The organism is Mesorhizobium sp. M0590, from assembly GCF_040320905.1.
GTDB lineage: Bacteria > Pseudomonadota > Alphaproteobacteria > Rhizobiales > Rhizobiaceae > Mesorhizobium.
This window is the reverse complement of record NZ_JAMYQN010000016.1, coordinates 55623-145503: the sequence shown is the minus strand read 5'-3', so window position 1 is coordinate 145503 and position 89881 is coordinate 55623. Positions and strand designations below refer to the sequence as shown.

Here is an 89881-nt window from a genome sequence, read left to right as displayed (position 1 = left end):
CCGAGATCCAAGGTATCTGGCAGATTTGCGCCCCCCCCGCGGGGGTACCGCCCCCCCCGGTCGCGGCCACAACTGAGGGGGGTGCTGTCCCTCGGCCTCTCGTATCTTTGTCACCCTGCCTTTTCGGCTTTCGCAAAACTCGCGCGTTGAGTGATGCGCGCATACCAATCCCGAATATCGGCAAACTCGGCCAGCAGGGCTTGTCCCTCGGCGACCTTGACGAAATAGCCGATGATCGGTGCGGCGTGCAGGTCGGCCAGCGTCAGGTCCGTTCCCAACAGCCAAGGCCCTTCGGCTTTCAGCGAGGAGAGCGCCTGCAATGCCGTTCTTGCCTGCCGCAACCCGTTGGCGATCACGGCTTCGTCGGGCGGCGTTTTTTCCAGCCGCTCGACAGCGACATCCCAGACCATGGTCCTGTAGGCGTAGGCGTCGAGCAGGCCGGTGATCTGGTTCAGGCGTGCTCGAGGCCGAGGTTCGACCGGTTGCAGCGCCGGGCCGTCAAAGGCTTCGTCGACATAACGGGCAATCGCGCCGGTCTCGTAGAGGCGAAAGCCGTCCTGCTCGAAGGCCGGGATGCGGCCGAACGGCTGGTGCTCGAAATACCAGCCGGGAATGCCATCCGCGGCAAAGATGTCGACGGGCACGAGCTCGTAGCCGACGCCCTTTTCCTCCAGCACCAGCCGCACGATGCGCACATAGACGCTGTAGTCCGCGCCGTAGACGACGGGCTTGCCCATGCCGGTTGGGCTCAGGCCATCGCTTTCTGCAAATTCTCGTCGATCTTGTCGAGGAAGCCGGTGGTCGAAAGCCATGGCTGGTCGGGGCCGATCAGCAGCGACAGGTCCTTGGTCATGAAGCCGGACTCGACCGTCTGGATGCAGACCCTTTCCAGCGTCTCGGCAAAGCGCCTCAGTTCGGCATTGTCGTCGAGCTTGGCGCGGTGCGCGAGGCCGCGCGTCCAGGCAAAGATCGAGGCGATCGAATTGGTCGAGGTCTCCTCGCCCTTCTGGTGCTGGCGATAGTGGCGGGTGACGGTGCCGTGCGCGGCTTCCGCCTCGACGGTCTTGCCGTCCGGCGTCATCAGCACCGAGGTCATCAGGCCGAGCGAGCCGAAGCCTTGCGCCACCGTGTCGGACTGCACGTCGCCGTCATAATTCTTGCAGGCCCAGACATAGCCACCCGACCATTTCAGGCTCGAGGCCACCATGTCGTCGATCAGCCGGTGCTCGTACCAGAGTTTCTTCGCTTTGAATTCTGCTTCGAACTCCGCCTCGTAGACCTCCTGGAAGATGTCCTTGAAGCGTCCGTCATAGGCTTTGAGGATGGTGTTCTTGGTCGAGAGGTAGACGGGGTAATTGCGCAGCAGGCCGTAGTTCAGGGAGGCGCGGGCGAATTCGCGGATCGATTCGTCGAGATTGTACATGGCCATGGCGACGCCGGCGCCGGGTGCGTCGAAGACGTCGTGCTCGATCACCTGGCGGTCCTCGCCGACGAATTTGATCGTCAGCTTGCCCTTGCCGGGGAAGCGGAAGTCGGTGGCGCGGTACTGGTCGCCGAAGGCGTGGCGGCCGACGATGATCGGCTTGGTCCAGCCGGGCACCAGCCGCGGCACGTTCTTCATGATGATCGGCTCGCGAAAGATGGTGCCGCCGAGGATGTTGCGGATGGTGCCGTTCGGCGACTTCCACATCTTCTTCAGCTTGAATTCCTCGACGCGCTGCTCGTCGGGCGTGATCGTCGCGCATTTCACGCCGACGCCGTATTTCTTGATGGCGTTGGCCGAATCGATGGTCACCTGGTCGTTGGTGGCGTCGCGGTGCTCGATGCCGAGGTCGTAATATTCGAGCTTGAGGTCGAGATAAGGGTGGATCAGCTTGTCCTTGATGAACTGCCAGATGATGCGGGTCATCTCGTCGCCGTCGAGTTCGACGACCGGGTTCGCCACCTTGATCTTCGCCATGGAAAGAATGCCTCGCTTTTGGGGAACGGAACGGCCTTGCCCGCACGGCTGCCGGCCCTGGGATGCGGCCCGTATATCAAAGGCTTTTTGGCCGCGCAAACGGCGAACCGCGCCGTAGTGTCGGCATTCCTTGCGAAAGCTTCATTTTCGCCGCCAAATGTGGCAGGGGACTGCGAAATGCCGCAAACAGCAGTTCACTGACAACCATGGCCGCTACCCAGGATCCCGAAACCCCTCTTGCCTCCGGAACTCCAGCGTCCGGACCGGCGATCATCCTGGTCGAGCCGCAGCTCGGCGAGAATATCGGCATGGTTGCACGCGCCATGGCCAATTTCGGCCTTTCCGAGCTGCGGCTCGTCAATCCGCGCGACGGCTGGCCGAGCGAGAAGGCGCGTGCCGCCGCAAGCCGCGCCGACCACGTCATCGATGCCGTCAAGGTATTCGATGACCTGGCCTCGGCGGTTGCCGATTTGAACTTCGTCTTCGCCACCACGGCGCGCGCGCGCGACAATTTCAAGCCGGTGCGCGGTCCGGTCGAGGCGGGCAGGGCGCTGCGGGCGCGGCAGCGGGCCGGCCAGCGCACCGGCATCCTGTTCGGCCGCGAGCGCTTCGGCCTCTATAATGACGAGGTCGGCCTTGCCGACGAGATCGTCACCTTCCCCGTCGATCCAGCCTTCTCCTCGCTCAACATCGCCCAGGCTGCCCTGCTGATGTCCTATGAATGGATGAAGTCCGGCCTGGAAGACGAGACCAGGACCAACTTCTCCGGCCCCGAAATGCCGCCGGCTGCCAAGGAAGAATTGCACGGCCTGTTTGCGTATCTGGAAGGTGCACTGGAGGCGCGCGGCTATTTCCGCCCGGCAGCGAAGAAGCCGAAGATGGTCGACAATTTGCGTGCAGTGCTGACCCGCGCCGGCTTTGCCGAGCCGGAGCTTAAGGTGCTGCGCGGCATAATATCATCGCTGGACAGGTTCTCGCCGGCCATGCCGCGCGGCGACGGATCGCCCGGCGACGATCCAAGACGGCTTCCGGCAGCGGCCCGGCGCGCTGGCAAGGCGACAGACAAAGACTAGGTGTTTGTTCCCAACGGGAGCGCATAAAAAGCAATTGCCATTGACTGCCAGGGCGGGTGTGCTTCTTCTTCTGCTGGCGACGCCCTTAATCAGTGAGAGAGATCGTGCCCAGAGCTATCTTGCCCGCGTTTGTCTTATTCTGTCTGTTATCTGAAATGTCTGCGGCGTCGGAATTTGAAAAGCCATCGGGCACACTTCCCGCAAAGCAAGCCATTGAAAGATTGTTACCCAATTCCGTGCTCCGCGTCGGAATGCCTAGGCAAGAACTGGAGGAAGTTATCAGGTCACGCTATCCCGATTGGGAGCGTTCGGAAAAGAAACGAGCGCTCAACAACCGCAAGGACATGTCACTTTCACTGGAGGCTCGCTCTGCATATTTGCAGACCATCTCAATATCTCACGAAGAGAAAGAGCAGAACCTGATCTTCAGATATAGGTTTGCGTTGACGTCGCCGCTAACCGGCAGCCACGTCTACTCGATAGTATACGGAGTCGAGTCAAATACCTCGAACCTGATTTCAATAGACGACTGGGCCAACGGTTTGCATTCAAGATGGGGCGATGAGCATGGTGGCACGCGATCTGATGCGAAGGCACGTGCGACGTATTTCTTCGACACGGAATGGCGCTTAGTTGAGAATGCTGGGAACAAGTGCGCCCCGATATATCCGGCACTCTATCGCCTAGATGAAAAAACCGTCGGTGAGGTAGCTGCGGTATCAAGCCTTCTGGACGCAACGGGATGCACATTCAGTCGAGACAGCATTTTAGAGATCAAAGAAGGCGCAGTCGTTCAATCGACCTTCTACACCGTCGATTTTAGGCTTCAGGTGAACGACGTTTTGAAGCGGGTAGCATTTGGGCTTCAGTGAACAAAGCCGACTTTGTCAACGGCCCTAAGCTTCGAATCCCGCCACCTCACCAGTAACCGAATGTTATTCGATATGATCCATTGTCCGGCGAACGATGGGTCCTCGGATGTTCAATTCAAATATCGGGCGTCTTCGCTTTTTCTTCTATTCCGCGGCCTTGCTGGTTGCGGAAATCGTGACCTTTGTGCTGTGCGTCGTGCTGACCATCGGCATCGAGGGTTTGGCCAATTCGAAGCCCGGACCTTCCAGGGAAGGGCTGGCCGCGGCTGTTCTCGTTACCTCGCTGGTGATCGTTCTGTTACGCGCGAATTTCGCCTGGCGTCGAAGCCGCGACGCGCAAGGGTCGGGTTGGATCCTTTGGTCCTATATCGTGTTCTCGACCCTGTTTGCGATTCTGCAGGCCGGCACTGTTCTTGTCGTAAAATTCGACGGCGAAGATTCGCATTCCGGCCTTAACCTGCTGGGATTAGCTCTTGTCGGGCTGTGGGCCGCCATCTTGGCGGCCAAGCCGGCGGGTGGTGGCTCTGCGGATATGGCGTCATCCCTGAGTTTCGACGATTTCGACCCGCCCGGGCCGTTGCGCGGCGCCGCGGCGCTCCATTCAGCGTCAGCCGCCGGCGCGACGGCCCTGGCTCCAGCCTACGCCACGCGGGCCGCGCCGGTGCCGTCGAACCACCCTGCATCTCAACCTGCATCTCCGGCGAACGGCCGGCCGCGGCCCGGCGGCTTCGGCAAGCGCGGCCTTGTGTGACCGGCTCGCCGCATCAAGGCCATGATGGTTCCACATAGAAGCGGCCGGGATAAAGCATCATTGGCCGAAGCAGAAAGCATGGGCCGGGTCTTCCCTCGCGATCTCGTTTGTGATTCCCAGCCCTTAGTGATTCCCAGCCCTTAGTGACTCAATGACAATGACCGATCCATCGAGCGCCCGTCCGATCCTGATGTTCGATTCCGGCATTGGCGGCCTCACCGTGCTGCGTGAGGCGCGCGTGCTGATGCCTGACCGCCGCTTCATCTATGTCGCCGACGACGCGGCGTTCCCCTTCGGCGGCTGGGAGGAGCCGGCGCTGAGAACACATATCCTGGAGTTGTTCGCCAGGCTGCTCGAACGGTTTTCGCCGGCCATTTCGGTCATCGCCTGCAACACCGCCTCGACACTGGTCATCGATGCCTTGCGCGAGAAGTTTCCCGGCCACCCTTTCGTCGGCACCGTGCCGGCCATCAAGCCGGCGGCGGAACGCACGCGCTCAGGTCTGGTTTCGGTGCTGGCGACGCCCGGCACCGTCAAGCGCCAGTACACGCGCGACCTGATCAGCAAATGGGCGCAGAAATGCCATGTCCGCCTGGTCGGCAGCGACAGGCTGGCGGGATTGGCCGAAGCCTATATGCGCGACGGTTTTGTCGACGAGGACGCCGTGCGCGCAGAGATCGCGCCGTGCTTCGTCGAGCATGATGGGCTGCGCACCGACATCGTCGTGCTTGCCTGCACCCATTATCCGTTTTTGGCCAACCGCATGCGCAAGACAGCACCTTGGCCGGTCGACTGGCTCGACCCGGCCGAGGCGATCGCACGCCGCGCGCTGTCGCTGCTCGCCGATACCGAGGCCTGTTATCGCAGAGAGGCACTGCCCGAAGGCGCCGACCTTGCATTCTTCACCTCGAACAGCGCCGATTTTCCGACGCGCCGGCTGATGCAGGGTTTTGGCTTGGCGGTATCCTGACCGCAAGCAATTTTCGCTTTGGGAACATCACACCAGACAATGCGTTTTCCTCTCATCGGAAACGGGAGAAACCATCATGCCAGCCACCTCAAAAGCCCAGCAGAAAGCGGCCGGCGCGGCATTGTCAGCCAAGCGCGGCGAGACCAAGAAGGGCGCGCTCAAAGGCGCGTCGAAGGGAATGTATAAATCCATGAGCGAAAAACAGCTCGAGGAATTCGCCGAGACCAAGCGCAAGGGCCTGCCGGAAAAGAAGTCGAAACACTGATCGACTGGCCATTCTGACGGCGGATGCCGGTCAATAAAAGGCCCGCGGCTGAGCCGCGGGCCATGAAGTCTCAACGGGCGAGGACGAAAATTACCAGTTCCAGCCCCACCCGCAGCGCCGCACTTTGTAGCGGATGACCTTGCGATGACCGTGGCGCCACACCACCTTCTTCTTGACCACGATGCGGCAGACCTGGTGATGCCTGTGCCCATGCCAATGCCGGGCCTGCGCTGGCTCGGGCGCGACCGCCATCGTGCCGGCCATCACCGCGGCGCCTACCAACGTAAGGAAGAACTTCTTCATGCGAATTCCAGCTCCTCTGACTTCAGTCCCTTCCTGATGCCGCTGGCGCAACCTCCCGCCACATCCGGCACATTCTACAACCGTAACACTATCCGGTTCGGCGATTCGCGCCAGCCAGAAGCTTGACAGCGGTTAAATCTCCGTTTAACCAGCCCACCAACACCGGGCCGCAATGCCCGGTGGTTTTCTTTATGTGTGCAAGACGTTTGGGAAGCCGGTTTTACTTTCCTTATGTCTTGTTTGAAATGACGTGTCCCGTGGGTTTTCCGTCGCGTTGCGTGGAAAACCCTGTCAGGTCTCGAAAACGGAGGCCAGAGGAGGGCGCGTTTCCTTCACCCGGACCATGAGGTTCCGGGTGCATTGTTTTGAAAGGGAATGCGATGAGCAAGCGCGAATCCGCGAAGTACAAGATCGACCGCCGTCTTGGCGAAAACATCTGGGGCCGCCCGAAGTCCCCGGTCAACAAGCGTGAATACGGCCCCGGCCAGCACGGCCAGCGCCGCAAGGGCAAGCTTTCCGATTTCGGCCTGCAGCTGCGCGCCAAGCAGAAGCTGAAGGGCCACTATGGCGACGTTTCGGAAAAGCAGTTCCGCAAGGTCTATGAAGAGGCGGACCGCCGCAAGGGCGACACCTCGGAGAACCTGATCGGCCTGCTCGAATCGCGCCTCGACGCAGTCGTCTACCGCGCCAAGTTCGTGCCGACCATCTTTGCGGCGCGCCAGTTCGTCAATCATGGCCACGTCAACGTCAACGGCAAGCGCGTCAACATCGGCTCGTACCGCTGCAAGCCGGGCGATGTCATCGAAGTGCGCGAGAAGTCGAAGCAGCTGGTCATTGTGCTGGAATCGGTGGGCCTGGCCGAGCGCGACGTGCCCGATTATATTGAAGCCGATCACAACAAGATGACCGCGGCCTTCACGCGCATCCCCGGCCTGGCGGACGTTCCGTTTGCCGTGCAGATGGAACCGAACTTGGTCGTCGAATTCTATTCGCGCTGATCGTCGCGTTCGTCGCGATACAATCGAAGGCCGCCCGTCGAGGCGGCCTTTTCTTTTTTCGTTCCTTTTCCGCGGCGTGATTCCGAAATCGATTTCGATTTTCGGTCCGATGCGCTACTGCGGGCGGCAACAGGATCTTGGGGCCGACGCGCCGTGAACATGCAGCCAGACGCCGAAACGCTCGAACCGGTCGCCGACGCCGAAGGCGGCTTTCATCCTCTGTTTGCCGATGTGCCGTCCTCCGTCGAGTTCAACAAGCTGCGCAAACGGCTGTTGCGGCTTGCCCGCCAGGCGATCAACGATTTCTCCATGGTGAGGCCCGGCGACCGTTGGCTGGTCGCTCTGTCGGGCGGCAAGGATTCCTACGGCCTGCTTGCCGTTCTGCTCGATCTCAAATGGCGCGGGCTGCTGCCGGTCGAGCTGTTAGCCTGCAATCTCGACCAGGGCCAGCCGAACTTTCCCAAGCACATATTGCCCGATTATCTCGATAGATATGCCATTCCGCATCGCATCGAATATCAGGACACCTATTCGGTGGTCACCGACAAGCTGGCCGAGGGCAGCACCTATTGCTCGCTGTGCTCGCGGCTACGGCGCGGCCATCTCTATCGCATTGCCCGCGAGGAGGGCTGCTCGGCGCTGGTGCTCGGCCACCACCGCGAGGACATACTGGAAACCTTCTTCATGAACCTGTTCCATGGCGGGCGCCTGGCCGCCATGCCGCCGAAGCTGCTCAATGACGAAGGCGATGTCATGGTGCTGCGGCCGCTCGCCTATTGTGCGGAAGCCGATCTCGAGAAATTCGCCGGCGCCATGAAATTCCCGATCATTCCGTGTGATCTGTGCGGTAGCCAGGAAGGCCTGCAGCGCAACGCCATGAAGGCGATGCTCGACGACATCGAGAAGCGCATGCCCGGCCGCAAGGACACGATGATCCGCGCCATGACCAATGTGCGGCGTTCGCATCTGCTCGACAGGAAACTGTTCGATTTCGCCGCCCTCAATGAAACCCTCACCACCAGGCGTCCCGATGACATTTGACGACAGCGCGATCGACTGGCTTGCCGACCTTCTGTCGGAAGCCGCCGTCGCCGAGATCATGCCGCGCTTTCGCCGGTTGAGCGAGGGCGACGTCCGTCGCAAGACCTCGGCCGCCGATCTCGTCACCGAGGCCGACGTCAATGCCGAACGGCTCATCACCGCCAGGCTGCGCCAGCGTTATCCCCACGCAATGATCGTCGGCGAGGAGGCCTGCTCAGACGACCCGACGCTGCTCGACGGTCTCGGCGACGCCGAACTCGCCTTCGTCATCGACCCGGTCGACGGCACCTTCAACTTCGCCTCCGGCGTGCCGCTGTTCGGCGTCATGCTTGGCGTCGTGATCAAGGGCGAGACGGTCGCCGGCATCATTCACGATCCCGTCGGCAAGGATTGGCTGATCGGCGTTAGTGGCGCCGGCAGCCATATCCGCCATGCCCATGGCAATCTGGAAAAGGTCCATGTCGCCAAACCGGCGCCGATGTCGGAAATGACCGGTGCGGTCTCATGGCACTATGTGCCCGAGCCGGACCGCTCACGTTTGGCGCGCAACCAGACCAAGTCGCTATCGCAGTTCAACTATCGCTGCGCCGCCCACGAATACCGCCTGCTGGCCAGCGGCCACGGCCATTTCGTCGTCTACAACAAGCTGATGCCTTGGGACCACCTGGCCGGCGTGCTGATCCATGCGGAGGCGGGCGGCCATGCCGCGCGCTTCGACGGCAGCGCCTATCTGCCGTCGCATGTCGGGGGTGGCCTGCTGGTCGCACCGGACCGGGAGAGCTGGCGGGAGCTGCGCCGTGAGCTCTGGGCGGAATAGCTCTTCGCTGCCAAAGTTGTCCAATCTTGTGCGAAACCGGAGATCTCGAATGAAACCTCGGTCCGCAATTGTTGCAACGGCCTTTGCCCTTGCCTTGGTTGCCGGTGTCCATGAAACAAGAGCTGGGGAACGCGCATGTCGCAGTCCCGACTCCGTCGACACCATAGACGAGATGTTCTCCGCGATCTTCGCCTGTTGGAAGCCGCCGCGCGGAAGCGCGGGCATGACCCTGACGCTGCAGTTCTGAATTCGCCGAAACGGCACGCTTATCGGCAAGCCGCGCGCCACCTACTCACATCTAGGGGACGATGGTCCGCTCAACCGGGCCTTCGTGGCTTCCGTCCTCGAGGCGCTCGACAAGGCTCTTCCACTGCCCGTTTCGGACAGTATGGGTGGAGCAATCGCAGGACGTACGCTGTTCCCTCGCTTCACCGCGGTCAGTGAGGGTGCATCCTAGGCGCACGCGCAATGGGCATTAAACCGGCGGGTTATGCGGCTGGAACAGTCTGCCGCGCTCGGCCAGCAGGATCATCAGCAGCGCCGCCACGGACACGCTGCAGAACCCGGCGGCCAGCGGCGTCACCGTGCCGTTGAAGGCTTGGCCGATCAGCGTGCCGAGAATGCCGCCAAGAAATGTCTGCATGAACCCAAGGATCGACGACGCAGTGCCGGCCAGGTGCCCCAGCGGCTCCATAGCGAGCGCGTTGAAGTTCGCGCCGAGCGCGCCTAACGGGACCATGGCGCAGGCAAAGAAGGTAATGAAGAGCCAGAGCGGCATCTTTATTTCGATGGAAACGACCAGCCAGGCAAGGCTGATGGCCAGAAACAGCAGCAGCGCGCTTTGCGACAGACGGCGCATGCCGATGCGGCCGACGAGGCGCGAGTTGAGGTAGTTCGAAAAAGCAAGCACACCGGCAACCCCCGCGAAGATGACCGGGAACACCTCGCCGACATTGAACACGCTAACATAGATCTGCTGGGCCGAGGCGATGAAGCCGAACATGGCGCCGAAGATGAAGGTGCTGGCGAAGGCGTAGCAGAGCGCGATGCGGTTGGTGAGAACGATGCGGAAGCCGCCGATGATGGAGGACAACGTCAGCGGCCGGCGATATTCGGGGTGTAGTGTCTCGGGCAGGCGCAGCAGCGACCAGGCGGACACGATCAGCGCGCCGGCTGCCATGGTGACGAAGATCACATGCCAGGTCGCAAACAGCATGATGAACTGGCCGATACCGGGCGCCACCACCGGAATGGCCATGAACACCATGAAGATCAAGGACATGACTTCGGCCATGCGCCTTCCGTCGAACGTATCGCGCACGATCGAGACGGCAATGACGCGCGTCGCCGCCGCACCGATGCCTTGCACGGCCCGGCATAGCAGAAGCGTGGTGAATGACGGGGCGATTGCCGCAGCGCCGGCCGCCAGGACGTAGATCACCAGCCCTGCGACAAGCGGCGCGCGGCGCCCGAAGCGGTCCGAGATCGGCCCGAAGAACAGCTGTCCGCCGCCAAAGCCAAGGATATAGGCGGTGACAACATATTGCCGGTGGTTTTCATTTTCGATGCCAAGCGAAGCGCCGATCTGCTGCAGCGCCGGCAAAATAATGTCGATGGCCAGCGAATTGAGCGCCATCAGCGCCGCGCACAGCGCAATGAATTCCCAGCGCGGAATAGGCAAGGTGCTTGCCTTTTGCTGCGCTTGTGCTTGCTGATCCACGGCCAGTCCGATCCTCAAACGAAAATGCGCCGGCTGGCCGACGCATCCATTCGTTGATTGCCCGATAATGGGCAGAACTTTTTGCCAAGGTGGGGGCTGCCCCGGCGCTTAGCGCATGACCCCCGAAAATCGCAGGCGGAAGGTCATACGCAGAAACAGAAGTCAGGCGGCGCCTTTGACGCTGACGCCCTTTTCGACGAGGAAGGTCTGCAATTCGCCCGCCTGGAACATCTCGCGGATGATGTCGCAGCCGCCGACGAACTCGCCCTTGACGTAGAGCTGCGGGATGGTCGGCCAGTTTGAATAGTCCTTGATGCCTTGCCGCAGTTCGGCCGACGTCAGCACGTCGACGCCCTTATAGTCGGCGCCGATGTAGTCGAGGATCTGCACGACCTGGCCGGAAAATCCGCATTGCGGGAAGCCGGGCGTGCCCTTCATGAAGAGAACGACGTCGTTGCCCTTCACTTCATTGTCGATGTAGTCGTTGATGCCGCTCATGGAATACCCTTTCATGCCTGTGGGAGTCAGGCTCGAACATTACCCTTCAAATAAACCCATGGGTTGCGCGAAACAAGATGTTTGCCGCCTTGCCACGCAAATGGCGCAAAGGAACGTCTGATCTTGGGCCAAGAGCGTTGGCCACCATCTTTCCCGAGGCGCGATGAAAAGACGATATCTCGCCGGGTTCCTCCTCGCCGTTCTGTTCGCCGCACTGTCCTTGATCTGGTGGGCCAGGTCGCCGAGACAGCCATCTCTCGTCGTCGGCGGTGAATTACCGGCGCCGTGCCGCGATACGAGCTTCGAGGCGGTCGCCTATGTCGTCTGCGAAATCGATCTGCGCCGCTATGACGTCGGTGTGTTCCACACAGGCCTCGACGGCAAGGCTTTCGGTTCACTGGACAAATTCGACAAGGCGATGGCGGATCAGGGCCGGACGGTGCTGCTCGCCATGAACGCCGGCATGTATCACCAAGACCTGACCCCAGTCGGCCTTCTCGTCGAAGACGGCCGGGAGAAGGCGCCGATCAACGTCGCCGACAGCGGAGGCAATTTCTTCCTGAAACCGAATGGCGTATTCCTGGTCCGCAAGGACGGCAAGGCGGCGGTCATGGAGACAAGCGCCTATGCTGCGACCAGACTGGACGTGATGTTTGCCACGCAATCCGGCCCGATGCTGGTGATAGACGGCCGGCTTCATCCCCGCTTCGAGCAGAACGGCACATCACGCTATATCCGCAATGGCGTCGGCGTGCGTGACGAAAATACGGTCGTGCTGGCGATCTCACGCTCTGAAGTCAGCCTCGGCAGCTTCGCACGGCTATTCCGGGATGCGCTCGATTGTCCCAACGCGCTTTTCTTCGACGGGGTCGTTTCGGCGCTGTCGAACGGCGAGCGGATGATTGTGGGTGGAAAGTATCCGGCGGGGCCGATCATTGCCGTGACCGGTAAGAAGCTTGCGAGCCGGTAACTGCAAGAGAGCTCAGTCCGGCACGCTGGTCTGCAGGGCAAGCGCGTGCAGTACGCCGCCCATGTTGCCCTTCAGCGCGTCATAGACCATCTGGTGCTGCTGGACGCGGCTTTTGCCGCGAAAGCTTTCGGCCACAACCTCAGCCGCATAATGGTCGCCGTCGCCGGCCAGGTCGCGAATCGTCACCTTGGCGTCCGGAATGCCTTCCTTGATCAGCCGTTCGATGTCGTGGGCGTCCATTGCCATGTGAGGATTCCTTGTTCAGGTCGTGATCTCATAGATATGGTCGAAATGGCGGATGAACCACAGGGAAAGGGGCCCACTCGATCACATCACGGGTCCACGACCTCATTTGCCATGAAGCGAGGGAACCAGGATTCGTGGGCGGCGGTCAATTCGCTGACCGGTATCGCACGCGCCTCGCCCAGCTTCAGTTCGCTGCCGCCGGTCGAGCCGATCCACGGCGCAAAAACGCCGAGCTTGTTTTGCTGTTCGCGAATGGCGTCCCATTGCTCGCTCTGCGGGTCGATCGACAGCGTCAGCAGATAACGGCCCTGGTCCTCGCCGAACCAGACCGGGATCGGATCTGCACCGATCAGGCCGGGAATGGTCGCGCCGATGCCGGAGGCCATCGCCATCTCGGCCAGCGCCACCGCGATGCCGCCATCGGAAACGTCATGCGCCGCGGTAACAACACCGGAGGCGATCAGTGCCCGCACATGGTCGCCGACCCGCTTCTCGTGGCCGAGATCGACCGGCGGCGGCGGGCCGTCGGCGCGGCCAAAGATGTCGCGCATATAGACCGACTGGCCAAGATGCGAGCCCCATATCGTCGGGGCGCCGACCAGCACGATCATCTGGTCTTCGGCGGCAAAGCCGATGCGCACCATTTTCGACCAGTCGGCAATCAGACCGACGCCGCCGATGGTTGGTGTCGGCAGGATGCCTTGGCCGTTGGTCTCATTGTAGAGCGAGACGTTGCCGGAGACGATCGGGAAGCCGAGCGCCCTGCAGGCATCGCCAATACCTTTCACCGCGCCGACCAACTGACCCATGATCTCCGGCCGTTCCGGATTGCCGAAATTGAGGTTGTCGGTGGCCGCGAGCGGCAGAGCACCGGTGGCGGTAAGATTGCGCCAGCATTCGGCAACCGCCTGCTTGCCGCCCTCGTAAGGGTCGGCCTCGCAATAGCGCGGCGTCACGTCGGAGGAGAAGGCGAGCGCCTTGGTCGGATGACCATCGACGCGCACGACACCGGCGTCGCCGCCGGGAAGCTGCAGGGAATTACCCTGGATCAGCGTGTCGTACTGCTCCCACACCCAGCGGCGCGAGGAAAGGTCCGGTCCGCCCAGCAGCTTGAGGAGTGCGTCGGCCACATCGGTTCGCGGCGCATCGCCAGCCAATGGCGCCGGTTTCTTCGGCTCGACCCAGGGACGGTCATATTCCGGCGCCTGGTCGCCGAGATCCTTGATCGGCAGGTTGGCGACCTCGTCGCCCTGGTGCAGCACGCGGAAGCGCAGATCGTCGGTGGTCTTGCCGACGATGGCAAAATCAAGGCCCCATTTGTGGAAGATCGCCTCGGCCTGTTTTTCCTTTTCGGGGCGCAGCACCATCAGCATGCGCTCCTGGCTCTCCGAAAGCATCATCTCATAGGCGCTCATGCGCTCTTCACGCACCGGCACCTTGTCGAGGTCGAGCTCGATGCCGAGGTCGCCCTTGGCGCCCATCTCGACCGCCGAGCAGGTGAGACCAGCGGCACCCATGTCCTGGATGGCGATAACGGCGCCGGACGCCATCAGTTCGAGGCAGGCTTCGAGCAGGCATTTTTCGGTGAAGGGATCGCCAACCTGGACCGTGGGCCGCTTCTCGTCGATCTTGTCGTCGAACTCTGCCGAGGCCATGGTGGCGCCGCCGACGCCGTCGCGCCCGGTCTTGGCGCCGAGATAGACGACCGGAAGGCCGACGCCCTTGGCCTCGGACAGAAAGATTGCGTCCGTCTTCGCGAGGCCCGCGGCAAACGCATTGACCAGGATATTGCCGTTGTAGCGGGCGTCGAAATTGACCTCGCCGCCGACCGTCGGCACGCCGAAGGAATTGCCATAGCCACCGACGCCGGAAACGACGCCGGCAACGAGGTGTTTGGTCTTGGGATGGTCCGGCGCACCGAAGCGCAGCGCGTTCATCGCCGCGATCGGCCGCGCGCCCATGGTGAAGACATCGCGCAGGATGCCACCGACGCCGGTCGCAGCTCCCTGATAAGGCTCGATATAGGAGGGGTGGTTATGGCTCTCCATCTTGAAGACGACGCAGTCGCCGTCGCCGATGTCGACCACACCGGCATTCTCGCCCGGGCCCTGGATGACTTGCGGCCCGGTGGTCGGCAGCGTGCGCAGCCACTTCTTCGAGGATTTGTAGGAACAATGCTCGTTCCACATCGCCGAAAAAATACCAAGTTCGGTAAAGCTCGGTTCGCGCCCGACCAGGTCGAGGATGCGTTGGTACTCGTCGGGCTTCAGCCCGTGCGCGGCAATGAGTTCCGGAGTGATCGGCACGGAATTGGAAATGGTCATGGTCGGCAAATTGTGTCCTTGGGATCGAGTCCCGTCTTATCGCAAGCTTTGCAGCCGATACACCCCGTTAGATGACTAAAACGATGGAAAGCAACAGCTGACGGCAAGTAGCGAAAGATCGCCACTCGACCCGCCAGTTTCAAGCCGGTTCAGGAAAAGCTGTCGTAGCCGGCGCGGCCCTCGTCCAGAAGCCGCCGGATCACCGCGACGCCGTGCGCGATATCGTCCCGCTGTCGCGGCTGCGAGATGCCAAACCGCACGCCGTGAAAGGCCTGTTCAGAACGCCCTGCCTTGAACTCATCCTCGTCGTCGATGAGCACGCCATGTTCGAGGCAGGCCTGTTTGAAAGTGCCGGAAAGCCACGGGTCGGGCAAAGTGAGCCAGACGAACGGCACATTATCCAGCGCCTTGAAGTCGAAGCCGTCGAGTGTCTCGCGCACGATCGCGATGCGCGCACCGATCTCGGCAATGCTGCGCTTGCGCATCTCGGCGGCCTGACTGGACAGCACCAGCCGGCTGCCCACCTCCGCCAGCAGAAACGGCAGGCCGCCCGTCATCATCTTGTGGGCAACCCGGATGCGGTGACGATAGGCCGGCGGGCAAGCGAGCCAACCGCCGCGAACACCCGCCGCGACCGATTTCGAGAGGCCGCCGGCAACGATGGTCCGTTCGGGAGCATATTCGGCCATTAAAGGCGTTGGGTCATCGGTCAGTCCGCCATAGAGATCGTCCTCGATCAGGACGACGTTATATTGACGGGCGACATGCGCGATTGCCTCGCGGCGCGATGCCGACAGCGTTGTCAGTGTCGGGTTCTTGGCCGTCGGCATCAAAAACATCATCTTCGGGTGCTTTTGCGCACAGACGCGCTCGAAATCCTGGGGATCGATGCCCTCGTCGTCCGCCACCACCAGTGCGGTCCGGCGACCGATCAAGCCGGCGCTGCGGGAAATCTGCGAATAGGTGAGGTGCTCGAAGACGACATAGTCGCCGGGGGAGGTGAGCCCCGCAATGGTTGCCATCACCGCGGCGTGGGTGCCGAGCGTGGGAACGATGGCATCCGCCGCCGGGCGAAAGGAATTGCGCGACAGCCAGCGCCTGCCGGCTTCGAACCAGCGGTCCGGGAAATCACGCGTGTAGCTTGAAATCTCATGCGGATGGTCTTGCGCCGTGCGTGTCAACACGTCAGCGACGATGGCACCCTGGCCGACATCCGGTGCGGCGGTGCTATCGAAGCGCAGCTTGTCGCCGGGCGCATCCATATAGCGCGTGCCTTGTTCGACCGGCCCCAGGAAATCCGGCTTTGCGCTCTCCGACTGCTGAGCGAGAACATAGGTTCCGCGGCCGACCTCGCCGCTGACCAATCCCCGCTCGCGCAGCAATTGATAGGCCCTGCCAACCGTGCCGACGGTCGTGCCGATGTCGTATGCCAGATCGCGCTGCGGCGGCAGCTTTGCCCCTGCACCGATCAAGCCGCGGTCGATGTCCGTCTCGATGGAATCGGCAAGCCGCTGATAGAGCGGTCCAGTGCCGGCGGTAAGGTCTGGAAGCCAAGTTGTCATGGTGACAATTTTCTACATTGCACCGAAATGAGAGTCAATACATATGAAACGGGCAATACAAAAGGGCACAATTGCAATCTTGGCAGAAAGAAAATGGGTACAATAGAGACAATCCGCTACGCCGCAGTTGAATTGCAGGTGCAGGTGGCGCGCCCGCCGGGCAGGCCAACCTATGTCAGTCGGCTGGTGCGTACGCTCAGATCCTTCGCGAGGTGGATCGACGGGTTAATGGATCGCCGGCGCAGCCGGCTGGTCCTGCTCGAGATGACTGACGACCAGCTCAAGGACATCGGTATCTCGCGTTGCGATGCCCATCGTGAGGGGCTGAGGGCGTTTTGGGACTGAGAAGCAGCCGGATGCTCCGTCTCGAACGTCGCGTGGCATATCGGCGGTTAGACGAGAGCGTCAATATCGACATCGGAACCAACGCGATCTTCTTCATCACTGAGATACCATCCTCCTTCGTGCCCTCACAGCATTCGCTCGCGACGTCTCCAGTGAATAGGGGTATTGCTGAAAATAGCTAATTCCCTTATTTTCGGGATAACGAAGGAGATGACCGTGGCAAGTTTCACCCTCACAGATCTCGGCAACAAATCCGGCGAGGTTGTTGAGGCCGCGTTCCGCGGCCCTGTTGACATCACCAAGCGCGGCAAGCGCAAGTTCGTTCTCCTGACGGCAGAGCAGTTCGACCGCATCACCAGTCGCAGCGCGCAACGGGCACACCGCGTCGAGGATCTGTCGGCCGAGGAACGCGACAGGCTTCTAACCGGCCTCGACGCAGTCGCGCGAGATGATGTTCGGGATGACTGAACCCGGCCACGGACAGATCATTCTCTATTCCTATTTGTGGGCGAGGGAATATGACCGGGGCGAGGAAAGCGGACGCAAGGCGCGGCCGACTTGCGTTATGCTGATCGTTGCCGGCAAGAATGGCCGCAAGCAGGCCCTGCTCTTTCCAATCACGAGCCAGCCGCCACGACCTGGCGCGCACTATGTTGAGATTCCTGAGACCGAGGCCCGCCGCGCCACCCTCTTTACCCCAGCCTGGGTTATCGTCGACGAATTCAACACCGATGATCTCGCGACGAGCTGGGCGCTCGAAGATGCCAAGCCGCTCGGCCAATTCACGCGCAAGTTCATGTCACGGATCGCTGGCGAAGCTGCTGCGGCGATCCGTGCAGGCGCCGCGCGAACCGTGCCAAGACGCTAAAGGCTGCCGCGGCGGGAGAGCATCATCGCGGATGAACGCCCGCCGCCCTGATCCGCGTGACACCGTGGTCCACAAGCACCGCCACGATGCACAGCATCAGAAAGAGCCCGGTGATGGCCAGAGCCGAGACGGCGACGCTGGTCGCGCCGTTCTTGGCGAGATCGAGGAACGGGTAGGGCACTTCACCGGCAATCGGCGCCCGCAGCAGCGCGTAGGCCAGATAGGCGATCGGATAGATCATCCACCAGGAGATGTCGCGCCACCGCGTCGAGCCGTCGGCGCCTGCCACAAGCCACCACAGCACGAACAACACCGGCGTCACATAGTGCAGGAGCACATCGCAGAGCAGGAACAGCCCTTGCGGCTGCCAAAGCTGCGCCAGGACCGTTGCATAAACGATGAGGACCAGCGTTATGGCGACGGCTACGCCCGCCCGCATCCGTGGCGCGGAAAAGGCCGGAAACCAGGCATAACCCGTCGACGACAGCAACGAGGCATGGACGAGCACCGCGCCGATGTTGGTCAGGATGGTGAAGAAGCTGAAATAGAAGACCAGCGAGCCGGCAAAGCCGCGGCCGGCTTCCATTGATGCCGGGACGGTGATGCAGAGCTGCAGGACGAGCCCGGCCAGGCCGACGACCAGACCGGTGATCTGCAGCACGCGACCCATTGGGCTAGGCAGCAGCGCCGCAGGCCGGATTGCCCGCCTGCCAGCGGGCAATGTCCGAGCCGATGCGGGCGCCGAGCGGTTCCGCCATCAATGGGCCGAACACGTCGACGCGGCTCGAATTGCCTTGCGCCTGCACGACCAGCAACGGCTTTCCACCATAATGTTTGGCCGGCACCAGCAGGAAGCGCGGCGTGCCGCTGAACGAATTCAGCTCGTTGGCCATCTGGTAAGATTTGAAGGCAGGGTCCTTGCTGGCGATCCAGCATTTGTGGGCAGCTATTGCCACCTGCTCCATGGCAAGCAGTGACGCACTCTTGCCCGCCGGCGCCGGCGCGCTCTTCGGGCCTGACTGGCAGGAGGCGAGTACAAGCCCGGCGGCAGTAGCGACGGCGAGGCGCGTGGTCGTCGGTCTCATGTTCAAGCGGCGCCCATCTCGAGTTCGGACAGAAAGATCTTCAGACCGTCTGTCATCTCACCCCAGACGCGCGACAGCGCGGGATGCTGCAAGGCTATTTGCTCGTAGGCATCGAATTTCGGATAGGCGTCAAGCAAATCGGGGCGGCCCATCGTTGTCCTGAAATTGTTGAAGACGAAGCGGGTCGGCGTCAACCACGCATCGGCAAAGGAGATGTCGTCGCCGAGCGCGAACGGGCCATGCGCCATGCGGGCCTCGATTGCCGCAAGCCCGTGATGCAATCGGGCGAACTGTGCCTTGATCTCCGCCTCGTTGCGCTGCGGCACGAAATAGAGTTCGAACAGCTTCATGGTCGGGGCGAGCACGTCAAGGTCGGTGATGCGGGCGAACATGCGCACCAACGCCCGGTCTTTCGTATCCTTGGGCAGCAGCGCCGGCTCGGGGAAACGCTCCTCCAGATATTCGGCAATGACTACCGATTCGACGATCGTTTCGCCGGAACCGGTGATCAGCACCGGAATCCTGTTGAGCGGCGAGATGGCACGAAATGCCTCGGGGATGGGGAACCCCGGCGGCGGTGCCATGAGCTTGAGCGGCACGTTCTTGATGTAGGCCAACGCCCGCACGATCGACGAATAGGGCGACAACGGCCGCGAATAGAGTTTCATGACCGTCGCTCCAGGAGGAAAATTGAAGGTATCAAGCGGCGATGCCCAGCGCGCTTTCGAACAGCGCCCGGCCGTCGCTTCCGCCATGCGCCGCTTCGATCAGGTTCTCGGGATGCGGCATCAGGCCGAGCACATTGCCATGGCCGTTGACGATGCCGGCAATGTCGTTGATCGAGCCGTTGGGATTGGTGCCTACGGCATAGCGGAACACCACCTGGCCTTCGCCTTCGAGGCGGGCCAGCGTTTCGGCATCGGCAAAATAATTGCCGTCATGGTGCGCCACCGGCGCGCGGATGATCTGGCCCGGCTGATAGCGGCGGGTGAACATCGTGTTGGCGTTGGCGATCTGCAGCTTCACCTGACGGCAGACGAATTTCAGCGAGGTATTGCGCATCAATGCGCCCGGCAGCAAGCCGGCCTCGACCAGGATCTGGAAGCCGTTGCAGACGCCGATGACCGTGACGCCCTTGGCCGCCCTTTCGGCCACAGCCCGCATTACTGGCATGCGCGCGGCAATGGCGCCGCAGCGCAGATAATCGCCGAACGAAAAGCCGCCGGGAATGGCGATCAGGTCGACATCGGGAATTTCGGTGTCGGTCTGCCAGACGGTGACCGGCGGCGTGCCGGAAATCTTGGTCAGCGCCGCGATCATGTCGCGGTCGCGATTGAGGCCGGGGAGCAGGACGACGGCTGATTTCACCTCAGGCGATCTCCACCGCGTAATTCTCAATCACCGTATTCGCCAGAAGCTTGTCGCACATGGCTTTCAGATCGGCCTCGGCCTTGGCGCTGTCGCTCTCGGCCAATTCGACGTCGAAAACCTTGCCTTGCCGCACCTGGCCGATGCCGCCGAAGCCCATTCCGGACAGCGCATGCTCGATTGCCTTGCCTTGTGGGTCTAGCACGCCGTTCTTGAGGGTTACGGTAATGCGGGCCTTGATCACGCTGGACATGCTCCTGTTCATCTGTTGAGCGGGCAAGCCGTCAGTGCGGCTTGCCTTTGACGCCGTCGGTCGATGCGACGAGCACCGGCCCGGCCGGACGCGGTGGCTCGTTCTCGTTCATGATGCCGAGACGGCGGGCAACTTCCTGATAAGCCTCGACCAGCCCGCCCATGTCGCGGCGGAAGCGGTCCTTGTCGAGCTTGTCCTGCGTCGCCACGTCCCACAGCCGGCAGGAATCCGGCGAGATCTCATCGGCAACGACGATGCGCATCATATCGCCTTCGAACAGGCGGCCGCATTCGATTTTGAAATCGACCAGCTGGATGCCGACGCCCATGAACAGGCCGGAAAGGAAGTCGTTGACGCGAATGGCCAGCGCCATGACATCGTCGATCTCCTGTGGGCTCGCCCAGCCGAAGGCGGTGATGTGCTCTTCCGATACCATCGGATCGTCGAGCGCATCGGCCTTGTAATAGAATTCGATGATCGAGCGCGGCAGCACTGTGCCTTCCTCGATGCCCAGGCGCTTGGCCAGCGAGCCGGCGGCGACGTTGCGCACCACCACTTCGAGCGGGATGATCTCGACTTCCTTGATCAGCTGCTCGCGCATGTTGAGCCGGCGGATGAAGTGGGTCGGAATGCCCATCCGGTTGAGATGATTGAAGATGTGCTCGGAAATGCGGTTGTTGAGCACGCCTTTGCCATCGACGATTTCATGCTTCTTCTTGTTGAAAGCGGTAGCGTCGTCCTTGAAGAACTGGATCAGCGTGCCAGGCTCCGGTCCCTCATAAAGGATCTTGGCCTTGCCTTCATAAATGCGGCGGCGATTTTTCATCTGATTTTTCTCTGGATTTGCGGGCAGGCGGCAAGCGACCAGTTCCTGTCCGTCTGCCTAAAATAAGATGGCGACGGTGGGGTTCAATGCCGGTGTCTATCCCAATCGCACTGTTTGCTCAATCGGCAAATCCTTTCAATCAACCGCTTTCGGGCACCGAAATGCCGCAGCGCAGCAAGCAATGTAGCATATTGACCGGCCGGCGCCCTTTTGGTTTGTGCTCCGGCAACACATATTGGCACAACGAATCGGATTTCACGGAGGGATGCCATGAGCAGCATGAAAGACCGCGAAGAGGGCTTTGAGCGCAAATTCGCATTCGACGAGGAACTTCGGTTCAAGGCTGCGGCACGCCGCAACAGAGCGCTCGGCCTGTGGGCTGCCGAAAAGCTCGGCAAGTCCGGCGCCGATGCCGACGCTTATGCCAGGGAAGTGGTCGTCAGCGACATCGAGGAAGCTGGCGATCACGACGTTTTCCGCAAGATACGCAAGGATTTCGATGCCGCCGGCATCGACCAGTCGGACCATCAGATCCGCCGCACCATGGATGAATTGATGGCGCAGGCGATCGAGCAGATCAAGAACACCTGATCCCCATCGATACTCTTCGAACGCTGGACCAATCGACCGCCCGGCCTCACCGGGCGGTTTTTCTTTGCCTTTGCGGTCATTTCCGGCTGAATTGCTGCAAGCAAAGAGGAAATCGCCAATGTCCCTGAAGTCACGCCTTGCGGCCGACGAGACGCTGTTCACCGCATGGTCCGGCGTGCCGGATGCGTTGACGGTCGAGATACTGGCCAGGCAAGGGTTCGACGCGGTTACGCTCGATATGCAGCATGGTGGCCATCACGAGGATAGCGTACTGCGCGGGCTTGTGCCGGTGCTGGCCGCCAACAAGCCGGCTTTGGTACGCATCCCGGTCGGCCGCTTCGACATGGCCAGCCGTGCGCTTGACTTCGGCGCCGAGGCGGTGATCGCCCCGATGGTGAATTCGGTGGCGGACGCAAAGCTGTTTGCTGCCGCAATGAAATACCCGCCACTCGGCGAGCGCTCCTGGGGCCCGACCTATGCTTTTCCGCGCCATGGCAAGGGCGACTATGCCGACTGGCTGCGCGACAGCAACCAGCGCACCATGGCGTTCGCCATGGTCGAAACGCGGGCCGCGCTTGATGCACTCGACGGCATCCTCGACACGCCGGGCATCGACGGTATCTTCCTTGGCCCGTCGGATTTCTCGATCGCCTGGTCGAAGGGCACCACCGTCAGTTCGACGCTGGAGAGCATGATGGGGACCGTCGCCTCGATCGCCGAGCGCACCCGCAAAGCCGGCAAGCATGCGGCGATCTATGTGATGGAACCGGCCATCGCCGGTCGCGTGGTGTCGATGGGTTACCGGCTGCTGGCGATGGGTTCCGAGCATTCGCTGATTTCGCTTGGGGCAAAGACCCTGCTGAACAGCGTCAGGGATTCGATCGGTTCCTAGAGCAATTCCAGGAAAAGTGTGAAACGGTTTTCCGTCCGGAATTGCGTCAAAACAAAGAGATAGAGCGGTTCGCCGTTTCCGTGAAACGGTGAACCGCTCTAGAGATCCGTCAGGAATTTCGCGAACGTCATCGAGCCTTCAGGCCAGGGGCCGAAGCCGGAATCCGCGTTGAGATGACCGGCATCCCCGGCGTCGATGAACAGCGAGCCCCACGCCCCGGCAATGTCCTCGGCGACGCCGAAGGCGCAGAACGGGTCGTTGCGGCTGGCGATCACCACCGACGGAAACGGCAGCGGGTCGCGCGGATAGGGGCCGAAGGTCATCAGGTGCCTCGGCTTTATCTCTGGATTGGCGACATCGGGCGGCGCCACGAAGAAAGCGCCGGCGACCGGCCTCTCGAACCGAGGCAACGCTTGAATGACCGCCGCGACGCCAAGCGAATGGGCGACGATGACGACCGGCCGCTCGGCCTCGTTAACCGCCTTGGCGACACCGGCCGTCCAATCCTCGCGCACCGGCTTCGACCATTCCGCCTGTTCGACGCGGCGCGCTGTCGATAGTTTCGACTGCCAGCGGCTCTGCCAATGATCGGGGCCGGAATTGGTGTAGCCCGGCACGATGAGAATATCTGCTTCCCTGACTTTCATGGCGCGCATGTAGCGAGAGGCGCTGTCGGGTGCAACCGGGTATGAACTCAACAGCGACACGCAAACGGCCGCTCACGAGCCCGGTTCTGCTCGCTATTGTGAACACCCTGTTCGCTTCTTGCGCTCTTGTGTGAACGATCGCGATCAACGATCTGTCGCCAGGAAAGAATGGCTGTTCCGAGATTTTGGCACGGACATGGCGTAGAATGATTGATGGCGCCGGATTTCTCTGTTGGAAGCTTGTCGAGCGCCGCCTGAACGGAGCACTTTGATGAGCGAACTGCCTTTTGCCGCGACGACCCCGGTCAGCGTTGCCCGCGTCGGCTTGCGGGCGCGCGATGCAGACAATCTCGCTGCCTACTATCGCAAAGTCGTCGGTTTGCAGGAACTGAGCCGCGCCGGCGGCACGATTACGCTCGGCGCAGTCAATCGCCCTTTGCTCGACATCGAAGCGGATCCGGCCGCGAAACCCGATGACCCGCGCAGCGCCGGTCTTTTCCACACCGCCTTCCTGCTACCCAGCCGGGCCGATCTCGGCCGCTGGATCAATCACGCCATCGCCGGCAAGATCGGCATCGAGGGCGCATCCGATCATCTGGTCAGCGAGGCTCTTTACCTAACCGATCCGGAAGGCAACGGCATCGAGATCTATGCCGACCGCCGTCCGCAGGACTGGAAATGGAACGGTGACAAGATAGCGATGGCGACGGAGCGGCTGAACATTCCGTCGGTCGTTGCCGAGGTGCCGGCCGGCGACACCGGCTGGCAGGGCGCGCCGGAAAACAGCATTATCGGCCACGTCCATTTGCGGGTCGGCAGGCCGGAAGAAGCCGAAGCATGGTGGCATCAGGAGTTCGGTTTCGACACAGTGGCAAAGTACGGTGGCGCGGCGGTGTTCCTGTCGTCCGGCGGCTATCATCACCACATTGGCGCAAATGCGTGGCAGAGCGCGGGCGCCGGTCGCCGCGATCCCGCCCGCTCCGGCTTGGCCTGGGTCGAGATGCGCTCGGACAATGCCGCAAGCGAGACCACCCGCGAGGATCCGTGGGGCACGGTAATAAGGACGGTTCCCGGTAAGGCGTAGGTTAGAGGTTCGCTTTTTCGAGCAAGCGGCCAAGCATGAGCAGGCCCGCTGGCCATACGCCCAGGCGGGCCTCGTTTCCCATATGGCCGAGATCGCCGGCATCGGCGATATCCGCGCCCCAGGCTGCGGCAAAAGCGGTCGCCTTGTCGAAGGTGACGCGTGGGTCGCTGCGGCTCGCCACCACCAATGCCGGGAAGGGCAGGCGCTTCAGCGGCATCGGCGCGAACGGGCGCACCGCGTCGAATGAGGGATCGGCATCCTCGACGTTGGTCGCGGCAACCAGGAATGCCGCCGCGACCTTGTCGAGTTGGCTTTGACTGGCGCCGGCAGCCCACTTCACCGCCGTCGCCACCGCCAGCGAATGCGCAAGCAGCACGACGCGGCGCGGTGCGGCGGCCACCGCGGCATCCACCTGGCCGATCCAGTCTTCAGGCTTTGGCCGGTCCCACTCGGCCTGCAGCACGCGGCTCGAATTGGGGAACACCCGGCACCAATGCGACATCCAATGATCCGGCCCGGAATTGCCGCGCCCGGGCAGGGCAAGGAAATCGAAATCTCCGGCCGACGAAATCATCAGGCTTCTCCGAACACTCTGCTGAAGATCGTATCGACGTGCTTGGTATGATAGCCCAGATCGAATTTCTCGCGGATCTCGGCCTCGGGCAAGGCTGCGACAACGTCCTTGTCGGCCAGAAGTTCCTCAAGAAAATCAGCGCCTTGCTCCCACACCTTCATGGCATTGCGCTGCACCAGCCGGTAGGCGTCCTCGCGCGAAACGCCGGCTTGCGTCAGCGCTAGCAGCACGCGCTGCGAATGCACGAGGCCGCGGAATTTGTTCATGTTCTTCAGCATGTTGTCGGGGTAGACGAGCAGTTTGTCGACAACGCTGGTCAGCCGCGAGAGCGCGAAATCGAGCGTCACCGTCGCGTCGGGCCCGATCATGCGCTCGACCGAGGAATGCGAGATGTCGCGCTCGTGCCACAGCGCCACATTCTCCATTGCCGGCAATGCGAACGAGCGCACCATGCGGGCAAGGCCGGTCAGGTTCTCGGTCAGCACCGGGTTGCGCTTGTGCGGCATCGCCGACGAACCCTTCTGTCCGGGTGAAAAGTACTCTTCTGCTTCAAGTACCTCGGTGCGCTGCAGATGGCGCACCTCGATCGCCAGCCGCTCGATCGACGAGGCGATGACGCCGAGCGTGGCGAAGAACATCGCATGGCGGTCGCGCGGAATCACCTGCGTCGACACCGGCTCCGGCTTCAGTCCGAGTTTCTTGGCCACGTATTCTTCGACATAAGGGTCGATATTGGCGAAGGTGCCGACCGCACCAGAGATGGCGCAGGTGGCGATGTCCTCGCGTGCGTGCACCAGCCTCTGGCGGCAACGCGAGAATTCGGCATAGGCCTGCGCCAGCTTGACGCCGAAGGTGGTCGGCTCGGCATGGATGCCGTGGCTGCGGCCGATGGTAATGGTGTCCTTGTGCTCGAAGGCGCGGCGCTTGAGCGCCGCCAGCAGCCCGTCAATGTCGGCCAGCAGGATGTCGCTGGCGCGGGTGAGCTGCACGGCAAAACAGGTGTCGAGAACGTCGGAGGATGTCATGCCTTGGTGGATGAAGCGGGCATCCGGCCCGACGAATTCGGCAAGATGGGTGAGAAAGGCGATGACGTCATGCTTGGTGACCCGCTCGATCTCGTCGATGGCGTCGACGTCGAACTTCGCCGCTCCGCCTTTCTCCCAGATGGTCTTGGCGGCCTCCTTCGGGATGACGCCGAGCTCGGCCAATGCGTCGCAGGCGTAGGCCTCGATCTCGAACCAGATGCGGAACCGGGTTTCGGGCGACCAGATGGCCACCATTTCCGGCCGGGAGTAGCGAGGGATCATCAGTCGGTCCTGACTTGCGAGAGCATTTGCCCGCGTCCTATCAGAGGCAGGCAAAATGCTCAACGTTGCTGGCGCGCAAACCAGACACTGGCGACAGCGAGCGCAATGAAACCGAGCGGAAAATACAGCCGGATGCCAAGGACGACGAACTGGTAGAGTGCCGTCAACATCGTGAACACGAACTGGAAAACCCAGGTGATGGTGAACGCGAGCGCATGCCATTGGACATAGTAGGAGCGGTATTGCAGCCCAAAGAGGCCGCCGGTGACGGCGATCGTCGCTGCGAGAAGGCAGACGAAGGCGGCGGCGAGGGCGATCTCCCAGTGGCGTCCGAGCGAGACGAGCCGCGCCAGGAGAAGCCCAATCGGGAAAGCCAGCGCACCACCGGCAGCATAAAGCAGCGAGACGAAGCGGATCTTTGCCGGGGTCTCCCAATCGTACTGCAGCAGATTGAGCAGCGCGCTGGCGCCCATCGCTGTCGCCCACAGCAAGGCACCGGCAAATGCGGTGCGCAGCGACGGCAGAGCACGGCGGAGACGGCGCAGAGCGCGATAGCGCATGGCGGGGAACGTCACAGGCGACCGGTTACCGCGATCCAGCGATAGTCCGGCCCTTCGAAGCCGTATTGGCGCACCGCGATCAGCACGGCATAGGCGCTGAGGCTATCCAGCGAAAATGTCTGAACCGCGCCGATCTGGTAGCCATTCGGACAGCCTCTGCTTTGCGGGATCGATTTGTCCTCGTGAATGATCCTCGTCTGGCCGCCATCCTTCGCCTCGATGCGCAGCAGGCGAAAGCCATTGATCTCGCCCTGGCTCTGGCAGCGTTCGGTGTCGTTCATGCCGATCTGGTCGAGCCGGAACTCGAGCGGATCGTCGACCGGCGAGAAGATCGGGCGCGGATTGACCACCATGCGGAAGGGATCGGCAGAAAGCTCGGTCACCGGGTTGAAGCCGGCGGTGATGCCGCGATTTGCCGTGAGTTCCGCCTGACTGACGATCGCTTCGCCCCTTTGCCGGGCCTGCAGCCGCGCTGCGGTCACCGTGGCATTCTCGTCGTCGAGCCGGACACGTATCGGCGAGCCCTTCAGGAAACTGTCGTCGGCCGTGTCGATATAATAGCGGATCGCATAGGGAAATCCCGATCCGTCCTGGACGCCGTATTCCTCGAAGGCAAAGACCCCGCCATCACTGCTGAAGCCGAGGATCTCAAGCTCGGCGACATCGCCTGCGTAGGCGGCGGCCAAAGTTGCAAGCGGGGCAAGCAGGCAGACTGCAAACAGGGCAAGATTTCGCATGGGGCTTTCCATTCCGGCGGTCGACGCCCTCAAATTCCTATCACGATGCCGTCAAAAGATCGTGCTGACTGAAACACAAAGTCGATGCATCCAATCCTGCCGTCGTTTGTTATTGTCGGCAACTTCACCGCATCGTGCCTTCCGAAAATCAGGATCGATTTTCGGAAGGCACGGTGCATTGATTCAAAATGTTTAGAGCGTCCTTTGCGCGTTCAAAGGGACGCGCGGCGCTCTAAGGGAGACCCCAATGACTGATGCAGCCAAGATTCGCGAACGTATGGAAGTGATCGGCGCCGACGGCGTCCATGTCGGTACCGTCGACAAGGTTGACGGAGATCGCATAAAGCTGACCAAGCGCGACAGCGGCGAGGGCGCTCACAGGGGCCATCACCACTTCATTCCCCTCAGCCTTGTCGCCGAAGTCGAGGGCCAGAAGGTGCGGCTGTCGGCAAACTCGGATGTTGCGGTCACGTTCGAGGAAGAAAAATCCGAACCCACCTGATCATAATCCAGTCTGATAACGGCTCACCCGAATGAGCGTTGCGCGTTCAGCGCGACGACCAGACCGGGAACAGATCGCCCTCGGCCGGCGTCGCGGCAAAGACGCCGCGGCTGATGGCGCGCGCCATCGTGGCGCCGGCCGCGGCGTAGAGATCGACGGCATCGTTGGGTGCGAGCTCGATGCCGCTCTTGCCCGTTGCCAGCGCGAAGACCAGATCGCCGTCTGCGGGCGTGTGCGTCGGCCAAATGGCACGGACAAAGCCGTCATGCGCCGATATCGCCAGGCGTTTGGCGGCGGCCTTCGTGAGTACCGCATCGGTGGCGATCACGGCGATGGTCGTGTTGGCGCCGGTTTCCGCCTGCTCTGCCGCATGCTTGTCACGGAACTTCAGCAGGACCTTTCTGGCATCGTCAGGCATCGGGTGGGGATAGCCTAACCCGCCGAACTCGTCGCCGATCTCGAACGGCGCCGCCCAGAAATGGCGGGTCCCGGCGACCGTCACCGAGCCGGTCGGGTTGACGGCGGCGAGCGCGCCGATGGTGACGCCGCTGTCCAGCACCGTCGAGGCCGAGCCGAGCCCGCCCTTCAGGCCGGAGCTCAGGGCGCCGGCACCCGCGCCGGCGGTGCCGAGCGCAAAGTCGATCGCGGCGGCTTGCGCGGTTTCGTAGCCGAGGTCGCGGTAAGGCGGATACCGGCCCCAATCCTTGTCGCCGCCATTGCGCAGATCGAACAGGATCGCCGCCGGCACGATCGGCACGCGAAAGCCGCCGACCTCGACGCCGATGCCCCTTTCACGCAATGCCGCCTGCACCCCCGACGCGGCGTCGAGGCCAAAAGCCGACCCGCCCGAAAGCACCACGGCATGGATGGCGTGGATCGAATTGTGCGGCTCGAGCAGGTCGGTTTCGCGGGTGCCCGGCGCACCGCCCAGGATTTGCACGCCGGCCACGGCCGGTTCGTCGCAGATGACGGTGGTCACACCGGATTTCAGCTTGGCATTCGCCGCATTGCCGACACGCAGGCCGGCGACGTCCGTGATGAGATTGCGCGGACCCGTATGGAACATCCCTGTGCTGGACATCATTGGCTCTCCGCCGGCGCGAAACGGCCGCCGTCGAAACGGTAGGCTCGATAAGGATTTTGCGTCAGGTCACCTTTTTCGTCAAAGCGGATCGGTCCGATCGCCGTGGTGAAGTCATGCGCGGTCAGCACGTTGGCCAGCCTCTCGCCGGAGCTTTGCGGCAATGCTGAAGCCGCCTTGGCGATCTCGACCGCGGCATAGGCGGGAAGCGTGTAACCTTCCGGCACGATGTTTTGTGCTGCAAAGCTTTGCAGTACCTTGGGGTCGGCGACGTCGGCCCATTCGGGCGGCGCGATCATCAGCGTGCCGACGGCATAAGGCACGTCGCCGAGCGGCGCGCGCAACGCTTCGCCGCCGGCAAACACCATGCCGGTATTTAGCTGGCCGGCATCCCGGCCCATAATGGCGACATCATCGCCGTCGCCGCCGGCAAAGACATGCGTTGCGCCGGCTTTCTTCAGCCGGCCGATCAGGCCGATCTGGTTGTCGAGCTGCGGCCGGAACGTGTCGACGAACACCGGCTTCAGAGCCGCTTGCTCGGCGGCTGCCCGAAACGTCTCGGCCATTTCGCGGCCATAGATCGTGCCGTCGTCGACTATGGCGAACAGCTCGGTTTGCCATAGGCGGGTGAGGATGGCAGCGACGGCATTGCGCTCGTCGTCGCCGCGCGGCCCGAGACGATAGATCGGCCATCCGGTCTTGGCGCGCCGGTCGGTCAGGCTTTCCGTGCGCACGCCGACGGTGATCACCGGTATGCCGGCATCCTTGAGGATCGGCAGAGCCGCCTCGATTGCGTCGGTGCACAAAAACCCGATGACGACGTTGACCTTGGCCGCGGTGAACTCCCGCGCGGCGGCGGCGCCACCGTCGGCCGTGCAGGCGTCATCGATCGACTTGATTTCGGCATCGTTCGCTTCAGCCGCCATTGTCGCGCCGGCCTCGATCTGTTTGCCGAGGATCGCCGACGGCCCCGACAAAGGTGCCGCGACGCCGACCAGCAGCGTCTCGGCATTTGCACTGCAGGCGACCGAGAGCCAGGCCAGCACCGCTATCGTGGTTGTCCAAGGTCGCATGCGAGCGAAGAATTCCTCCACGCCGGTCGCGTGGTTGCCGGCGCCAATGCCGTCAAGACCTAAAGGCTGGCCAGCTTTGGCGCAACACGCGAATTCGGGATATAGGTCAAGCACTTCGCTTGTGGCCTGCAATATCCCCCCATATATAACGGTTGGTTCTGACTAGTGGAAAATCATCGGTGCTGAAGAAGAATGACATCGGGCCGCAGGCCTACCGCGACGCGATGGCCCATTTTGCTGGCCATGTGCATGTAGTCACCACCGATGGCCCTGCCGGCAGGCGCGGCGCGACGGTGATCGCGGCCTGCTCGGTGTCGGACACGCCGCCAACCATCCTGGTTTGCCTCAATCGTGAAAATCCCAAGAACGAGCCGTTCGTGGAAAACGGCAAATTTGCCCTGAACACGCTGGCTTCGGATCAGGAGCCGCTGTCGATCGCCTTTTCCGGCATTACCGGCCTGCCGGTCGAGGAGCGTTTCGCGTTGGCCGAATGGGATGTGATCTCGACCGGTGCGCCGACGCTGAAGGGCGCGCTCGCCGTCTTCGACTGCGAACTGATCGACTCCAAGGATCTGGCCACCCACCGTGTGCTTTTTGGCAAGGTTACAGGTTTGCGCATCGGCGATAATTTGCGGCCGCTGATCTATCACAACCGCGGCTACCACGCTTTGTAGAGGCTTTCAGATGGCCGCGCCCGCGAAGACAGAATGACCGAGTTGAAAACCGCGTCCGGCGCCGCGGATGATCGACGAGACGCTCGATCTGTTGACCCGTGCGGATTATGTGGCGGACCGGTCGCTGGCGACCGTGCTGTTTTTATGCGTTCGGTCGACCCGCGGCGGTGGATCCAGGCTGGCGCGAAGCGCGTCGCATAACCACATGTCTGCCAGGGAGAAAATCATGGAACACAGTATCTATCTCGATGAGGCCCGCGATCCGCTGATCATCGCGGAGGGCTGGATGAAGGACGGCAAGGATGTCGCCATTGCCACCGTGGTCGAGACCTGGGGCTCGGCGCCGCGCCCGGTCGGCAGCCACCTAGTGATCGACGCGGAAGGCAATTTCCACGGCTCCGTCTCGGGCGGCTGCGTCGAAGGCGCGGTGGTGACCGAGGCGGTCGATGTTATCGATAGCGGCACGGCCAAAATGCTCGAATTCGGCGTCGCAGACGAGACCGCCTGGCAAGTCGGCCTGTCATGCGGCGGCCGCATCAAGGTCTATGTAGAAAGATTGGGTTGATCTCGAATGGATCCCTATGCGCTGAAGACACTCAACGCCGAACGCCGCGCCCGCCGCGCGGCAATCCTGGTCACCGATCTCGGCGACGGCCGGGACCGTGTCGTGCGCGAGGGCGACCGGGTAGCCGGCGAACTCGGGGCGGCCATCGCCAAGGCATTTCGCACGGGCAATTCCGGTTCGGTCGAAGCTGAGGGACGGACCTTCTTCCTCAACGCACATCTGCCGCAGCCGCGCCTGGTGGTGATCGGCGCCGTCCACATCAGCCAGACGCTGGCACCGATGGCCAGGATCGCCGGCTATCCTGTCGAGATCATCGATCCGCGCACGGCCTTTGCCACGCCCGATCGTTTTCCCGATATCGCGCTGCATGCCGAATGGCCAGAGGATGTGCTGACGCGTCAGCCGCTCGATAGCTATACGGCGCTGGCTGCTCTCACCCACGATCCGAAGATCGACGATTTCGCGCTGAAGGCGGCGCTCGACGCCGGCTGCTTTTATGTCGGCGCGCTCGGCAGCCGCAAGACCCACGCCAAACGTGTGGAACGCCTGCTGGCTTCGGGAGCGACCGCCGACCAGATCGCCCGCATTCATGCCCCGATCGGCCTCGACATTGGGGCTGCCAGCCCGGCCGAGATCGCCGTCGCGGTGTTGGCGCAAGCGATCCACGCCTTTCGCTCCCGTGGTCTCGAATCCAAAGGCGCGGTCGCGTGAAATTTGGTCCCGTTGCGATCGATGCGGCCGAAGGGGCAGTGCTGGCGCACGCCACCACAGCCGGAGAGCGCCGCTTCCGCAAGGCGCACAGGCTAAGCGCCGGGGATGTGTCCCTGTTGAAGGCCGCTGGCATTTCCGAGGTCGTAGCGGCGGTGTTGGCGCCCGATGATCTCAGCGAGGACGTCGCTGCCGAAAAGATCGCCGCATCCATGATCCATCGCAACATCGAGGCGAAGCCCGCCGCGACCGGCAGGGTCAACCTCCACGCGCAGGCTGCCGGCATGTTCACCGTCGACGCGGCGATGATCAACGCCATCAACGGCGTCGATCCGACGATCACCATCGCCACGCTCGCGCAGCATGCGCCGGTCGAAAAAGGTCAGATGGTAGCAACGGTGAAGATCATCCCATTTGCGGTCGCCTCCGCTTTGGTCGATGCCGTGGCAAGGATCTGCTCCGGCGGCGAGATATTTGCGGTCAACGCCTATCAACCGGTGCGCGTCGGCGTCATCCAGACGGTGCTGCCCGGCATCAAACCCAGCGTGCTCGACAAGACGCTGCGCGTCACCGAAGCACGCCTGGCGCGTTCGGGCGGCAGGCTGACGGCGGAGCGTCGAACGCCGCATGAAATTATCCCCGTCGCCGAGGCTGCGGCCTCGCTGATCCGCGACAACGATATGGTGGTGATCTTCGGCGCTTCGGCGATGGCCGATTTCGGCGACATCGTTCCTGCTGCGATCGAAAGGGCGGGCGGCACTGTCATCCGCGCCGGCATGCCGGTCGATCCCGGCAATCTGCTGGTGCTAGGCACTCTAGGCGGCAAGCGCATCATCGGTGCGCCGGGCTGCGCCCGCAGTCCCAAGGAGAACGGCTTCGACTGGGTGCTCGACCGGCTGATCGCCGGTCTCGACGTGACCGCCAGGGATATTGCCGGCATGGGTGTCGGCGGGCTGTTGATGGAAATTCCGACGCGGCCGCAACCGCGCGAGCCATTGCCGGCCAAAGCCGAACCAAAGGTCGAGATCGTGCTTCTGGCCGCCGGCCGCTCCAGCCGCATGGGCGGGCCGAACAAGCTCTTGGCGCTGTTCGACGGCAAGCCGCTGGTCCGTCGCACTGCCGAACGCGCGGTCGGTTCGAAAGCCGCGGCCACCATCGTCGTCACTGGCCACCAGCGCGAGCGCGTGCGAGATGCACTGTCTGGCCTCGATATGACCTTCGCCGACAATCCGGATTTCGGCGAGGGTCTGTCTTCGTCGCTGAAGGCCGGCATCGCCAAGATTTCCGGCGACGCCGCCGGCGCCATGATTGTCCTCGGCGATATGCCCGGCGTCGCCTCGGCCGACCTCGACAGGCTGATCGAGGCGTTCTGCAGGTCCGAAGGCCGATCGGTGGTGCGGGCCTCGCACGATGGGCGGCGCGGCAATCCCGTGCTGCTGCCGCGTTCGCTGTTTGCCGCGATCGCTCACCTCGAAGGCGATACCGGGGCCCGCCATCTGGTCGAGGCCGAAGGGTTCGACGTCATCGACGTCGAGATCGGCGAAGGGGCAGCCGTCGATGTCGACACGCGCGAGGCGCTGGAAAGCGCTGGCGGCGTGCTGCAGGATTGACAAACCGAAGCCGAAAAACGCATGGCTGAGGGATGGCCTTTCGTTCCTGCTTCCGGTTCCGCTTGCCTCCCTCCGGCCTCCCGGCCCTGCTGATGGCGATTCTTTTGTCGCTCTCTCGTGCAGCCTACGCCAACGCTCTCGAACTCAAACCCTTCAAGGACGATCTGTTCGCATATCCGGCCACACTTTCGTCCGAAAGCAACGGCGCCTATACGGTCATCGATTATCGTGAGCTGCGCGATATCAACGCCCGCGACGAAGTGCCTGAGCGCCGGGTGCATGCGCAATACACCGATATCGGTGTGCGCAAGGTGCAGCAGGATTTGTTGCTGAAGACCGATGCCGGCGATGTCCGCCACATTGCCGTCGGCAAGACCGGGGGCGCCAGCATCATCGTGCTTTATCTGCACGGGCAGGGCGGCAGCCGTAAGCAGGGTGCTGACGATTTCACTTTCGGCGGCAATTTCAACCGTATCAAGAACCTGATGGCCGGTAATGGCGGCCTCTATCTGTCGCCGGATTTTTCCGATTTCGGCGACATCGGTGCCGCCCAGATCGCCGCATTGATCGGCCACTATGCCGAACAGTCGCCGCGCGCAAAAATCTTCGTCGCCTGCGGCTCTATGGGCGGCGCGTTGTGCTGGAAGCTGGCAGGCCGCAAAGACTCCGGCGGGCGCATCGACGGGCTGCTGCTGCTCGGCTCGCTGTGGGACGAGAGTTTCTTCTCAAGCTCCGCATTCAAGCGCCGTGTACCGGTCTTCTTCGGCCAGGGCAGCAAGGACCCGGTGTTTCCAATCGAGAAACAGGAAGCCTTCTTCCGATCGATTCTGGGCAAATCGAAAGCCTACCCGACCCGCTTTGTCCGCTTCGAGACCGGCACACATGGCACGCCGATCCGCATGACCGACTGGCGGGGCACACTCAACTGGATGTTATCGAAGGTCCCTTAGGGCGCGGTGTTGTAGTCGAGCACGGTCTGCGGGTTGATCTCGCCGTCATAAGAGGCATCGACCTCATACTGCACCAGCGAGAAATTGCCGTGGCGAAACAGGTAGGTGCCGGCCGACGAGGCGTCGCCGACGCCGCGCCATTTGTTCGAGGATGAAATCGTTTTGGTGGCCTCGTCATATTCGGAGTTGACCAACTGGTCGTCGGTCTGGAAGCCGATAATGTTGATGCCCTCGACCTTGCCTTCGCTGTTGTTGTTCTCATAGCGAATATCGAGTTCCGGTGACGCGAATTGCAATTGCCGGACGCCCGATACGTCGTCGTAGATGTAATAGACTGCGCTCTCATTGTAGGCGGCCATCGAGCAGAAAAAGCGAAACAGCCGTGTCTCGCGTTCGGGCTCGTTTTCGGCCGCCCCCGCATCCTTGTAGCGGAGCGAGTAGGCGTCCGGCTCTCCTCGCGGATCGCCGCCGGGCATGTCCTTGTCGCACTGGTCGCCATAAGTCGCGGCAAACGCCTTGTTGGCCTGCTCAAGCGCTGCGTCCTTCTTCGGCGGCGGCGGTCCTTCGCCGCAGCTTGCCGGCACGGCATCTTCGAAATCGGCCTTTGAGGGTTTCAGCGCCCCCTTGTCGATGAAGATTGCGCGAAATGGCGGATCCTGGATCGAGGCGTTGATCTGGCGCAGCGTATAGCAGCCGGCAAAGACATTCTCGCTGCCGTCCTTGGCCGTCGCCCGGATGGCGACCGGAACGCTGTAGTAGATGCTGCCGGCAGCCCCGTCTTCGGATACGCCACCGGTTTTGACTTCGACCGTGTCCGTGCCGTCATAGCCTTTGACGAAGGAATTGAAATCCTTGGCCGGCTTGGTGTCGCCGAAATAGTCCCAGGCGCGCGCGAATTCGTGCCGGCTGATGGCGCTGTAGAGCGACCGGATGACCGCTTCGGCATCCGACCTGTCGTCGATGTAAGGCGCGTCGGCGGCGAGCACCGGTTGGCTGGTAGCGGCAAGGGAGAAAAAAGCGGTCGCTGCGAACAAGGCGCGTCTCATCGGGAACCTCCACTCGATGAAAAATCCTATCATATCGATTGCGGCGGCGTGGTGACGCTTGAACAATCGCCTGCGAAAGCGCTACCTCTCGCCCTCGGCAGTCGGGCCGCGTGGAGATTTCTTGTGACCATATCAATGTATGAAGCATCCGTGCCGGTATTTTCGGCGAGGCTGAAGGCACTGGCCAATGTGCTGAACATTGCCGAGCAAAATGCGGCTGACCGCAAGATCGACCCGCAGGTGTATCTCACGGCGAGGCTGGCGCCGGACATGTTCGCCCTGACCAGGCAGGTACAGATTGCCACCGATCACGCCAAGGGCGCGCCGTCGCGGCTTGCCGGGCGCGAGGTGCCAAAATACGAGGACAATGAGGCGAGCTTCGCTGATCTGCAGGCCCGCCTTGCCAAGACATTGGCTCATCTCGCGACATTTTCGGCGGCCGAATTCGATGGTTCAGATGACAGGATGATCGAACTGCGGCTTGCGGCACGCGAGGTTTCGATGCCGGGAATGCAGTATCTGCTGCATGCCGCCATGCCCAATTTCTACTTCCACCTGACCACCGCCTACGACATCCTGCGCCACAACGGCGTGCCATTGGGCAAGTCGATCTTCCTCGGATTGCGTTGAGATTCGCTCGTGAGATATCCGCTGCGGCGGGATATCTCACGGCGCGCTGTTTAGCGTAGGGACATTTCCCGGGCGATGCGCGGGAAATCGGCCGGCTTGACGCCGATATCGGCGCGATCGGCATTGCTCATCGAATGGAGCAGCGCCAGTGCCGCACGATAACGCAGCTGTTCCCGCGGACGCGGACGGGCGAACATTTCAGTGAAGAACCCCATGATTCAAGCCCCTGTTGATCCTCCACGGTCTCCAATATAGCCGAATCGTGACGATTGTGCAGTGCAGCATTCGCATGGCAGCCATGCTGCCCCGATCTTTTTTGACATAATTCGGCTGTTCCGGCGAAACTTCTGCGGCGCTTCGACCGTAGGAGTCAGTGCCGGCACTTGGCCGGTTTTTGCTCGCCATTCCTGGCGAAATTCCGGACTGCATTCACATGCAGTCCGGCTTTTTATTGGCCGCGGGGATAAACCCCGTTCGTCGGCGTCCTGAGAAAGTCGCCTGGCCTGCCGGCGGCGGGCTTGGAAGCGGCCGGCGCTTTCCTGTATGCTGTTGCTTCCTTCTCGCGCAGCCGCGCAAAATTCCCGCCGGAGAAACTCCATGCACAAACGCCGTCTCGGCCAGACCGATCTTTTCGTGTCGCAGATCTGCCTCGGATCGATGACCTGGGGCCAGCAGAACACCGAGGCGGACGGTCACGCCCAGATGGATCTGGCGTTTGCTCGCGGCGTCAATTTCATCGACACCGCCGAACTCTATCCGATCCCGCCCAAGGCGGAGACACAAGGCCGTACCGAGACAATCATCGGCAATTGGATGAAGGAGAAGCGCAATCGCGGCCAGGTGATCATCGCCTCGAAAGTGGTCGGCCGCACCGCCAATACCTGGTTTCGCGGCGACCGCCCGTCGAAGCTGGTGCGCGCCGACATCTTCGATGCAGTCGAAAAATCGCTGGCCAGGCTCAATACCGATTACATCGATCTCTACCAGATCCACTGGCCGGAACGCGACGTGCCGTGGGGCGCCAATCCGAACCGCATCGGCGCTGTGCCGCGACGCTCCGATGCCGCCGGCGTGCCGGAGGGCGAGACGTCGATCGCCGAGACGCTTGCCGTATTCGATGAACTGGTGAAGGCCGGCAAGATCCGCCATTTCGGCCTGTCGAACGAGAATTCCTGGGGCGTCATGCGTTTCATCGCCGAAGCCGACAAGGGCCTCGGCCCGCGCGTCGCCTCGCTGCAGAACGCCTATAATTTCGTCAATCGCACCTTCGAGGTGAACCTTGCCGAAGTCTGCGAGCGCGAGCAGGTGTCGCTGCTTGCCTATTCGCCGCTGGCGCAAGGCTATTTGACCGGCAAATACGATCATGGCGCGCGGCCGCAGGGCTCGCGCTCGCAGTTGTTCAACCGCGGCCAGCGCTACGAGACTCCGAATGCTGCCGAGGTGCAGCTCGAATACAACCGGTTGGCGCGCACCTTCGGCATGGAGCCGGCGCTGTTTGCCAATGCCTATATCTCGAACCGGCCCTTGGTCACCTCGAACATCATCGGCGCCACCACCATTTCGCAACTCGAAATGGCGCTCTCTTCCGCCGACGTGGTCTGGACCGAGGACATGCAGAAAGCCGTTGATGCGATCCACCAGCGCGTCGGCAATCCGTGCCCTTGATGCGTCGGGACGTGGTTGTCCGATCGTCATAAGGAGAGGGGAACAGCCGTGGACTTCCGGATCGACGCGGTGCGCGCGAAATTTCCGGCTTTGTCGCTGACCGACAAGAGCCGCCGGCGCATCTATCTCGACAATCCTGCCGGCACGCAGGTCCCGCAGGCGGTGGCGGATGCAGTATCGCGTTGCTTGCTGACCACCAATGCCAACCTCGGCGGCTTCTTCGAGACCACCGTTGCCGCACAAGATATCGTGGACGAGGCCCATCTGGCGATGGCGGATTTTCTCGGCGCTGCGAGCCCGCAGGAAATCATCATCGGTGCCAACATGACGACATTGACCTACCACATGTCGCGAACGCTCGGCCGCACGATGAAGCCCGGGGACGAGATCATCCTCACCCGCATGGACCATGAGGGCAACGTCTCACCCTGGCTGCAACTGGCTGAAGACCTTGGCCTTGTCGTGCGCTGGCTGCCTTTCGACCAGCAGAGCTGGCAGATCGAGGAGGCGGCGCTCGCCGCGCTGCTTTCCGAGAGGACGCGGCTCGTCGCGCTCAACTACGCCAGCAATCTCGCCGGGTCGATCAACCGGGTGAAGGCGTTGACCGGCATCGCCAGGCGGGCTGGTGCGTTGGTCTACGTCGATGCCGTCCAGTTCGCGCCGCATGGCCTGATCGACGTCCAAAACCTCGGCTGCGATTTCCTGATCTGCTCGGCTTACAAGTTCTTCGGCCCGCATATGGGAATTTTGTGGGGCAGGCTGGACGTTATCGATGCGCTTAAGCCGTATAAATGCCGTTGCTCGTCCAATGCCTTGCCGGAGCGCTTCGAGCTCGGCACGCCGCAAATTGAATTGATGGCCGGCCTGTCGGCGGCTGTCGATTATTTTGCCGAGTTGGGCGCGGCAGCCGGCGCGCAAGGATCGCGTCGGCTGAAAATCGCCAAGGCCTTCGAAGTTTCAATCGCTTACGAGAACCCGCTGGCGCAACAGCTGATCGACGGTCTGTCGGATATTGCCGGCCTGACCATCCACGGCATCACCGATCCGAAGCGGATCAATGAGCGTGTGCCGACGGTGTCGTTCACTGTCGAAGGCATCGTGCCGGAGACGATCGTGCGGCAGATGAATGCCGAAAACATCTTCCTGTGGTCCGGCCACAACTACGCCTGGGAGATCGTCCACCAGCTCGGCATTCCGGCCGAGCAGGGGGTGGTGCGCATCGGCATCGCTCATTACAACACTTCAGTCGAAATCGACGAGACGCTGGAGAGCGTGCACCGCGTTGTCGCCATGCTGAGGCAGGAACGATCCTGAGCGGCCCTCGCGGGCGGATCATCGCTTGTGGGCGCCGCCAAAACCGGTGAGGAAGGCGGTGAGATTGTCGCCGAGCTCGTCGCAGAGATAGCCGCCTTCCTGGACGATGACCGTTGGCAAGCCGAGCCCGGCGATCACCTCGCCAATGCGCGAAAAACCAGGCGTGCTCACCGACAGCCCGCCGAACGGATCGCCTTCGAAGGCATCTAGCCCCAGCGCCACCACAAGCGCATCGGGCGAGAAGGCGTTGATGCGCTGGAACGATGCCTCCAGCGCTTCGAGGAACGCTGCATCGCCGGATTTGCGCGGCAGCGGCAGGTTGAGATTGTAGCCGAGGCCGGCGCCTTCGCCGCGCTCGTCGCCATAGCCCCAGAAAAACGGGTAGAAGCGCACCGGGTCGGCATGCAGCGACACGGTGAGCACGTCCGGCCGGGCATAGAAGATGCCCTGCGTGCCATTGCCGTGGTGCAGGTCGACATCGAGGATCGCCACCCGCGCCGCCTGCCTGCGCAGAACCTGTGCGGCGACCGCCGAATTGTTGATGAAGCAGAAGCCGCCGGCGACATCGGCAAAGGCGTGATGGCCGGGCGGCCGGCACAGCGCATAGGCGGCCGGCGCTCCCGACATCACCGCCTCGGCGGTTTCAACCGCGCTCCAGGCGCTCCAAAGCGCGCTCTGCCACGTCTCGCCGGAGATCGGGCAGGCGGTGTCGGCCATGTGGTAGCCGGCCTGGCCGACCGCCGAGGCCGGATAGGAGCCGTTCCGCGCGATCGGATGGATATTGGGGATGACCTCGGCCGAGGCGCCCTCGATGCGCTGCCAGCGCGGGAAGATATGCTGGAGGAAATCGAGATATTCGGGCGTATGCACCGCCGCAATCGGGCCGAGCCCATGATCCCGCGGCCGTTCAATCGTGCAGCCGGCAGCTTTTGCGCCGGCTAGCAACCGCTCGATCCGTTCGGGCTTTTCCGGATTGGGCTGCGGCGCCCCGCTGGAGAGGAACGCCTTCGGGTCGTGGCGCTTCTGTTCTTCGGCATAGAAGGCTTTCATGTTGGCTCCTCCGGTGCATCGGCAAAGGCGAAAAAGGCGTCGCCGACGATCTTCTGCACCTGCTCGTAGCTCGACCAGGCAATGCCCAACCGTTCGTAAAAAGCCTTGGCGGTCTCGTTGTTGGTGTCGACGGACAGCCTGAGATAGACGCCGCCGTCCTTCCGGCACTGCGCCGCGACCCGGCGCAGCAGACGCTCGCCGATCCTGCGGCCGCGAAACCGGTCCTCGACATAGAGGTCCTGCACATAGACGCCGGGCCGTCCCATCCATGTCGAGAAGATCGGAAAATACAGGCAAAGCCCGGCAAATTCGCCACCGACTTCGGCGATCAAGGTCGAGAAGGCAGGCTTTTCGCCAAAGCCATAGGTGCGGAGATCCTGAGCTGTCGAGGTGATCTCCTGATGTGCGCCGACATGCGCGCCGAGCCGCAGGAGTGCGGCGTGGATGGTTTCGACGTCCTCGACGGTCCCGGGCCGGATGTTGATCTCGGGCAAAGCGACAGTCACTGGAGGTACGATGCCAAGGCACCCCCCTCTGGCCTGCCCTCTTTACGACTACTTGGCATCTCCCCCTCAAGGGGGGAGATCGGATCACCTCCGCGTTCGCCAATCTCCAACGCTGAAAAAGGCGCAGGACGGCGAAGCTGCCAATCTCCCCCCTTGAGGGGGAGATGCCAAGTAGTCGTAAAGAGGGCAGGACAGAGGGGGGTGGGCCGGGAGCCAAACATTTCAGATTGCCTTCCCCTCAGAACGCCACGCGGTCGCCGCCCTTGAGCGCCAGCATCTGCCGTGCCTCGGCCGGCGTTGCGACGTCCAGCGACAGCCCTTCGAGCACGCCGCGGATCCGGCGGACGTGGTCGGCATTGGACTTGGCGAGCTGGCGCCCGTCGTAGAGGCTGTCCTCCAGCCCGACGCGGACGTTGCCGCCCATTGCCGCCGCAATCGAGATCATCGGCATCTGGTGGCGTCCGGCGGCCAGCACCGAAAACCGGTAGCTCTCGCCGAACAGTTTGTCGGCGATGCGCTTCATGTGGACCAGGTTTTCTGGATCGGCGCCGATACCACCCAATATGCCGAACACGAATTGGATGAACAATGGTCCCGACACCAGCCCGCGGTCGCGGAAATGCGCAAGCGAATAGAGATGGCCGACATCGTAGCACTCGAATTCGAAACGCGTGCCACAGCCGCGCCCAAGCTTTTCCAGCACCGTCTCCATATCGGCAAAGGTGTTCTTGAAGATCGTGTCACGGGTAGCCTCGAGCAGCTTCGGCTCCCATTCGTGCTGCCATTCTCGCGGCCGCTCGAGCATCGGGAACAGCGCAAAATTCATCGAACCCATATTGAGCGAACACATTTCCGGCTCGGCCCTGAGCGGCGCGGCCAGCCGCTGGTCGAGCGTCATCAGCGACGATCCGCCGGTGGTGATGTTGATCACCGCATCGGTCGCCTGCTTGATGCGCGGCAGGAACTGCATGAACACCTCGGGGTCGGCGGTCGGCCGCCCATCCTTGGGGTCGCGGGCATGAAGATGCAGGATCGAAGCGCCGGCCTCGGCGGCGGCGATCGCGTCTGCGGCGATCTGGTCCGGCGTCACGGGCAGATGCGGCGACATCGACGGGGTGTGTACCGACCCGGTGACGGCACAGGTGATAATGACTTTGCGCGGTGCCATGGTCGCCTCAACCTTCGACCGGCAGGTCGAGCTCGCCGGCCAGCACCTCGAGCGAGTCGCCGATGATGGATACGATCTCGCCGATCTGCGCGGCGGTGACGATCATCGGCGGCGCGACCATGAAATTGTCGCCGTCGACACCGCCCTTGACCTTGCGTCCGTAGATGATCAGGCCGCGCTCGTAGGCGAGGTCGAGCAGATGCTGGGTGGCCTTCTTTGCCGGCTCGATCGGCCTCAGCGTTTCTGGGTCGGCGACCATTTCGGCACCGGTGAGCAGGCCCTTGCCGCGGACGTCGGCGATGAACGGAAACCGCTTCGCCAATCCCTTCAGCTCGTCCATCAATAGCTCGCCCATGACAGCCGCGTTGGCGATCAGGCCGAGGCGATCCATTTCGCCGAGTACGGCGCGCCCGGCGGCGCAGGCGAGCGGGTTGCCGGCGTAGGTATGGCCGTGCTGAAAGCCGCCCGATGCGAGCAAAGGCTGCACCAGCCGCATCGGTGCCGCCAGCGCGCCGAGCGGCGCGTAGCCAGAGCCCAGCCCCTTCGACAGCGCGACGATGTCGGGCTTGCAGTTCCAGTGGTCGCCGCCGAGGAATTTTCCGGTGCGGCCGGCACCGCTCATCACTTCGTCATGGATGAGCAAGATGCCGTAGCGATCGCAGATCTCGCGGATACGCGGATAGTAGCTGTCCGGCGCCACCAGTGCTGCCGTGGCAGCGCCGCCGACTGGCTCCATGATGAAGGCGAGCACGCTCTGCGGTCCCTCGGCGAGGATCTTTTCCTCCAGCATGTCGGCGTAGCGGATGCCGCGCTGTTCCATCGAAAGATTGTCGCGGTCGCGCCAGGCGATGGGCGCCGGCACGGTCGGCATCATCTGCATCATTGGCACAAATGTTTCGGACAGCGCATCGTCGCCGGTAACGGCGAGCGCGCCGAGCGTGCCGCCATGATAGGAGGGAAAGCGCGAGATCACCTTCCAACGGCTGGGCTGGCCGGTGGCGACCGCCCATTGCCGCGCCAGCTTGATGCAGGATTCGGTCGCTTCCGAGCCGCCGGAGACTAAGAAGATGCGGTCCATGCCTTCAGGGAGTTTGGCGGCCAGCTGCCGCGCGAGCTCCTCGGCCGGTTCGTTCTCGAAATGCAGGCGGTAGGCGAAGGTGGCGCGGTCCATCTGCCTTTTCATCGCGTCGAGCACGTTGCGATTGGAGTGGCCGATATTGGCAACCATCGGACCGCTCGATCCGTCGATGAAGCGGCGGCCATCCTGCGTCCACATGTAGATGCCTTCGGCGCGGTCGATCAGCGGCCGGCGCAGGCTGGATAGATAAAACAGATGCGAGGCTTCGCGAGTTTCCGGGGCAGGAGACTTCAACATGTCATGGCTTTCCAAGATAGCGGTCGAGGACATTTCTGGTGACGCGCTCGACCATCGCATCCTGCCTTAGCAGGCCGGCAACCCATTCGCAGCTTCCGGCGTGAAACACCTCGCCTTTGCCTCGCGGGAAATTGACGATCATGCCGTTGCCGCGTTTGACCTTGTCGAGGTTGGCATCGCTTGCCTCGCCGAACAGCGTCTCGGCGGTGAAGCGTCCGTCCTCGTCGCCGAGAAACTGGTCCTCGAACGCAATGTCGGCGCTTTCCTCGACCTGGCTCGCCATGCCGACGGCCAGCACTTGCAGCCCGTCCGGTGCACCGCTGTCGGGCTTGGGGTAGGGCAGGCCGCCGCGGATCTCGAAATCGAGCCCGTCGACCTCGTAGCCATAGACATGGCTGTCGGCGCCGAGCAGATCGCCATAGTAGATGCCGGTGCCGGCAAACGCCCAATGCTCCGGCCGGTAGACCGGAAAGCCGCGCACGCCGCGCGGCGCGCAGCCGCCCCAGCCGGCATAGACGCCTCTTGTCGCGTTGAGGCCGAAGGTCGCCGCACCCGGCCGGCCGATTTCCGGCGCTTCCCAGGAATTGGTGGCGCGCCTCATATCGCCGCCGCGATAGGCCGGGTCGTCGGCGCGAGCGCGGTATTTGTAGCAGACCTGCCGGCGGCCTTCGTCCTCCAGCCTGGTCTGCCACATGAAATTGCCGGCAAAGCGCGCCGCATGACCGCCGCGCTCGACATAGGTGTCGACCGCATCGCGCATTTCCCAGGTCCAATATTCGTCGTGGCCGACGAAGACGACGCAGTCATAGCCGTCGAGAATGTCGGGCGAAAAATGCAGATCGTGCTGGCTGGCGAGATCGACGGCGTAGCCGGCACGCTCGGCGAAGCGGAAGAAATGGCTGTCGTAGCTTGCCCAGCCGGCTGAGGCGTATTTCTTCGAATGGCCGGTGGCAAAGGCCCATTCCATGTGCGGATAGCGCGGCACGGTTTTCGGCGGCACCGCGACTTCGAGCGGCACGCGCGGCGCATCCTTGGGCAGCACGACGAAGCCGCGGCACCAAGGCCGCTGCGTCGACACCATTCGTGCATATTGGTCCCGGCCTGGCCCGGTGATGCCTTCGTAATGGTTGGAACCGCCCCATGTATTGTAGGCGAGCCAGGTGCCGGTGGCCGCCACCTGCAGCACACGGCCAGGCTTCTTGCCGGGCTGCGGCGCGACGATAAAAAGATGGTGGCAGCGGATCGGCTTGCCGTCCCGGCCATCTGCCGTCAGCGTCACGCGATAGGCGCCGGACGGCCAGTCGTCGCCGATGCGAAACTCGAACGACGCTTGCCAGCCGCAGCCTTCGACCGAACATTGGTCCGGCGTATCTTGCCAGCGCGCCGCAATCCCGGTCCTTTCGAACATTGTCGTTTCCGCGCCGCCGTCGCGGATGATTGCGATGCCGAAACCGGCGGCCGTCGAACTGACATGCAGCGCCACCATCTCGCCGGGGCGATAGGAAAAACGGTCGCTGTAGCACCAGATTTCGCCGCGCCTGCCATCCATACCGGGCCATTCCCAGTAATGGCTGCGCACCGCCTGGCGTCGCTGCTCCGGCGTCAGTCCGAAATCGGGAAACTCGGTCGGCGGATGGTTCATGGACACCGCTAAGGTCGAAGGCCGCCATTTCGGCCATCCGCCGGCCAAGCGTCAATTGGAAACGATCGGGCCAGCCATTGCCGGGTTGCTCACTTGGCCTTGCCTGACAAACAGACTATCTCACAAAGGGCGGCGTTGTCCGCCACGGGAGCCGATATGCTGAGAGTGCAAAAGGTCAGGGTCAACGATATCTACGTGCCGACGGCGCGCAAGAAGACGCTGCATCCCGAAACCGTCCGCCATCTGGCCGAGGACATTCTGGAAAACGGCATGAAGATGCCGATCCAGGTGCGCCATGACGGCAAGCGCCATATCCTGGTCGAAGGGTTGCATCGGCTGGAAGCGGCCAAGTGGCTCGGCGAGACCGAGATCGACGCCTACCTCGTCCAAGCCAAGCGCCACTGAAGCCACTTATTTCCGTCGTTCGAATCTCCTGTCCCGCGGATTTTTTCGCGGACCGTGTCGGCTTGCGTCTTGTCGGTTCGTCCTAGACACGGAAGCCAAAACCGACGTGTGAGGAAACATCCATGACCACCAAGCTCGACATCGCCCCCAACTCCGATCGCGAGCTGGTTCTCGCCCGCATCATCGATGCGCCGCACGAGAACGTCTATCGCTGCTGGACCGAGCCAAAGCTGTTGACGCAATGGTTCTCGCCGAAGCCGTGGACGACGCCGCACGCCGAAATGGATGTGCGGACCGGTGGCTCCACCCTTGTCGTCATGGCCGATCCCGACGGCAAGGAGTTCCCGAATCCAGGCATCTTCCTCGAAGTCGTACCGGGCAAAAAGCTCGTCTTCACCGATGCCTATACGAAGGCGTGGGAGCCGTCCGAAAAGCCGTTCATGACGGTCATGCTGACCTTCGAGGACGAGGGCGAGGGCAAGACCCGTTACATTGCCCGCGTCGCGCATTGGTCGGTCGCCGACCGCGAACAGCACGAGAAAATGGGTTTTCACGACGGCTGGGGCCAGTGCGCCGAACAGCTCGAGGAGGTCGCACAGCGACTTTGATGCAAACGGGAGAGGGAGACTGACGTGTCCAGATCGGTATTTTTCGCCATTTTCGCCTCGGCCGCCGCGCTGTTTGCCGCGCCGGGCACCATCAACGCAGAGGAGGCCAAGCCCGCCATGACGACCGCAACCGCAACACTGCCGACGCCGGAAAAATCCGGCCTGCTGCCGATCAACGGCCTGAACTATTATTACGCCGTCTACGGCAAGGGCGAGCCGCTGCTTCTGCTGCATGGCGGCCTCGGCACGACCGACATGTTCGCGCCGATCCTGCCAAAACTTGCCGAAGACCGCACCGTCATCGGCGTTGACCTGCAGGGCCATGGCCGCACCGCACTCGGCGACCGGCCGCTCAGCCTGGAGGCGATGGGCGACGACATGGCGGCGATCGTCAAGGCACTCGGCTACGACAAGGTCGACGTCATGGGTTATTCGCTGGGTGGCGGCGTCGCCTTCCGCATGGCCGTCCAGCAGCCTGAAGCGGTGCGCCGCCTGGTGCTGGTCTCGACCGGCTATGCCGCGGACGGCTTCTATGCCGAGATGCGTGGCCAGCAGGCACAGGTCGGCGCGGCGATGGCCGACATGATGAAGGACACGCCGATGTACAAATCCTACGTCGCGGTTGCGCCGCATCCGGAGGATTTTCCGAAACTGCTCGATCAACTTGGCGCCTATATGCGCAAGGACTACGATTATTCCGCCGACGTGCCGAAGCTGAAAATGCCGGTGATGCTGGTGTTCGGCGACAGCGATATGTACCGGCCCGAGCACGAGATCAAATTCTTCCAGATGCTCGGCGGCGGATTGAAGGACGCCGGCTGGATGCGCGAGAACCTGTCGCAGAACCGCCTGGCGATCGTGCCGAACCGCACCCACTACGATGTGTTCTTCGCGCCGGAACTGACAGCTGCCGCGCTGCCGTTCCTCAATGGCCAGACCAAGGTCAAGACCTGGGACGAGGTCGTCAACGAAACGAACTGACGCCCAGTCAATTGTCTGCCGGCCGTCTTCCGCGAGATGGCCGGCATTTCGCCCATGGGGCCTTGGCCCGGCGCATCGGCCAATCGTGTATTGGCCGCATCACAGCTATAGATGGCGCCATCAAAGCTTTTCAATTGACGCTGCCACGCCTATCGATAGGTATGCCGCCTATCCTCACAGGGCAGGGACGCGGGTGATGGCAAGATATCAGGGCGGGTGTTTGTGCGGCGCGGTGCGCTACCGCGCCGAGGCGGCACCGATCAATGAGCGCGTCTGCCATTGCCGGTTGTGCCAGAAGGCGTTGGGTGCCGCCTTCAACGCGCGCGTGCTGTTCCGCATCGATGATGTGACGGTCGACGGACCGCTGGCGACGGTGAATTCCTCGCCCGATCTCAAGCGCGGCTTTTGCCCGCGCTGCGGCACGACGATGTTTTCCCGGCGCGATTCCGCCGGCATTATCGGCATCACCACCGGCTCGCTCGATGATCCCTCGTTGTTCAGGCCTGAGATGCATATCTGGACCGCCTCGAAGCAGCCCTGGGTGCAGATCGACGACGGCCTGCCGCAGTTTGAAGGCGCGCCACCTCCGGCTTGAGGTGGAATCTGGACAAAATTTAATCCGAAGCGACACGAGATAGCCGGCAAAGCGTCATTGGCGGGCCATCATTGCTGCCTATCTATCGGCGTGCGGGCAGGCAGTCGAGGAGGCGACGGATGAACGACAGCATCAACACCCTGGATGAACTCTTGAGCGATCCGATGATCAAGCTGGTAATGGAGCGCGACCGCGTGCAACCGGCACAACTTCGCACGTTGCTCGAAGAAAAGGTCCGCCGGGTAGACGATGATGCGCCGGTCAACGATCGCTTTGTACCGCCGGCCCACCTGATGGCCACGACCTGTCACAAGCTGTGGTTGTGCAGCTAGGGTCTTGAAGCGGTCAGCCGGAATTTGCCGGCAAATAGCTGTAATGGCTGCGGAAATAGGCAAGCTTGAAGCCGAGGCGTGCATAGTTGCGGTAGGCTGGCCCGTCACGTTCGGCTCGCGGCGCCTCGATATCGGCCACGAACAGTTTTGCACCGGCCGCAAGTCCGTCGCGCACCATCGCTTCGCCGAGCATTGCATCGAGGTCGAAGCTCGGCGCCATGATGCCGGGCACCGGCGCGTCGATGCCGCTCCAGGCCATGCCGTCGGCGCCGATGAACATCGAGCGCACCGCCACCACCGCGTCTTCCCGCCGCAGCATGTAATGATGCCAGCCGCGTCGGCCGGCCAGCGCCAGCAACCACGGTGAGGTCGGCAACCGATATTGGCTGTCGATGAACCCAGCCCATTCCCTTGCCGTTGCCGGCGTCACCCGCTCGACCGAGACATCCTCCGTCGGGAAAAGCGGCTCAGCGGGCAATGGCGTGGCGTCGCGAAAGATGCGTTCCCAGCCGCCCTGACGTTGCAGGCCGCGCGCCTCGAGCCAGCAGCTGAGCGTCGCGGGCTCGGTGTGTGGGTTGGTGTAGAACCAGGGCCGCAGAATGCCGGCGTCGCGATAATGCGCCAGAAGCGCGTCGAGCCGGCTCTCGGTGGCCGCGCTCTCGACGCCGAAATTTTTGACACAGTTGAAATGGATGAACGGGATCGTCGTGCAGGTGGTCCAGACGAGATCGCCATCTTCGGCGATGGCAAGGCCTTGCCTTGCGGCAAAGTCTGACGGCGCGGCGCGATAGAGGTCGAGCCACGCATTGACCTCGGCGCGTTCGATGGCGCGACTGAGGTTGCGAGGTATCTCGTCGACGCCGATGGCGGGCGAGCGTGGCTCCGGCGGGATTGCGGGCTGCAATTCCGACAGGGCGGCGGGCTGCATGACTTCCTCCCAAGTATGAACTTACACTGTAAGATTAGTGGAGACTAATCTCATGCCGTGCGTTGTCAAGCCGAGGCAGCGACGTGGGCGAACATTGGAGGGATAGCACACCTCCGCCCGGCCAACGTCTCGCTGCAAAGCCCTAACAATTCGATTCAAACTTTGTTGGTAGTTTCTTGTTAGGAATCCAGCTTGGTTTGTCCGGCGGCGTTGTCCTGCCTTCGGTCTGTTGTGTTTTGCGTACAGGTCCAGATGCGGTTATCAGGCGTCGTCATCTTTTCGATCGCAGCGCTGTGCCTTGCCGGCTGCACATCGACATCCGGCGTCGATGCGCTGCAAGTGCCGTCCAGCGAGACGACCAGCTCGGTTGTGCGGCCGCCCGCGCCGGTGGCATCTGCTGCGAAAACTGATGCTGCGCCCGCCTTCGCGGAACAGGAGCAGGACGAACAGCCGGTCGCCATGGCGGAGCCCGACCAAAGCGTCGAGCCGCCGGCCGAGGTGATCGCGCTGGTATCGCCGCCGAGGCGGCTGACACGCGCAGCGCCAGCAATGCTTGCCGAGCCGGTCACGCGCTATGGTTTTCGCGATGCCAAGCCGATCAATTTCGGCAAGGCATCCTCGCCGAGGCGTCTCGCCGTCCACGGCGTCGACGTCTCGCGCTGGCAGGGCAATGTGAACTGGGGAAAGCTGCGTGCCCAGGGCGCCAATTTCGCCTACATCAAGGCGACTGACGGGGGCGATCATCTCGACCCGATGTTTACCAGGAACTGGCGCAGTGCCGATGCCGCCGGCCTGAAACGCGGCGCCTATCATTTCTTCTACTGGTGCCGGACCGCCGGCGAGCAGGCCGACTGGTTCATCCGCAACGTGCCGAGGGTCGAGGGTGCGCTGCCGCCGGTGATCGACGTCGAGTGGAACGGCGACTCCAGCTGCAAGCGCCGCCCATCGCGGCAAAAGGTGCTGGAGAAGATGCAGGTGTTCATGGACAAGCTCGAGCGCTACTACGGCCAGCGCCCGATCATCTACACCGCGCCTGACTTTTACCGTGACAACCTGCGCGGCGCATTTTTGGATTACCCGTTCTGGCTGCGCGCCGTGGCCGCCCACCCGTCAAAGGTCTATCCCGGGCGCAAATGGCTGTTCTGGCAATATTCCGGCTCCGGCCTGTCGCACGGGGTGAGGGGCCGCATCGACCTCAACGTGTTCCGTGGCGATGAGCGCGCCTGGCGCGACTGGACTGGCGGACGGCAGATGGTGGCCGAGGCGGAATGAGGGCGGTCGCGCCTATTCCAGCTTTGGTGATTTAGCCGAAGCCTCTCCGCGGTCGTCATCCTAGGGCGGAGCAGGAGCGAAGCGACGTCGCGGAGACCCTAGGATCCATGCCGTGATGGTCGCCTAAGAATGCAGCGATGCAGAACGAGTGCCGGTGCCTCCTCTGCTCTGCCGGACATTCGTCGCTCGGAAAGCCAAGCAATGGCTTCCGCTCCTCGCTCCCATCCACGAGATTGGCAGCGCCCTTTCACGACGTCGAAGATTGGCGAAGCCGGTCTCTCTGGGGGAAATGCCCGGCAGGGCGCTGTCCCGCCGGCGTTTCGCACCTTCTGCACTGCCGCGCTGCTCGGAAGGCACGGCATGGATCCTAGGGTCTCCGCGACGTCACTTCGCTCCTGCTCCGCCCTAGGATGACGACGAGAGGATTGCCCCTCGTCATTCCGTCACTGGCTCATTGAGCATGGCTTCAATGTTGTAGCCATCGGGATCAAGTACAAAACAGGCATAGTAATTCTCTGCATATTCCGGACGCGGGCCGGGTACACCATTGTCTGCGCCACCTGCGTCGAGGGCAGCTCGATAGAACGCGTCAACCGCTGCCCTGCCATTTACCCGGAAAGCGACGTGCACACGGGTCAGCGGTGGTTTGCTGTCCGAATGTTGAATCTCGAACAAGCTGCCGCTGCCGACATCAAAAGCCCAAAACACCCCCTGCTTACCAAAGGAAAGGCGATATCCCAAAGGTCCAAAAGCTCTTTCGTAGAAGAGTTTGCTCTTCTGCAGATCGCTCACTGCAACCGTTATGTGATCAATCATTCCGCACCATCGCGGGACTCTGACACTCGAAGCGGGACGCCGCAACCCTGCAGCACCACATTTTGCCCGGCTCTATGCCTCTACATATTCCGCCAGACTAACAGCCTTGGGCACATCCAGCCCATCGGCGCGCAAGCCTTCGATATGAAAGCGTATTGCGTCGCGAATTTCGACCTCAACCTCAGGCACCGTCGCAGCGGTGGCGATGCAGCCGGGCAGATCCGGCACATAAGCGGAAAAATTGTTTCCGGCTTTTTCAATCACCACCGCGTAACGCATGTCATCGCTCCTTTAGGCGGACTGCCGGCCACGGCGACGAAGGGGCTGGCGGCATTGACGCGATAGACGGCAATTGCTGGCAGAAGCAATTGGGCGGCTATCTTGGCGTCGTTAGCTCGGGTAGCGCATCCCATGCCAGGTTTCGCCGGGGTCCTTCGGGATCAGCTTCGGGCGCCACGTTATCGAGGAAGTCGGATCTAGCCCCTTTGAAAGCGTCGCATCTGCTCGTTCTAGAAGGTAGTCTGGTGACTCGCCGATAGACGCCCTGCCTTCCCAAAGAGAGCCGCTCTCGAACTGATGGAATTGGATGCGAAATACCGGCCAACTTTTCTTCTTCGCGCGCATTAGCTGGGTGGCCTGATTGTACTCGCGCGATGCATAGATATGCATACAGTGGTAAAGAATGGTGTCAATCGAGGTGCGTCCTGAGAAGATCGTTATGAATTCGACTCCATTTGTGGAGGTCTTAGATAGGATCCAGCAATTTTTTATTATTGAGTATTGGCGATTAAAGTAGGAACGAAACAGGTAAATTTGATACAAGATAAACTCTTGGCCAGTTGTTCTATCTTGAAAATACTTTTCGATCTCGCGTTCTATTTCTATTTTCGACGCGCCTGAACGGATCGCGTTTGAAATGGCAGTAAGTGCTCGGCGTTCGTCGTTTGGGTGTACGGCGAAAGGGGCGCTGTCAAAGGCAAACGCCCCCTTCAATTGTCTACGCCAGTCGGCCATCGAAGATGTGAGCGCTCAGCTACACCCGCTCGTCGCCCCGCAAGTATCGCACTTCTCGCAAGTGCCGTTCCGCACCATCGTGAAGTTATGGCATTCCGAGCATTCGTTGCCGGTGTAGCCCTGCATCAATGATTGCTGGCGCCGGTTGGCGGCGAGCGCTTTGGCTTCGGCTGCTTCTTTCGCGGCCTCGTCGGTGAACAGCTCCGTCGGGTCGGAGGCTTCCGCGTAGACGATGTCCTCGACCAGTTCCCTGGCGCGCTCCTCGTAGTCGCGCTTGTAGGCGATGGCTTCGTCGCTGGCGGGCTTCAGCGTCAGCACATTGGAGCCGGAGAAAGCGGTCGGGGCGGTACGGGCTGGAGTTCCGGAACCGGAACCCGCAAAGCCTTTCGGCTCGGCGCCCATGCCCGACACCAGCTTGACCGGCGAGGCGCCGCGGGTCAGGCCCTTGGAGAAGGGCGTCGCCTTGCCTTCATTGATGCCGCGTCCGAGTGCCGTCTTGTCGAAATCCGACTGGTCGACATGGGCGAGATCGTGGCGGCCGAGATAGGAGACAGCCAGTTCGCGGAACACGTAGTCGAGGATCGACGTGGCGTTCTTGATGGCGTCGTTGCCCTGCACCATGCCGGCCGGCTCGAACTTGGTGAAGGTGAAGGCCTCGACATATTCGTCGAGCGGCACGCCATATTGCAGGCCGAGCGAGATGGCGATAGCGAAGTTGTTCATCATCGCCCGGAAGGCGGCACCTTCCTTGTGCATGTCGATGAAGATCTCGCCGATACGGCCGTCATCAAACTCGCCAGTGCGCAGATAGACCTTGTGGCCGCCGACGACCGCCTTCTGGGTATAGCCCTTGCGGCGGTTCGGCAGTTTCTCGCGGTCGCGGTAGAGACGCTCGACGACGCGCTCGACGATCTTCTCGGTCACCTGCACGGCGCGCTGTGCGGCCGGCGCCGCGATCAGCTGCTCGATGGCTTCGTCCTCGTCGTCTTCGACGTCGGCAAGCAACGAGGCGTTGAGCGGCTGCGACAGCTTCGAGCCGTCGCGATAGAGCGCGTTGGCCTTCAGCGCCAGCTTCCACGACAGCATGTAGGCGCCCTTGGCGTCTTCCACCGTCGCGTCGTTCGGCATGTTGATGGTCTTGGAGATGGCGCCGGAGATGAAGGGCTGCGCCGCCGCCATCATCATGATGTGGCTGTTGATCGACAGCGAACGCTTGCCGATCTTGCCGCACGGGCTGGCGCAGTCGAACACCGGCAGGTGTTCGGCCTTCAGGAACGGCGCGCCTTCCAGCGTCATCGCCCCGCAGACATGGATGTTGGCGGCCTCGATGTCCTTCTTCGAAAAGCCCAGCGCCGGCAGCATCTCGAACGAGAAATCATTGAGCTGCTCGTCGGTGAAGCCGAACGTCTCCTTCACCCAGTCAGCGCCCAGCGTCCACTGGTTGAAGACGAATTTGATGTCGAAGGCCGACTTCAGCGCGGCATTGAGTGCTGCGATCTTTTCGTCGGTAAAGCCTTTTGCCTTGAGCGAGCCGGGGTTGATGCCCGGCGCCTGGTTGAGATTGCCGTGGCCGACGGCATAGGCCTCGATCTCGGCGATCTGGGCCTCGGAATAGCCGAGCGTGCGCAGCGCTTCGGGCACCGCGCGGTTGATGATCTTGAAATAGCCGCCGCCGGCGAGCTTCTTGAATTTTACCAGCGCGAAGTCGGGCTCGATGCCGGTGGTGTCGCAATCCATCACCAGGCCGATCGTGCCGGTCGGCGCGATCACCGTTGCCTGCGCGTTGCGGTAGCCATGCTCCTCGCCGAGCTCGATGGCGCGGTCCCAGGCGGCCTTGGCATGGTCGGCAAGCTCCTGCTGCCTGAGATCGGAGGCGACCAGCGGCACCGGGTTGACGGCTAGCTTCTCGTAGCCGTCCCTTTCGCCATAGGCCGCGCGGCGGTGGTTGCGCATGACGCGCAGCATGTTCTGCGCATTGCGGTCATAATCGGGGAAGGCGCCGAGCTCGGCGGCCATTTCGGCCGAAGTGGCATAGGCCGTGCCGGTCATGATCGCGGTGAGGGCGGCGCAGATGGCGCGGCCCTCGTCGGAATCATAGGGAATGCCCGAGGTCATCAGCAGGCCGCCAATATTGGCGTAGCCGAGGCCGAGCGTGCGGTACTCGTAGGAAAGCTTGGCGATCTCCTTCGACGGGAACTGCGCCATCATCACCGAGATTTCCAGCACCATGGTCCACAGCCGCACCGTGTGCTCGTAGGCTGATATGTCGATCGTGCCGTCGGCATTGCGGTAGGGCAGAAGGTTGATCGACGCCAGGTTGCAGGCGGTGTCGTCGAGGAACATGTATTCCGAGCACGGGTTGGACGCCCGGATCGCACCGGCCGAGGCGCAGGTGTGCCAGTCGTTCATCGTCGTGTTGAAATGCAGGCCCGGATCGGCCGACGCCCAGGCGGCATAGCCGATCTTTTCCCAGAGATCGCGCGCCTTCAGCGTCTTCAGCACCTTGCCGTCCTTGCGGGCGGTGAGATGCCAGTCGCCGTCCTGCTCGACGGCGCGCAGGAAATCGTCCTTCAGCGACACCGAATTGTTGGAATTCTGGCCGGAAACGGTGAGATAGGCGTCCGAATCCCAGTCGGTGTCGTAGGTCTTGAACGACATCGAGGTGTAGCCCTGCTTGGCGAACTGGATGACGCGGTAGATGTAGTTCTCCGGCACCGCGTCCTTCTTGGCCGCCTTGATCTCGCGCTTCAGCGCGGTGTTGACCGCCGGGTCGAAGCAGTCGTCGCCATTGCCTTCGCAGTTGATGCAGGCCTTCATGATCGCTTCGAGATGCTTCTTGACGATCTTCGAGCCGGTAACCAGCGAGGCGACCTTCTGCTCCTCATTGACCTTCCAGTCGATGAATTCCTCGATATCGGGATGATCAGCGTCGACGATGACCATTTTCGCGGCGCGACGCGTGGTGCCGCCCGACTTGATGGCGCCCGCCGCGCGGTCGCCGATCTTGAGGAAGCTCATCAGCCCCGACGAGCGGCCGCCGCCCGACAGCTTTTCGCCTTCGCCGCGCAGGAACGAGAAGTTGGAGCCGGTGCCGGAGCCGTATTTGAACAGCCGCGCCTCACGCACCCACAGGTCCATGATGCCGCCCTCGTTGACGAGGTCGTCCTGCACGCCCTGGATGAAGCAGGCATGCGGCTGCGGATGCTCGTAGGAAGACTTCGACTTGGTCAGCTTGCCGGTGAACGGGTCGACATAGAAATGGCCCTGGCTCGGACCGTCGATGCCATAGGCCCAGTGCAGGCCGGTGTTGAACCATTGCGGCGAGTTCGGCGCGACGCGCTGGGTGGCCAGCATATAGGCGAGCTCGTCGCGGAAGGCGCTCGCGTCTTCCTCCGACTTGAAGTAGCCGCCCTTCCAGCCCCAATAGGTCCAGGTACCGGCAAGCCGGTCGAAGACCTGGCGGGCGTCGATCTCGGAACCGTAGCGCTCGGCTTCCGGCAGCTTGGCCAGTTCAGCCTCGTCGGCGACGGAGCGCCACAGGAAGGAGGGGACTTGCGTCTCTTCGACCTTCTTCAGCCGTGCGGGAACACCCGCCTTGCGGAAATATTTCTGCGCCAGGATATCGGCGGCAACCTGGGAGAACTGCGCCGGCACGTCGATGTTGTCCAAGCGGAACACCACCGAGCCATCCGGATTCTTGATCTCGGAAAGCGCCTTGCGGAATTCGATCTCCGCGTAAGCTGATTGCCCTGGCTTGGTGAAACGACGCTCGATGCGCATTGGTCCGGTCCCTTTTGTCTACATATAGCGCTTTTCCCAGAGGATTTCTGCCCTCTTGACGAAACGCGCATGTCCGCCGTCTGCCGGCGTTCGAAACCCGCCGGCTCTCATCTTCACAGTCTCCGCCGCCCTGCCGGTCAAACCTCTCGCGAGGCCGCTGTCCAACGCGCTCACGGACCCTGTGGGTCCCTCAAAACTGAAAACTTTTTGTAACGCCCTCGATCGAGGGAAATTTACATTATCTAGCGTCGAACCTACCTGCAAACACTAAATATAGTATTAACAGACAATTTATTCAAGTCCGACAATCCTCCCCTTTCGCCACCCAAGGCTTCAAAATCCCACGCCTTCGCCGGCCTCGTAAACAGGCGGGAATGCGGCTCAAAACGCACATATTCCGGGAAAAAGACCGGCCTCGAAACTTTTCCGGTCGCACTCTCAACAGGAGCGCATGGCCTATAAAAGGCGACTCGTTTTGCGGCGTCAAGGATTCGTTTGCGTAGCTTTTATGACCCCCACATCTTGTGTGTCACACATGTGGATAACGGGGATAGAAGCGGAGCGCAAGGAAGGGTCGGCTCTGGGTGGAGGCGCTTCGGCAACGACGTTCCACAGCACCTGAGCGATAGGCTATGCGCGACTGAGACTCAGGAGAACCGATGCGGATCCGCGCAGAAATGGGCGATGATCTGGCTGAGGTCGGGTTCGTTGACCATGCGCACAGCCTCGGCGGCGCTGACCCACTTGCGGGTGCGTGCCCGCTTTTCCTTCCACCGGTCGGCGACCTTGTCGACCTGCAGCGGGAAGACCAGCACCTCGCACGGCACTTCCTCGCCGGAATCCAGCAGCTTGGCATAGAAATAGCGGCCGGCCTCGTGATGCGAGATTGTGCCGCTCAGGCCGGCCTCCTCGCCGGCTTCGCGTGCCGCCGCTTCGCAAAGCGGCTCCTTCGCTTCCGGCCAGCCCTTGGGAAGCACCCAACGGCCGGTATCGCGGCTGGTAATCAGCATGATTTCGACGCCGTCGCCGCTATCGCGCCAGGGCAGCGCTGCAACCTGCAGGCGGGAGGGCACCGCGCCGAAGAGTCGCCGGACCCTTTCGGCCTTATGGTCGTGCGTCGTTGGCCTCGTCAACATCGGAGAAGCTTGCCCCAGCTTCCAGAATCATTTGCCGTCTCACGAATCTTACGGCTAATTATAAGCAATGAAAGTAAAAAATGTTTCACGGATCGGCCAGATTCCGTCAATCTGCGCCGATCTCAGCCTAATGGCGCGACTGCAGCAGCGTCGCGCCACGCCTTTATCGGTGTGCGGAGGTCCCCTGGGCGGACTCGGTGCATCAAGCGGCGTTGCCGCGAATCAGCCGGCGTGGTCGTCGGCGATCGGCTTCTGGTAGGTGAAGCCCATGTCCCAGGGGAAATAGATCCAGGTGTCCTGGCTGACCTCGGTGACGAAAGTGTCAACCATCGGCCTGCCTTTCGGCTTGGCATAGACGGTGGCGAAATGCGCCTTGGGCATCATCGCGCGCACTATGCCCGCCGTCTTGCCGGTGTCGGTGAGGTCGTCGATGATCAGCACGCCGGCCCCGTCATCGGCGAGCAGCGCCGGCGTGACCTCCTTCAGCACCTGCAATTGCCCCTGGCTGGTATAATCGTGGTAGGAGGCGACGCAGACCGTCTCGATGATGCGGATGCCAAGCTCGCGCGAAATGATGGCGGCCGGAACCAGGCCGCCGCGCGTGATGCAGACGATCGCCTTCCATTGCCCCTTGTTGGCGCCGGCAAGCCGCCAGGCGAGCGCGCGCGCATCGCGGTGGAACTGGTCCCAGGAGACCGGGAAGGCTTTTTCGGGCAGGGACATCTTTCGCGCACTCCGTAAAGCGCGCATCGCGCGCAGACACCTATGGAATGCGCGCGGAATTAACTGGAAAGGCTTGGCTTTGGCAAGGGCGCGGCAAAGCTATTGTCCTGCCAGCTATCCCTGTGAACCTACCGCGACAGGAAAGCCGCCACCGGGGCGGTGCGCAGCACCGTTCGCGTCACCCCGCCGAACAGCAGCTGGCGCAGCCAGGAATGGCTGTAGGCGCCGAGCACGAGCAGGTCCGCACCCGACTCGGCGACCCTGGTCTGGATGATGTCGTCAACGGAAGCGCCGCCGGACCTCAGCACCGAGACGCTGACGGTCGCGCCATGCCTGGACAGCGAGGCGGCGATCTCGGCGCCGGCTGTTTCCGGCGCCTCGTCGAGCGTATCGGGCGGGTCGATGACGACGATGTCCGTCTTTTCGGCCTCGATGATGAAGGGCAGGGCATCGAAGGCCGCGCGCGCGGCTTCCTTGCTGCCGTTCCAGGCGAGCAGCACATGCTTGAAGCTGGTGACCAGCGGACCCGAATGCGGCACCACCAGCACCGGCCGGCCGGCATCGTAGACCAGGGTGTCGACGTCGGCGCTCGGGTCGCTGCCCGATTCGCGCTGCGCGGCGATGATCAGGTCCGCGGTGCGAACGGTCGAGATGCCGGTCAGCGCACTGTCGCCGGAAAAACTCTCGAGACTGCGCCACTCGAACGACAGGCCGGAATTCTCGATGCGCTTGTGAAAGGCGGCCTGCAACTTCTCGGCGCGCTCCCGGTTCATATCGGCGGAAACCTGCAGGAACTCGGTGTCCGGAAAGCCGGTGGCAGAGGTGTAGGGCACGGGCAGCGCCTCGGCATGGATGCCGATAAGATGGCTCTGGAATCGGCCGGCCAGCGGGATCGCGCAGTCGAGGACGCGCTCGGCATCCTGTTCATTCTGCAATATGGCGACGATGGTCTTGAAGCGCATGGCAGTCCCTCACTTCTTACGGCGATCCCACTCGTGACAAACGTCACTGCGCGATGCTGGTTCCGTCAGGCCGGCCGATCAGCCCACTCGGCTTGCCTTGATCAAGCCCGCCACCATAGCCTCTACGTCGGCGCGTGCGGAGTCCAGTGCCTGCTGGCTGCGGGCGCGCACCACCAGTTCCGTCCAGAATTTGCCATCGCCATATTTCGGGTAGGAGCCGATGATCGTGTCCGGATGCGCCTTCTGGATGTCGCCCAGCGGCCCGCCGATCAGGCCTTCGCCGAACGGGCATTCCACGGTTGCCGACAGCATTTTGGTGCCGGCCCGCAATGTCGGCACGACATTGTCGAGCATCGCCTGGAAAATCGCCGGCACGCCGGCCATGACATGGACGTTGCCGATGCGAAAGCCCGGCGCAACCGACACTGGATTATCGATGTGGTCTGCCCCGCGCGGCATCCGCGCCATGCGCTTGCGCGCTTCGGTGTATTCGATGCCGCGGGCGGCGTAGCTTGCCTCCAGCAGGGCGTAGGCCTTGGCGTCGTATTCGCATGGCACGCCAAAGGCCTTGGCAACCGAATCGGCGGTGATGTCGTCATGCGTCGGGCCGATGCCGCCGGTGGTGAAGACATAAGTATAGCGGGTGCGCAGCGCATTCACCGCAGCGACGATCTCGTCTTCCTCGTCCGCAACGATGCGCACTTCCTTCAGGTCGATGCCGATCGCCGTCATGATGTCGGCGAGGTGGCCGATGTTCTTGTCCTTGGTGCGGCCGGACAGAATCTCGTCGCCGATGACGAGCATGGCGGCGGTGACGATTTCGGTCATGACTGGCTCCGGCAAACGGGTCGCCTGAGATAGCGCGGCAAACGGCCGGCGGCAATGCCGCCAAACAACGGATCTACCTGTGCCACCTCCCTTGCAGTGCACCCGTCGGCGGGTGATGCTGCGTGCCGGTTTGGAGCCCTGAGCAAGACATGCCGGCATCGATTCTGCTATGGCTACCCGGCGCGCTGTTTCTGCTGGCGCTCGTCGTGGCAGCCTATACGATGCTGGCGACGCTGCGGATCGCGGCGAAGGCCGAAAGGCTGGTGCCGGCCAGTGGCAAATTCATCGAGATCGACGGCAACCGCATCCATTATGTCGAGACGGGCGAGGGGCGGCCGATCGTCTTCCTGCACGGCCTCGGCGCGCAGCTTCATCAATTCGGCCATACGCTGTTCGGACGGTTCGGCCCGAACTATCGGCTGATCGCGCTCGACCGTCCGGGCTCCGGCTATTCGGTGCGGGCCAGGGGCGCCAGCGGACGGCTGCCCGAGCAGGCCGAGATCGTGCGGCATTTTATCGAGGCGCTTGGGCTGAAAAAGCCGCTGGTCGTCGGTCATTCGCTGGGTGGCGCCATCGCGCTGATGCTGGCTATCGAGCATCCAGAGGCGATTTCCGGCATCGCCTTGCTGGCACCGCTGACCCATCTGGAGCCGGACGCGCGCGAGAAGTTCGGCCCGCTGTACATTAAGTCGCCGCTGCGGCGCCGGATCATGGCTCATACGGTGGCGATCCCGGCGGCTCTCAAATATGCCGAAGCGACGCTTGCCTTCATCTTCGCGCCGCAGACGGCGCCGGCCGACTATATGGTCGAGGGCGGCGGCTGGTGCGGGCTGAGGCCAAGCCATTTCTATGCAACGTCGACCGATGTCGTGGCCATCGAGCACGACCTTGGCCGCATCGAGCAACGCTATCGCGAGATCACCTTGCCGGCCGGCATTCTGTTTGGTGCTTCCGACTTCGTGCTTGGCATCGATATCCATGCCTGGCCGCTGATGGAAAAGATCAGCGGGCTCGATTTCGAGCCGGTCGAGGGGCTTGGCCATATGCCGCAATTCGTTGAGCCGGAACGGGTCGTCGCTTTCATCGAACGCATTGCCGACCGCGCATTTGCGCCGAAGTCCGACACCGGCAGCTGACACCCTTCCGTAACCTCGCGCATTCCTCACGCAAAGGTGTGCAAGCCTGTCTCCGACGCCAACGCCAACACGAATGTCAACGATCAATACTGCGGCAAATAACCGGCCGTAGCCTCGGCCGGCAGTGTGCCTACCCCAGGCATTCCGGCCGCCGGGAATACCTCCGAACCCAATCACGATGCTGGCTATTCCTTCACGGCTCCGGTCATCGAGGAAACATAGTGCTCGACAAAGAACGAATAGAGCACCACGACCGGCAGCGAGCCGATCAGCGCTCCCGCCATCAGCGCCCCCCATTCATAGACGTCCGAGCGCACCAGCTCGGTGAGCACGCCGACCGGCACAGTCTTGTTTTCGGACGACTGGATGAAGGTCAAGGCGTAGATGAACTCGTTCCATGACAGCGTGAATGCGAATATGCCGGCGGAAATCAGGCCCGGCACCGATAGCGGCAGCACGATCTTGGTGAGGATCTGCCAACGGCTCGCCCCGTCGATCAGCGCGCATTCTTCCAGCTCGAACGGGATCGAGCGGAAATAACCCATCAGCAGCCATGTGCAGAACGGGATCAGGAAGGTCGGATAGGTGAGGATGAGCGCGAACGGCGTGTCGTAAAGTCCAAGGTTGAACACCATCACAGACAGCGGAATGAACAGGATCGAGGGCGGCACGAGATAGGCGAGGAACACCGCGAGGCCGACCTGCCGCGCCCCGGAGAACCTCAAGCGTTCGATCGCATAGGCAGCGAACACCGCAGCCAGCAGCGACAGGAACGTGGCGGCGGTCGAGATGATGATCGTGTTGAGCAGCCAGCCCGGATAAGACGTCTCGAAGAGCAGGTAGCGGATATGCTCGAGCGTCGGATGCACCACCCAGAACGGATTGAAATTGGCGTAGTCGGTCATCTCGAGGTTGGGCTTAACCGCCGTGATCGTCATCCAGTAGAACGGAAACAACAGCACGATGACGAAGATCAGCAACGGCAGGTAGACCGTCACCACGCGGCGCGGCAAACTCTGCAGGTAGCCCATGCCGCCTTCGTCGAGTTCCGGGCGTTTGCTCGTTTCGATCGCGGTCATGTCAATCTCCGCCGCCCTGCTGCCATTTGCGACGCTGCAGGCCAAAATAGCTGAACAGGATCGCCGCCAGCAGGAACGGGATCATGGCAACTGCGATCGCGGCGCCTTCGCCAAGCTGGCCTCCGGAAATGCCGCGCTGGAACGACAGCGTCGCCATCAGATGCGTGGCGTTCACGGGCCCGCCGCGCGTCAGCACATAGATCAGCTGGAAATCGGTGAAGGTGAACAGCACCGAAAACGTCATGGTGATGGCGATGATCGGCGTCAGCAGCGGCAGCGTCACATAGCGGAACAATTGCCAGCGGCTGGCGCCGTCGAGCGTGGCGGCCTCGTAGAGCGACTGCGGAATCGTCTGCAGGCCGGCAAGCAGCGTGATCGCCACAAAAGGAATGCCGCGCCAGACATTGGCGGCGATGACCGAAGCCCGCGCATTCTCGGGATCGCCGAGGAAGTTGATGCGATGGTCGATCAGGCCCATTTCCATAAGCGCCCAGGACAGGATCGAGAATTGCGAATCGTAGATCCACCAGAAGGCGATCGCCGACAGCACCGTCGGCACCACCCAGGGCAGCAGGACGATCGCGCGGAAGAACGACTTGAACGGCAGGTTCTGGTTGAGGATAAGCGCCAGCCACAGGCCGAGCGCAAACTTCAGGATCGAGGCGCTGATCGTGTAGAGCAAGGTGTTGAAGACGGAGAGCCAGAAGACGGCGTCATCCCACAGATATTCGTAGTTCTCGATACCGATGAAGATGCCGGGGCGGCCGATGCGGGCATCGGTGAAGCCGAGCCAGACGCCGAGCCCGAGCGGATAGGTCAGGAAGACCAGTAGCAGCGCCGCCGCCGGCAGCATGAAGCCGAAGCCAAGCGCGTTATGACTTTCGGACACGAACGTCAGAATGCGCGACAGCGCCGACCGGCGTGGCTGAGCGGCAGCGGAGGTCACGGCCATGGGTCGGCTCCTCTAAGGTCTCATTGAACGGCCGGGCGGCCATGCGCGATTCGAAGCCGGGCAGCATGGCTGCCCGGCTGAACCCGGCTCAAACGCGATAGTAGCGGTTTGCGCGCTTCTCGGCTTCTTCCATCGCTTCTTGCGGCGTCGCCTGGCCTGTCACCGCCTTGGCGAACATGTCGACCAGCACATAGTCGGCCATGGTCGCTGCCGAGGCGTAGCCGAGCGGGCCGGCATAGCCGTTGGGCCGCAGCGTCGCCGAGGCCTTGGCATAGGCGGCATTGTTCGGATCGGCCGTCCATACCGGGTTGTTGTCGAAGGCTTTGAGCGTCTGGCAGCAATAGCCTGCCGACGACGTGATCCACTGCGACATTTGCGGATCCTCGAACATGAACTGCAGGTAGGCCTTGGCGGCGTTGGGGTAGGGCGTGTAGTCGAAGATCACGGCCGTGGTCACCTGGAACAGCTCGACGGATTTCCCGACCGGGCCGATCGGCAGGTTGGTGGTACGGATGTCCTTGGCTATCTCAGTGAGCTTCGGATCCTTGTCCTTGTTGATCTTGGCGGTGTTGTAGGCCGAAATGCCGTTGGCGATGACGCTCAATTGCCCGGCCAGGAAGGCGCGGTTGTTGTTGACGTCGAGCCAGCTTTCGGTACCGGGAATGAAGGTCTTGTAGAGCTCCTGCGCGTATTCGATCGCCTTGAGCGTCTCGGGGCTATTGATCGTCACCTTGCCGCTCTCGTCGACCATCTGGCCGCCATGGCTCCACAGCAGCCAGTGGGCGTAGTTGTTGCCGTCGCCTACGCCGTGGCCATGCGTGAAGCCGGCCGGGTGCCCCTTTGCCTGCAATGCCTTGCAAAGCTCGAGCAAGCCTGCCGTGTCCTTCGGAAATTCGGAGAAGCCGGCCTCCTTCACCCAGCTTTCGCGATAGACGATGGCATTGCCGATTGTCGCCAGCGGCAGGCCGAGGAATTTGCCTTGCCGTGTCGCATATTGGTGCGGTCCATCGTGCCAGCCGCCATATTTCGAGCCGAGATATTCGCCCAGTTCCGTCACGTCGTGCAGCTTGTCGGGATATTGGTGCGGGTCGTCGAACCAGACGAACATCAGGTCCGGACCGGAGCCGACATTGGCGGCGACCGCCGCCTTGGGGCGGATGTCCTCCCAGCTTTCCTTGTCGACGCGGACCTCGACACCGGTCGCTTCGGTGAAGCGCTTGGTATTGGCCAGCCATTGATCCTCGTCGCCCTGCACGAAGGGCGACCAGCGCAGCAGCCTGAGCTTGGCGCCGTCCTCGGGCTTGTATTTCAATCCCTCCTGGGCAAAGGCGGGAGAGCCGATGAACCGGGTTCCCAAGGCTCCCGCCGCCACGCCGGCGGTGGTGCGGATCACGTCGCGTCTGGTGAATTTCATGCTCGCTTCCTCCTGCTTATTGTCCTTGCCGTCCTACTGCCCGATGGGTGTTTCGAACCGCTGTCCGGTTTTGCCGTGAAAGAGATGGATGAGGCCAGGCTCGGCCGTAAGCCGGATGGTTTCGCCCGGCGTAAAGGAATGGCGTTCCCGGAAGTTTGCGACGATCTCCTCGCCGCCGGCGGTGCGGCCGATGAGCTGCACTTCGGACCCTGTCGGCTCGACCACCACGACGGTGACCGGGATGCCCTGATGGTCGGACAGCCGTAAATGCTCGGGCCGTATCCCCAGCACGACCGGCTCACCATTGCCGATGGAAAGTGCAGAGGCCAACGGGACCGAAATCCCTCCGGCGCCGCGAAATGACGGCGAGCCGTCGCTTACGATCTCGCCCCTGAGCATGTTCATGGCGGGCGAGCCGATGAAGCTGGCGACAAAAAGATTGTTCGGCCGGTCGTACAGCTCGAGCGGCGGCCCGATCTGCTCGACGATGCCGTCATGCATGACGACGATCTTGTCGGCCATGGTCATCGCCTCGATCTGGTCGTGGGTGACGTAGACCGTCGTCGTCTTCAGGCGCTGGTGCAGTTCCTTGATCTCGGCGCGCATCTGCACCCGGAGCTTGGCATCGAGATTGGACAGCGGCTCGTCGAACAGGAAGACCTGCGGATCGCGCACGATCGCCCGGCCCATGGCAACGCGCTGGCGCTGCCCGCCGGAAAGCTGGCGCGGATAGCGGTCGAGCAGCGGCACCAGTCCCAGGATTTCGGCCGCGCGCCGCACGCCGGCATCGCTCTCCGTCTTGGGAACGCCCTTGAGCATCAGCGAGAACGCCATGTTCTCGGCGACCGTCATATGCGGGTAGAGCGCATAGTTCTGGAAGACCATGGCGACGTCGCGCTCCTTTGGCGCAACGTTATTGACGACACGTTTGCCGATCGCGATCTGGCCGCGCGAGATCTTTTCCAGGCCGGCGATCATCCTGAGAAGGGTCGACTTTCCGCAACCCGAAGGACCGACCAGCGTGACGAACTCGCCGTCGTCTATATCGACGCTGACCCCGTGCAGGACCTCGACGGTCCCAAATGATTTGTAGACATCGCCGATCGCGACAGACGCCATCGATCTCCTCCCGATTGATTCCCGCAACGACTTCGAAGGAAACCGCTTTCCTGCCTGGACCGCGACAGCGCCCAGGCTCCTCCCCGGTCACGCGCGATGTGAGACGGTAGCGCTACCAAACCGGCCTGTAAAGCAGCCCGGCATCACCTGGATATCGACACACCCTAATCCGAAACCTCCGTCTGCGGCCGGTCGCGGCCATCTGCGAGCTCGTCGTGCCATTTGCCGTCGGCGTCCTCGTACTGGATGCCGTCGGTATTGCCGGCGACCTGCTGTTCGGCCGAAGCGATCTCGGCGGCGCGCAACGCGTCCTGATGGGTGGGGAATGTTTCGGAGAATGTCGAGCCAACCTTGTAGGCCCAGCCTCCGTCATGCTCGACGATCTTGTAGGTCAGTTTCGCCATGAAACCCTCCGGTTGAAAGCCCGTTGCCTCAATGCAGCCTATCGTCGGCCAGTCTGTCGTCTGGCAGCCTGTCGTCTGTGACCAGCACGTCCGATTCCCTGGCGGCTTCGATCAGTGCCCGGCGCGCATCCGCCGTCGAACGATAACCTTCCAGCACTTTTAGGCAAGTGTCGAGGGCATCACGATGACGCGGCCCGCGATTGAGTGGCCAGACCGTCATCAGGCACTCCGCCGCCTCCTGGGCGCTGCGGATCTGCCGATATTTGCCGACATGGCCGAGTTCGACCACGACCGGCTTTTCAAATGGCTTGCTGTCCATCATCGCCGCCAACGCGGAGCGGCCGATTTGGTTGCAACTGCTATTTTAGCTCAGGCGAAAATAGCTCAATAGCCGCAGTCGTTGCGCAGCCAGCGTGCATTCGCCCAGCCGGTGCGGCCGCCGAAATCGACCTTGTACCAGCTTCCGCGGCGGTCGAAGATCTCGGTTTGGTCGCCGTTGAATAATTGCCCGATCATGCGCGACGACGAGTTCGGTCGGGCTCGAACGGCGAGAAAGCCGCTTCCCGTCGCCAGATTGTAGTGCCTGGAAAGGCCGTGCACCGTGCCTTCGCAATATTGCGCCCCGGCCGGCGTCGGTGCGGCGAACGACAGCCCGGCCAACACCGCGGCAGCAGCCGCAATGGAATTCCCCCTGAACGGCATGTCTCTGCTCCCCAACCCGCCGCGCCCAGCCGCGGCCCCGGCCACCCTACACCGGCAGAGGATCAAAGCGAAGCTGTGATGCCTCGCCCAGTGAGGTGAGAACCCGCCGTCAGGTCGCCACCTTCATCCAGTGCTGCATCGTCGTCACCGAGCGGGCAAGCTGCGGCGCCGGGTGGATTTTTTCGCCGAAGGTGGCCGCGGCGCGCCAGCCCCAGCGCGGATCGGCAAGGAAGGCGCGCGCCAGCGCCACCATGTCGGCGCGGCCGTCGGCAACGATCGCCTCGGCCTGTTTCGGATCGTCGATCAGACCGACGGCCCGCGTCGGGATGCCGACGGCCTTGCGCACCGCTTCGGCCAGATGCACCTGGTAGCCGGGCCCGGAGGGCAGCTTCTGCAACGGTGAATTGCCGCCGCTCGAGCAGCAGAGATAGGCGACGCCGGCTTCCTTCAGCGCTTTTGCCACTTCGATCGCATCCTCGACCTCGAAGCCGCCATCGACCCATTCCTTGATCGACAGACGCGCGCCCAGCATCAGCCTGGGCACCGCCTTCTTCACCGCCTTGGCGATCTCGACGGCGAAACGCATGCGGTTTTCCAGTGAGCCGCCCCAGCGGTCGGTGCGCCGGTTGGAGAGCGGCGACAGGAACTGGAAGATCAGATAGCCATGCGCGGCATGCAGCTCGATGAAGTCGAAGCCGGCGCGCTCGGCCCGCCGTGCGGCTTCTGCGAAGCGTTCGATGATTTGCAGGATCTCGTCGTCCTCCAGCGCCCGCGGCACCTGCCAGCCGGTGTCGTAGGCGATGGCCGAGGCCGATACGATCGGCCACGGGGCCTGATCGGCGTGCAGCGGGCCGCCGCCCTCCCAGGGTTTCCGGTTGGAGGCCTTGCGGCCGGCATGGGCAAGCTGCGTGCCGAATTTGGTGCCCGGTGCGGCGACACGCTTGGCTGCATCCAGCGTGCGTCGCGCCGCCGCCTCGTTGTCCTCGGAGTAAAGGCCGAGGCAGCCATGCGAGATGCGGCCGCGCCGTTCGACATCGGTCATCTCGACGGTGACCATGCCGGCGCCGGACATCGCCAGGTTCATCCAGTGATAGAGGTGCCAATCGCTGGCCGAGCCGTCCTCGGCCGAATACTGGCACATCGGCGCGACCGCGATGCGGTTGGGGAAGGTCAGGCCGTCGAGGGTGATCGGCTGGAAAAGCGATGAGGTCATAAAAAACTCCGGAAAGGGTTGCCGCTATTTATGCAGCCGATTGTGCCAGCGCCAGACACGAGACGGTGAACCGGCGCTCTGGACCAATTGGTGGCCCGATTGCACGAACCGCCGTTCGCGGCTACGCCTTGCCGCGGCAGCAGGGAGTCCACCATGGAAGATCGCATTCGCATCCGCTCGGAGGAAGTCCTTTCCGACGAGTGGACGGTTTTGAAAAAGACCGTCTTCGACTACCGCCGGCGCGACGGCAAATGGGAAACGCACACCCGCCAGACCTACGATCGCGGCGACGGCGCGGTGATCCTGCCTTTCGATCCGGAGCGTTCGACGGTGCTTCTGGTTCGGCAGTTCCGCTACCCGGCCTACGTCACCGGCCACAAGGAGCCGCTGATCGAGGCCTGCGCCGGCCTGCTCGACGAAGACGATCCCGAAACCTGCATCCGCAAGGAGGCCGAGGAGGAACTCGGCTATCGGCTGAAGGACGTGCAGCGGCTGTTTTCGCCCTATATGAGCCCCGGCAGCGTGACCGAGCGGCTCTGGTTCTTCGTCGCCCGCTATTCGCCCGCCGACCGCATTTCCGACGGCGGCGGCGCGCATGACGAAGGCGAAGACATCGAAGTTTTGGAAATGCCGCTCGACGAGGCACTGGCCGGCATCCACGACGGCCGGATTATCGACGCCAAAACGATTATCCTGATCCAGCACCTGAAGCTGAACCCGATCGGGAGGTGAGCCATGCCGGAAGCTGCCGGGACGTCGCGGCGCGTTCCGCGCTCGGGAAACGGCTCGAACGCGTGGCAATAGGCCACGATGCCGCCAACGAACGATTCCGCACGGGCTGTGGAGGAATATTCCTCTATGTAGCGATACAGCGCATCCAACTGGTGCTCCGCGCGGAAAATACAACCGTGCGCGTCATTCCTTAATGGCATCGTCGCGTCGCGCGGCGGCGCGGTCGCGGATACGCAGCATGACCTGGTCGGCAGGGATGGCGCTGGACGGATTCGCCTTGTACTCGTCGTAGCTCCGGGCGACTTCCTCGCGCAGCCAGCGTTCAACGGCGGCGTCGCGGTCGAGCAGCGCGCGCACGCCCTCGCGCAGCACTTCGCTGACGGAGGCGTAGGCGCCGGATTCGACCTTGCGCGCGACGGCCTCGGCCATGTCGCGCGGGAGGGTGATACTTATCGGCTGGGTGGTTCGCATGGGCGGACTCCTTTTCCACCATATAGCAGCCGATGTGACAAAATCATATCGAAATTGCTGGCGATGCGCGCGACCGATACCGCCGCCCTTGCCTGAGTGCGCTTTGGAAGCTGGCAAACGAACATGCGGACACCGGATACGCATATCGCAGATCCCGCATCGGCTCGCCGGCTCCTGGTCGAGAAATGGCATATGGCATCCTGTATCCGGCGAGTTCGCGCTCTTGCTTAATGCATGTCGCGCAAAAGTGTGCAGCGGTTTTGCGATAACGACATGCATAAAAACAAGAACCTAAAGCGCGTCGCATGAGGCCGATCGAACGCGACACGCTCTAGGCCGCAATGGCGCCGATGTTGCTGGTGCGGACGACGGGAATCGAACCCGTACGATCAGAGATCGAGGGATTTTAAGTCCCTTGCGTCTACCAATTCCGCCACGTCCGCAGGCCAGCCCTTTTCAGCCGCCAGCCAAAGGCCGTCAAGCCGTCTTCTGCCGTCGACAAATCTGGCACTGGAAGCTAGCGAGGCCGATCACCTACAGTGATACAAACAAAATCGTTTCACCTGGAAATGTTTTTAGCGGCAGCTTCCGCGGCTACCGCGAATGCGCGTCCCCCGTTCGCAGGATGCGTTCGGGCGCTCTGCCCTGGTAGGCTCGAAGTGGCAAGTGGATCGGCGCTCCGATACTCGACGCCGTCCTCTACAGACACTGGGAGATTGTCATGCTCAAGCTTGCCTCTGCCCTGGCACTGCTGCTTGTTGGGACGGCGCCTCTGTTTGCCGATGAGATGCCGATGAACGCCAAAGACATCAAATGGGGTCCTGCTCCTGCTGTCATTCCCGCTGGCGCGGAAATGGCTGTTGTCGCTGGAGATCCCTCAAAGGACGGCGCCTATGTGCTGCGGTTGAAGACACCCGCCGGCTACAAAATTGCCGCACATAATCATCCCACCACGGAATACGTAACGGTGCTTTCCGGCAACTTCCATATTGGAATGGGCGATAAGCTCGACGAGGCGAAAGGTGTCGAACTGACTGCTGGCGGCTTCGGCGTCGCGCCGGCGGGAATGAATCACTTCGCCTGGACGACAAGCGAAACGATTATCCAGGTTCATGGCGAGGGGCCATTCAAGATCACCTACGTCAACCCGGCGGACGATCCAAGCAAAAAGTGACAGTTCGGGATCGAATTGAGTGAACCGGCCGAAGGCTCGAACAATGGAGTGCGTCAAACTCCGCGACCGTCGATTCAGAAGGATCCTCTAACGAGACGAAAGCTGATTGGCCGCAACGGAATCGTATTCCGCCTGGGCCATTTGCCATGAATGGCGCAATAACAAAAAAACCCGCCTCGGGAGGACGGGTCGTTGGAGCCAATTGGCACCATACCCAAATTAGTAGCATAGCTGCCGGCACAAAGCAAGAACAAAGTTGCTGCGGCCGGCACAAAATGCCCTTGACGATTGGCGAAAGCCATGGCGCATCGATCTCCCTCCTTAAGGGGGAGATGGCCGGCAGGCCAGAGGGGGTCGTCGCGCGTCGAGCGCCAGCCTGTTTTGTTCGCGGTAAAGGTTCGCGTCAGGACGTCCCGACCCCCTCTGTCGCCTTCGGCGACATCTCCCCCGCAAGGGGGAGATCTGCAACTTCGCCGTCCGCGCTTACTTCCTCGCTGGTCAAAATCCTCGCGGCTTGGCACAGTCGGGCAAAGAGGAGCCTGTTGATGCCGAAGACCGCCAATGCGACGAAACCAAAACCCTGGGCCGAGATGGCGACGCATCTGGTCGATGTCGCCATGGGCCGCAAACCCGCCGATCTCGTCATCCGCAACGGGCGCTGGGTCAACGTCCATTCGGGCGAGATCATCGCCGGCACCGACATCGCCATTGCCGGCGGCCGCTTTGCCTATTGCGGGCCGAACGCCGGCCATGCCATCGGCCAGGGCACCAAGGTGGTCGATGCCGGCGGCCGCTATCTGGTGCCGGGGCTTTGCGACGCGCATATGCATGTCGAGAGCGGCATGGTGACGGTGACGGAATTCTGCCGCGCGGTGATCCCGCATGGTACAACTTCGATGTTCATCGATCCGCATGAGATCGCCAACGTGCTCGGCCTGCCGGGCGTGCGGCTGATGCATGACGAGGCCGTCGCCATGCCGGTCAACGTGCTCGTGCAGATGCCGTCCTGCGTGCCCTCCGCCCCGGGGCTCGAGCATGCCGGCGCCGAGCTGACCGTCGCCGACGTTGCCGAGGCGATGACCTGGGAAAACATCATCGGGCTCGGCGAGGTGATGAATTTTCCGGGCGTCGCCGCCAACGATCCGGTGATGTCGGGCGAGATCGCGGCGACGGTGAGGGCCGGCAAGACGGTCGGCGGGCATTATGCCTCGCGCGATCTCGGCCTGCCGTTCCACGGCTATGTCGCCGGCGGCCCCGAGGACGATCACGAAGGCACGCGCGCCGAGGACGCCATCGCGCGCGTCCGCCAGGGCATGAAGGCGATGCTGCGGCTGGGCTCGGCCTGGTACGACGTGGCCTCGCAGATCAAGGCGGTGACCGAGAGCGGCCTCGACCCGCGCAATTTCATCCTGTGCACCGACGACAGCCACTCCGGTACACTGGTGCACGAAGGCCATATGGACCGGGTCGTGCGCCACGCCATCAGCCAAGGGCTGACGCCGGTGACGGCGATCCAGATGGCGACGCTCAACACCGCCCAGCATTTCCGGCTGGAGCGCGAGATCGGCTCGATCGCGCCGGGACGCCTTGCCGATCTGCTGATCGTCTCCGACCTCGCCGAAATGACCATCGACGAGGTCTATGGCCGCGGCGTCAGGCTGGCCAAGGGCGGCAAGCTCGAAATCGACATTCCGGCCTACAATTATCCGCGGACGGCGAAGAACACCGTCAAGCTCGGCAAGAAGCTCAAGGCAGGCGATTTCGACATCGCGGCACCCATAGGCGCCAACGAAGTGCGGGTGCGCGTCATCGGCGTCATCGAGAACCAGGCGCCGACGCGGGCGCTCGAGGCCGATCTTGCCGTCGAGGACGGGCTGGTCGCCATGGACCGCCGCAACGATGTCTGCCAGATCGCGCTGGTCGAACGCCACAAGGGCACCGGCGGCGTCACCAACGCCTTCGTCTCCGGCTTCGGCTACATCGGCGACTGCGCCATGGCCTCGAGCGTAGCGCATGATGCCCACCACATCATCGTCGTTGGCACCAACAAGCAGGACATGGCATTGGCGGTGAACCGGCTGGGCGAGGTCGGCGGCGGCGTCGTGCTGTTCTCCAAGGGCAAGGAACTGGCGCTGGTCGAAATGCCGATCGCCGGGCTGATGTCGGACGAGCGCGCCGAAATCGTCGCCGCCAAGGCGGATAAACTCAGCGACGCCATGCGCCAGATGGGCTGCTCGCTCAACAACGCCTACATGCAGCACTCGCTGCTGGCGCTGGTCGTCATCCCCGAGCTCAGAATTTCCGACGTCGGCCTGATCGACGTGACGACTTTTCAGAAGGTCGATCTGTTCGTTTGAAGAATCACTGAACCTTGTTCGTCAAAGATGGAGATTGGCGAAAGCCGAAAGTGGCGGCCAATCTCCCCACTAGAGGGGGAGATGTCCGGCAGGACAGAGGGGGGCGCGAAGGATCGCTGCAGAGCGTTTTTGTTGACAGCTGCCAATTACCGGCGTGATTGGCAGCAGAGGTCGGCTCACCCGCCGGTGGCGATGGTCAGCACTTTGAACGGCGTGGTGATGACGATTTCGGCGACCGAACCGACGGCCTTGCCGAGGCCCTGGCCGAGATTGTCGAGCTGGGCCGGCGCGGTCTCTTCGGAGGCGAGGCCCGCCGGGGCGCGCAGGCGGTCGCCGAGCAGCTGCACCAGGAACGGGTTGTCGGCGAATTTGGCGTGGTTCAGCCGGTCGCCGCCCTTGGTCTTGGTCAGGTCGACCACCGAGACGCCATAGCTGGCGAGGTCGGCCGCGTCGCCATAGTCGCCGACGCGTGGCTTGTCGCCGGAGATCAGGGTCGACAGCCTGAGCGCCCGGTCGTCGCCCGAAAGCAGCACGGCGAACGGCTTGTCGGGCTTGCCGTAGCGGATCATCTGCTTCTTGAACACGTCGACGTCGATGTCGGGTGAGGCCAGGATGACGTAGCCGAGCTTGCCGCCGAGGTCGCGGTCGCCGGTGATGGCAAGCTGGCGCAATGCTTCCATGGTCACCCAGGTCCCCATCGAATGGGCAATGATGTCGATGCTCTTGGCGCGGCTCTTGGCGAGCATGCGCAGCGTCGCTTCGAGATCGTCGCGCGCCGCATTGGCGCTTTCCTTGTCGTAGATGTAGCCGGTCGTCTTGCCGCTCGACGCCCACGAAAACAGCACCGGCGTGCCTGGGTATTTCGTGTCGTGCGCGATCTGCGTCAGCCGGTAGATACCGTCATCGAAGCCGTTGTTGAAGCCGTGCACGAAAACCAGCGCGCGGTCGCCGCGCATGGCGATGTCGGCGCCGACCGCCTTGGCGAATTGCGGCGCGCCTTCGTAGAAGGTGACGCCGGTCGCCGTGAAATCCTTCGCCGGATTGCTGTTGGCCGAGCCCTTGACCCGCTCGATGGCGCCGAGCTGGTGGATCTTCGGCACCGTCACCTCGACGCTGGCAAAGCTGGTGGTCGGCGAACGGTCGCCGTCGAACACCTGCCGGGGCTCTTTCATTGCCTTTTGCCGGGTTGTGGCGACGAAGATCTTGTGCGTCGCCGCAATGTCCGAAGCAGGCACCGTGATCGTCGTCTTGTTGAGCAGATCGTGCGTGTTCTGGCCGGCGCAGCTTGCCAGCGCGAGCGCGAACGCAACGACGAGAAAGATCTTCGAAGGCACGGTCACGCGGGCTCCCGCAAAGGCGACGTCGAGCCGGAGACGTCTTGGCCTATTCGATAGAGGCAGAGCCCGGCACGGTCCAGTTCAAACTGTTCCGATGGTGCGGCAATGGTCAACAATCACTGCCGCGCAATGCAGCTATTGTCCGACCGAGGCGATGCGGTCGGTCACCTCGCGGTCGCTGGCAAACCCGTCATCCTCGCGCAGCTTCTGGCCGATCAACTGCACCAATTCCGGATTGTCGGCGAATTTGGTGTGGTTGAAGCGGTCGGCTCCCTTGACGCTGGAGAGATCGACGACCGACACGCCATAGCTGGCGAGGTCGGCGGCGTCCTTGTAGTCGCCAACGCGCGGCCGCGCGCCGGCTATCAGGCCGGAGAGCCGCAGCGCCCGGTCGTCGTCGGAGAGCAGCAGGATGAACGGCTTGTCCGGCTTGCCGTAGCGGCGCATCTGGCTCTTGAACACGTCGACGTCGATGTCGGGCGAGGCCAGCACGACGTCGCCGAGCTTGCCGCCGAGATCGCGGTCGCCGGTAATGGCGAGCTGGCGCAGCGCCTCCATGGTAACCCAGGTCCCCAGCGAATGGGCGACGATGTCGATACGCCGCGCGCCGGTCTGCGCCAGCATTCTCAGCGTCACTTCGAGCTGGTCGCGGGCAACGCTGGCGCTTTCCTTGTCGTAGACATAGTCGGTGGTCTTGGCGCCCGACGCCCAGGAAAACAGCACCGGCGTGCCCGGATAGCCGGAATCATGGGTGATCTGGGTGACGCGGTAGACGGCGTCGTCGAAGCCGGTGTTGTAGCCGTGGACGAAGACCATGACACGGCCGCCGCGCGCCGCGATGTCGGCACTGAGCGCGCTGGAGAATTTCGGCTGGGTGTCGTATCCGACGACCTCGGAAGCCATGAAGTATTTGGCCGGATCGTCCGACTTGCCGCGCGAGCGCCGCTCGATCTGGCCTGTCTTGTGGATGCCGGGGACGGTGACGTTGACGCGGGCATAGTTCAGCGTCGCCGAGCGCTCGCCGTCGAAGACCTTGTCGGGATCGTCGGAGCGCTTGCGCGTGGTTGCGATGAAGATCGAGTGGTTGCCGGCGATTTCCGTCACCGGCACCGCCATCATGGCGCTGCCGAGCAGTTCCTCGGTTTGGCGCCCGCCGCAGCCGGCGAGCAGCGCGGCAATGAGAATGATGCAAATCGTCTTCAAGGGCACTTAAGCAATTCCACTCCGGCCTGACCAAAGGCCCATCCACCTCCGCCGCACCTCCCGGACAGGCCAAGTGCGGCGGAAGTAAGTCGCAGGCGCCGAAATGCGCTCAGCGCCTCGCGACTGCCATCGCACTGTTGCGCGAAAGCCAGAACGGCGGCAGGAACGCCGGAATGTTGGAAAACGGCAGCACTTCCGGCTTCAGCCTTATGCCGAGCACGTCGGCCATGAAGGCGCGGCGCGCCTCGATGCGGCGCCAGGCTTCGGGATAGCGCGCGGCGATCTCTTCGCGCAGCGCCTCGTCGGCCAGCGCGATGCCGTCCTCGATGTTTGTGGTGAAATAATCGGTGCCGGTCGCCGGGATGATGTCGACCTGCAAGGCCATGCCCGACTTCAATCTGATGTCGGAGCCGGAAAATACCGGCGAATGCATCCATTCGTCGATATGGATGAGATGGCCGGGGTTGAGCGCTACGCCGAAGAACCGATCGCCGATGCGGTCGTGCACCGCTTGCCACAACGCGCCGCCGGGAACGCCGATGCCGACCGTCTCGTACCAGTCGACGACGGCGCAGAAATAGGGCGCGACCAGCTTCTCGACATAGTCCTGGATGCCCCTCGGAAGCTCGGCCGCATCCTCGACCAGAAAACCGGCGCGGGCATTGAGCGAGCCCTGGATGCCATAGGCCATGGTGATCGGGTCGCCGCGCTTGATGATGTCGAGCCGCGGGCTTGGCAGGCCATAGGGCGCCCGCTTGCCGGCCGACAGCATCGGGTGACAGCATTGCGGCAGGCCGTTGATGCCCATCAGCCGCGCCGCCTGCAATTCGGTCATGCCGGGTTCGATGCCTTGCAGGACATTGCGCAGGCCTTGCGAGGAATAGGTCGCGGCGAATTCGAACGCCGCCAGTTGGTCGGCCTCATTGATGGCGCGCAGGCCGTCGGCGGGGTTCATCAAAAGGTTCGCCGCGTTGACGACCGTGCCCCTATCGCCGGCAAGGGTACGCAGCGTGTCGGCGATGAAGGACGGCAGGTCGAGCGTCGTTTCGCCAAAACCCGCATCGCCGGGGCCGAACGGCTTCCAGCCGATGGCACCGATGCGCTGGCCGGCTTTCAGGCCGCAATCGACGAGGATGTCGGAAAGCGACTGCGAGCGGTCGCGCGGCTGCGCCGGCAGCGAGAACGTCTGGTAGAGCACGCGCTCGTAAGGCCCGTCGCAGATCTCGGCATAGCCCCAGCCCTCGTTGCCGACCAGCAGTTTCGGCGGCTTGCCGGGAACGATGATGAGCAGCGTCTCCTCGAAGCGCGGATCGTAGCCGCAGAGGTAGGCGACATTGGCCGCATGTTCGCGGTCGCCATAGACGACGAAGGCATCGAACCCGCCAAGTGCGACCAGCGCCGCGATACGGGCCTCATAGGTGGCGCGGGGCACTAGCGGCATCACCGTCGGCTCGCCGAACTCCGGCAGCGACACGGTTTTCCGGGCTACCGATGCGACAGGCATGAGCAAACGCCCCCAAATGCTTACGTTGATTCCGGAAATGCCCCTTCGGGGCGGCCGGACAATGGCTTCACGAGGCCAGATATGCAATAGCGGGACCGAACTCGCGTAGCCTGTGGGGTGCTCTTGCCATGACCAGTTTCTCCTCTCGCGTCGCTGCCGCCGCTGCGGCGATCCGCGAGATTTTTCCGGAGACGCCGCTGCAGGAAAACGACTATCTGTCGAAGAAGACCGGCGCGCGGGTGCTGCTGAAGCGCGAGGACCTGACGCCGGTGCGCTCCTACAAGATCCGCGGCGCCTTCAACTTCTTCCGCAAGACGCTCGCCGCCGGCAATGAGGCCGAGCTGTTTGTCTGCGCCTCGGCCGGCAATCATGCGCAGGGCTTTGCCTTCGTCTGCCGCCATTTCGGCAAGAAGGGCGTCGTCTTCATGCCGGTGACCACGCCGCAGCAGAAGATCGACAAGACGCGGCTGTTCGGCGGCGCGTTCGTCGAGATCAGGCTGGTCGGCGATTTCTTCGACGACTGCTACCGCGCGGCACTTGAATTCACCGAAACTGCAGGCGCCCACATGGTGCCGCCTTTCGACCACAAGGACATTATCGAAGGGCAGGCGACCGTCGCCTACGAGATATCAGGCCAGGTGCCCGGCGCGCGCATGGCTGATATCGTCATGCTGCCGGTCGGCGGCGGCGGCCTGGCCGCCGGCGTCACCCATTATTTCGCCGACCAGCAGCGAGAAACACGTTTCGTCTTTTGCGAGCCGGCCGGCGCCCCGAGCCTGAGCGAGAGCCTCGCCACCGGAAAGCGGGTCAAGCTCGCCAAGGTCGACAATTTCGTCGACGGCGCAGCGGTGGCCGAGATCGGCCGCGAGCCGCTGCGCCACCTCAGGGAGTTTGCCGCCGACGCGGTGCGGCTGATCCCGGAAAACCGGCTCTGCGCGACCATGATCGAAATGCTCAATGTCGAAGGCGTCGTGCTCGAGCCGGCCGGCGCGCTGGCGATCGATGCGCTCAAGGATTTTTCCAGGAAGGAAATCAGGGGCAAGACCATCGTTGCCGTGGTGTCGGGCGGCAATTTCGATTTCGAGCGGCTGCCGGATGTGAAGGAACGGGCGCTGCGCTTCGAGGGCTTGAAGAAATACTTCATCATCCGCTTTCCGCAACGGCCCGGCGCGCTGCGCGATTTCCTCGAATTGCTGGGTCCCGACGACGACATCGCCCGCTTCGAATATCTGAAGAAATCGGCGCGCAATTTCGGTTCGGTGCTGATCGGCATCGAAACCAAGGACCGCCGCAATTTCGACCTGCTCAAGGCGAATTTCGACGCCGAGAGCGTCCATTACCAGGACATCACAGACAACGAGACGCTCGCCGGGTTCATCATATGAGCAGCAACGATCTTCCGAACGCTCCGGCGAACGTTTTTATCGCGCTGTTTTCCGGCATCAATGTCGGCGGCAACCGCATCGTCACGATGGCGGAACTCAGGTCATTTTTCGAGCAGCTCGGCTTCTCCGATGTCGCCACCTATGTGCAGAGCGGCAACGCCGTGTTCCGGTCGCCAGATGGCGATGCGGCGACGCTGACCAAGCGGTTGGAAGCGGAATTCGAGAAGAAATGGGGGTTCCATTCACGCATCATGGTGCGCGATCTCGGCTGGCTCGAGCGGCTGGCGGCGGACAATCCCTATCCGGAAGTGGCCGGCGAGCCGACCAAGCTGCATGCCTATGCGCTGGAGCGCCGGCCGACCGCCGAGGAGGTCGCCCGGCTGGCGGAAAAATGCACCGGGCCCGAACGCTTCGAGATCAAGGGCGACGTGCTCTACCTGCATGCGCCTGACGGGCTCGGCAAATCGGTGTTTGCCAATCTCATTCCGCGCGTTCTGAAGGTGCCGGGCACGGCGCGCAATTGGCGCACCGTGCTGATGCTGCTGGACATGGCCAAGGCCGGCGGTTGACAGGTCGTCTACGCGGCCGGACCGCGTTTCCAGTCGAATGCCAGCTCTTCACGGAAGGCGAAGCGCTTGATGTGCTCGGCGACGACCGTTTCCAGGCGCTCGAGCGAGCCGGCTTCATCGGTCGTCACTGCAATGTGCAGCGCAGCCGGGTCGGCATCGAGAACCGTGCGGCCGAGCGTCAGATCTATGGTGCCGTGGTTCGGGTCGAATTCGACGGGAAACTTGTGCGCCCAATGCTTGCACAGCTGCTGCAGATAGCGGCTCGCATGTTCGGTGGCGACGTCGACATGGCTGGTCGGCATAAATGAATTCTCCTTGGGAATGCGGACGCGAAAACCGAACCAGGGCCCGCCTGCGTCCGTTCAAGATGGCGTGATCGGTTACCAGCTGCCGGTGTTCGGCATCGACGCCCACGGCTCGGCCTTCGGCTTGGCCGGACCTTTCTGCAACAGCTCGATCGAGATGCCGTCCGGCGATTTGACGAATGCCATGTTGCCGTCGCGCGGCGGCCGGTTGATGGTGACGCCATTGTCCATCAGCCGCTGACAGGTGGCGTAGATGTCGTCGACCTCATAGGCGAGATGGCCGAAATTGCGGCCGCCCTTGTAGTCTTCCGGGTCCCAATTGTAGGTCAGCTCGACCAGCGGCGCTTTCTCGCTGATGCCGCTTTGCTCGTCTTCGGGGGCGGCGAGGAAGATCAGCGTGTAGCGGCCCTGCTCGTTTTCATGGCGGCGCACTTCCTTGAGGCCAAGCTTGTTGCAGTAGAAATCGAGCGAAGCATCGATGTCGGCGACGCGGACCATGGTGTGCAGATAGCGCATGATTTCCTCCTTATGTTGCGTTGCGGCGCAACATAGGGGCGGCCCGGCCAAAGGGCAATTGGCCACGTTTGCCGGCGCCGGCAAACGGCAAATCCGCTATTCCTGTATGGAACCGTGAAAAAAGGCACGTCAGGTCTTGCACACACCGGAAGCCGCGGTGTTAATCTGATACCAAGAATCAGTTGCAGTGTTTCTTGAAAAAAGGGGGCGTTCTTATGGGGGAAAAGGCCTCTTTCATGGGGCGGGACGGGGCCGGTAACGATACGTTGAAGCGGGATGAGAGCGCCGATACGGCCGATCTCGTCGAAATCGCCGGCGCCATCAAATGGTTCGACGTGGCCAAGGGCTACGGTTTCATCCTTCCCGATGATGGTACTTCGGGCGACATCCTCCTCCATGTGACATGCCTTCGAAAGGATGGTTTTCAGACCGCCCTGGAAGGCGCCCGTGTCGTCTGCCTGGTCAAGCAGGGCGAGCGCGGGCTGCAGGCCTTCCGCGTGCTCTCGATGGATGTCACCACGGCGGTGCATCCGGCGGAGCTACAGGAGCAGCGCACCCATGTCGCGGTGACGCCGGAAAGCGGCCTCGAACGGGCGCTGGTCAAATGGTTCAACCGTACCAAGGGGTTCGGCTTTCTGACCCGGGGCGAGGGCACCGAGGACATTTTCGTCCACATGGAGACGCTGCGCCGCTACGGCATCACCGAACTCCGGCCGGGCCAGGTGGTGCTGGTCCGCTTCGGACGCGGCGACAAAGGCCTTATGGCTGCCGAAATTCACCCCGATATGGGTACCTTGCCGGTCTCGCATTAGTTCCGGCCGAGGATTTCATATGGCTCACAGGAACCGGCTGACGGCGGGCGCGCTCTGCGCCGGGATTTTCCTCATCGTCGCCGCAAGTGCGTTCTTCTATTTTCAGCAACCGAGTTCCGCCGACGGCAAGGCGATGATCCTTCCCGTCGACCCGGCGCCGCTGGTCGCGGTGACGAAGGCCGGCGAGCGTTCTTTTTCGGTCGAAATCGCCGACACGCCCGCCGAGCGCGAGGCCGGCCTGATGTTCCGCCACCACATGGCCGACAATCACGGCATGCTGTTCGTGTTCGGTGCGCCGCAGGATGTGAGCTTCTGGATGAAGAATACGCCGATGCCGCTCGACTTGGTCTTCGTCGGCCAGGACGGCCGGATCCGGGCGATCAGGCAAGGCGAGCCGCAGTCGGAGGCGATCATCTCGCCGGACGAGCCGGTGCGCTTCGTACTCGAGCTCAAGGCAGGCACCGCCGCCAAAAAGGGCATTGAGGACGGCGACCTGCTGCGCCATCCGGCCATCGGCACGGCGCCGGGGCCGGCCATGCCGCCGCCCGACAAGGGCGATGCGCCGAGTGTCGATTCCGACTGAGCGGGCAGGATCTTCGGCCGATGCAGTTCTTCTCCCATGACGGTTTCGACCTTGCTTTCCTTGACCGCCAGCCGGCATCGGGGCAGGGCGATCCGGTGCTGATGATCCACGGCTTTGCCTCGAGCCATTACGTCAACTGGGTGTCGCCCGGCTGGTTCAAGGCGCTGAACGACGCCGGCTACCGTGCCATCGCCTTTGACAATCGCGGCCATGGGTCGTCGTCGAAGAGCTATGACGAAGCCGACTACACGCCGGCAAAAATGGCGTCGGACGCGGCAGCGCTTTTGAACCATCTCGGCATCGAACGCGCTCATGTCATGGGTTATTCGATGGGCGCGCGCATATCGGCCTTCCTGGCGCTCTCCGACCCGGAGAAGGTGGCGACGCTGGTCTTCGGCGGTCTCGGCGTCGGCATGGTCGACGGCGTCGGCGACTGGGATCCGATAGCCGACGCCCTTCTGGCCGACGATCCGGCAGGCACCAGCGATCCGCGCGGCCGCTCGTTCCGCGCCTTCGCCGATCAGACCCGCAGCGATCGCCGGGCGCTCGCCGCCTGCATCGCCACCTCACGCGAATTGCTGAGCGAGGCCGACATTGCCCGCATTGCCCAGCCGACCTTGATTGCGGTGGGAACCAAGGACGACATCGGCGGCTCGCCGGATGAACTCGCCGCTTTGATGCCCAACGCCAGGGCTTTTCACATCGAAGGCCGCGACCATATGCTGGCGGTCGGCGACAAGACCTTCAAGCAGCGCGTGCTGGAGTTTTATGCCGAGCATCGGTTTTGACGGATGGCTCCCCAAAAGCGGCCATTGGGCCTGAAGCTGGGGTTCTTAGCGGTTTTGCAACTCTACGGGGGTAACTAAGCGTCACGCGTGGATCGGTTCAAACCCGCCACGCGCTGAACGAGGGGCAGAGGGTACGATGGCACAATGGGGAAGAAGCGACGCCGCTTTGCTGGGCGTCGTTGCGAAAAGCAGGTTCGGCGAATGGTCCGTTGTTCTAGCGCTGGCTGCATTGGTGGCAGGCGCGATGGCGATCACCGCGTTGATGGCAATGCCGAGCGACGCGTCCGTGCTTATCCAGCACAGTGTGACAGGCTTCTTCATGGCGGTATTTTTCCTGGTCGGGCCATTGGCGCATCTTACCGGCGCGGTCTTCGGGCTGATGGCGCTGGGTCGTCCAAACGACAATCGTTTGCTCGGCCTGGCTGGCATCGTGGTCAACGGCGCGTCGCTTGCCGCCGGGGTGTTTATGCTGTGGGCCATGGCATCGACCATAGGCGCGTTTACGTGATTTCGGGCAAATCTTCCGGACGCAAGTGGCCGACGCGTCGGGCTACGATCGGCGCGGGCTGTGCCCCAGCGCCCTGAGCGAGCGCGCCATGTTATGCCGGGCCTGGGTTTCGAAGCGCCGGCGGAACTCCTTGCTGTGGAAGACATGCGGGCGGGCGAGGAAGCCATTCAGGACTGCGGCACGGCCGGCCCGCCACATCGGCTCATCGACCCACTTATATTCGCGGCGGACCGCCTGTTCATAAGCGTCGAACACGTCGGGCGCAGCACCCAGGATCGCCAGGTCCATGTCGAGGAACAGCGCCGCGTCACGAACCGAATGCTGGTCGCCAAGGGGCGGCAATTCGTGGCCGGCAGTGGCAGTGATCATCGCCGCGATGCGACCGATGCGTTGTGCATCGGCGCGGCCGGCGAGCTTTTCCTCGGCAAGTGCGGCACTCCTCGCCTCATTGTCCTTGGCGCGGCTGTCGTAGATCGCGTCGTGGAACCAGATCGCTGCCTCGACTGCTTCAGGATCATGCAACAACGCCTTGTAATCATTGGCCAGCGCCAGCGTCGCCTCGATGTGGCCAAGGTCGTGGTAGTGGCGATCTTCGGCCTCATAGAGCGCGGAAAGCTCGCGCTTCAGGGTCTCGTCCATCAAGGTTGCGTTTTCCATGGCTGCTTGAAATTCCGCCAACCAAATCCATTTCACGAAGCACTAAGGAAAATTGAGTTCACCCGTGCTATGATCTGGCTTATAGGTGCGGCCGGAGAATAGGCAAGCCGCCAACCGAGACATTGGATGGCCGAGACATTGGATGGCCGGAGACATCAGATGAACAGCGTTACGATTTCCCGTCCCACCAGGGTGCAGCCGGTAGATCCGATCTGGCGTTCGATCCGCGACGAAGCGATGGAAGCGGTCAACCGCGATCCGCTGCTGGCGGCGTTCCTCTATTCGACCATCCTCAATCAGGAAAACCTGGAAGAAGCGGTCATTCACCGGCTGGCCGAGCGCCTCGCCCATCAGGACATCGGCTCCGACCTCATCCGCCAGACGTTCAAGGCGATGGCGGCCGACGACAAGGACTGGTCGACGACGGTGCGCGTCGATATCCAGGCCTATTACGACCGTGATCCGGCATGCGACCGCTTCATCATGCCGGTGCTCTACTTCAAGGGTTTTCACGCCATCCAGACGCACCGGCTGGCGCATTGGCTGTGGAACCAGGGCCGCCAGGACTTCGCGCTGTATCTGCAGAGCCGGTCGTCCTCGGTGTTCCAGACCGACATCAATCCGGCTGCCCGCATCGGCAAGGGCATCTTCCTCGACCACGCCACCGGCCTCGTCGTCGGCCAGACGGCGGTGATCGAGGACGACGTGTCGATCCTGCACGGCGTGACGCTGGGCGGCACCGGCAAGGCCGGCGGCGACCGCCATCCCAAGATCCGCTACGGCGTGCTGATCGGCGCCGGCGCCAAGATCCTCGGCAACATCGAGATCGGCCATTGCTCGAAGATCGCGGCCGGCTCGGTGGTGCTGTCGCCGGTACCGCACAACAAGACGGTTGCCGGCGTGCCGGCCCGCGTCGTCGGCGAGACCGGCTGCGACCAGCCTTCGCGGCAGATGGACCAGCTGTTGCCATCGCAGACGATGGACCACGTCGTCAGCTTCGACATCTGAGTGCTCGGGCAGGGGCTTGTCGCGTCGGACCAACTATCAATGTCGGCGCTGCCCCTCATCTGCCTGCCGGCATCTTCTCCCCGTATAGTGACGGGGAGAAGGGGCTGACTGCGGCCTCGGCACTGTTTCTGTAACGCTGGAGATTGGCGAAATTTTTTGCGAAGGCGGCCTTCTCCCCGTCACTATACGGGGAGAAGTGCCCGGCAGGGCGATGAGGGGCAGCGCAAACCTGAGGCGATTGCCCGTGTTCTCTCGCCGGCTTGCCTTTACATGGCCATTGTCGACGTGCCAGAAGCGCGCTCAAACGAAGAAGCCGACGATCGGAGAAGACTGTTGAAGCCGGACGAAATCAGAAAGCTGGACGCCTATTTCAAGCGCACCTTCCAGAACCCCAAACTCGAAGTGAAGGCGCGGCCGCGCAAGGAAGATTCGGCCGAGGTCTATGTCGGCGACGAGTTCCTCGGCATCGTCTTCAAGGACGAGGACGACGGCGATTATAATTTCTCGATGGCGATCCTCGACATCGATCTGGCCTGAGTTGGGAGTTTAGCTGGCCGCTACGCCTCAAGCGCTGCGGCGGTACGGAACCTTGCAGGACGCCGGCGGAACAGCGCCCTCCTCTGGCCTGCCGCCCATCTCCCCCACCTGGGGGGAGATTGGCAGCCTCGGCGCTGCACTCTTCCTGCAACATTGGAGACTGGCGAAAGCCAAGATGACGGCCGATCTCCCCCCTCGTGGGGGAGATGTCCGGTAGGACAGAGAGGGGCGCGAAGGATCGCTACGGAACGGCTCGTTTCGTTGCTTACCGCCCGGTCTTCAGCACACGTGCCGCCTCGCCCGAAATCGCCGCGTCGAGCCCCTGCCAGTCGCCCAGGAATTCCCGGGGGAAGCGGTAGGTAAGGCTGAGATTGTCGCCGACCAGGATGTCGCGTTCGCAGGGCGCCAGCGATTCGTCCGAGCTCGGGCCGCTCAGGCAGCGTGCGACGAACGGATCCTTGCCGGGGCGATCGGCGACCGCCAGCACTTCGTTCAGATAGCCTGATTTTTCGCTGAAGGCGTAAAGCGTGGTGCCGCCAGGGCCGGGCGTACCCGGCTTGGCGATCAGCGCGCTGTAGATCGGCGCGAAGCGGCCGCTCATGTCGCGCGACATCATCTGCGGCTCGAACGACAGGAAGACGATGTCCTTGCTGGGTCCGGTGTGGTTGAAGTCGTTGCGGGCAGCCTCGCTGTAGCCGTCCATCTCGGGATAGCGCAGATAGAGGTCGAGTCGCGAGGCGATGCCGTCGCGCCGGGCCTGGGCAAAGCGGATGACATTGGCCGGCACGGCGATGACGTTGTTGCCGATGACGACCTTGTGGACCGTGGTGTCGTCGGTGTACCCGGCCATGGCAATCGAGCGGCCGAACCATTTGCCGCCAAGGCTGATCGCCACCGAAAGCAGCGCCAGCGTCGCGAACGCATAAAACACTCGCTTCATCAGCGTCGAATCGACGACGCTGAGTTGCGGGCCCTCTGTGGCGGCTGCCTGCTTCATCGCGATCCTCATTTGCCGTCCCATCGGGTGTACCTGAACGGCACATCTCGGCGCGCACGGCTCTTGCTTCGCAGCTTTGCGGGCGACTGTGCGATTTCATGGTAAACGGAGGGTAAAGATGGGCCCGGTCGAACAAATCATATTCAGTTTTATGGCTGGGCTGACGGCTTGCGGCCTGACCGGATCGGTGATGGAGCTGATCGCCGGCCGTAGGCTTGCCTTCGTCCAGCCCTATGTATCGTCGAAGCACATGCTGCGCTCGCTCGCCACGACGGCTTGCGCCGGGCCGCTGATGTTCGCCAACGAGGCGCTGGACGCCTGGCGCGAGCGTCGCATCTCGGTGCTGGGGCTGATCTCCTGCGGCTGTACGGCGACCATCTGGGCGCTGGCGCTGGGCATGGTGGTGATCGCCATTGCGTCCTGGGCGGCTTCGCTTCTAGGGTCTGGCAGCTTGTCGGTGTGAGACGATCTGGAGACAGCAATGCCGATCTACGCGATTGACGGAAAAGCGCCCGCCTTCGAGGACGCCGACAGCAACTGGATCGCGCCCGATGCCACCCTGATCGGCAATATCAGCATTGGCCGCAATGCCGGCTTCTGGTTCGGCGTCGTCGTCCGCGGCGACGATGAGCCGATCGTCATCGGCGCCGACACAAATGTGCAGGAGCACACAATCATGCACACCGACGCCGGCTTTCCGCTGACCGTCGGCCAACGCTGCACGATCGGCCATCGCGCCTTGCTGCATGGCTGCACGATCGGCGACAACAGCCTGATCGGCATGGGCGCCATCGTGCTGAACGGCGCGAAGATCGGCAACAACTCGCTGGTCGGCGCCGGTGCGCTGGTCACCGAAGGCAAGCAATTTCCCGACAATTCGCTGATCGTCGGCTCGCCCGCGCGCGTCGTCAGGATGCTCGACGAGGCCGCAGTCGCCAGGCTGCGCGCCTCGGCCGCGCATTATGTGGCCAACGGGAAGAGGTTCAGGGCGGGGCTGAGGAAAGTGTAGCGCCAGTCAGTGAAGGCCGCCTATCGCAAGCCCGGAAATGGTGGAGCCGGCCCGGGGACGGGGCCGGCTCCTTAAACCCGGTCGTTGGGGACGGGGAGGGTGGGGACTCGACCGGGTTTCTCCTAAAGCGCGAAGTCATGCGACGCACTTAACCTCTGCTTTATGCATGTCGTTATCCCAAAACCGCTACGCGCTTTTGGGCGACATGCCTTGGCGTCCTCAGCGGACGCTGGCGACCGCGTCGGAGCGGCCGTCGTTGATCGTCACCCAGGCGCCGGAATTCCGCTCGGACTGGCGCTTCAGGTAGGTGTAGCCGGTATTGGTCCAGGACAGCACCTTGGGCTGGAGATTGTCGAGGATGAACTCGCCAAGGCTGGTGCGCACGGTCAGCACCGCATGGCCGTCGCCATTGCGCTGGCGCACCACCGTCATCAGCAGATCGCCGGCCGGCACGCCGATGCTCATCAGCTCGCGGCGCTTTTCCAGCGCATAGTCCTCGCAGTCGCCGAAGCCGCTATTGGGAAAGGACCAGACTTCCTCCTTGCCCCACATTTCCATGTCGGTGCGCGGCGCGACCCTGCTGTTGACCGAATTGTTGACCTTGACGATCGTTGCCCACAGCTTGCGGGTCAGCTCGACGGGTGCCCGGCCAGGCGTCCTCTGATTGCATTCCTGCGGAAGCTGCTGGCACAATTCGTAGTGTCCGACCGGCTGCGTGGTGCGGCCGCCGGTGTGCATGAAGGCCGGCTCCGCCGCGTTTACAGTCCCCCAACCGAAAAGCTGCATCGCTATTGCCGCCAGCAACAGCTTGCCCCTCATCCTGTTCATTATTCAGTCTCCCCGTTTGAGGAGACAATGACACGACTGGATTTATTTGACGCAAAAGTGCGAAGTAGACATTAAGTAAAACGCCAATAGAATAAACATAAAATTTGACGCAATTGAATATAGAATTGTTTAAGGATTCCAGCCGGGCATGTTCCCATGCTTCGTCGCACCGTTCGAACAGCCAGGATGGCGGGACAGAGGGGGGCGCGAAGGATCGCCAGCCTCTCTTCCCGATAGTGCTAACGCTTCCGCGTCAGCCGCGCGATGAGCTGAATTCGGTATCGAGCGTTTCCGGCCGCTGGATGACGGCGAACTCGATGGCGAGGCCATCTTCGAAATGCCGCACTATCTGGCCGCGCATGGTGCCCAGCGTCACCTGGACGCCGATGGCCGGCTTGACGTCGATCTCGATCGCCGCGCCCGACAGCGACAGGTCGATGATGCGGCACTGGTACTGGCGTCCGTCGGCAAGCTGCAGCACGCTCGTCGGGTTGCGCGGTGCGACGCGTTCATGGCGGCGGTCTTCCGGCAGGTCGAGCTCGTGCTTGTTGGCAAGCCAGGTCAGTTGCGCGGCGAGCTTGTCCCTCTTGCGCTCCGACGCGATGACGGTCATCGCAAAGCCATCCTGCAGTGTGCGGGTGATGACGCCTTCGATGCGGCCGATGTGATCGATGTAGGCAATGACCTTTTCGCCAGCCAGGCCGGCGCGCTCGGTGCGCAGCGCAACGTTGCCGGGCGACATGTCGACCACCTGGCAGGGATGTTCGGTGCGGTCTTCCAGCATGAAGCGTCCGTAAATTTTCACGCGGACGCGCTGAAAGTTACGCCTTTCAGCTTGGGACGGCGCATGGTCGACCGCCGCTGACCTCATCACTGCCATACCCCGTTCGGCATTCCGCGCATGGATGCGGGGAATTTCAGCGGAAAACTACAACAAAGCAGGTTAACAAAGGGGAAAGCCCGGCGCTGTTGCTTTAAGCTTTGGGCATCATTCCTCGCGTCCGCCGTCGAAGACGACCAGGTGACGGATGCGGCGAGCCTGGCCGAGCGCCGAAATCGTCTCGGGCGGGTCGAATTCCGATGGGGCGAGCGAGGGAACCTCTATCGCCGGCCGGTTCTTCAGGAACATCGGCTCCTTGTCGGGATCGACGACACGGATCGAATCGATCAAGGCGTCGAGAACCGGGTCGGCACCCAGCCAGAAGGGTTTTTCGACGGCGCTTATCACGCCGAGGCAGCGCGGGCTCTCGACACCGCCGTCGAGCGGCAGCGCGAGCAGCTCGAACCTGTTGGACCGGCCGTTGCGGCTGAAACCCTCATAGGTGATGAGCATCACCGATTTCAGGTCGAAGACGCCATCGGTCAGCTTCGAAATCAGTCGCTGGTCCTTCTCGCGCCACAGTGAAGGGAATGAAAACCCCTTGAGTTCGCGGCCATAGACCGCGCAGAGCCTGGTGCCGGCCAGCCGGAACACCGCTTCGCCGCGCGTGTCCTTTTCCAGGATGAACGTGTCGGCCAGCAGCGACTTGATATCGGCCGGTTCGACTTCCGAGCGTTTCGGGGCAGGGCGTCCGTCACGCAACCGGTTCCAATAATGGAACAGCGTGATCGATCCGGTCTGGTTCATGCTAATGCTGCTCCGCGCATTCTGTCTTCTGATGTCCCATCGGTGAACAGAAGGGCGCCCTCCGAAGACCTACATGCGTTGCGGAGCAGGATGCGTGCCAGCATCGTTAATACTTGTTCACGGGTCGGGGCGGTTAAGGTTAACAACTGGTTTACGTTGCGCGCCTGCCAGCCCTGTGGCACACCAAAACCACTCCAGAAGCGGTCGTTTTGCGACGATCGGCAGCACTTCAGTCAAGAGTTCAGGGGGAGCAAGGGGGCTCGACCAGCCGTTCAAGGGAAACCTTGGACGGCTTCTTTTTTTGATTCGGGGCTGCTGATTCGCCGTTTGTGATTCGGTTGGCCGTGATCTACATGCTCGCGAAGTCCAATCCAGCGACTGAGTGCAAGCCATATGAGCGACCCAGAAAGCCCACCGGAGATCGAGCAGGGCCAGGGTGGGCCTGTCACCCGCGAACCGGAGCAGCGCCGCGAGCCGGTGTTCAACCTGCCGCCCGTGGTGCTGGCGGTGATCGCCATCTGCGTCGTCGTCTTTCTGATGCAGCAGTATGTGCTTAGCCAAGACCAGCAGCTGACACTATTGTACGACGGGGCCTTCATTCCTGTTCTCTACACTGGCCAATACGGCTTCGACTGGTTCCTGTTTTCTCGGCCCTTTACATATGCCTTCCTGCATGGCGGCCTTGCCCATCTTGCCATCAACATGGTGTGGCTTGCGGCCTTCGGCTCACCGCTGGCCAACCGCTTCGGCGCGCTGCGCTTCAGCCTGTTCTTCGCCGCGACCGGACTGGCGGCGGTGGCGCTGTTCTGGGCCATGCATCCGCTTGGGGAGGCGCCGCTGGTCGGCGCCTCCGGCGCGATTTCTGGCATGATGGGTGCGGCGGCACGCTACGGCTTCCGCATCGACCGCTCGTCGGGCAAGGCCGCCTTCGCCGGCCAGCCTTTGCCGATGGCGGCGGTGCTGCGCTCGCGCGGCGTCGTCACCTTTCTCGCCATGTGGATGGTGATCAACCTCGCGACCGGCCTCTTCGGCCTGGCGCCTGGCATTGACGGCCAGATCGCCTGGGAAGCCCATATTGGTGGCTTTCTTGCCGGCTTCTTCGGCCTGCGGTTTTTTGATCGGCGAGAGCAGGTGCCCCGGCAGGCGGACGAGCCGGAGACCTGAGACCGCCGCACTTGAAATGCAACCGATCGCGGCGCACCATGTTCATCCCAGGGAAAGCCGGCCAGGGCAGGAGCCGGCAGGAAATGCAGAGGAGGACGCCATGACTGTTAAGGCAATTCTCGAGGCAAAAGGCCACGGCGTGGTGACGCTCGGGCCGAACGAAAAGCTCAGCGAAGCCATCCGCATGCTTTCCGAACACAGGATCGGCGCGCTGGTCATCACCAACGGCGATCACAAGATCGTCGGCATTCTTTCCGAGCGCGATGTGGTGCGGGTTCTCGCCAAGGAGGGGGCGGCGGCGCTCGACCTTGCCATCCGCTCGGCGATGACGCCCAAGGTGAAGAT

The 89881-nt window shown here is 62.6% G+C and carries 102 protein-coding genes, 1 tRNA gene and 1 pseudogene (1 of these 104 running past the window's edge); 47 read left to right on the top strand and 57 right to left on the bottom strand.

Annotation, left to right across the window (positions count from 1 at the left end):
* Window positions 1–110: 110 nt before the first annotated feature.
* A complete protein-coding gene (locus tag NKI52_RS24520) occupies window positions 111–737 on the bottom strand; it encodes a glutathione S-transferase family protein (protein WP_352700006.1) in 627 nt (208 codons plus the stop codon).
* A gap of 11 nt (window positions 738–748) precedes the next feature.
* Window positions 749–1960, bottom strand: coding sequence for an NADP-dependent isocitrate dehydrogenase (locus NKI52_RS24515; protein ID WP_352700004.1), 1212 nt, complete (start codon window positions 1958–1960; stop codon window positions 749–751).
* A gap of 206 nt (window positions 1961–2166) precedes the next feature.
* On the opposite strand from NKI52_RS24515, the gene NKI52_RS24510 reads away from it, so the two are divergent.
* From NKI52_RS24510 to NKI52_RS24490, 5 genes are all read left to right on the top strand, one after another.
* Window positions 2167–3033 carry an RNA methyltransferase gene (locus tag NKI52_RS24510; protein ID WP_352700002.1) on the top strand — a complete coding sequence of 289 codons (867 nt, stop codon included), beginning with the start codon at window positions 2167–2169 and terminating at the stop codon, window positions 3031–3033.
* Window positions 3034–3152: 119 nt separating this feature from the next.
* On the top strand, window positions 3153–3905 hold the full coding sequence (locus NKI52_RS24505; protein ID WP_352700000.1) for a hypothetical protein: 753 nt from the start codon (window positions 3153–3155) through the stop codon (window positions 3903–3905).
* A 106-nt stretch (window positions 3906–4011) separates the two neighbouring features.
* Entirely contained in the window at window positions 4012–4656 is a 645-nt protein-coding gene (locus NKI52_RS24500; protein ID WP_352699998.1) for a DUF805 domain-containing protein, read from the top strand.
* Between the two features lie 157 nt (window positions 4657–4813).
* On the top strand, window positions 4814–5626 hold the full coding sequence (gene murI, locus NKI52_RS24495) for a glutamate racemase (RefSeq protein ID WP_352699996.1): 813 nt from the start codon (window positions 4814–4816) through the stop codon (window positions 5624–5626).
* A gap of 76 nt (window positions 5627–5702) precedes the next feature.
* Entirely contained in the window at window positions 5703–5891 is a 189-nt protein-coding gene (locus NKI52_RS24490; protein WP_023674705.1) for a DUF3008 family protein, read from the top strand.
* A gap of 90 nt (window positions 5892–5981) precedes the next feature.
* Here NKI52_RS24490 and NKI52_RS24485 read toward each other — a convergent pair whose 3' ends face one another.
* Window positions 5982–6194, bottom strand: a complete 213-nt coding sequence (locus tag NKI52_RS24485; RefSeq protein WP_023674706.1) for a hypothetical protein — start codon at window positions 6192–6194, stop codon at window positions 5982–5984.
* A 380-nt stretch (window positions 6195–6574) separates the two neighbouring features.
* On the opposite strand from NKI52_RS24485, the gene rpsD reads away from it, so the two are divergent.
* The 4 genes and pseudogenes from rpsD to NKI52_RS32770 all read left to right on the top strand — a co-directional run bounded on the left by rpsD (window position 6575) and on the right by NKI52_RS32770 (window position 9507).
* Window positions 6575–7192 carry a 30S ribosomal protein S4 gene (rpsD, locus tag NKI52_RS24480; protein ID WP_023717376.1) on the top strand — a complete coding sequence of 206 codons (618 nt, stop codon included), beginning with the start codon at window positions 6575–6577 and terminating at the stop codon, window positions 7190–7192.
* 159 nt (window positions 7193–7351) lie between these two features.
* The gene (gene ttcA, locus NKI52_RS24475) at window positions 7352–8233 is read left to right on the top strand and encodes a tRNA 2-thiocytidine(32) synthetase TtcA (protein WP_352700014.1); all 882 of its coding nucleotides are present in this window, start codon (window positions 7352–7354) and stop codon (window positions 8231–8233) included.
* Entirely contained in the window at window positions 8223–9050 is an 828-nt protein-coding gene (locus tag NKI52_RS24470) for an inositol monophosphatase family protein (RefSeq protein WP_352492462.1), read from the top strand. Before ttcA ends, NKI52_RS24470 begins: the two co-directional genes overlap by 11 nt.
* Window positions 8935–9507, top strand: a pseudogene (locus tag NKI52_RS32770) (UCP034077 family protein). The gene NKI52_RS24470 and the pseudogene NKI52_RS32770 overlap by 116 nt, the downstream one beginning before the upstream one ends.
* 18 nt (window positions 9508–9525) lie before the next feature.
* Here the strand turns inward: NKI52_RS32770 and NKI52_RS24465 are convergent.
* Together NKI52_RS24465 and grxD are read right to left on the bottom strand one after the other, a co-directional pair.
* Window positions 9526–10725 carry a multidrug effflux MFS transporter gene (locus NKI52_RS24465; protein WP_502897793.1) on the bottom strand — a complete coding sequence of 400 codons (1200 nt, stop codon included), beginning with the start codon at window positions 10723–10725 and terminating at the stop codon, window positions 9526–9528.
* Between the two features lie 207 nt (window positions 10726–10932).
* Complete coding sequence (gene grxD / locus NKI52_RS24460; RefSeq protein ID WP_023674712.1) at window positions 10933–11268, bottom strand: Grx4 family monothiol glutaredoxin; 336 nt, start codon at window positions 11266–11268, stop codon at window positions 10933–10935.
* Between the two features lie 163 nt (window positions 11269–11431).
* Here grxD and NKI52_RS24455 point away from each other — a divergent pair, with 163 nt between their 5' ends.
* Window positions 11432–12238, top strand: coding sequence for a phosphodiester glycosidase family protein (locus NKI52_RS24455; RefSeq protein ID WP_352623646.1), 807 nt, complete (start codon window positions 11432–11434; stop codon window positions 12236–12238).
* 12 nt (window positions 12239–12250) lie between these two features.
* Here the strand turns inward: NKI52_RS24455 and NKI52_RS24450 are convergent, their stop codons facing one another.
* From NKI52_RS24450 to NKI52_RS24440, 3 genes are all read right to left on the bottom strand, one after another.
* Window positions 12251–12484, bottom strand: a complete 234-nt coding sequence (locus tag NKI52_RS24450) for a BolA/IbaG family iron-sulfur metabolism protein (RefSeq protein ID WP_023674714.1) — start codon at window positions 12482–12484, stop codon at window positions 12251–12253.
* 86 nt (window positions 12485–12570) lie between these two features.
* Complete coding sequence (gene purL / locus NKI52_RS24445) at window positions 12571–14808, bottom strand: phosphoribosylformylglycinamidine synthase subunit PurL (RefSeq protein ID WP_352590682.1); 2238 nt, start codon at window positions 14806–14808, stop codon at window positions 12571–12573.
* A 149-nt stretch (window positions 14809–14957) separates the two neighbouring features.
* On the bottom strand, window positions 14958–16370 hold the full coding sequence (locus tag NKI52_RS24440) for an aminotransferase-like domain-containing protein (protein WP_352699992.1): 1413 nt from the start codon (window positions 16368–16370) through the stop codon (window positions 14958–14960).
* 93 nt (window positions 16371–16463) lie between these two features.
* Between NKI52_RS24440 and NKI52_RS24435 the strand changes: the two genes are divergently transcribed.
* The 3 genes from NKI52_RS24435 (at window position 16464) to NKI52_RS24425 (ending at window position 17583) form a co-directional block, all read left to right on the top strand.
* Window positions 16464–16715 (top strand): DUF1127 domain-containing protein, encoded by a 252-nt coding sequence (locus NKI52_RS24435; protein WP_023674717.1) that lies wholly within the window; start codon window positions 16464–16466, stop codon window positions 16713–16715.
* Between the two features lie 165 nt (window positions 16716–16880).
* Complete coding sequence (locus tag NKI52_RS24430) at window positions 16881–17183, top strand: type II toxin-antitoxin system prevent-host-death family antitoxin (RefSeq protein ID WP_352699991.1); 303 nt, start codon at window positions 16881–16883, stop codon at window positions 17181–17183.
* A 97-nt stretch (window positions 17184–17280) separates the two neighbouring features.
* Complete coding sequence (locus tag NKI52_RS24425) at window positions 17281–17583, top strand: hypothetical protein (protein WP_245274623.1); 303 nt, start codon at window positions 17281–17283, stop codon at window positions 17581–17583.
* A 22-nt stretch (window positions 17584–17605) separates the two neighbouring features.
* Here NKI52_RS24425 and NKI52_RS24420 read toward each other — a convergent pair whose 3' ends face one another.
* Genes NKI52_RS24420 through purC form a run of 6 tightly spaced genes read right to left on the bottom strand, consistent with a single transcriptional unit; the run spans window position 17606 to window position 21115 of the window.
* A complete protein-coding gene (locus tag NKI52_RS24420; RefSeq protein ID WP_352457782.1) occupies window positions 17606–18253 on the bottom strand; it encodes a Pr6Pr family membrane protein in 648 nt (215 codons plus the stop codon).
* A gap of 4 nt (window positions 18254–18257) precedes the next feature.
* The gene (locus NKI52_RS24415) at window positions 18258–18668 is read right to left on the bottom strand and encodes a hypothetical protein (protein WP_352457781.1); all 411 of its coding nucleotides are present in this window, start codon (window positions 18666–18668) and stop codon (window positions 18258–18260) included.
* Window positions 18669–18670: 2 nt separating this feature from the next.
* Entirely contained in the window at window positions 18671–19336 is a 666-nt protein-coding gene (locus NKI52_RS24410; protein WP_023674722.1) for a glutathione S-transferase family protein, read from the bottom strand.
* Window positions 19337–19367: 31 nt separating this feature from the next.
* Window positions 19368–20036: a phosphoribosylformylglycinamidine synthase subunit PurQ gene (purQ, locus tag NKI52_RS24405; RefSeq protein ID WP_352699989.1), complete on the bottom strand. Its 669-nt coding sequence runs from the start codon at window positions 20034–20036 to the stop codon at window positions 19368–19370.
* 1 nt (window position 20037) lies between these two features.
* Window positions 20038–20280, bottom strand: a complete 243-nt coding sequence (purS, locus tag NKI52_RS24400; protein ID WP_352700012.1) for a phosphoribosylformylglycinamidine synthase subunit PurS — start codon at window positions 20278–20280, stop codon at window positions 20038–20040.
* A 40-nt stretch (window positions 20281–20320) separates the two neighbouring features.
* Complete coding sequence (gene purC, locus NKI52_RS24395; RefSeq protein WP_023674725.1) at window positions 20321–21115, bottom strand: phosphoribosylaminoimidazolesuccinocarboxamide synthase; 795 nt, start codon at window positions 21113–21115, stop codon at window positions 20321–20323.
* 270 nt (window positions 21116–21385) lie between these two features.
* Between purC and NKI52_RS24390 the strand changes: the two genes are divergently transcribed.
* Together NKI52_RS24390 and NKI52_RS24385 are read left to right on the top strand one after the other, a co-directional pair.
* Window positions 21386–21706 carry a DUF1476 domain-containing protein gene (locus NKI52_RS24390; RefSeq protein WP_023674726.1) on the top strand — a complete coding sequence of 107 codons (321 nt, stop codon included), beginning with the start codon at window positions 21386–21388 and terminating at the stop codon, window positions 21704–21706.
* A gap of 118 nt (window positions 21707–21824) precedes the next feature.
* Window positions 21825–22598: an HpcH/HpaI aldolase family protein gene (locus NKI52_RS24385; protein WP_352637833.1), complete on the top strand. Its 774-nt coding sequence runs from the start codon at window positions 21825–21827 to the stop codon at window positions 22596–22598.
* Window positions 22599–22696: 98 nt separating this feature from the next.
* On the opposite strand, the gene NKI52_RS24380 is transcribed toward NKI52_RS24385, so the two are convergent.
* Window positions 22697–23245 carry an RBBP9/YdeN family alpha/beta hydrolase gene (locus NKI52_RS24380; protein WP_023674728.1) on the bottom strand — a complete coding sequence of 183 codons (549 nt, stop codon included), beginning with the start codon at window positions 23243–23245 and terminating at the stop codon, window positions 22697–22699.
* 271 nt (window positions 23246–23516) lie between these two features.
* Between NKI52_RS24380 and NKI52_RS24375 the strand changes: the two genes are divergently transcribed.
* A complete protein-coding gene (locus tag NKI52_RS24375; protein ID WP_352590699.1) occupies window positions 23517–24329 on the top strand; it encodes a VOC family protein in 813 nt (270 codons plus the stop codon).
* Window position 24330: 1 nt separating this feature from the next.
* Here NKI52_RS24375 and NKI52_RS24370 read toward each other — a convergent pair whose 3' ends face one another.
* Genes NKI52_RS24370 through NKI52_RS24355 form a run of 4 tightly spaced genes read right to left on the bottom strand, consistent with a single transcriptional unit; the run spans window position 24331 to window position 27507 of the window.
* On the bottom strand, window positions 24331–24903 hold the full coding sequence (locus tag NKI52_RS24370; RefSeq protein WP_352699987.1) for an RBBP9/YdeN family alpha/beta hydrolase: 573 nt from the start codon (window positions 24901–24903) through the stop codon (window positions 24331–24333).
* Window positions 24903–26210: an adenylosuccinate lyase gene (gene purB / locus NKI52_RS24365; RefSeq protein WP_352699985.1), complete on the bottom strand. Its 1308-nt coding sequence runs from the start codon at window positions 26208–26210 to the stop codon at window positions 24903–24905. The genes NKI52_RS24370 and purB overlap by 1 nt, the downstream gene beginning before the upstream one ends.
* A 59-nt stretch (window positions 26211–26269) precedes the next feature.
* Window positions 26270–26770: a hypothetical protein gene (locus NKI52_RS24360; RefSeq protein ID WP_352699983.1), complete on the bottom strand. Its 501-nt coding sequence runs from the start codon at window positions 26768–26770 to the stop codon at window positions 26270–26272.
* Between the two features lie 11 nt (window positions 26771–26781).
* Window positions 26782–27507, bottom strand: coding sequence for a DUF2259 domain-containing protein (locus NKI52_RS24355; protein WP_352699981.1), 726 nt, complete (start codon window positions 27505–27507; stop codon window positions 26782–26784).
* A gap of 247 nt (window positions 27508–27754) precedes the next feature.
* Between NKI52_RS24355 and NKI52_RS24350 the strand changes: the two genes are divergently transcribed.
* The gene (locus NKI52_RS24350; protein WP_023674734.1) at window positions 27755–28009 is read left to right on the top strand and encodes a DUF2171 domain-containing protein; all 255 of its coding nucleotides are present in this window, start codon (window positions 27755–27757) and stop codon (window positions 28007–28009) included.
* Window positions 28010–28055: 46 nt separating this feature from the next.
* On the opposite strand, the gene NKI52_RS24345 is transcribed toward NKI52_RS24350, so the two are convergent.
* A complete protein-coding gene (locus tag NKI52_RS24345) occupies window positions 28056–29075 on the bottom strand; it encodes a P1 family peptidase (RefSeq protein ID WP_352700010.1) in 1020 nt (339 codons plus the stop codon).
* Between the two features lie 14 nt (window positions 29076–29089).
* Window positions 29090–30163, bottom strand: coding sequence for a branched-chain amino acid ABC transporter substrate-binding protein (locus NKI52_RS24340; RefSeq protein ID WP_352590714.1), 1074 nt, complete (start codon window positions 30161–30163; stop codon window positions 29090–29092).
* A gap of 179 nt (window positions 30164–30342) precedes the next feature.
* Here NKI52_RS24340 and NKI52_RS24335 point away from each other — a divergent pair, with 179 nt between their 5' ends.
* The 5 genes from NKI52_RS24335 to NKI52_RS24315 all read left to right on the top strand — a co-directional run bounded on the left by NKI52_RS24335 (window position 30343) and on the right by NKI52_RS24315 (window position 34670).
* A complete protein-coding gene (locus NKI52_RS24335) occupies window positions 30343–30837 on the top strand; it encodes a flavin reductase (RefSeq protein WP_023674737.1) in 495 nt (164 codons plus the stop codon).
* Window positions 30838–31063: 226 nt separating this feature from the next.
* Window positions 31064–31402, top strand: coding sequence for an XdhC family protein (locus NKI52_RS24330; protein ID WP_352570856.1), 339 nt, complete (start codon window positions 31064–31066; stop codon window positions 31400–31402).
* A gap of 6 nt (window positions 31403–31408) precedes the next feature.
* On the top strand, window positions 31409–32113 hold the full coding sequence (locus tag NKI52_RS24325; protein ID WP_352699979.1) for an XdhC family protein: 705 nt from the start codon (window positions 31409–31411) through the stop codon (window positions 32111–32113).
* Window positions 32110–33720: an NTP transferase domain-containing protein gene (locus tag NKI52_RS24320; protein WP_352699978.1), complete on the top strand. Its 1611-nt coding sequence runs from the start codon at window positions 32110–32112 to the stop codon at window positions 33718–33720. The genes NKI52_RS24325 and NKI52_RS24320 overlap by 4 nt, the downstream gene beginning before the upstream one ends.
* A 92-nt stretch (window positions 33721–33812) precedes the next feature.
* Entirely contained in the window at window positions 33813–34670 is an 858-nt protein-coding gene (locus NKI52_RS24315; protein ID WP_352699976.1) for an alpha/beta hydrolase family protein, read from the top strand.
* Here NKI52_RS24315 and NKI52_RS24310 read toward each other — a convergent pair.
* On the bottom strand, window positions 34667–35716 hold the full coding sequence (locus tag NKI52_RS24310; protein WP_352699974.1) for a DUF1176 domain-containing protein: 1050 nt from the start codon (window positions 35714–35716) through the stop codon (window positions 34667–34669). The genes NKI52_RS24315 and NKI52_RS24310 overlap by 4 nt on opposite strands.
* Window positions 35717–35839: 123 nt before the next feature.
* Here NKI52_RS24310 and NKI52_RS24305 point away from each other — a divergent pair, with 123 nt between their 5' ends.
* The gene (locus NKI52_RS24305) at window positions 35840–36346 is read left to right on the top strand and encodes a DUF1993 domain-containing protein (RefSeq protein ID WP_352684221.1); all 507 of its coding nucleotides are present in this window, start codon (window positions 35840–35842) and stop codon (window positions 36344–36346) included.
* Between the two features lie 50 nt (window positions 36347–36396).
* On the opposite strand, the gene NKI52_RS24300 is transcribed toward NKI52_RS24305, so the two are convergent.
* Window positions 36397–36561, bottom strand: a complete 165-nt coding sequence (locus NKI52_RS24300; RefSeq protein WP_023674744.1) for a hypothetical protein — start codon at window positions 36559–36561, stop codon at window positions 36397–36399.
* Between the two features lie 382 nt (window positions 36562–36943).
* On the opposite strand from NKI52_RS24300, the gene NKI52_RS24295 reads away from it, so the two are divergent.
* Both NKI52_RS24295 and NKI52_RS24290 read left to right on the top strand, forming a co-directional pair.
* Window positions 36944–38011 carry an aldo/keto reductase gene (locus NKI52_RS24295; RefSeq protein WP_352699971.1) on the top strand — a complete coding sequence of 356 codons (1068 nt, stop codon included), beginning with the start codon at window positions 36944–36946 and terminating at the stop codon, window positions 38009–38011.
* Between the two features lie 48 nt (window positions 38012–38059).
* Complete coding sequence (locus NKI52_RS24290) at window positions 38060–39325, top strand: cysteine desulfurase-like protein (protein WP_352699969.1); 1266 nt, start codon at window positions 38060–38062, stop codon at window positions 39323–39325.
* An 18-nt stretch (window positions 39326–39343) separates the two neighbouring features.
* Here NKI52_RS24290 and NKI52_RS24285 read toward each other — a convergent pair whose 3' ends face one another.
* The 5 genes from NKI52_RS24285 to NKI52_RS24265 all read right to left on the bottom strand — a co-directional run bounded on the left by NKI52_RS24285 (window position 39344) and on the right by NKI52_RS24265 (window position 45066).
* Window positions 39344–40375, bottom strand: coding sequence for a histone deacetylase family protein (locus NKI52_RS24285; RefSeq protein ID WP_352684227.1), 1032 nt, complete (start codon window positions 40373–40375; stop codon window positions 39344–39346).
* Window positions 40372–40881 carry a GNAT family N-acetyltransferase gene (locus tag NKI52_RS24280; RefSeq protein WP_352684228.1) on the bottom strand — a complete coding sequence of 170 codons (510 nt, stop codon included), beginning with the start codon at window positions 40879–40881 and terminating at the stop codon, window positions 40372–40374. Before NKI52_RS24280 ends, NKI52_RS24285 begins: the two co-directional genes overlap by 4 nt.
* A gap of 238 nt (window positions 40882–41119) precedes the next feature.
* The gene (gene kce / locus NKI52_RS24275) at window positions 41120–42049 is read right to left on the bottom strand and encodes a 3,5-dioxohexanoate:acetyl-CoA acetone transferase (RefSeq protein WP_352684230.1); all 930 of its coding nucleotides are present in this window, start codon (window positions 42047–42049) and stop codon (window positions 41120–41122) included.
* A gap of 7 nt (window positions 42050–42056) precedes the next feature.
* Window positions 42057–43424 carry an aminotransferase family protein gene (locus tag NKI52_RS24270; protein WP_352699966.1) on the bottom strand — a complete coding sequence of 456 codons (1368 nt, stop codon included), beginning with the start codon at window positions 43422–43424 and terminating at the stop codon, window positions 42057–42059.
* Window position 43425: 1 nt separating this feature from the next.
* Window positions 43426–45066 (bottom strand): N,N-dimethylformamidase beta subunit family domain-containing protein, encoded by a 1641-nt coding sequence (locus tag NKI52_RS24265; protein WP_352699964.1) that lies wholly within the window; start codon window positions 45064–45066, stop codon window positions 43426–43428.
* 156 nt (window positions 45067–45222) lie between these two features.
* Between NKI52_RS24265 and NKI52_RS24260 the strand changes: the two genes are divergently transcribed.
* The 5 genes from NKI52_RS24260 (at window position 45223) to NKI52_RS24240 (ending at window position 47987) form a co-directional block, all read left to right on the top strand.
* Complete coding sequence (locus NKI52_RS24260; protein ID WP_023674751.1) at window positions 45223–45471, top strand: ParB N-terminal domain-containing protein; 249 nt, start codon at window positions 45223–45225, stop codon at window positions 45469–45471.
* A gap of 122 nt (window positions 45472–45593) precedes the next feature.
* Window positions 45594–46079, top strand: coding sequence for an SRPBCC family protein (locus NKI52_RS24255; RefSeq protein WP_352467288.1), 486 nt, complete (start codon window positions 45594–45596; stop codon window positions 46077–46079).
* A 24-nt stretch (window positions 46080–46103) separates the two neighbouring features.
* On the top strand, window positions 46104–47060 hold the full coding sequence (locus NKI52_RS24250) for an alpha/beta fold hydrolase (RefSeq protein WP_352467289.1): 957 nt from the start codon (window positions 46104–46106) through the stop codon (window positions 47058–47060).
* 196 nt (window positions 47061–47256) lie between these two features.
* Complete coding sequence (locus NKI52_RS24245) at window positions 47257–47655, top strand: GFA family protein (RefSeq protein WP_352457758.1); 399 nt, start codon at window positions 47257–47259, stop codon at window positions 47653–47655.
* 119 nt (window positions 47656–47774) lie between these two features.
* Entirely contained in the window at window positions 47775–47987 is a 213-nt protein-coding gene (locus NKI52_RS24240; RefSeq protein ID WP_023674755.1) for a hypothetical protein, read from the top strand.
* Window positions 47988–48000: 13 nt separating this feature from the next.
* Here the strand turns inward: NKI52_RS24240 and NKI52_RS24235 are convergent, their stop codons facing one another.
* Window positions 48001–48915 (bottom strand): hypothetical protein, encoded by a 915-nt coding sequence (locus NKI52_RS24235; protein WP_352467290.1) that lies wholly within the window; start codon window positions 48913–48915, stop codon window positions 48001–48003.
* Window positions 48916–49167: 252 nt separating this feature from the next.
* Between NKI52_RS24235 and NKI52_RS24230 the strand changes: the two genes are divergently transcribed.
* Complete coding sequence (locus tag NKI52_RS24230) at window positions 49168–50187, top strand: GH25 family lysozyme (protein WP_352623616.1); 1020 nt, start codon at window positions 49168–49170, stop codon at window positions 50185–50187.
* Window positions 50188–50622: 435 nt separating this feature from the next.
* Here NKI52_RS24230 and NKI52_RS24225 read toward each other — a convergent pair whose 3' ends face one another.
* The 8 genes from NKI52_RS24225 to NKI52_RS24190 all read right to left on the bottom strand — a co-directional run bounded on the left by NKI52_RS24225 (window position 50623) and on the right by NKI52_RS24190 (window position 59446).
* Window positions 50623–51003, bottom strand: coding sequence for a VOC family protein (locus tag NKI52_RS24225; RefSeq protein ID WP_352623614.1), 381 nt, complete (start codon window positions 51001–51003; stop codon window positions 50623–50625).
* 72 nt (window positions 51004–51075) lie between these two features.
* Window positions 51076–51282, bottom strand: a complete 207-nt coding sequence (locus NKI52_RS24220) for a type II toxin-antitoxin system HicB family antitoxin (protein ID WP_352623613.1) — start codon at window positions 51280–51282, stop codon at window positions 51076–51078.
* Between the two features lie 111 nt (window positions 51283–51393).
* Window positions 51394–52017 (bottom strand): hypothetical protein, encoded by a 624-nt coding sequence (locus NKI52_RS24215; protein WP_352623611.1) that lies wholly within the window; start codon window positions 52015–52017, stop codon window positions 51394–51396.
* Between the two features lie 15 nt (window positions 52018–52032).
* On the bottom strand, window positions 52033–55797 hold the full coding sequence (locus NKI52_RS24210) for a vitamin B12-dependent ribonucleotide reductase (protein ID WP_352699962.1): 3765 nt from the start codon (window positions 55795–55797) through the stop codon (window positions 52033–52035).
* A gap of 647 nt (window positions 55798–56444) precedes the next feature.
* Window positions 56445–56933, bottom strand: coding sequence for an NUDIX hydrolase (locus tag NKI52_RS24205; RefSeq protein WP_352593801.1), 489 nt, complete (start codon window positions 56931–56933; stop codon window positions 56445–56447).
* A gap of 222 nt (window positions 56934–57155) precedes the next feature.
* A complete protein-coding gene (gpt, locus tag NKI52_RS24200; RefSeq protein WP_023674762.1) occupies window positions 57156–57656 on the bottom strand; it encodes a xanthine phosphoribosyltransferase in 501 nt (166 codons plus the stop codon).
* 128 nt (window positions 57657–57784) lie between these two features.
* Window positions 57785–58618, bottom strand: coding sequence for a universal stress protein (locus NKI52_RS24195; RefSeq protein WP_352699960.1), 834 nt, complete (start codon window positions 58616–58618; stop codon window positions 57785–57787).
* Window positions 58619–58696: 78 nt separating this feature from the next.
* Window positions 58697–59446: a competence/damage-inducible protein A gene (locus tag NKI52_RS24190; RefSeq protein ID WP_352570874.1), complete on the bottom strand. Its 750-nt coding sequence runs from the start codon at window positions 59444–59446 to the stop codon at window positions 58697–58699.
* Between the two features lie 149 nt (window positions 59447–59595).
* On the opposite strand from NKI52_RS24190, the gene NKI52_RS24185 reads away from it, so the two are divergent.
* Window positions 59596–60582, top strand: coding sequence for an alpha/beta fold hydrolase (locus NKI52_RS24185; RefSeq protein WP_352699958.1), 987 nt, complete (start codon window positions 59596–59598; stop codon window positions 60580–60582).
* A gap of 185 nt (window positions 60583–60767) precedes the next feature.
* Here the strand turns inward: NKI52_RS24185 and NKI52_RS24180 are convergent, their stop codons facing one another.
* From NKI52_RS24180 to NKI52_RS24145, 8 genes are all read right to left on the bottom strand, one after another.
* Window positions 60768–61661, bottom strand: a complete 894-nt coding sequence (locus NKI52_RS24180) for a carbohydrate ABC transporter permease (protein ID WP_023674766.1) — start codon at window positions 61659–61661, stop codon at window positions 60768–60770.
* A 1-nt stretch (window position 61662) separates the two neighbouring features.
* Window positions 61663–62514, bottom strand: a complete 852-nt coding sequence (locus NKI52_RS24175) for a carbohydrate ABC transporter permease (RefSeq protein WP_376705884.1) — start codon at window positions 62512–62514, stop codon at window positions 61663–61665.
* Between the two features lie 187 nt (window positions 62515–62701).
* The gene (locus NKI52_RS24170) at window positions 62702–64027 is read right to left on the bottom strand and encodes an ABC transporter substrate-binding protein (RefSeq protein ID WP_352699954.1); all 1326 of its coding nucleotides are present in this window, start codon (window positions 64025–64027) and stop codon (window positions 62702–62704) included.
* A gap of 33 nt (window positions 64028–64060) precedes the next feature.
* Window positions 64061–65146 (bottom strand): ABC transporter ATP-binding protein, encoded by a 1086-nt coding sequence (locus NKI52_RS24165; RefSeq protein ID WP_023674769.1) that lies wholly within the window; start codon window positions 65144–65146, stop codon window positions 64061–64063.
* Between the two features lie 164 nt (window positions 65147–65310).
* Window positions 65311–65550 carry a DUF2188 domain-containing protein gene (locus NKI52_RS24160; RefSeq protein WP_023674770.1) on the bottom strand — a complete coding sequence of 80 codons (240 nt, stop codon included), beginning with the start codon at window positions 65548–65550 and terminating at the stop codon, window positions 65311–65313.
* A 28-nt stretch (window positions 65551–65578) separates the two neighbouring features.
* Window positions 65579–65872 (bottom strand): DUF982 domain-containing protein, encoded by a 294-nt coding sequence (locus NKI52_RS24155; protein ID WP_031211240.1) that lies wholly within the window; start codon window positions 65870–65872, stop codon window positions 65579–65581.
* Between the two features lie 62 nt (window positions 65873–65934).
* Window positions 65935–66252 carry an SH3 domain-containing protein gene (locus tag NKI52_RS24150; protein ID WP_352458599.1) on the bottom strand — a complete coding sequence of 106 codons (318 nt, stop codon included), beginning with the start codon at window positions 66250–66252 and terminating at the stop codon, window positions 65935–65937.
* Between the two features lie 109 nt (window positions 66253–66361).
* Window positions 66362–67465, bottom strand: coding sequence for an NADH:flavin oxidoreductase/NADH oxidase (locus NKI52_RS24145; RefSeq protein ID WP_352699951.1), 1104 nt, complete (start codon window positions 67463–67465; stop codon window positions 66362–66364).
* Window positions 67466–67618: 153 nt separating this feature from the next.
* Between NKI52_RS24145 and NKI52_RS24140 the strand changes: the two genes are divergently transcribed.
* Window positions 67619–68197: an NUDIX domain-containing protein gene (locus tag NKI52_RS24140; protein ID WP_352699949.1), complete on the top strand. Its 579-nt coding sequence runs from the start codon at window positions 67619–67621 to the stop codon at window positions 68195–68197.
* A gap of 183 nt (window positions 68198–68380) precedes the next feature.
* On the opposite strand, the gene NKI52_RS24135 is transcribed toward NKI52_RS24140, so the two are convergent.
* Together NKI52_RS24135 and NKI52_RS24130 are read right to left on the bottom strand one after the other, a co-directional pair.
* Window positions 68381–68668, bottom strand: coding sequence for a ribbon-helix-helix domain-containing protein (locus NKI52_RS24135; protein ID WP_352699947.1), 288 nt, complete (start codon window positions 68666–68668; stop codon window positions 68381–68383).
* A gap of 357 nt (window positions 68669–69025) precedes the next feature.
* Window positions 69026–69111: transfer RNA gene (locus tag NKI52_RS24130), tRNA-Leu, on the bottom strand.
* Between the two features lie 278 nt (window positions 69112–69389).
* Between NKI52_RS24130 and NKI52_RS24125 the strand changes: the two genes are divergently transcribed.
* On the top strand, window positions 69390–69842 hold the full coding sequence (locus NKI52_RS24125; protein ID WP_352620635.1) for a cupin domain-containing protein: 453 nt from the start codon (window positions 69390–69392) through the stop codon (window positions 69840–69842).
* Between the two features lie 545 nt (window positions 69843–70387).
* Window positions 70388–72199: an adenine deaminase gene (ade, locus tag NKI52_RS24120; RefSeq protein WP_352699945.1), complete on the top strand. Its 1812-nt coding sequence runs from the start codon at window positions 70388–70390 to the stop codon at window positions 72197–72199.
* Window positions 72200–72375: 176 nt separating this feature from the next.
* Here ade and NKI52_RS24115 read toward each other — a convergent pair whose 3' ends face one another.
* The 3 genes from NKI52_RS24115 to NKI52_RS24105 all read right to left on the bottom strand — a co-directional run bounded on the left by NKI52_RS24115 (window position 72376) and on the right by NKI52_RS24105 (window position 76243).
* The gene (locus tag NKI52_RS24115; RefSeq protein WP_352699943.1) at window positions 72376–73539 is read right to left on the bottom strand and encodes an alpha/beta hydrolase; all 1164 of its coding nucleotides are present in this window, start codon (window positions 73537–73539) and stop codon (window positions 72376–72378) included.
* 132 nt (window positions 73540–73671) lie between these two features.
* A complete protein-coding gene (locus NKI52_RS24110; protein ID WP_352458455.1) occupies window positions 73672–74745 on the bottom strand; it encodes an alpha/beta hydrolase in 1074 nt (357 codons plus the stop codon).
* Window positions 74746–74848: 103 nt separating this feature from the next.
* On the bottom strand, window positions 74849–76243 hold the full coding sequence (locus NKI52_RS24105) for a hypothetical protein (RefSeq protein ID WP_352699941.1): 1395 nt from the start codon (window positions 76241–76243) through the stop codon (window positions 74849–74851).
* A gap of 128 nt (window positions 76244–76371) precedes the next feature.
* On the opposite strand from NKI52_RS24105, the gene ilvA reads away from it, so the two are divergent.
* Both ilvA and NKI52_RS24095 read left to right on the top strand, forming a co-directional pair.
* Entirely contained in the window at window positions 76372–77628 is a 1257-nt protein-coding gene (gene ilvA / locus NKI52_RS24100) for a threonine ammonia-lyase IlvA (protein WP_352699939.1), read from the top strand.
* Entirely contained in the window at window positions 77625–78197 is a 573-nt protein-coding gene (locus NKI52_RS24095; protein WP_352699937.1) for a DUF1697 domain-containing protein, read from the top strand. Before ilvA ends, NKI52_RS24095 begins: the two co-directional genes overlap by 4 nt.
* 8 nt (window positions 78198–78205) lie before the next feature.
* On the opposite strand, the gene NKI52_RS24090 is transcribed toward NKI52_RS24095, so the two are convergent.
* Both NKI52_RS24090 and gloA read right to left on the bottom strand, forming a co-directional pair.
* Window positions 78206–78499, bottom strand: a complete 294-nt coding sequence (locus NKI52_RS24090) for a DUF2218 domain-containing protein (protein WP_352699936.1) — start codon at window positions 78497–78499, stop codon at window positions 78206–78208.
* A gap of 78 nt (window positions 78500–78577) precedes the next feature.
* Window positions 78578–79018 carry a lactoylglutathione lyase gene (gloA, locus tag NKI52_RS24085; protein ID WP_023674793.1) on the bottom strand — a complete coding sequence of 147 codons (441 nt, stop codon included), beginning with the start codon at window positions 79016–79018 and terminating at the stop codon, window positions 78578–78580.
* Window positions 79019–79233: 215 nt separating this feature from the next.
* Here gloA and NKI52_RS24080 point away from each other — a divergent pair, with 215 nt between their 5' ends.
* From NKI52_RS24080 to NKI52_RS24065, 4 genes are all read left to right on the top strand, one after another.
* Entirely contained in the window at window positions 79234–79830 is a 597-nt protein-coding gene (locus NKI52_RS24080; protein WP_036238076.1) for a cold-shock protein, read from the top strand.
* A gap of 19 nt (window positions 79831–79849) precedes the next feature.
* A complete protein-coding gene (locus tag NKI52_RS24075; RefSeq protein WP_352570891.1) occupies window positions 79850–80413 on the top strand; it encodes a DUF192 domain-containing protein in 564 nt (187 codons plus the stop codon).
* Window positions 80414–80433: 20 nt separating this feature from the next.
* Window positions 80434–81201 (top strand): alpha/beta fold hydrolase, encoded by a 768-nt coding sequence (locus NKI52_RS24070; RefSeq protein ID WP_352570892.1) that lies wholly within the window; start codon window positions 80434–80436, stop codon window positions 81199–81201.
* A gap of 166 nt (window positions 81202–81367) precedes the next feature.
* Entirely contained in the window at window positions 81368–81709 is a 342-nt protein-coding gene (locus NKI52_RS24065) for a hypothetical protein (RefSeq protein ID WP_352501630.1), read from the top strand.
* Window positions 81710–81751: 42 nt separating this feature from the next.
* Here NKI52_RS24065 and NKI52_RS24060 read toward each other — a convergent pair whose 3' ends face one another.
* Complete coding sequence (locus tag NKI52_RS24060; RefSeq protein WP_352570894.1) at window positions 81752–82366, bottom strand: HD domain-containing protein; 615 nt, start codon at window positions 82364–82366, stop codon at window positions 81752–81754.
* Window positions 82367–82525: 159 nt separating this feature from the next.
* On the opposite strand from NKI52_RS24060, the gene cysE reads away from it, so the two are divergent.
* Together cysE and NKI52_RS24050 are read left to right on the top strand one after the other, a co-directional pair.
* On the top strand, window positions 82526–83374 hold the full coding sequence (gene cysE / locus NKI52_RS24055; RefSeq protein WP_023717455.1) for a serine O-acetyltransferase: 849 nt from the start codon (window positions 82526–82528) through the stop codon (window positions 83372–83374).
* Window positions 83375–83707: 333 nt separating this feature from the next.
* Window positions 83708–83911 (top strand): DUF3126 family protein, encoded by a 204-nt coding sequence (locus tag NKI52_RS24050; RefSeq protein ID WP_023674799.1) that lies wholly within the window; start codon window positions 83708–83710, stop codon window positions 83909–83911.
* Window positions 83912–84176: 265 nt separating this feature from the next.
* Here NKI52_RS24050 and NKI52_RS24045 read toward each other — a convergent pair whose 3' ends face one another.
* The gene (locus NKI52_RS24045) at window positions 84177–84908 is read right to left on the bottom strand and encodes a hypothetical protein (RefSeq protein ID WP_352570896.1); all 732 of its coding nucleotides are present in this window, start codon (window positions 84906–84908) and stop codon (window positions 84177–84179) included.
* Between the two features lie 118 nt (window positions 84909–85026).
* Between NKI52_RS24045 and NKI52_RS24040 the strand changes: the two genes are divergently transcribed.
* On the top strand, window positions 85027–85371 hold the full coding sequence (locus NKI52_RS24040) for a DUF6949 family protein (protein ID WP_352570897.1): 345 nt from the start codon (window positions 85027–85029) through the stop codon (window positions 85369–85371).
* A gap of 18 nt (window positions 85372–85389) precedes the next feature.
* Window positions 85390–85917: a gamma carbonic anhydrase family protein gene (locus tag NKI52_RS24035; RefSeq protein WP_352570898.1), complete on the top strand. Its 528-nt coding sequence runs from the start codon at window positions 85390–85392 to the stop codon at window positions 85915–85917.
* Between the two features lie 219 nt (window positions 85918–86136).
* Here the strand turns inward: NKI52_RS24035 and NKI52_RS24030 are convergent, their stop codons facing one another.
* From NKI52_RS24030 to NKI52_RS24020, 3 genes are all read right to left on the bottom strand, one after another.
* A complete protein-coding gene (locus tag NKI52_RS24030) occupies window positions 86137–86736 on the bottom strand; it encodes a transglutaminase-like cysteine peptidase (RefSeq protein ID WP_198023528.1) in 600 nt (199 codons plus the stop codon).
* Window positions 86737–86998: 262 nt separating this feature from the next.
* Window positions 86999–87616: a PilZ domain-containing protein gene (locus tag NKI52_RS24025; RefSeq protein WP_352570899.1), complete on the bottom strand. Its 618-nt coding sequence runs from the start codon at window positions 87614–87616 to the stop codon at window positions 86999–87001.
* 117 nt (window positions 87617–87733) lie between these two features.
* The gene (locus NKI52_RS24020; RefSeq protein WP_352492545.1) at window positions 87734–88372 is read right to left on the bottom strand and encodes a PAS domain-containing protein; all 639 of its coding nucleotides are present in this window, start codon (window positions 88370–88372) and stop codon (window positions 87734–87736) included.
* A gap of 393 nt (window positions 88373–88765) precedes the next feature.
* Between NKI52_RS24020 and NKI52_RS24015 the strand changes: the two genes are divergently transcribed.
* Window positions 88766–89536: a rhomboid family intramembrane serine protease gene (locus tag NKI52_RS24015; protein WP_352699933.1), complete on the top strand. Its 771-nt coding sequence runs from the start codon at window positions 88766–88768 to the stop codon at window positions 89534–89536.
* Window positions 89537–89636: 100 nt separating this feature from the next.
* Window positions 89637–89881, top strand: the 5' portion of a protein-coding gene (locus NKI52_RS24010; RefSeq protein WP_352451102.1) for a CBS domain-containing protein. 187 nt of this gene lie beyond the right edge of the window; the window shows 245 of its 432 coding nt (coding positions 1–245); the start codon lies at window positions 89637–89639; the stop codon falls past the right edge of the window.

Coding starts and splice junctions, on each gene's coding strand:
- NKI52_RS24090 (WP_352699936.1), bottom strand. CDS start 78,499: ATGCCGACCAGCCATGTCGACGTCGCCACCGAACATGCGAGCCGCTAT.
- NKI52_RS24170 (WP_352699954.1), bottom strand. CDS start 64,027: ATGAAATTCACCAGACGCGACGTGATCCGCACCACCGCCGGCGTGGCG.
- NKI52_RS24360 (WP_352699983.1), bottom strand. CDS start 26,770: ATGCGCTATCGCGCTCTGCGCCGTCTCCGCCGTGCTCTGCCGTCGCTG.
- NKI52_RS24180 (WP_023674766.1), bottom strand. CDS start 61,661: ATGACCGCGATCGAAACGAGCAAACGCCCGGAACTCGACGAAGGCGGC.
- NKI52_RS24450 (WP_023674714.1), bottom strand. CDS start 12,484: ATGGCAATGGACGCCCACGACATCGAACGGCTGATCAAGGAAGGCATT.
- grxD (WP_023674712.1), bottom strand. CDS start 11,268: ATGAGCGGCATCAACGACTACATCGACAATGAAGTGAAGGGCAACGAC.
- NKI52_RS24470 (WP_352492462.1), top strand. CDS start 8,223: ATGACATTTGACGACAGCGCGATCGACTGGCTTGCCGACCTTCTGTCG.
- NKI52_RS24515 (WP_352700004.1), bottom strand. CDS start 1,960: ATGGCGAAGATCAAGGTGGCGAACCCGGTCGTCGAACTCGACGGCGAC.
- NKI52_RS24345 (WP_352700010.1), bottom strand. CDS start 29,075: ATGTTCCATACGGGTCCGCGCAATCTCATCACGGACGTCGCCGGCCTG.
- NKI52_RS24340 (WP_352590714.1), bottom strand. CDS start 30,163: ATGCGACCTTGGACAACCACGATAGCGGTGCTGGCCTGGCTCTCGGTC.
- ilvA (WP_352699939.1), top strand. CDS start 76,372: ATGACCAGTTTCTCCTCTCGCGTCGCTGCCGCCGCTGCGGCGATCCGC.
- NKI52_RS24155 (WP_031211240.1), bottom strand. CDS start 65,872: ATGATGGACAGCAAGCCATTTGAAAAGCCGGTCGTGGTCGAACTCGGC.
- gpt (WP_023674762.1), bottom strand. CDS start 57,656: ATGTCCCTGCCCGAAAAAGCCTTCCCGGTCTCCTGGGACCAGTTCCAC.
- NKI52_RS24020 (WP_352492545.1), bottom strand. CDS start 88,372: ATGAACCAGACCGGATCGATCACGCTGTTCCATTATTGGAACCGGTTG.
- ttcA (WP_352700014.1), top strand. CDS start 7,352: ATGCAGCCAGACGCCGAAACGCTCGAACCGGTCGCCGACGCCGAAGGC.
- NKI52_RS24300 (WP_023674744.1), bottom strand. CDS start 36,561: ATGGGGTTCTTCACTGAAATGTTCGCCCGTCCGCGTCCGCGGGAACAG.
- NKI52_RS24195 (WP_352699960.1), bottom strand. CDS start 58,618: ATGCGCTTCAAGACCATCGTCGCCATATTGCAGAATGAACAGGATGCC.
- NKI52_RS24185 (WP_352699958.1), top strand. CDS start 59,596: ATGCCGGCATCGATTCTGCTATGGCTACCCGGCGCGCTGTTTCTGCTG.
- gloA (WP_023674793.1), bottom strand. CDS start 79,018: ATGCGCTATCTGCACACCATGGTCCGCGTCGCCGACATCGATGCTTCG.
- NKI52_RS24205 (WP_352593801.1), bottom strand. CDS start 56,933: ATGTTGACGAGGCCAACGACGCACGACCATAAGGCCGAAAGGGTCCGG.
- NKI52_RS24220 (WP_352623613.1), bottom strand. CDS start 51,282: ATGCGTTACGCGGTGGTGATTGAAAAAGCCGGAAACAATTTTTCCGCT.
- NKI52_RS24045 (WP_352570896.1), bottom strand. CDS start 84,908: ATGAAGCAGGCAGCCGCCACAGAGGGCCCGCAACTCAGCGTCGTCGAT.
- NKI52_RS24015 (WP_352699933.1), top strand. CDS start 88,766: ATGAGCGACCCAGAAAGCCCACCGGAGATCGAGCAGGGCCAGGGTGGG.
- NKI52_RS24080 (WP_036238076.1), top strand. CDS start 79,234: ATGGGGGAAAAGGCCTCTTTCATGGGGCGGGACGGGGCCGGTAACGAT.
- NKI52_RS24375 (WP_352590699.1), top strand. CDS start 23,517: ATGAGCGAACTGCCTTTTGCCGCGACGACCCCGGTCAGCGTTGCCCGC.
- NKI52_RS24225 (WP_352623614.1), bottom strand. CDS start 51,003: ATGATTGATCACATAACGGTTGCAGTGAGCGATCTGCAGAAGAGCAAA.
- NKI52_RS24035 (WP_352570898.1), top strand. CDS start 85,390: ATGCCGATCTACGCGATTGACGGAAAAGCGCCCGCCTTCGAGGACGCC.
- NKI52_RS24455 (WP_352623646.1), top strand. CDS start 11,432: ATGAAAAGACGATATCTCGCCGGGTTCCTCCTCGCCGTTCTGTTCGCC.
- NKI52_RS24030 (WP_198023528.1), bottom strand. CDS start 86,736: ATGAGGGGCAAGCTGTTGCTGGCGGCAATAGCGATGCAGCTTTTCGGT.
- NKI52_RS24380 (WP_023674728.1), bottom strand. CDS start 23,245: ATGAAAGTCAGGGAAGCAGATATTCTCATCGTGCCGGGCTACACCAAT.
- cysE (WP_023717455.1), top strand. CDS start 82,526: ATGAACAGCGTTACGATTTCCCGTCCCACCAGGGTGCAGCCGGTAGAT.
- NKI52_RS24025 (WP_352570899.1), bottom strand. CDS start 87,616: ATGAGGTCAGCGGCGGTCGACCATGCGCCGTCCCAAGCTGAAAGGCGT.
- NKI52_RS24425 (WP_245274623.1), top strand. CDS start 17,281: ATGCTGATCGTTGCCGGCAAGAATGGCCGCAAGCAGGCCCTGCTCTTT.
- NKI52_RS24215 (WP_352623611.1), bottom strand. CDS start 52,017: ATGGCCGACTGGCGTAGACAATTGAAGGGGGCGTTTGCCTTTGACAGC.
- NKI52_RS24440 (WP_352699992.1), bottom strand. CDS start 16,370: ATGACAACTTGGCTTCCAGACCTTACCGCCGGCACTGGACCGCTCTAT.
- rpsD (WP_023717376.1), top strand. CDS start 6,575: ATGAGCAAGCGCGAATCCGCGAAGTACAAGATCGACCGCCGTCTTGGC.
- NKI52_RS24330 (WP_352570856.1), top strand. CDS start 31,064: ATGGAACACAGTATCTATCTCGATGAGGCCCGCGATCCGCTGATCATC.
- NKI52_RS24510 (WP_352700002.1), top strand. CDS start 2,167: ATGGCCGCTACCCAGGATCCCGAAACCCCTCTTGCCTCCGGAACTCCA.
- purL (WP_352590682.1), bottom strand. CDS start 14,808: ATGACCATTTCCAATTCCGTGCCGATCACTCCGGAACTCATTGCCGCG.
- NKI52_RS24070 (WP_352570892.1), top strand. CDS start 80,434: ATGCAGTTCTTCTCCCATGACGGTTTCGACCTTGCTTTCCTTGACCGC.
- NKI52_RS24520 (WP_352700006.1), bottom strand. CDS start 737: ATGGGCAAGCCCGTCGTCTACGGCGCGGACTACAGCGTCTATGTGCGC.
- NKI52_RS24260 (WP_023674751.1), top strand. CDS start 45,223: ATGCTGAGAGTGCAAAAGGTCAGGGTCAACGATATCTACGTGCCGACG.
- NKI52_RS24370 (WP_352699987.1), bottom strand. CDS start 24,903: ATGATTTCGTCGGCCGGAGATTTCGATTTCCTTGCCCTGCCCGGGCGC.
- NKI52_RS24135 (WP_352699947.1), bottom strand. CDS start 68,668: ATGCGAACCACCCAGCCGATAAGTATCACCCTCCCGCGCGACATGGCC.
- NKI52_RS24295 (WP_352699971.1), top strand. CDS start 36,944: ATGCACAAACGCCGTCTCGGCCAGACCGATCTTTTCGTGTCGCAGATC.
- NKI52_RS24490 (WP_023674705.1), top strand. CDS start 5,703: ATGCCAGCCACCTCAAAAGCCCAGCAGAAAGCGGCCGGCGCGGCATTG.
- NKI52_RS24285 (WP_352684227.1), bottom strand. CDS start 40,375: ATGAAAGCCTTCTATGCCGAAGAACAGAAGCGCCACGACCCGAAGGCG.
- NKI52_RS24160 (WP_023674770.1), bottom strand. CDS start 65,550: ATGGCGAAACTGACCTACAAGATCGTCGAGCATGACGGAGGCTGGGCC.
- NKI52_RS24385 (WP_352637833.1), top strand. CDS start 21,825: ATGTCCCTGAAGTCACGCCTTGCGGCCGACGAGACGCTGTTCACCGCA.
- purB (WP_352699985.1), bottom strand. CDS start 26,210: ATGATCCCTCGCTACTCCCGGCCGGAAATGGTGGCCATCTGGTCGCCC.
- kce (WP_352684230.1), bottom strand. CDS start 42,049: ATGGCACCGCGCAAAGTCATTATCACCTGTGCCGTCACCGGGTCGGTA.
- NKI52_RS24095 (WP_352699937.1), top strand. CDS start 77,625: ATGAGCAGCAACGATCTTCCGAACGCTCCGGCGAACGTTTTTATCGCG.
- NKI52_RS24165 (WP_023674769.1), bottom strand. CDS start 65,146: ATGGCGTCTGTCGCGATCGGCGATGTCTACAAATCATTTGGGACCGTC.
- NKI52_RS24315 (WP_352699976.1), top strand. CDS start 33,813: ATGGCGATTCTTTTGTCGCTCTCTCGTGCAGCCTACGCCAACGCTCTC.
- NKI52_RS24240 (WP_023674755.1), top strand. CDS start 47,775: ATGAACGACAGCATCAACACCCTGGATGAACTCTTGAGCGATCCGATG.
- NKI52_RS24210 (WP_352699962.1), bottom strand. CDS start 55,797: ATGCGCATCGAGCGTCGTTTCACCAAGCCAGGGCAATCAGCTTACGCG.
- NKI52_RS24420 (WP_352457782.1), bottom strand. CDS start 18,253: ATGGGTCGCGTGCTGCAGATCACCGGTCTGGTCGTCGGCCTGGCCGGG.
- NKI52_RS24270 (WP_352699966.1), bottom strand. CDS start 43,424: ATGTTGAAGTCTCCTGCCCCGGAAACTCGCGAAGCCTCGCATCTGTTT.
- NKI52_RS24140 (WP_352699949.1), top strand. CDS start 67,619: ATGGAAGATCGCATTCGCATCCGCTCGGAGGAAGTCCTTTCCGACGAG.
- NKI52_RS24125 (WP_352620635.1), top strand. CDS start 69,390: ATGCTCAAGCTTGCCTCTGCCCTGGCACTGCTGCTTGTTGGGACGGCG.
- NKI52_RS24145 (WP_352699951.1), bottom strand. CDS start 67,465: ATGACCTCATCGCTTTTCCAGCCGATCACCCTCGACGGCCTGACCTTC.
- NKI52_RS24355 (WP_352699981.1), bottom strand. CDS start 27,507: ATGCGAAATCTTGCCCTGTTTGCAGTCTGCCTGCTTGCCCCGCTTGCA.
- NKI52_RS24105 (WP_352699941.1), bottom strand. CDS start 76,243: ATGCCTGTCGCATCGGTAGCCCGGAAAACCGTGTCGCTGCCGGAGTTC.
- NKI52_RS24410 (WP_023674722.1), bottom strand. CDS start 19,336: ATGAAACTCTATTCGCGGCCGTTGTCGCCCTATTCGTCGATCGTGCGG.
- NKI52_RS24230 (WP_352623616.1), top strand. CDS start 49,168: ATGCGGTTATCAGGCGTCGTCATCTTTTCGATCGCAGCGCTGTGCCTT.
- NKI52_RS24040 (WP_352570897.1), top strand. CDS start 85,027: ATGGGCCCGGTCGAACAAATCATATTCAGTTTTATGGCTGGGCTGACG.
- NKI52_RS24310 (WP_352699974.1), bottom strand. CDS start 35,716: ATGAGACGCGCCTTGTTCGCAGCGACCGCTTTTTTCTCCCTTGCCGCT.
- NKI52_RS24500 (WP_352699998.1), top strand. CDS start 4,012: ATGTTCAATTCAAATATCGGGCGTCTTCGCTTTTTCTTCTATTCCGCG.
- NKI52_RS24190 (WP_352570874.1), bottom strand. CDS start 59,446: ATGACCGAAATCGTCACCGCCGCCATGCTCGTCATCGGCGACGAGATT.
- NKI52_RS24060 (WP_352570894.1), bottom strand. CDS start 82,366: ATGGAAAACGCAACCTTGATGGACGAGACCCTGAAGCGCGAGCTTTCC.
- NKI52_RS24350 (WP_023674734.1), top strand. CDS start 27,755: ATGACTGATGCAGCCAAGATTCGCGAACGTATGGAAGTGATCGGCGCC.
- NKI52_RS24415 (WP_352457781.1), bottom strand. CDS start 18,668: ATGAGACCGACGACCACGCGCCTCGCCGTCGCTACTGCCGCCGGGCTT.
- murI (WP_352699996.1), top strand. CDS start 4,814: ATGACCGATCCATCGAGCGCCCGTCCGATCCTGATGTTCGATTCCGGC.
- NKI52_RS24175 (WP_376705884.1), bottom strand. CDS start 62,514: ATGCTGCCGGCGGCGGCGCTGCTACTGGTCTTCCTGACCTATCCGCTC.
- NKI52_RS24255 (WP_352467288.1), top strand. CDS start 45,594: ATGACCACCAAGCTCGACATCGCCCCCAACTCCGATCGCGAGCTGGTT.
- NKI52_RS24245 (WP_352457758.1), top strand. CDS start 47,257: ATGGCAAGATATCAGGGCGGGTGTTTGTGCGGCGCGGTGCGCTACCGC.
- NKI52_RS24150 (WP_352458599.1), bottom strand. CDS start 66,252: ATGCCGTTCAGGGGGAATTCCATTGCGGCTGCTGCCGCGGTGTTGGCC.
- NKI52_RS24265 (WP_352699964.1), bottom strand. CDS start 45,066: ATGAACCATCCGCCGACCGAGTTTCCCGATTTCGGACTGACGCCGGAG.
- NKI52_RS24075 (WP_352570891.1), top strand. CDS start 79,850: ATGGCTCACAGGAACCGGCTGACGGCGGGCGCGCTCTGCGCCGGGATT.
- ade (WP_352699945.1), top strand. CDS start 70,388: ATGCCGAAGACCGCCAATGCGACGAAACCAAAACCCTGGGCCGAGATG.
- NKI52_RS24435 (WP_023674717.1), top strand. CDS start 16,464: ATGGGTACAATAGAGACAATCCGCTACGCCGCAGTTGAATTGCAGGTG.
- NKI52_RS24325 (WP_352699979.1), top strand. CDS start 31,409: ATGGATCCCTATGCGCTGAAGACACTCAACGCCGAACGCCGCGCCCGC.
- NKI52_RS24235 (WP_352467290.1), bottom strand. CDS start 48,915: ATGCAGCCCGCCGCCCTGTCGGAATTGCAGCCCGCAATCCCGCCGGAG.
- NKI52_RS24485 (WP_023674706.1), bottom strand. CDS start 6,194: ATGAAGAAGTTCTTCCTTACGTTGGTAGGCGCCGCGGTGATGGCCGGC.
- purC (WP_023674725.1), bottom strand. CDS start 21,115: ATGAAAAATCGCCGCCGCATTTATGAAGGCAAGGCCAAGATCCTTTAT.
- NKI52_RS24390 (WP_023674726.1), top strand. CDS start 21,386: ATGAGCAGCATGAAAGACCGCGAAGAGGGCTTTGAGCGCAAATTCGCA.